This window comes from Pseudomonas sp. SCPG-7, from assembly GCF_002156405.1.
Lineage (GTDB): Bacteria > Pseudomonadota > Gammaproteobacteria > Pseudomonadales > Pseudomonadaceae > Aquipseudomonas > Aquipseudomonas parakoreensis.
Genome location: NZ_MVOO01000001.1, coordinates 281685 through 395456, shown reverse-complemented (window position 1 = coordinate 395456; position 113772 = coordinate 281685). Strand labels below are relative to the sequence as shown.

The window sequence follows — 113772 nt, the reverse complement described above, 5'->3', positions numbered from 1 at the left end:
TCTACCCGGCGCTGGTGACGCTGGTGCAATGGCTGGAGGCCAATGGTCGGGGTCAGGAAGCGCAGACCCTGCTGGACGACAGCCTCAAGGCGCACCCCGACGCTGCATTGCTGCAGCACACCCGTGGCCTGTCATTGATCCGCGCCGGCAAGACTGCCGAAGCCATGACCGCGCTGCACAAAGCCGCGCAACTGGAGCCGCAGAACCCGCAGTACGGTTACGTGCTGGCGGTGGCGTTGCACGACAGTGGCAAGGTGACCGAGGCGTGTGACGAGCTGGAGCGTCTGCTCAAAGTCCAGCCGGCGAACCGCAATGCCCGGCTGTCGCTGATCCAGTACTACCTGGAGAACGGCCAGGAGCCGAAGGCCCAGGTGCTGTTGCAGGGGTGGAAGAAGATGAACATGGGCGATCCTGCGCTGAAATAACCCTTAATTTCTGTGGCGAGGGAGCTTGCTCCCGCTGGGTGGCGAAGCCACCCCAAAAACAGACATTGCGATTCATCTGGCCGACTCATCATTCCTGCTGGGGAGTGCTGCGCACTCCAGCGGGAGCAAGCTCCCTCGCCACAGAGCCAGCGGTTACCAGGAAGACGTCGCCCCGCTCTTCAACGCCATCTCGCGCCGGCTGTTGGCGCGCATCGCCTTGATCAGCGACACCGAGCCCACCAGCAGAATCGCCGCGCCGAACAGGAAGTCGATGTTGTACAGCTGGAAGTCCTGCACCGGCCCCACCAGCAGCACGCGCACCACGGCAATCGCCACCAGCGTAGCGAGGAAGTCGATCCCCGGTTCGTCGCGATAGAACACGTGCAGCAACGGCAGGCACAACACCAGCAGCAACAACAGCACCACAACCTTGAACGAGCCTTTGCGCTCGACGCTGAAGGCGCATTCGTGCGGGCCGTAGGCCTTGTAGTCCTCGTCGCGGATCATCGAGTTTTTCTCGTTGATGTACTCGACGCGGTTGTATTTCTGAATCGGTGTGAAGGTGTTGGACAGGTCCATCAGCGTGGTGATGTTCTTGAAGCGCAGGTCGATGCGCTCGCTGCCCTTGAGGTAATACAGCACCGGTTTGTAGCCGTAGCGATAGGTGTCGAACGGAAAGTCGGTGACCTGGCCCTGCACGCCGATTGGCCGTGGCTCAAGCTCGGCGTAGGCGCTTTTGGTCGGTGAGGCGAGGTTGCGGCTCAGCGGCTGGACCTTGACCTGTTCGAGGAAGATCGGCGTGACGCCATACGACCACTGCAACGGTTCGAGGCGCAGACGCAGTTCGTTGCGGCCCAGATCGTAGCGGTTGAAGGTGCGTTCGGAGACCACCAGCGAGCCACTGAGCATGAACTCGCCGCGCAGGTTGTTGGTGACGCGCAGGGTCAGTTGATCCTTGCCCAGCAGCGCCGCTTCGGTGGACGGCGGCGTGCCGCACCACGCGGTGCTTTCACCGGCGCCGCCCAACTGGCCGTCGTGGTTTTCCTTGAACACATAGAAGTAACTGGCCCACAGCGTCAGCATCAACAGCAACGCCGTGAGGCCCAAAATCTTTTTGCCCGCACTCACTACCCAGACTCCCTTCTTCGTTCCGTCGTCCAGCCGAAAACCCGCTGGCGACGGCGACTCTACCAAAAGGCCAGCATCGACCCAAGGGAAAATCCGGGATTGGTGCGGGATGTAAGGGTTTCCCCTGCAAGTCACTGCAAAACACCTGTGACGAGGGAGCTTGCTCCCGCTGGGTGGCGAAGCCGCCCCAAACCAGACGACGCGATTTATCTGTCGGATCGCATCATGCCTGTTTGGGAGTGCTGCGCACTCCAGCGGGAGCAAGCTCCCTCGCCACAGAGTCTTCAGCGTCTGCGGAATAGCGGGCGCGGCTCGATCACCGAGCGGCCGTACAGCACGCTCATCCCCGCCAGTCCTTTCAGGGCATCTTCGGCCGACTTGTCCTCGCGCACTGCAAAGCTGTCGAACCCGCACTGGCGCATATGACTGAGCTGATCACGCAAAACATCACCAATCGCCCGCAACTCGCCAGCCCAGCCAAACCGGCTACGCAGCAGATACGCCTGACTGTAGGCGCGACCATCGCGAAAGCTCGGAAAATCCAGGGCAATCAGCGGCAGCGAGGCCAGCCACGGCACCACGCTTTCAACTTCATCGTCCGGCCCCAGCCACACCGCGTGGGTCGAGGGCGATTGCAGCCAGTGCGCCAGCGGCAGGATCAGCAACCCTTGCGGCCTGCCCTGCTCCGGCTCGCGAATCAGCGTCCACGGATCATCCTCGACCTGCCGCGCCACACCCTGCTCCAGCCGCAGCAGATTGTTCATGCCGAGACCTCCAGCATTTTCGGATAGATCCGTTCCTTGAACGGCTCCAGGCCAATGCGCGCCACGGTGTCGACAAACAGTTCCTCGCTTTCGCGGTAACGCACAAAAGTACCGATAATCCGCTCGATCACCTGCGGCACTTCAGCGGCACTGAAGGACGGACCAATGACTTTGCCCAATGCGCTGTGTTTGCCCTGCGCGCCGCCGAGGGTGATCTGGTACCACTCGCTGCCGTTTTTATCGACACCGAGAATGCCGATATTGCCAATGTGGTGGTGGCCGCAGGCGTTCATGCAGCCGGAGATGTTCAGGCTGATGTCGCCCAGATCGTGCAGGTAATCGAGGTTGGCGAAACGCGCCTGAATCGCCTGGGCAATCGGGATCGACTTGGCGTTGGCCAGCGCACAGAAATCGCCGCCCGGGCAGGCGATGATGTCGGTCAGCAGGCCGACGTTGGCGCTGCCCAGATTGTGCTCGCAGGCCAGTTGCCAGAGCGCATACAGGTCAGACTTTTGCACATCGGGCAGGACAATGTTCTGCTCGTGGGCAATGCGAATTTCGCCAAATCCGAAGCGCTCCGCCCAGTCGGCCACCGCCAGCATCTGCAACCCGGTGACATCCCCCGGGGGCGCACTCAGACCCGGTTTGGTCGACAGCACCACGCTGGTGTAACCCGCTTTCTTGTGCGGCTGCACGTTGCGCGCGACCCAGCGGGCGAACGCCGGACTTTCAGCCAGATACGTGCCGAAGTCCAGATCGGTATCGGCCAGGGTGTGATAGATCGGCGGCACGAAAGCACTGGCGACCCGCGCGTATTCAGCCTCGGTCAACTGCGCCGGGCCGTCCTTGAGGTGTTGCCATTCTTCCTCGACCTCTTTGGCGAACGCCTCGATGCCCAGCGCCTTGACCAGAATCTTGATCCGCGCCTTGTACTTGTTGTCGCGCCGGCCATGGCGGTTATAGACCCGCAGGATCGCCTCGACGTAGGACAGCAGATGCTGCCACGGCAAACCTTCGCGGATCTGCACACCGAGAATCGGCGTGCGTCCCAACCCGCCACCGACGATCACTCGCAACAGCATTTGCCCGTCGCGCCCCGGATAAAGATAGAGGCCGATGTCATGCATCATGATCGCCGCGCGATCCTGTTTTGCCGAGCAGATGGCGATCTTGAACTTGCGTGGCAGGAAGAGGAATTCCGGGTTGATCGTCGACCATTGCCGGAGGATTTCTGCCAGCGGGCGCGGATCGATCAGCTCGTCCGCCGCGACCCCGGCGAAGGCTTCGGTGGTGATGTTGCGCACACAGTTGCCGGAGGTCTGGATCGCATGCATGTTGACCTGCGCCAGACGTTCAAGGATGTCCGGCACCTGCGCCAGTTCGATCCAGTTGAACTGCAGGTTCTGCCGCGTGGTGAAGTGGCCGTAACCGCGATCGTGGTCGGCGGCAATGCTCGCCAGCGTGCGCATCTGCTCGGCACTCAGGGTGCCGTAGGGGATCGCTACCCGCAGCATGTACGCGTGCTTTTGCATGTACAGGCCGTTTTGCAGGCGCAGCGGCAGGAACTCCTCATCGCTCAATTCACCGGCCATGAAGCGCTCGACCTGATCGCGAAACTGCGCGACGCGCTCGAACACCAGTGCGCGGTCGTAATCGTCGTATTGATACATGTGCCTGCCCCACCTCATCAATTAATTCTGTGGGAGCGAGCCTGCTCGCGAATGCGGTGTGTCAGGCAACTGCATTGTTGGCTGACACACCGCATTCGCGAGCAGGCTCGCTCCCACAGTTTTCGTAAAGGCACTATGGACGAGCAGCGCAGCACACAACAGATTCACCTGAAACGATAAAAACCGTATCAGGGCGCGGCAGAACGCCGCAGTCAGCACTCCAATCTGATCCGTACAAATGAAAGATTCCTGAGCCTGTTTTGTTTCTGGCGGTATTCCTACAGTGCAGCTCGTGCCAGACCAGGGTGGCCTGGCAAGACTTTGCAACCGTGGAAGAACTGACCATGAGCACAGCAACAATCGGACAGGCTTATAACTACAAGGTCGTCCGCCAATTCGTTATCGCGACGGTGTTCTGGGGTGTCGTCGGCATGGCGATGGGGGTATGGATCGCCTCGCAACTGGTGTGGCCGGAGATGAACCTCGACCTGCCCTGGACCACCTTCGGCCGCTTGCGGCCATTGCACACCAGCCTGGTGATTTTCGGTTTCGCCGGCAGCGCGCAATTCGCCGCCAGTTACTACGCGGTGCAGCGTACCTGCCAGGTGCGGCTGTATTCGGACAAGCTCGCCGCCTTCACGTTCTGGGGCTGGCAATCGGTGATCGTGATCATGCTGATCACCCTGCCGCTGGGCTACACCACCACCAAGGAATACGCCGAGATCGAATTCTCCGGCGCGGTGTGGATGGCGGTGGTCTGGGTGGCGTATGCCATCGTGTTTTTCACCACTGTGGTGCAGCGCAAGACCAAACATATCTACGTCGGCAACTGGTTCTTTGGCGCGTTCATTCTGGTGATCGCCATGCTGCACGTGGTCAATCACCTGTCGATTCCGGTGGACTGGTTCAAATCCTATCCGGTGTATTCCGGGGCCACCGATGCCATGGTGCAGTGGTGGTACGGGCATAACGCGGTGGGGTTCTTCCTGACCACGGGCTTTCTCGGAATGATGTATTACTTCGTGCCGAAACAGGTTAATCGCCCGGTGTATTCGTACCGGTTGTCGATCGTGCATTTCTGGGCACTGATCACCCTGTACATCTGGGCCGGCCCGCACCACTTGCACTACACCGCGCTGCCGGACTGGGCGCAGTCCCTCGGTATGGCAATGTCACTGATCCTGCTGGCGCCGAGCTGGGGCGGGATGATCAACGGCATGATGACCTTGTCCGGCGCCTGGCATAAGTTGCGCACCGACCCGATTCTGCGCTTCCTGGTGCTGTCGCTGGCGTTCTACGGCATGTCGACGTTCGAAGGCCCGATGATGGCGATCAAAACCGTCAACGCCCTCTCCCACTACACCGACTGGACCATCGGCCACGTTCACGCCGGGGCTTTGGGCTGGGTGGCGATGATCACCTTCGGCGCGACGTATCACATGGTGCCGAAAGTCTTTGGCCGCGAGCAGATGTACAGCACACCGCTGATTAACCTGCACTTCTGGCTGGCGACCATTGGTACGGTGCTGTACATCGCCTCGATGTGGGTCAACGGCATCACTCAGGGCCTGATGTGGCGGGCGATCAACGAGGACGGCACGCTGACCTATTCGTTTGTCGAGGCGCTGCAGGCCAGTCATCCGGGCTTCATCGTGCGCTTTGCCGGCGGGGTGTTTTTCCTCAGCGGCATGCTGCTGATGGCCTACAACGTCTGGCGCACGGTGCGGGTCGCCGACGTGGCGCTGGCGCGCAGTCAGGCGCAGATCGCCTGAGGCAGGGAGCTGAAGAGGATGGATATTTTCTTGAATGTGCTGGGCGTGGTGTTTCTGTGGCTGGCGGTGGAGTACTGCCTGCGCCATCAGACTTCAGAGAGCCTCGACGATGCGAGCATGGTGCCGTTTGCCGATGATCCGGAGGTGGCACGGCGGGTGGAACTGGCCACCGGCAAAACCGTGAAAGCGGTGGCGCCGGAAGAGGCGAAACCGGGCTGGATCAATCTGGAGATGTGAGGGGTGTCAGTGACATGCCCCTCACCCTAGCCCTCTCCCAAGGGAGAGGGAACTGACCGCGTTGTACTTTCGAGATGCACCGACCTGAGATTCCGAGCCGAACTCAAGTTTTCGAATTGCACCCGGTAGGCTCCCTTCCCCCTCGCCTCCTTGGGGGAGAGGGTTGGGGTGAGGGGGGGGGTTAGCGCTTGATCTTAGGCGCGATCGCGGGGAATCAGGCTCTGCAACTGCTGTGCAAGAAAGCCCGCATCAAACACGAAGGTGTCCGGATCCTTCAGGCCATTGGTTTTGCGCCACTGCCACTCGCCGCTCGGCAACCCCACCAGCGAAATGCTGCCATAGCGCGCCGCCGTCAGGCCCATCACGGCCAGGGAAATCTGCCCGGCGCTGCCCATCACGTCCGGCACGAATTCCACCATTTTGCCGGCAATCACGATGCTCAGTTTCTCGGTCTTGAAGGTCGAGGTTTCTACCGGCGTGCTCGGCCCGAATGCGACGTAAGCTTCGCGGCTCACCTCCAGCAGGTTCGGTGCCTGCACCGGTTCCAGCCATTGCTGGATCTGGCCGAACAGTTCGGTGATGCGGCTGGCCCACGCCTGCGACTGGGTTTGGAACAGTTGCTTCTTGTGCGCTTCACTCTCGGCATAGTGACGAAGCATTTCGCCCAGTTGTTGTACGTCGTTCATCGGTACGTTCCTCGGAGAGAGCCTGCGAGAGTCGATAGTGACAGATCGGCGTACCGGCGTACGTTTAACCTCGAACGTCGACACCGTGACACTTGGCAAATGGATCAACGGTACAGTTGCTTTGTACTGGCATCCGTCGTGCAACCGATGGACACTCGGCCGGAGCCCGACTTTTCCAATACGGGCCATTGAACGAGGAATTTCAATGCGTACCATCGGCTTGATCGGCGGCATGAGCTGGGAATCCAGCGCTGAATATTATCGACTCATCAATCAACAGGTCCGCGACCGCCTCGGTCCGCTGCGCTCGGCGCAAATCCTGATGTACAGCGTCGACTTCGGCCCGGTCGAACAGGCCCAGCACGCTGGGCGCTGGGACGATGCGGCGGCGATTCTGGTGGATGCCGCGCGCAGGCTCGAGGCCGGCGGCGCCGAATGCGTGGTGCTGTGTACCAACACCATGCACAAGGTCGCGGCGCAGATTCAGGCAGCGATCAGCATTCCGTTCCTGCACATTGCCGAGCCGGCGGCGCAGGCCGCGCTGAATATTGATGCGCACACGGTGGGCCTGCTCGGCACGGCGTTCACCATGGAGCAGGACTTTCTCAAGCAGCGGCTGATTGCGCAGGGTTTGACGGTGCTGGTGCCGGACGACGCCGAGCGCAAAGACGTGCACCGGATCATCTACGACGAATTGTGCGTCGGAGTGATCAGTGACGAATCACGCAAAATCTATCAGCGAGTGATCGAATCGCTGACCACGCGCGGTGCCCAGGCGATCATCCTCGGCTGCACGGAAATCGGTCTGCTGGTCAAACCCGAACACAGCGCCCTGCCGCTGCTCGACACCACCGAACTGCATGCGCAGGCGGCGGTGGCGTTTGCATTGAGCGACTGACTCCCACAGGATTTTTGGGCTTATCGACGGCGCAGACGGGCCATGCTCAGCGTGTCGACCCATCGCCCGTCGCGCACCGCGTAGTCACGGAACAGGCCTTCGTTCTCGAAGCCGAACTTGCGGTACAGACCGATGGCCGCCTCGTTGTCGGCGTACACCGAGAGTTCGACCCGGTGCAGGTTCATCCAGTTGTCGGCGACGTCCAGCGCCGCCGCCAGCAGTGTCGAACCGACCCCTTTGCCTTGCCACGCCACGGCGACCGCCATGCCGACACTGCCGGCGTGGGCGCGGCGGATTCGTGAATAGTTTTCCAGGCCAAGATGACCGACCACCGCGCCCTGATGCAGCGCCACCAGTTTGACCATCCGCTCGTTCTCCGCCAGCAGCCGCTGACGCCAGATCTCGGTAGATTGAAACGGCATCTGCAACACCTGCCGGGTCACCGCCGGATCGTTGTACAGAGCGGTGACGGCCTCGATGTGCGATTCATTGAAGCGTTCAAGGGTGATGGCGGGGTTGTGCTCGGGCATGGCGGATCCTTCCTGGATCGATGGGTGGCCAATCACTCTAAACTGCTTGTTCAAACACATACAAACTGTAGGAGCTGCCGCAGGCTGCGATCTTTTGATCTTGCTTTTAAACGACAAGATCAAAAGATCGCAGCCTGCGGCAGCTCCTACAGGGAATGGTGTGTCGGGGGATTGGGTCAGGTCTGAAACCATTCCTGGCGTTCGTTGAAGGTGTGGTGGGTGAGTTCGACCAGCGTGCGGACTTCTTCTATCGCCTGGGATTCAACGTTGACCGCCAGCCATGCCTGCAACTGCATCGGCTCGTCAAACAGCCCTGGCAGCGCGATCAACCCGCGATCGAAGCGGCTCATGTACGCCGGCAGCAGGCCGATGCACGCGCTGCAGCGGATCATTTCCAGCATCAGCTCGTAAGACTGCATCTGCACCACACCGGCCAGGCGCTGTTCAACCAGTTCATTCCACGGCCGAAAGCTGTCGATCTGCCGGTCGTGCTGCCATTGCACCAGCATGAAATCGCTGAGGTCGTCGGCACTGGCCGGGCGCGCGGTGACGCGGGAATAGCGTTTGGCGATGTGCGGCAGGTAGTCAAGCCGCGCCAGCGCCTGCGGCTGGCTGGTGGCAAAGGTCGGGCCGGGGCTGGGGGTTCCGCCGTGGGCCAGCCACAGCACCACGTCGGCACTGACCGCGCGCAGCGCCAGTTCGCTGTCCAGCGCAATGATCTCCAGGCGCACGCTGGCATTGCGCCGCAGCAACGCGATCAGGTCGCGACCGAGGATGTCATGCAGAATTGATTCGGCAACCGCCAAGCGGATCAGCGGCTGCTCGACCACCGGCAGCCTGCGTTCGTGGGCCAGCGCCACCAGTTGCGCCTGCAACTGCTGACCTTCACGGGTCAGGCTCAAGACGCTGCCTTGAAAGCTGAACAGCGCGTGCTGCAGCGTTTGCTCAAGCTGCGCCAATTGTTTGCGCAGCAAGGTCGAGCGCACGTTGAGGCTGCGCGCCGCCTGCATAAAGCAACCGCAGCGAGCACTGACCAGAAAATATTGCGCGACCTCGGCTTCGATGGTCGCGGCTTGCGCCAGCCACGGCTCGCGCTCGCCCTGTGCCCAGCGATAGTCGGGGCTACCCTGTCGTCCTGCGGGTTCGGTGAATGACATCGATGACTCCCTGTCGATCTTTGTTGTTGATGCTTCCGGCGCGGTATGGAACGTCTGAACCGGTGAAGATCCTGTGGGAGCTGGCTTGCCAGCGATGGGGGACTCACATCCAGCCCCTGTGTTGCCTGACTCTCCGCCATCGCTGGCAAGCCAGCTCCCACAGGGTTATTGGTGGGTTTCGAGGACCTTGTTCAGCTCAGCCCCGTCGATACTCAGCGTCGCGGTATTGAGCATCCCGTCCAGATACGCCTGGGCAATCTGCTCCTGGCGTTGCGCCCGCAAGGCCTGGGTCAGTTGATCGCGCAGTTCGTCGAGGGTCGCGGTACGCGCCGGTTGCTGTTCGGTGAGTTTGATCACATGGAAACCCGCCGCGCTCTGCACCGGCTCGGACACCGCACCGACCTTCAGTTTCGCCACCGCACCCCGTACCTCCGGCACCAGTTGCTGCAACGGTTGCAGCCCGGTGTCGCCGCCGCGTTCGGCGGTCAGGCGATCCTGCGAATACTGAGTCGCCAGCGCGGCAAAATCCCCCGGCGTGTTCTGGGCTTTCTTGCTCAGCTCGGCCGCCTGTTTGCGCACGGCGTCCAGGCTCTGGGCATCCGGCACCGCGAGGAAAATCTGGCTGACCCGATACAACGGCGGGGTCATCCAGTTGGCTTTGCCGGCGTCGTACGCCTGTTGCAACTCGGCCGTACTCGGGTAGTCCGCCGGCACGGTGCTGACCGAGCGCAAATAATCGCGAAAGACGATCTGCTCAGTGGCAGCGCGGGTTTGCCGCACCACGTCCGGACGCTGCGCCCAGCCCTGAGCATCGGCCTGCTCCAGCACCGCTTTCTCTGCCAGACGGGTACGAATCCAGCGCTCCAGTGCTTCACGGTTGCCGCGCAGTTGCTCGGCACTTGCCGGTGGCAATGTCGCCAGCAATGCCTGCAACTCCTGTGGCGTCACCTGCTGATTGCCCAACCGCGCCACTGCCGGCCCCGCAGCAACCGCCGCCAAGGGCGACGATTGCTGGGCGGCAACCGGGTCAGTGCCCGGTCGCAGCACCAGTGCCACGGCTACCACCAACAGCGCCACTGCCCCGGCGCCGATCACCATGGCAGGCTTTTTCACAGCGCGACTTCCTCTTGTTCGGCGACCGCGACTTTGGCTGTCGAGGCTTGCGCGGCCTGGGTGAAATCACGCAGATAGACGATGAACTCCTGCAGCAAACGGTCCCACAGCTCCAGGCTGCCACGCAGGTGTTCGTTGCTCACACCCGCCGCGACCACCACGTCCATTTCCATCACCAGAAATTCGCCCTGCAATGACAACCGGGCAAAACGCCGGGTGGCGTTCCACTGCTCGGCCACACCTTGTGGCAACTCACCTTGCACCCGCAGCGCGCAGCTGAAGGTGAAATCGACGTAGCTGCCCTGCTCCACCGCCGGGTTGCCGAAACGCACGGCATAACCGATGCCCTGACTGGCGCTGAGCAACTGCACGATGCCGTTCTGTTCGGTCTGGTTGACGCGATAACCGGCCGCTTGCAGGACTTCGGTCAGGGATTGCGGGGACACATGGCTGATCAATTGAGTCATGACTTCTTCCTTGTTTGTTAATCAATGCGCGAGCGCGGCTCGCGGCGCGTCGAATTGAGTCTTGTAGAGCTCGTCACCGAAACCTTGGGCCAGTTCATCGAACTTGACCCGGGCGCTGCCCGCGAAGGGCTGGCGGATCTTCATCACCTCGGCGACATCGATGTTTTCGTAGGCGCTGAGGATCTGTTTGGCGACGCCGTACATCTGCTGATTCTTGACTGAACATTGCTGCACTTGTGTGTCACGTTCAGCCAATTGCGCTTGAAGCTTAGACCGTTCTGCCTCTTTGGCACGGGCCATGACCAGCAACTCGTCGTAGGCCTTCTTGAATTTGCCGACCTGTTCGCTGCTGGCGGCGACTTGCGCTTGCGCCTGGCTGTGCAGATTCTGCTGCTGGCCGGCCAACTGTTCGGCCACGCCTCTGGCCTTGGCCAGTTCAGCGGTCAATTGCTTGATCTGCGCCTGCGCGGCCTTGGCCTCATTCTGCGCCGCCAGTTGCGCGGCGCTGGCCTGGGCCTGCTGACTTTGCAGGGCCTGCAACTGCTGAGTGGTGCTGCGCAACTGGGTACGCAGACGCTCCTCCATGCCTTCGGCGTGCGCGCCATGTGCAATGAAAAAACTCAGCCCCAACAGTAAAACTCGTGCGTGCATGACCGTACTCCCGGCGCCTTAGAAGCGCGTGTTGATCTCAAGCTGCAAGACGTCGATGTCGAACGGCGCACCGTACACGGCCTCGGTGCTCATCCAGCGGCCGGTGGCGTAGACGTTCTTCGCCAGACCGTAGTTGCCGCCGAGGATATAGCCCTTGGCGTTGGTGCCGCCGAGGTGGAACGACGAGTCGTTGAAGCCATCAGGCAAGGCGTCCGGCTGGATGTACTTGTAGCCGGCGAACAGGTTCCAGTCGCCCTGCTTCTTCAGGTCCAGCGCGTTGCCAAGGGTGAACTGGACCATCCACGCATTGGCGCCGCTTTGGATCTCGCCGTTGCTGTTGAGGTTGTTGACGATCTGCCCCTCGGAGCGCTTGCGCATGTCGCCTTCGTCGTAACCGAGGTTGTGGATGTAGTTGCCCTGGCTGCGCAATTTGAAGTCTTGCGGCAGATCGGCGTCCCATACCAGGTTCAGGTCCAGCAGGTTGAATTCCGACGCAAGACCAACGAATTGCGGCTGCGGCGTGGTGGTCGGGTTGGCCGGGTTCGGCGTGATGTCGCGCAGCAGGAACACGCTGTTGCCCTTCTGCATGAACGCCGCTCGAGTGCCGTCGGTGTCGCAGCCCGGAGCGCCGGCCCACGGTGCGCAAGGGCTGGAGCGTTGGCCTTGAATGTCGTCGAAACGGTAATAGGCCAACGCACCCTTGAGGCGGTTGTTGCTGTTGATCGCCCACTTGGCGCCAAGCTGCGCGCCGTAGAGCCACTTGTTGTCGCTTTCTTCCTTGTCGAAACCGTTGCTGGTGGTGGTGTCGTTGGTGTAATCCACCGGGAACGCACCAACGGTGCCGAACACGCCCCAGTCGCGGTTGAGCTTGTGGTCAAAAATCGCCGCCACGCCGTCGAAATTCAGGTCGTTGGAATACAGCATGTCGGTAGACATGAACGGGTTGGTGAAGCGCCCGCCGGTCAGGGTCAGCTCATCCGCGGGTTTCCAGTTCAGGTAGCCCTGATCGAGCCAGATGTCTTTCTTGGCAAATCCGCCGCCGAGGTTCTGCGTGGTCGACACCGGGTTGTTGTCCGAGCCGGTGCCGATGCGGATGCCGGCGGTCCATTCCGGCGAGATCACCGCTTTCATGCCCAGCCGTGCGCGCAGGCGGAACTGGTTGGTGCGGTCTTCACGGGTGTTGAGCAACGGCGGCAGACTGGTGCTGCTGTTGGGGTTCACGTCGTACGGACCGTTGTTGTTGAGTTTGGCGAAGTCGACGATTTCGTTGCTGTTGCTGCCCGGGTAGTAGCGCGATTCATCGCGCAGGCGGATGTCGCCATCGAAGCTGATGCGCGAAGCCCAGTCCGGGAAAGTGTTGGGCGCCGCCCAGTTTTCCTGCTTGGCGGTGGCCATGACCTCGGCCTTGACCTGATCGCGGATCTGGTCGCGCACCGCGGCGGGCACGTACTGCACGCGCACATCGCCCGGTGCGGCCACCGGACCGGCTGCGACCGCTGTCGAAGCCGCTGCCTGCTTGGCCTGGGCGGCTTCGTTCTGCGCCTGGGCGATCAGCGCGTCGGCCTTGTCCTGTTTCAGAATGCCCTGCTCGACCAGCAAGCGGATCAGATTGATCGTGGCGTTCTCCGAGGGCGCAGGCGCTGCCGCGGCCTGCCCGACCAGGGTCGCGATGACCATGCCGACCGCCAGGGACAATCGATTCACGTTGGAAATCATCTGCACACAACTCCTTTTCATACAGCTTTATGAATTCGGTTAACCCGGACGCCGCCCTTGCAGGGACAGGCGCACAGGCAAGGTGATGGAGGCCGGTGGCCGTTCGCTCAGATGGGGCGCGTTACGCAATGCGGCCAGCACCTGAGTGTCGATCTCAGGCTTGCCGCTGGACTTGACCAGCTCGACCCGGGTGATTTCGCCGACGCTGCTCAGCCAGACATCGGCCTGCAGCGAAAACGCGAGGTTGCGCAGGTCCGGGTTCTCGCGCAGCAAACGCTGGAAGGTGAACGCCAGGAACTGGCTGTAGGTGCCGGTGCCCAAGCGTCCGCCACCCGCTCCGGCCATGCCGCCGCCCTTGCCGGCGCCGATATTGAAAGCGTCATTGCCGCTCTGGGCGTCGCCGTCGATTTGCATCGGGTTGGCCAGATCGTCCGCCGGCGATGGCGGCGCCTCTTCCTCGGGCTTGACCTCTTGCGGCTCGGGCGTGGGTTCGGGCTCGACGACTTTTTCTTCCACCGGGGTTTCCGGCTCCGGTGGTTTTTCCGGCGGCGGAGGTGGCGGTGGCGGCAATGGAATGATCGTCGGCACCTTCGGCGCTTCACGGCGGATGCCGCTCATGTCATTGGCCCACTGCCACAGGAACCACGCGGCGAGCGCGCCGAGCAGCAGCCCGGCGCCCCACTTCAGGTAACGCAACGGCGAGCGCTTCACCGGCAGTGGCTCGATCGGGAGTTGTGCGGTCATCACTCAGCCCTGCGTCGGTTTGCCGGTCACCAGACCGACCTGGGACAGTTCGAGCCGGCGCAACAGATCCAGCACTTCAATGACCTTCTGGTACTGCACCGTGGCGTCGCCGCGCACGATCACCGGGAAGTCCGGGCTCTGCGCTTTCTCGATCCGCAGGCGCTCCTCCAACTCGGCGAGGGTCACCGGGTAGGCGTCGAGGAACACCTGGCCGCCGTCGTTGACCGAAATCGCCTTGGTCTTGGCCTCCGACAGCGACACCGAGGCGCTGGCCTTGGGCAGGTTGATCTGGATCCCGGAAACCTGCGCGGTGGCGGTGAGGATAAACATCACCAGCACCACCATCAGCACGTCGACCAATGGGGTGATGTTGATGCTGTCCACCGCTGCATCTTCGTCATCGTCGTGGGAGGCATTTACGGACGCCATGGCAGTGCTCCTCAGGCCGGTACGGAGTGGTTGGCGTGATGGCCGCGCTGATGCGCCGCTTCGCTGGACTGGCCTTCGCCGTGCATCTCCGCCAGACGCGTGATGAACTCGTCGACGAACACGCGCATGTCGGCGCTGACTTCCTTGTTGCGGGTGATCAGGCGGTTGTAGCCAAACAGCGCCGGGATCGCGACGAACAGGCCCATGGCGGTGGCGAGCAATGCGGCGGCCATGCCGGGCGCGATGGCGTTGATGTTGACGTCGCCGGCCATGGCGGTGCCGAGGAACACCACCATGATCCCCAACACGGTGCCGAGCAGGCCGATGTACGGACCGCCAGCGATGGCGTTGGACAGGGTCGAGAGTTTCGAGCTGAGCGCCTGGTTCTCGCGGGTGCGCACGCCGTCCATCGAGCAGCGAATCGCTTCAATCGTCGCTGCCGACACCGAAGAGGTATCGGCGCCCTGCTCGCGGCGGGTACGGATTTCCTTGACCGCCACCGAGTACAGGCGCCACAGCGGCGAATGCTGCAGACGCTGGGCCAGTTGCGCGTCGTCGGCGAACATCTCCAGACGGGTACCGACCTTGGCGAACTGCTCGCGGAAATCCTCGTTGGCCTTGCTCACGCGGCTGAGGGTGCGGTTCTTGCGCAGCATGATGATCCACGACTGGAACATCATCAGCACCAGCACGGCGATGATCACCCAGGCGTCCACCGGTACCGCGTTGAGCAGGAATCCGAGGCTGCCGAAACCGAAGCCGGACTGCTCTTCGTCGACGCCGTAGGCCACCAGTTTCGACTCCGCGCCTTGCGAGGTGGCGTCGGCCAGCAGCAACGTCGCCGGGCGGGCAACTTTGGAAAGGCGCAGTTCGTCGATGGCCCCCACAAATGGCTGGTACGGGCCAGCGGCCAGATCACCGCCAACCGCCATCACTGAATTGAACGCCGGCATCGCTTGCGCGAGGGTCGCGCCCTCACGACCGTTGATGTACAGGCTGACTTTCGAACCTTCGGCGGTCAGCGCGACATGCTGCCATTGGCCGGGATTCAATGGTTGAGTAGCCACCGCGCGCTGGCCGTCGATCTCCACGAACGGCACGCCTTGATTGACCCCGACCAGCAGACTGTTGGCGCCTTCACGGCGGGCCAAAATCAGTTGTTCGCCATTGGCCTGGTCCAGCCGCAGCCACGCACTGAAGGTGAACGCGCTGCCCGCGTTGTGCTGCAACGATGGGCTGGCCGGCAGCAGCAACGGCTGGCCGCTGAACTGCAAGGCGCGCCCGACTACACCGTCAATCGCCGCGCCAGTGGCGCTTTGCGCGGTGTTGCCGTAGGCGGTGGTGTCCTTGGCCGGGGTGCCGGTGGCGCCGTCGAAGTGATACAGCGCGGTGTAATTCGGATCGAACGTCAACTGGCCGTTGCCGGTGGCCGGGGCCTTCTGGTTGCCGTAATACATCCAGATGTCCTGACGCTGGCCGCCCTCGACATTCGGCACATCGACCCAGATCAGCGCCATGCCCATCAACGCGTCGAAGCTTTCGATCTGGTGATTGAGCACGGTCTTGTCATCAGCGGCGACGAAGCGCAGGTCCGCACCGTCTTCCTTGACGCCATCGAAGGTGAAATTGCCGGTGTGCAGGCGCACCAGCAGCGCGGTGCGGCCCAGCGCCTGGTTGATCCCGGCACCCTGCGGCGTGGTGTCGACGGCGATCTGTTTGCGGTAATGCCAGTCGTCCTGCCACCAGGCCTGCGCCGTGGCCGGGAGCACGAAGCCCAGGCAGATCAACAACGAAAGAATGAGGCGCTGCATGAACGTGCTCCTTTAGAACGTGGCTTGAAGGTTGAAGTGCAGGCGCGACGCCTGCTTCGAGGTGTTCGGCCCTTCGAGTAGCGGGTAGCCCCAATCGAGGCTGCCGGACAGCCATTTGCTCAGGCTGGCGCGGGTGCCGAGGCCGACGCTGGCCAGGGCGTAACTGGCGTCCTGATCCGGCAACTCGTCACGCAGGTACAGTTGCGCGCCTTCGGCGAAGGCGTAGAAGCGCCACTCCTGCATCCAGCTGCCGGCGTATTTCGCCAGTGACGGCGTGCGCAGTTCCTGACTGAGCAGCACCCCGTCATCCCCGGTGCGTTCAGCGGCCAGATAACCGCGCACCGAAGTGGCTCCGCCGGCGGAGAATTGTTCGTTGGAGACCAGTGGCCCCGACGCCAATTGGAACGCGCCTTTGCTCGCGCTTTGCCAATCGTTGTCGAAGGTCCAGGTGAAGGTGCTGTCGCCCTTGACCACGGCGAAACTCGGGTTGGCGCGGTAGCGTTTGTAGTCGAAGTCTTCGTCGGAACTGCCGTAACCGAACATGCTGCGGGTGGCCGCTACCAGACTCAGGCCGAGGCCTAGCTGGCTCTTTTCGGTGTAGCGGAAACCGTTGTAGGCGAAGGTGAACGGCGCGTATTTCAGCGGCACCTTGTCGCTCTCGCCGGACAGGGTCAGGCGTTCATCGAAGTCCTTGAAGTCGATACCAGCCGACAGCGAGTTCGACCAACTGCCGCTGGACGGCAGCGTGTAGATCGCCGACACCCCGTAGGAATGGCCCTTGCCCAGCACATTGCTGCCGCCGATGGTCGCGACGTTGCTGTCGGACTGATAACCGGAAAACTGCACGCTCCAGCGCTCGCTCAGCGGCGCTGTGTAGGAAGCCGACCAGACCTTGGCGTTGTCGGTGTCTTGCGGCGCGGTGAAGTACGTCAGGTTGATGCTGTGGCCGAGTTGCCAGAGGTTGTTGTAGCCGAGGCTGGTCACGGCGCGCAGCTTCTCGGTGTCGGCGCTGTAATCGTTGTTGAGGCCGACGCTGGCGCTCCACGGGTTGTGGTCTTCGACCTGCAAATCGACGTCCATGGTGCCGGGGCGCTGACCTTCGCGCACCAGCGGCATGACCTGACGGCCAGGGGTTTTATTGAGCTGCGCCAGTTCGCCCTGAACCTTGGCGAAGTCCGGCACCTCGCCTTCTTTCAGGGCCGGGACGTTGTCGCGGATGTCCAGCGGCGAATAGTGTTTGGCGCCGACCACACGCACGCGGCCGACCTTGGTTTCGCTGACTTGCAGGTAGACGATGCCGTTGGACACCGCTTGTTCCGGCAGCTCGACGAACACCGATTGGTAGCCGCGCTGCTGATAAGCCTTTTGCAGGGCATCGCGGGCGCCTTCGATGTCAGTCATGGCTTTTTGCGGGCCGAGAAACGGGTACACCGCTTCTTCAATCGCCCGCGCGTCGAGCACAGTGTTGCCGCGCACGAAGTATTCGTTGACGTCCACCAGACGTTGCGGCGCAGCAGCTTCAGCAGCTTCTTCGGCGAATGCCGGTTGCGCGCCGGCCGTCACCAGCAGCCAGCCCCACAGCGCCAGCCGTGACGTGAAAATCTGATCCACACTACCCCCTGAATTCGCGATGACCTGTTGGCGCTGTTGCGCGCCTTGTGTGTTGCGTCAGTTGCTGGCTGTCGAGGCACCGCTGTGTTTGCCGAGCCAGGTGTGCAGCAGCGCGAAGTTCAAGGAGAACTCGGGCATTTGCAGCAAGGCACCGCAGAACACTTCGCCAATGATTTTTTGAATGAGCAGCACCGCACGCGGCTCGTTGAGCAGCGTGGCGATGTCGCGACTGAGGACGTTGAAACTCCAGACTTTCTGATTCAGGCCAAGACCGACGAACCAACGGAACAGCAGGTTGTAATTGAGCTGCTCATACAGCTGCTGTTCGCTGGGCACCGAATACAGCAGTTGCAGGAGCAGGATGTGCATGACGGTTTGCGCGGGGATGAGCATGCCGGGCTCGGCATTGAGTTCGTGCAGCAGGCCTTGGTGAGCGTCGAGCAAGTCGTCGATTTGCGGGCGCAGCAACACCAGCGAATGGCCTGGCGGAATGTAACTGGAGACCTCTTTCAAGGCGCCCTGCCAGTCATCCTGCGAGACGATCCAGACCCACGGCGCGCCGTAGCGATACACCGAAACCGGCTTCTTGCGCGCCGCTTCGACGATCTTCGACAGGCGCTGATCGAGCTCCTGCATGCCCACTTTCGAGTAGCGTTCCATAGTCCCCATTGCCTCACTCCCGGCGTCCCGCCTCGGCTTGTGAAAAGCGCCCCGTTGGGCCCCTCAAGCGCGTTACATAGGCATGACTGGACTGGCTATGTGCTACCGAACTTTTGTCATAAAAGCTTCATTACAGAATTGGAGTGAGATTGTTCGGGCGCTGAAGAACCTGTGGGAGCTGGCTTGCCAGCGATGGCGGTCTGTCAGCAAAGAATGGGTTGCTGACCCGACACTATCGCTGGCAAGCCCGGCGTCCGCCTGTAGCACAATTGGCTTTTAAATATTTGGTTAGGCCAGATATAAGAATTTACTCTGCTGCACCAAACGTCCGCCCTCACTCAGAAGTCGCCCGCGAGGTCTGACATTGCGTTGCACATATTTTACAAGCTCGAGAAAATCCGGTGCTTGCTCCAGCGGTGAAGTTAGAACAAGAAGATTAGATTTTAGCTCGACGAAGGGCTTTTTGATTTCGGGTGGAACATGACCACCAACCACCATCGAGAATTTCAGCCCGAGAACATCAAAAATGTGCACCGTCGCGCGATTAATCTTATTTTGAACAGGAAAAGCAATTAGCCCCCGAAGCGCGTCAGAGCTATTTACCGTCAAAAGAAGATAACAATTATCCAAATCCTTACCCGTAAGCAGAAACTCTCGAAACGAAAGTTCATAACGAGGTCCCAAGGCGCCAACATACCGATCTTTTTTTCTTTCCCATGGCCAAACGTTAGCTCGCCAGAAAACGCTAACCGCAAAATAGAACAATGCATCGCGTTCGCGCTTCGACAGCGCATCTGGACTAAAAACGTCGAACCTCTGCCCAACAGCAATCGGTCCAAACGCAGAAAGGGCTTCCAAAAGTGGAAACGATAATTCACGGCCCCAAAGCTCCCCAACAACTTTTTCACCTTTCTTTGAAAAAAGATCCTCACAGCTAGAGCAAAGCAAGTCAGCCACTACTTGCTCATCAGAATAAAATGCACTGCCTTCATTAGTTAAAACCTTAACTAATCCCCCACCCCCTCCAGTCGGAACTCTCGCCGCCTTATATGCAGCCTTGGGTATCAGATGGCTCCTGATTAATTTGCTTTCTTTCTTGCAGAGTGCACAAACAGCCATTTTCACATCCTCCCCACCTGAAGAGACCATATAACCAAGACTCCACTAAACCCTTTGCCGAGGGCAATGTTTACTTACGTTTAGTTTTACGCCTTAAAGCTACAACACCTTGCGTCATTACCTACAGCTACGCCAGAATCCGCCGGCTTGTGTGCCTCGGCCTCGGGATCTATCGTTTGCCGGTCGCTGACGAATCAGCGATCGGGTTTAGCGACCCGAACCTTTGTAGGCGCACCAGCGCTCCAAATTCTTTTTCAGATGTTTTGTCTGCGATCGAATTTATGGCGGCTGTGCGTGGGAGACTTTCGAGTCTGCCGGGCGCCTACACCCGGTTCGCTAACCTGCGTGCAGCCGCCACCCTTACTTGTTTAGCGACTGGTTTTGGTGGCTCCATTTACTGTAGGAGCTTCATTTATGTTCAAACCGACGCCGAACCCACCCGAAACTGATCCAACCTCGCCTTACGAAACTCTCGATTCCAAAAAGCTCAATGAGGCCGCCGAACGCGCACTGGATCACTACCTCAACCCAGAGGCCAACGGAGCAGACAACCCTTCACGCAAACCGAGCACGATTTACCACATAGCTCCCGACATCGGCACCGAAGAGCTGTTGGCGAATGCGTTTGAAACCCTCGCCTCGGCGAAAGTGATGGCAAGTGATATTGCTGGCGACCTGCGAGCACCGCAGCGTCACGCGCTTCTTGGAATTGCCCAGCTGATAATGCTGGCAGAGCTGGCAGTTGACCGGGCGTTGGATAATCTGGAACTCGCAGCCTATTCCGCTAACTGACCGAAACCGTCGCCCTCACCACAGCTTTTTTCCAGACTGGTTTCAAATGCTGAGTAGGTAGAGCACCGAAATGCAAAAGCAAAAGATCGCAGCCTTCAATGGCTGCGATCTTTTTTCAGGAATAAACCGGCCAGGTATCAACGATCTTGCCGCAACGGACCGCCAGCAGATCACCGAATTGCAGGAGGACGGCCTCGGTCTGGGTGGGTCGCAGGAACACTTGATCCTCAATGGTCAGGCCCACGGCATTCGAACCGTTGACCATCTCCTGATTGGAACTGCGACCATACACGCCATTACTCTGCAAACCAGCGGGCGATTCGAACTCGGCCATCCAGTTGCCGCCGTAAATAAAAAAGGTCTGGCGCTGATTGGCGTCCCACCACGAAAACAATTTGAAATTGTCATCCAGCGCCGGAATGTTCACCGCCCCCGTACTCTTCAACACAGGCGTGGCGATGTAGGTCGCCGGCACGTGGTCAACCAGAGAAGGCAGGTCGTAATGCGTCGGCTTGAGCATCGCCGTGCCCACCGAAACCTCGGTGCTCAACTGCTCGTTTTCATGGATGCGGTAACTCGGGCTGCCGGCGGTGTTCAGGCACAGGTGGTCATTCCATAACGCCGGAAACTGCTGGCGAGTGAAATCCACGCAGCGCTGATAAATCACCATCACCTTGGCGAACAGTTCCTCGGGCGAACCGAGTATCCCGGGCACGCCCATGCCCACAAACGGGTCGTAACCCATGAACCCGGCGAACACCAGGTGCTGCGGGTTGGCGCTGATCAGCGCGAGCATCTGCCCCAACGCACTTACATCACTGACCCCGCCGCGATGCAGGCCGACATCCAGCTCGATGTTGATGCGCATCCGTGTGCCGAGTCCCTGCGCCAGCGCCAGGTATTGCTGCAGACGTTCGGGATTGTCGATCAGCCATTGCAGTTGCTTCGTCGGGTCGAACGGACCTTTGTGGGTTTGATAGAACAGCTGTGCCGAACGCACCGGCAGCGGCTTGCCGAGCAGGATGTCGGACTGGGGAAACGTGACAGCGTCGTGATTGAGGAACGGCTGGTGAAACGACATGAGCTTTTGCGTCCCGGCCCGTTGCGCGATGTAGCTCAACAGTCCCGGTGACGGCAGGGATTTCTCCACCAATCGCAATTGCTTGCCGCCGCGTCGCACCGACTGCATGACCACGTCGATGTTGTGGTCGAGCCGATCCAGATCGATCAAAAGCACCGGACGCATTGGGCCGTGGTCTTTCAACTCTTTATTCAGCGCGCGAAAATACTCGCTGTACGGGCCGCCACGATCACTCGGTCGCAGCCAGGCGCCCACGCCCACTAACAAAGCGCCGACACCCAGCGTGCCGAGGAGAAAATTGCGTCGATTGACCGCCATCAGTTCACCCCCAGAATTGACGACAGATGCGCATTGAGAAAACGTCCGCTCGGGTCCAGTGCCTGGCGTACGTCGAAAAACTCGCGCCAGCGCGGGTACAGCGGTTGCAGGGTGCGCGCATTGAGCGTGTGCAATTTGCCCCAGTGCGGGCGACCGTTGTACTTCCAGAAAATCGGTTCGACCGCGGCGAAGAAGTTGTGATGGTCCATCTGATAATGCTGGTGCACCGAGATCGAACAGCTGTCGCGGCCCTCGAACATGCTCAGTGGAATGTCGTCGGCCTTGACGTAGCGGTACTCGATGGGAAACCAGGTGCGCAGGTCCTTGTCCTGAATCAGCTTGAGGATTTCACGCAGGCAGGCTGGGCCGTATTCGGCGGGCACCGAGTACTCCATCTCGTTGAAGCGCACGGTGCGCACGTTGGCGTAGATGTCGAACGAGTCACCGACCCGATCATCGAAACTCGCCAGATGCCGCAAGCTGTTGAGCAACGAGGTGCGCAGGCCGGGGAAGTCACTGCCGTACTTGTCGATCTTCTCGATCAGGGTCACGAACTCGTTGCCACCCTCCTCCTCGGGCGGGATCGGCGGTGTGGCCGGGTCGCCGGTTTCGTTGAGGGCGATGGACAAGGCGTAGTCGGAATGGGTGACCACGAGCATTTCCCAGTGCTGGTTTTCGCGGGTGTTCTTGTCCAGATCTTCAAGCAGCTCTTCGGTCTTGGCGATCCACTGGGTTTCCCGCAGACGATACGCCGGACGGTTTTGCAAGCGGACTTTAGTGGCAACACCCAACGCACCAAGGGATACCCGGGCAGCGTTGAATACGTCCGGATGACGCTGGCTGTCGCAGTCCAATACCTCGCCACTGGCGGTCACCAGCTGCATCCCGCAGACGTGCGCCGAATAAGACTGAAAGTTTTTGCCGGTACCGTGAGTCGAGGTGGAAATGGCGCCGGCGAGGGTCTGGTAATCGATGTCGGCCATGTTTTTCAGGGCCTGGCCGATGTCCTTGAGCGGCTTGCCCATACGCGACATCGGCGTACCGGCGGCGAATTCGGCTTGCAGGGTTTTCGGGTCGTGATCGAGCAGACCGTTGAAGTAGCTCAGCGACAGCAACGTACCGTCGGTGGGCACCAGCGCACTGAAGGAATGCGCCGAACCTACCGGACGAATCTTGCCCGGTGCCTGTTGGATGACTGCGGTCAATTCATCCAGATTCTTTGGCGCTACCCGCGCCGCCGGCAGGCAACTCTGCCCGCCCGACCAGTTGCGCCAGGGAATCAGCCGTGGCGCGCGCATCAACTGGCCCAGCGCCGGATTGGAAGCCAGCGCACTGAACGCGCCGACGATACTTGCCCGTTGCAACAACTGACGGCGTGTCAGATCCATGCTCATGCGCGCGCCCTTATTGTGGGAGGGGCTGATCGGCCATGAAGCCGATCAGTTGCAGGAATTGTTCTTCCGAACACTCGACGCACTGGCCCATCGGCGGCATGCCGTTGTAGCCGTTGATGGCGTGATCAAGCAGGGTGTCGGTGCCCTGCCGCAGGCGTGGTTCCCAGGCCTTGCGGTCGCCGGTCAACGGCGCGTTGGCGGCCGGGTTGGCGTGGCACAGCTGGCAGCTGTTGGCGTAGATCTGCGCCAGTGCCGGGTCGGAGGGCGTGGCGTTGTGAGTGGTCGCCGGCGGTGCAGCTTTTTCGCCGCAGCCGCACAGGGCGACAGACAGCGCCAGCATAAAAGTGAGTGGGATTGCCCGCATAACGATCCTCGCCTGGGTAGCGCTTATTGTTGTGATCACACCTTAAGGCAGGCACGGCAGCGGGTTGAGGGCATTGCCGGACAACGAGGGGGCCATCCGGGGCCAGCCAGGATTGAGCTCGGGCTCGGACAGCACCACAAAACTTGTGGGAGCTGGCTTGCCAGCGATAGCGGAGTGTCAGCCAATGAAAGTCGCGCAAGTGCCGGCCTAATCGCTGGCAAGCCAGCTCCCACAGGGTAAACGGCGTTGCTGATTCCGCTCTGTTCCGCCTCTCTGCGTGACATTCGCGTGACATTCACGGGTTTAAATTCCCGCGTATTCAGGCGTATAACCTGTACAGACTTTTGGATCTGCATACGGACATCAATACGGGGTAGCGACATGACCACAGCAAACATCCTTGGCAACCTGTTCCCTTCTGTCAGCGACATCCCGGAAAAATACCGCCTCGACGGTCAGGTCGAGCAACGCGAATACCTCGTTGATGGCGAACTGCGGCGCTGGGACGGCCCGCTCGCCACGGTACGCAGCCCTGTGTACCTGCACGGCGAGAATGGCGATGAACAAGTAATCCTCGGCAGCACCCCACTACTCGACGCCGACACCGCCCTCACCGCCCTTGATGCCGCCGTGCGTGCCTACGATCGCGGTCAGGGCCTGTGGCCGACCATGCGCGTGGCCGAACGCATTCAGCACGTCGAAGCGTTCCTCGGGCGTATGCGCCAGCAGCGCGAAGCCGTGGTCAAATTGCTGATGTGGGAAATCGGCAAGAACCTCAAGGATTCGGAAAAAGAGTTCGACCGCACCTGCGACTACATCGTCGACACCATCAACGCACTGAAAGAACTCGACCGCCGCTCCAGCCGGTTCGAACTGGAACAGGACACTCTCGGCCAGATTCGTCGCGTGCCGCTCGGTGTCGCGCTGTGCATGGGCCCTTACAACTATCCGCTGAACGAAACCTTCACCACGCTGATTCCGGCGCTGATCATGGGCAACACCGTGGTGTTCAAACCGGCCAAGCTCGGCGTGCTGCTGATCCGCCCGTTGCTTGAAGCGTTCCGCGACAGCTTCCCCACCGGCGTGATCAACGTGATCTACGGCAGCGGCCGCGAAACCGTCAGCGCGCTGATGGCCAGCGGCAAGATCGATATCTTCGCCTTCATCGGCACCAACAAGGCCGCCAGCGACCTGAAAAAACTGCACCCGAAACCACACCGTTTGCGCGCCGCGCTGGGTCTGGATGCGAAGAATCCGGGCATCGTCCTGCCCGAAGTCGATCTGGACAACGCAGTCAGCGAAGCGGTCACCGGTTCGCTGTCGTTCAACGGCCAGCGCTGCACTGCATTGAAGATCCTGTTTGTGCATGAGGACGTGGTCGACGCCTTCATCGAAAAATTCAACGCCAAACTCGCTACGCTCAAGCCAGGCATGCCGTGGGACAGCGGCGTGGCACTGACCCCGCTGCCGGAGTCGGGCAAGGTCGACTACCTGCACGGTCTGGTGGCTGACGCGCAGAGCAAGGGCGCACAAGTGGTCAACCCGAACGGCGGCGCCAGTCGCGAGTCGTTCTTCTACCCCGCCGTGCTGTACCCGGTGACGCCGCAGATGCGTGTCTACAACGAAGAACAATTCGGTCCGGTGGTGCCGATCGTGCCGTACCGCCACCTCGATACCGTGATCGATTACGTGCTGGAATCGGACTTCGGCCAGCAACTGAGCCTGTTCGGCACCAACCCGGTGGCGATCGGCCGACTGGTCGACACCTTCGCCAACCAGGTCGGGCGGATCAACCTCAACGCCCAGTGCCAGCGCGGCCCGGACACCTACCCGTTCAACGGGCGCAAGAACTCCGCCGAAGGCACGCTGTCGGTACACGATGCACTGCGGGTGTTTTCGATCCGCACACTGGTGGCGACCAAGTTCCAGGACAGCAACAAGGACCTGATCAGCGAAATCATTCGCGGCCGCGATTCGAGCTTCCTGACCACCGACTACATCTTCTGACGAGGACTTTGCACTGAGCACCTTCAGCACCCACCGACTGCCACCGCTGCTGCGGCGAATCCTGCGTCCGTTGCTGGACCCGTATCGCCGCTACCAGCACGCCCGACTGATTCACGCGGTGCGGGTAGCGCTGGGTCTGCTGGCAACTATCCTGCTGACCACCGGCATCAACCTGCCCCACGGCGAGTGGGCGTCGGTGACCATGCTGGTGGTGATTGGTGGCCTGCAGCACCACGGCAACATCGGCAAAAAAGCCGCCGAACGCGCCACCGGCACCCTGATCGGTGCCGGCGTCGGACTGGTGCTGGTGGCGCAACAGGCATGGCTGGGCCTGCCATGGCTGACGTACTTTGCCATGGCGGTGGTCTGCGGATTTTTCTCCTATCACGCCATCGGCAAGGGCGGTTACACCGCCCTGCTGTCGGCGATCACGGTGTTCATTGTCGCCGGACATGGCGACAACCCGATCACCGACGGCTTGTGGCGCGGGGTCGACATCCTGATCGGCATCGCCCTGGCCCTCGCCTTTTCCTTCGCCCTGCCGCTGTACGCGGTGTATTCGTGGCGCTACAACCTGGCCGATGCCCTGCGCGATTGCGCCACCTTGTACGGGCGAATCATCAGCGGTCAACCGGTCAGCGCCGATGAACATCTGAAGCTGATGGGCCGGGTGACCACGGTGATGGTGCAATTGCGCTCACTGATGCCTTCGGTGTCCAAGGAAGTGAAAATCTCCATGACCGAACTGGACGCGATTCAACGCAACCTGCGCATGTGCGTCAGCACGCTGGAGATCCTCGGCAACACCCGCCCGGATGCCAACGACCCCGACGCCATGGCGCACCTGCAATCGGCGCTGCGGGCCGAGCACCGGGTGATCCGCGTGCAACTGATTGGCATGGCACGGGCCTTGAAGTCCGGCGCCACGCAACGCCTGCAGCGACCGCTGGAATTACCGGACGCCAGCCTCGACACGCCGGTGTACAACACGCTGGACGGTTACCGGTTACTGACCCGACAACTGGCCGCGAACATTGGCGAGCTGCGCCAACGCCTGGCGATGACGGCGCCGCGCTGGAACATCTGAATCAGCGGAAAAATCCATGTAACAAAGCCGACATCATCACTACAATGCGCCGCACAACGGATGTGACATGGACGCATAAATGCAATTCAGGAAGAGTATCAACGCCCTGCGGGCACTGGCCGTGCTGTCGGTCGTGCTGTTTCATTTCAAGGTGCCAGGGTTCGAGGGCGGGTTCGTCGGCGTAGACGTATTCTTCGTCATCTCCGGCTTCCTGATGACCGGCATCATCGTCAATGGCGTGCAGCAGCAGAACTTTTCCCTCCTCGGTTTCTACGCCTCCCGCGCTCGCCGCATTATTCCTGCCCTGCTGGTGCTGTGCGTTACGCTGCTGGTCTTCGGTTACTTTTACTTGCCGCTGGACGACTTGCGCGAAACCATCCGCACGATCAAGAGCAGTCTGCTATTCAGTTCGAACTTCAGTTTCGCCGAAAGCGGCAATTATTTTGCCGCGCCACTGCATGAAAACTGGTTGTTGCATACCTGGTCACTGTCGGTCGAATGGCAGTTCTATCTGCTCTATCCCGTGCTGATCATGGGTTTGCACAAGTACTTCGGCGCCGATAAAACCCGCTTTGCCCTGGTTGTCTTGGCGTTGGTTTCGCTGCTGGCGTCCGTCGTCATGACTCGCCTCAACCCGACGTTCGCCTTCTACATGCTGCCCACCCGCGCCTGGGAAATGATCGCTGGCGGGCTGGTTTTTCTGTTTCCCCTACGATTGAGCCAGCGCGGCGGCACGATTTGCGAAGGATTCGGCCTGCTGGCGATTGCCGTCAGCGTGCTGGTTTTTTCGGCAGCGGACCTGTGGCCGGGCTACCTGGCACTGGTGCCGGTGCTGGGGACGATGTTGGTGATTCACGGCAATACCCGGTCGGTGTTCAGCAGCAATCCTGCGCTGCAATTTGTCGGGAGCATTTCCTACTCGATGTACCTGTGGCATTGGCCGCTGGTGGTGCTGCTTTACCTGTGCGGGCTTTTGAGCAGTTGGCCGCACGTGATCGGCGCAATCATCGCCTCGTTCGTCCTCGGCACCCTGTCCTTCTACCTGGTGGAATCGAAGGTGAAGAAAGGTACGAGCGCTACTCGAACAGTGATCAAGTTCGCGTCGCTGACGGTAGCTGTGGTTGCCGTGTCGGCAGTCACGTCGTCGCTGGTAAAGCAGCATCCCGACTGGCGCCCGGCACTGGTCGAATTTGGTCAGCCGGAATACACCAGCAAGCTGTATCCGCAGGAGTGCTACCCGAATGCCTATGCGGCGGCGGATTGCAAACTGGGCACGGGGGATGTGTCGGTGATTTTGTACGGCGACAGTCATGCGCAATCCACCGCAGCGGCGGTGCAGATGGACAACCCTAACGCAGCGCTGTCCTGGTCACGGGGCGGTTGCCCGACCCTGGCGCACTTCGCCATGCACGACAAAACCGTCGAAAGCCAATGTCGAGGCTTCAATCAGGAAAAGCTGCAACAACTGAAAACCGCGTACGTCGGCGTGCCGGTGGTGCTGTTCAGCCGCGCGGCGCTGTACGCGGATTCAGGGCGGGAAAACAGCTATCGGATTTCCTTTCCCGAGCGCCAGACCGCGTTTGCCGAAGCCTATACCGAAGAGTACGTCAGCACGGTCTGCTCGATCGCTGAAAACCATCCGGTGTATATCGTCAAACCGATCCCGGAAATGCCTTTCAGCGTCTACAAGGGTTTGAATCTGAATCAGCGGTTGTTCCGGCAAAACACAGACATTTCCTTACCGTTGCAGGCCTATGAGAAACGCAATCGCATCGCCATCGGCACCATCGAAGCTGCTGCCAGCCGCTGCAACGCGACGGTGATCGACCCGACGCCGTACCTGTGCCCCGATGGCCACTGCATGGGCTCCATGGACGGCGTCCCGCTGTACTTTGACGACAACCATCTGGTGGATGCCGGCAATCAGCAGTTAAAAGGACTGTTCCGCGATGTGATCAAACCGATCTGAGCTGGCGCCGGGTTTTCAAGCCCCAGCCCTGTTGCATCCCGGCGGCGGCCAACAGAATCGCCGCCACGCCGACCCATTGCAGGATTTGCAGGCGATGGCCGAAGGCAAACCAGTCGACGAAGATCGCCGCAATCGGGTAGATGAACGACAGTGCGCCGGTCAGGGCGGTCGGCAGTTTCTGGATCGCGCCGTACAGCAACACGTACATCAGGCCAGTGTGAACAACGCCCAGCGTCACCAGGCTGGCCCAGGCTCCGTTGGTTTGCGGCAGACCGTTGAAGTGCGCGAACGGCGCGAGCAACAGCACTCCGGTGCAGACCTGGATCAGCGCGATCAGATGCGGTGGCGTGCCGGTGAGACGCTTGATGATCAGCGCCGCGATCGCGTAAAGCAACGCCGCGCCCAGCGCCAGCGCGATCCCCAGCAGATATTCGTGACCGCTCTCGCCCTGCCCGCCGTGGGCGCTGACGATCGCCAGCATGCCGAGGAAGGAAATCGCTAGCCAGAACAGCTTCTGCAAGGTGATTTTATCGCCGAGAAACAGTGCCGCCAAGCCAACCAGCATGAACGGTTGTACGTTGTAGACCGCCGTGCCGATGGCGATCGAGGCCCGGGAATACGAGCCGAACAACAACACCCAGTTGCCGACAATCGCCACCCCGCTGAGCACGGCGAGCAGGAACGTGGTGCGGGTCAGAATGCCCGGACGCAGGAAGCCGAACGCGGCGCAGATCAGCAGCAAGGTACCGGCGCCGAACACGCAGCGCCAGAACACCACGTCCAGTACCGGCTGCCCGGAGACCAGCACGAACCAGCCAATGGTCCCGGAAATCAGCATGGCGGCGGTCATTTCCAATGAGCCACGGCGGATTGAGTTGTCCATCATCGATCTCCCTAAACGTTTTGACGAAAGCGTGGCCAAAGTATGCCAAGCAGGCTCTTTGCGCCTCCAGCGCAAAAAGCAGGCTAAACTCGGTTTCTACCTTTTTTATCGCGGGTGGTTTCCCGCAAATGCCTAATGCCGGAGTTGCGCCATGACCGACGATATCGACCAGATCCTCATCAGCGCCCTGATGGAAGACTCGCGCCGCTCGCTCAAGGCACTGGCGCAGATCAGCGGCCTGTCGTCGCCCAGCGTGGCCGAGCGCCTGCGTCGCCTGGAGGAGCGCGGCGTGCTCAAGGGCTATACGGTTGAGATCGACCCGAAATGCTTCGGCTATCAACTGCAGGCCATCGTTCGGGTGCGACCGTTACCGGGGCAATTGCAGGAAGTGGAACGACAGATCCTGTCGATTCCGGAATTCACCGAGTGCGACAAGGTCACCGGGGAAGATTGCTTCATCGCCCGCCTGCACGTGCGCTCGATGGAACAGCTCGACACTCTGCTCGACCGCCTCAACACGCTGGCCGAAACCAACACCGCGATCGTCAAGAAGACACCAGTCAAACGCCGGTTGCCGCCGATGGCGTGAGTGCTTTTTGCGCGTGTTCGGCGTAGATTGGGATTTTTCCGGCGAAGGATTGGCGGTAATGAAATTTCAGGCATTGATGCTGTCGGCAGTATTGCTCACCGGGTGCGGGACGGTGCAAACGGTTGCGTTCAACGACAAGTTTTCCGTGGACCAGCTGAAAACCAAGAAAACCTATTGCGGCGCCGTTCCGCGCATTTACAGCGGTGCAACCTACGACTTTTGCATGCTGCACGCCGAAAAACCGGATGGCGTCGACGCGTTCAATTACAACAATGCTTCTTTTGGTCTGGTGGTAGATGCCGCGGTTTCGGGTGTGCTGGATACATTTCTGCTGCCCTACACCATTTACAAGCAACAGGCTGATGGCAGCATCGTGATCAATTGATCCGCGTTTCGCAGACAACAAAAAACCCGCCGAAGCGGGTTTTTTGTTAATTCAGGCCAGCGATCAGTCGTCGCGGCTCATGATGCCGAAGATCTGCAACAAGCTGATGAACAGGTTGTAGATCGATACATACAGGCTGATGGTCGCCATGATGTAGTTGCGCTCGCCACCGTGGATGATCGCGCTGGTCTGGAACAGAATGCAGACCGACGAGAACAGCACGAAACCGGCGCTGATCGCCAGTTGCAGGCCGCTGATCTGGAAGAACATGCTTGCCAGCGTCGCTCCCAGCAGAACGAAGAAACCGGCGGTGATGAAACCACCGAGGAAGCTCATGTCCTTGCGGGTGATCAGCACATAGGCCGACAGACCACCGAACACCAGTGCGGTCATCGCGAATGCCGAACTGACCACTTCAGCGCCGCCCTGCATGCCCAGGTAACGGTTGAGGATCGGGCCGAGCAGGAAGCCCATGAAACCGGTCAGCGCAAAGGCGGACACCAGGCCCCATGCCGAATCACGGAGTTTGTTGGTGAGGAAGAACAGCCCGTAGAAGCCGATCAGCACCACGAAAATGTTCGGGTAGCCAACACGCATCTGCTGCGCCACGAAAGCCATCACACCGCTGAATGCGAGGGTGAGCGCCAGCAAGCCGTATGTGTTGCGCAGGACGCGGCTAACCTCTAGCTGCTCAGCCTGCACGCTGTTGTGAACTGCGTAATCCTGTTCGCGCATGGCGACACTCCTGTTGGTTTGAAACGTTCAGTGGCAAAGATCATAACAGACGCTCTGTAACAAGCCATGCACAGAGTTTGACAGTGTGTTTCATTCAGGTATTATGGCGCCCGCAACGCAAACGGAGGTGTGGCCGAGTGGTTTAAGGCAACGGTCTTGAAAACCGTCGACTGTAACAGGTCCATGAGTTCGAATCCCATCGCCTCCGCCATATTTGATACGACAAAGCCCTGATTATTCAGGGCTTTGTCGTTTCTGGCGTTTACGAAAATTTCTGCCTTTCGATATGTGTTCCATAGCTTTTGTGGGCGCGTTCCATAACTCCGACCGATTTCTCCCCTCTCCGGCGTCCTGCCAATCGTTAAAACACTCTTCATGTAACACGGTGCTACGCTGATCCCTTGGCTGCCAAGGAAACCAAAATGCCCAACTCCGACCTTCTCCCTTCCCTGCTCTTCAAGATCAACGAAAACTCGCCCGGGAGTGGTTGGACCCGGCCACGCGGAAAGAACGCGCCGAACAGATGGCGCTGCACCAAGGTGAACCGACAGAGGCGTTCGAGTGGTTCAAGGTTGACCGGGCCGTGGGGAACGTCCGGAATCAAGGCCCCGACCTGATTAAGCCTATCGGATGATTCAGGTCTGAGTGAGCGTCTTCAGGCGTTCAACTACGGCGGCTTCGAAAATGATGTACAGCCTTTCAGCATCGCCTGCGCGCAAAGCCCCGCCGGTTTCCAGCCCAAGCACGAAGCCATCCTCCCGTGCTCCCGCCTTTACAGCGATGATCATCGAATCAGCCCGGACAATCTGCGCCAGCAGCCGATCCGCCTCTCGTTTCTGCTTTTCACTCAGCACCACGCCTTCCACGTCAGTCACCTATTACCTTCACTACGACATCCATTAAATGGTAGGAAGAACGACTGAAACCCAGATAATCGTCATAACAATTGAGTAGCCGGCCGACTGTTTGTCCATTGCTGAACTTGTTAGCGTCGGTTATTTGTCGAGCTGGACCCGACAATTCACATATGCATCGCTACCTGGCGAGACCCCATACGAACGACACTTCGCGTCGTCATTAGCATTTTTGGCGGCGCGAAGCGCCTCAATGTTATCCACTCGTCTTTGGTGCTCAGCATAGCCATTGGTTCCCGGTAAGCAGTCAGCCCGCGGCGTGCCCAGAGCACAGTCCAAGGGATGGTTAGAACAGCCGGTGACCAACAACGCCAGAACGCATGCCCACAGGATTTTCATGGTAGCCCCTATAAAAATAGGAGTGTGCCGCCGCGAATGCAAAAATGAGCAGCGTTACTGAGAAATTTCATGCACATAGGCTAGCTCGGAAGAATGGGTGTGGGGAGCCGGAAACGAAAAAGCCCCGGCAAATGCCGAGGCTCGTTGACTTCCTTAACACGAAAAACTCGTCTTCGCGACACTCTTTGCACGAAAAAATCGAAAATCAACTGAAATTTATAGCAGTCTTTGGCCTGCCTTCACTCGGACGACTTAACTTATGACCAATCTGCAGAGCACGTGTAATATTACGTCGCCATCAGCCCACTGCTGATCGAGCGCTTTGGAAAGCGCCGGAAACAACCAATGCTTTCAAGAATGGAGTTATAAATGCGCAAGCTCTTCGCCTTTGCACTTGCATCTGCCCTGTCTTTTACCGCCCAAGCAAACGAGTGGCGGCAGTTCACCTCAACGATGTACGTTCTCGACCCGGCCGGAGAGCAACCGTTGCTTGCGATGGCAAGCTTGTTTGAAGGCGAACACGTGGTCATGAATTTGGTGGACTTGTCGGGGGCATTTTGTGAAAAAGGGGAAAACTCTAATCCTAGACCCGCAGGCCCTTTTCAAATAAACGGAACCAATGTGAAGTTCGTTCAAGCCTGCCTCGGTGGGAAAAGAGTTCTGTCTCCGGAGACTGAAAAAGGAAAAGCCTTCTTGGCTAATGCAATCCTCGGCGGCCCAGCAACCGTAGTGATTGAGGGCGGCGACGTCGTCAAGTTCTCTTCAGAAAACTTCGAGGCTGCGAAAAAGGCAATGCTCGATACCAATTCGGCACTCTGATCCAAAAAAATGATCTAGGAGGCGCCGAGCAGGATTCATGCTCAGCGTCTCCAGCTTTAAATCTCGCCCCACCCCGAAAGCAAGTTTGAGGTCAGGGTACGCGGGCTGCCGGTGTTGATTCCGTACGTCGCACTATCCGGCTATCGATGTCCAGCCATTCCCGAGTGCTGCCCTGGCTACAGGTGAATTCGAGGCATAAAAAAACCCGCAGTGGGCGGGTTTTCTGTTACCTGACACTACTTATTTTCCTGGCGGCTACTCGCGAAACCTTGAGTACTACCAGCGCTATTAGCGCACCGACAACCCCACCAAATAGTCCCATCTGAAATGCTGCTGATGGCTCCATCCAACAAGGGCTCAATGGCTTAAAAGGATAGTAGAGGCATCGCTCAGGAAAGAGTGCCCGCCATACTGGTAACGCACCGCCGATCATCAGCAACCCTATCGTAAAAAGCGCAAAAGCTTTCCATTGCGGTATGACGAGAAACTGCCTCCGAAGCACTGCTAAGGCGATGACTAATACAAACGAAAAGAAACCGGGAAGGTAAAGTGTCACGAAGTAGATTTGGTCGAGCTCGTGGCCGGCAGTATCCATATCACCTCAGCAAAAAAACCGGCGATTGGCCGGGCTTGAATGTCTATGTGCGTTTCGCGTTACTTTTGCACCATGGGAAAACTACCTTACAAATCCCAACATAGAAATACCTTTATGCCGCATCTTCAGAATTTTCATCAAAGATGACCTGCCACACAGGCTTTAACGCCTGAACATCCACTTCTGAAATAGCTTCACGCAGGAAATTCCACACCTCCTTCCAGTCGCGATCCCAAACTTTCGGCTCGCCATGTATGCCTATGAGTCCCTACACAGAAAGCTCACCCAGGCGCGCAAGGAGTACTGCTCGGCAGTCAGGTCTGGAGTTCGTCGCAGTGACCAAGCGCTGCGCCAAGAACAGCCGACGCAGGTGGCGGCGTGAAGCGCTTCATCCGCCGCAAGGTTGAGGCCTGGTTGATATTGGTGGCCGCGAAGATCCTCGAAGGCCGGAACGTCCACCGCTCGCCCGTCGTCTTCCGACATCACTTGTTCGACCTTGAAATGATGGGAGATGTGGCTGTCTTCGACAGGCAACTTTCGGCTGTGGATTCAACTGGCCGGTGAGGCACTGCGCGAGTCCAATCCGCTGCAACTGCCGCGTCTGATCGACGGCCAATAAGGGGTCTCACAGATGGCGGCGTCCTGATTTGACGCCGCCTCAGGTCATTACACGACTACGTTCAACAGCAATACCACAATCAAACCGACCACGGCGACGATCGATTGCACCACCGAAATAGTCTTGGTGGCTTCGCCCATCGTCATGCCGAAGGATTCCTTCACCATCCAGAAACCTGCATGGTTGGCGTAGTTGAAGAACAACGAGCCGCAGCCAATGGACAAGGCCAGCAGCGGCAGGTTGAGGCTGGGATCAGCACCGGCAAGCGGTGCCAGCAAGCCGGCAGCCCCCACGATACCTACCGTGGCAGAACCGGTCGATACCGAAAGCAACATGGCGATCAACCAACCGAGGATCAGCGGAGGGAACGCCGACTGCTGAGTCAGGTGCACAATCGCATCGCCCACCTTGGCGCTGGTCAGCAGTTCCTGAAAGGCACCGCCGCCGGCGATGATCATGATGATCGAGGCGATTGGCTTGAGGCTCTTGCCCAGCGACTCACGCAATTGCCCCGCATCGCCGCCGCGCGCGAGTACCAGACTGGCTCCGGCGAACAGCACGCCCAGCAACATCGCTATCAGCGGATTGCCGAGGAAACCGGCCATTTTCAGCAGCGCATTGTCCTTGGCCAATACCATCTCGGCGACGGCATGGATCAGCATCAGGATCGCCGGCAGCAAGGCTGCCAGCACGCCAAGGTATACGCTGGGGCTTGGTTTATCGTCGGCTTTTTCAGCCAGGGTGAACTGATCCAGCAACACCTGATCGGGCCGAGTGCTCATGCGCGGGGAAATGAATGCGCCATACAATGGGCCGCCTAAAATCATGGCCGGAATAGCCGCCAGGAAACCATAGAGCATGGTCGGACCGACCGAGGTTTTCAGCGCGGCAATGGCCGTCAACGGGCCAGGGTGCGGCGGAACCATGCCGTGCATGGCGGCCAGTGCGGCAATCACCGGAACGCCCACATAGACATACGCTGACCCCTTGAAGCGCGCCTGACTTTCCAGCTTGCGCGCCACGCTGAAAATCAGCGGCAGCATGATCACCAGGCCGACCTCGAAAAACATCGGAATGCCAATTACAAACGCGACCATCATCATCGCCCACGGAATCATCCGATCCGTTGTGCGCTTGAGGATGACCGCAGCAATCTGCTCGGTGACGCCGGCGTCAGCAAGAATTTTGCCGAGCATCGCCCCCAGCGCGATGACCACCCCCACTGCCCCCAATGTTTTGCCGGCGCCGGTGACCAAGTGGGAGACGATGCCATCTGGCTCCATACCGGTTGCAAAGCCTACGCCGACGGAAACTACCAGCAAAGCCAGCAGCGGGTGCATTTTGAGGCGCGAGACGATCAGCGCTACCAGCACCAGGACGCTGATCAATGCGGTCAGTAACAGATCTATATCTAAGGGAGTCATGAAAGGTTCTCGGTTGGGCTGGTGCCCAAATTCTTGTAAGTGGGTGAGATGAATGGCATCTGCAACGGCTGAGTTTCAGCGTTCGACTTTCTAAAAACCGAATAACCTTCGAGGCGCTTGCACCAGCAGCGAGTCGCTGGCTTGCGCCGAAAGTTCCAAGGCTTGCAACTGGTCGACGACGGTGGCGAAACCGATGCTTTGCTCATGCTGCGTATGCGGCCAGTCACTGCCCCATACCAACTGATGCAGGCCGAAGCTTTGTTCCAGCAACGGTAATGCCCTTCGAGCGAAATCAATGTTCTGTTGTGGCGTACCTCCCAAACGATAGATTCCCGATACCTTGATCCAGATCGGACTTTTAGATCCGGCCTCAAGCAACTCGCCAAACCCGGGCTGATCGAGACCCGCATTCGCGTCCGGCCGCCCAAAGTGATCGATCACCAACTTCACGCCGAACGGCGTCAATTGCTGGATCAGACCCGGCAGATCCCTGACTTCCCGGTGCAACTCGACATGCCAGTCGAGATCAGCGATATCGCTGAAAAACCCTTGCCAGGCACTGTCACGAAAATCAGGTAACGCCTTGCCGATCAGGTTCAGGCGCACGCCGACCACGCCCAGTCGAGCCATGTCATTCAAAGTAGAACGACTGACGCTTGGCTCCAGCACCACCACACCGCGCAACTGCCGCGGTGCTTGCTTCAACGCCGCCAACAGGTAGCTATTGTCGGTGCCAAGGAAACTGGGTTGCACCAATACACCGTGACTCAGACCATGCGTTTGCAAATGCTCAAGGTACTGGCCAAGCGTAGCGTCGTACTCAGGGGTGTAGCGCCGTGCACCGATCAGATGCAGATCACGGTCGAACACATGGGCATGGGAGTCGATGCCGGTGATCGACTTGGAGCGGGTATCTGACATGGGTTTTATCTACTGAAGGTTAGGATCATCACGCCCGAGCGCGTTGATTGCCGTTGATACCGGCCGAAACGGAGGTGGCATTGGCTTCAAGGTTCCTGCCCCGGGTTTCAGGCAGGCACAGTGCGGCAAGCACCGCCACGCCGTAGGCGATCCCGGCATCGATACCAATCGCCGAACCCAGCGACATGGAGTCACTCATGTGCCCGACCAGGAATGGAAATACAGCGGACAGCACCCGGCCAAAGTTGTAGCAAAAGCCAACGCCGGCACCGCGTACATCGGCAGGGTAAAGTTCGTTGAAGAGCGCTCCCAGACTGGCTGGAATACCGGCGGCGAAGAACCCCAACGGGAACCCCAGGAACAGCATCTGCGTATTGGTCAGCGGCAAAAAGACGTAGCACTGCACCGTGACCACGCAGCACAAGGCAAACAGCACAATGTTTTTACGACGGCCAATGCGATCGATCAAATAGCCGCTGGCCACACAACCACACCAGAAGGCGAAGATGATCACCGCCAGATACGCGCCCGAGTTCAGCACAGAGAGATTGCGCTCGGTCTTGAGGAAGGTCGGCAACCAGGTCATTACCGCGTGATAGCCACCGTGCGCGCCCAGTCCCAGCAGCCCGCCAAACAGGGTCACGCGAATCAGTTCCGGGCGAAAAATCCCGGCGAGCGACTTGAAGAAACTTTGCGGGATGGCGTTGTCTTTTTGCAGACGCTGGAAGCTGTCCGGCTCCTCAACGTTACGACGTACCCAGATGATCAGGAACGACGGCAGCAACCCGACAAGGAACATCACACGCCAGGCCATGTCCTGTGGCACCCAGGTATAGATCAGCGTGAACACCCCGACCGCCAGGCCCCAACCCACCGCCCAGGCACTTTGCACAGTGCCCATGACCTTGCCGCGATAGTGCGGATTGATCGTCTCGGCCATCAGCACCGCACCGGCCGCCCACTCCCCGCCAATCCCGAAACCCTGCAGCGCCTTGACCACCAACAACTGATTGAAGCCCGTGACGAAGGCCGAGAGAAAGGTGAAGAACGAGAACCACACAATCATCAACTGCAACGTGCGCACACGGCCATAGCGGTCAGACAACGTCCCACCCACCCAGCCACCGAGTGCCGAGGTGACGAGGGTAACGCCGCTGATCAATCCGGCATCGCCCTTTGTCAGTGCGAAAGCGGCGATCAGCGCCGGAATCGCCAGACCGAACATTTGAACTTCCAACGCGTCGAGCGACCATCCGCCGAAGCAGGCCCAAAACGTTTTGCGCTCCCGAGGAGTGACTTGGCGATACCAGCTGAACATGATTCTTATCCTTATAGGTGTTACGCAAGGCAGCCGACAGCCAACCGCACCGCGACAGGGTCAGCTTTGGCAAACAAACAGAAATCGGGCGGCGATCTAGCCGCCGCAGAACGCTCCGCTACGCAGGCAAGCGTCAGCGAATATCCACGCTGTAGCGAAAGTGCTCCGCGTGACCGCGCGAGCGACGCCATTCCAGCGGGCTTCCCGCGTAATCGCGGGCCAGACGCTCGATCACGATCACCGGACTGTTGACCGCTACCTGGAGCAATCGGGCATGCACGTCATTCACCGATTCAGCGGTCAGCGTTTCTTCGGCCGATGCAACAACCTGTCCGCACACTTCTTCGTAGATCGGATACAGCAGCGGCCCTTCGCGACCGAGGTCGATCTCCAGCAGCGCCTGAAACCGCTGGCGGGGCAACCAGATTTCTTCGGCGAGCACCGGCTTAACATCGAGCAGACGCACACGGACAATACGAATGACCGGCGCATCGGCGGGCAACCCCAGTGCTTGCGCTACGGCCGACGGTGCGGCAACGGGCTCGATCGAGAGGATGCGACTCTCCGGGACCTGGCGCTCACCGGAAATAGTCTGGAATCGGAAGAAACGAAACAATGAGGATTGAAACTGCGCCCGGCGAATGAACGTCCCTCGCCCTTGCTGACGCTCCAGAATGCCCTCACTGACCAACGCATCAATCGCCTTGCGCACCGTGCCGGTGGACAGTTGGTATTCCGCAGACAGCGCCGCTTCAGTAGGGATCGCCTCCCCCGGACGCCAGCGATTATTGGCGATCTGCTCAGCCAATTGGTCACGCAGGCGTTGATACAGCGGGAGTCGGGCATCACTGGATAAAGAATTCATCGACTTTATTCACCTTGTTATCTAGTCATCTATATGAATCGTGCGGCGAGTATTTGCCCAGATAACTTGCCTGTCAAGGAGGGGCTTTTCGTCCTGCTGACGAATGGCTGCCCCACTGCCCTTTTCATAGACATGTGGGTTCTCGCCGGCAATGTCAGATTCTGGCCGCATGTGGACGGTCAGGAGTGACAGCTATCGACCGTTTACCGACTGTCACGACTAACTAGGTTGGCTGCAAAAATCCCACTTCAGATGAAAGTCGCTTTCCATTAAGCGCAGTCTCTCTGCAGCTATGGCCCGGCAGCGCAACAGCACCGGGCGAGGAACAGTATCCGAGGGCAATAGCCATCCAGCAGAGAGAAAATGCGAGAAATCAGCAGCAAAAGGCGCTGTATCGGGAGTCGAGAAGTTTGCGGTTGAGATGGCCAGAGTGTTTAAGCCCTCAAACAAGTCATGAAGGCCCACGAACAAGCAAGAGGTGTAGCAGAAGATCCTGAGAAATCGGATCGTCTCCGACTTCGAAACGCAAGCCTGGATGCTGTGCGGTGCCAAGACACCTTACAAGCCATGCGAAAAGGTGTTGCGACGGTTGAGCGCTACCGGGTTGCAGCACTTGGCGAAGCACCCCGGTGAACCAGAAGACGAAATCTTCGAGCCAATCCGAAACCCGATCAGGCTTCTTTAGAAATCGTTCGTCTGCCCAGCAAAACTGCGCGATAAGCATTCTGCAACTCAATGCTCGCTCGTGTAGGCACCGCTCCGACACCTGACGAATCGTGCGGATAGTCCGCCGTCATGGACAGGGCGCGCGTGATCAACTGTTCAAGATTGACTCCCTGATTTTCCGACGCAATCAGCACGGAAATTAATGCGTCTTGCAGTGCATCTTCGCGAATAACGGCCATTTCGTTCTCCATTCGGCGTCTTGCCGAACGGAAACATAACCGAATTGACACGATAGTGCCATCAAAGTGTGCCACCATTGGTCACGAAGGTGCGGTGTTCGCAGCAGCTTGACTTGAAGAGATCGCCGCGACTGGGTTCAGACCCGATCCCACTTATCGACCTCTCGCCGCGCAATCCTTATCCCGTCTTGGTAAGGGTCGACATTCCCGTGCATCTCCAATGACACTTGTAAAAAAATTGAATTAGCCAATTGCCCTCTCGGTCAAGAATTATGAACGCAGTAAATCTGACGAGGTGACAGCAATGACTATCCAAGCAGAGACACTCGTACAACTGGCCCAAGCGCTCCAGGGGCGAGGCATGAATCTGGTTTCAGATGTTCACTTCACTCGCGCGCCATACCGGCAGCACCAGCGCTGGATCTGCATCGTAGAATGACCATGCTCATTGCCAGCGGCTCGGGCCAAGACTCTATCACCCGCCCACTTTTTTCGCGCTGCGCCTTCCCCCGACTGACCCGAGTGCAATTTCTTCAACGCGTAAAGGCAGTCAGCGCAGCGGATCGATGCCGTCGAAATTTTTGGGTCATCAATGATGAAACCTCTCCAACTTGAGATGGTGCGATCGGCATGTTCAAATGAGTAATGGCCTTTTGCTACGGTACTCTCAATTGAAACAGAATCGCGGAATCATCCTATTTTTTTCGGCTATGACTTTGCTCTTTATCCTGGTACAGGTATGGCACGCAAAATCTGGCCAGGAAGAGAAAAAGCAGGAGCGGGAGCGCCAACTCAAAGGGCTCGCGCTCATCATGAGTGCGCTGTCCGGAAAAGTATCTGATGACTCAACTCGCGTCGATTCTGTGACCTACAGCGATGAGGTCATGCGTATCTCTTACACACTCACAAAAGTTACCAAAGACGAAATCGATTCTGATGAATTCACCAAGGATGCAAGAGCGATTGCAGCTTCTGCATTCTGTAATGAAAAAGGTTTGGGACAGTTCGTGAAATCGGGTCTTTCCATTGACCTCCTCTACAAAGATTCAACCAGTTCACCGATCGTCAATTTTCAGATAGGCAAGTCCGACTGCCTCTGAAGCCCCCCTTGAAGCCCGCCTCTCTCGCGGGCTTTTTTCGCCGTGTCGTACCACAGTGAGTCCACGCAGCAGACACAACTTCCGGTGGCTGCATCAATCATTTCTGATCGGAAGATCTGTCAATCCCCTCACGCGCAGGCGTTGTCCAGTCAGTGGCACGCCTTTCATCAATTGAGTCGTGCTTGTGTTTTCCATAAGCAGGCATGCGGAGTTACTGCACGCCGTGCTCAGGTAACGCAAAGGCCATCACATAGTCCCCCTTTTGCGTCGTCGCCGAGTTACCGCCGGCACTGATGACCAAAAATTGTCTGCCGGTGTATGGGGAAACATAAGTCATTGGAGTCGCTTCGGCTCCGACAGGCAGACGGCCCTTCCACAGCTCTTTGCCGGTGCGAACATCAAGGGCACGGAGGTAAAAGTCCTGAGTGCCGGCCATGAACACGAGGCCGCTTGATGTAGTCACCGGACCGCCCCGAGTGGGCATGCCAATCGGCATCGGCAAGTGCGTGGCAATGCCCAGCGGACCCGTTTGCTCGGTGGTCCCCAGGGGCATCGACCAAGCCACCTTTCGAGTCGCCAGGTCGATTGCACTGATGGTGCCGAAAGGCGGCTCCTGGCACGGAATACCCAACGGCGACAGGAAGCGGCCTTGCTCGATACCCCACGGTGTCCCCGCCTGCGGAGCGTTCCCTTCATGGCCGCCGCCACTAAGGGTTTTCGCGTCATAAGCGGCACGGGGGATCATTCGGTTCCAGATGGCTACCCGGGTGTCATTGACGATCATGTAGCCGAGGTTTTCCGCAATGGACACCGATCCCCAGTTCATGCCGCCCAACCAGCTTGGGTACTGGAGCGTCAGGTGCTCGCTCGGCGGCGTGAACTCACCTTCATATCTAGCCTTGCGAAAGTCGATCCGGCATATCAATTGGTCCAGCGGCGTAAGCCCCCACATGCGCTTTTCGCTGAGCGGCTCAGTGCCGATGGCGGGCATTCCGGTCGAATAGGGTTGAGTCGCAGAAATTCGCTCATCCGCCACACCACCTTGAGGAACAGGGTGTTCTTCGACTGTCGCAATTGGATTTCCGTTACGCCGGTCAAGCATGAAGATCTGGCCACGCTTGGTGGTCTGAATCAGTGCCGGGAGCGTTCCTCCATGGCCATCAGGAACATCGTAAAGCGCTGGTTGCGAAGGTACATCGTAATCCCAGAGATCGTGGTGAACCGTCTGGAAGCGCCAGCGCTCGAGGCCAGTCGCGATGTCGAGTGCGACGACGGAAGACGAGTAGCGATCATCGGCCTCGGAGCGATGACCGCCCCAAAAATCCGGAGTGGCATTGCCGGTGGGCAAGTAGATGAGTCCAAGCGCATCGTCAAAGGCCGGTGTCGACCAGACATTCGGCGTACCTGCGGTGTAAGTCTGCCCCTCGGGAGGCTCGCGGGTAATCGCCGGATTGCCCAGATCCCAGGCCCACACCAATGCCCCCGAGCGCACATTGAAGGCGCGGACCACGCCAGACGGTTCACCTGTTTTCTGGTTGTCCCACACCAGCCCACCGACCACTACCAGATCACGCACAACCGTCGGTGCGGCCGTCGGAAAGTACAAATCCTGATCTGTATCGCCCACGCCGATACGCAGGCTTACGCTGCCATGCTGACCAAAATCGCTGCACGCCTGGCCAGTCTGCGCGTCTACTGCAATCAACCGTGCGTCAACCGTGGTCGCGATGATTCGCCGCAAACAGGGCTGCGCTGCAACAGCGTTGTTTGAGGCGGCCAGCTCGTGGGCTTCTTCGTAATAGCCCACGCCTCGGCAACGCGGGTAAACATTGTTTGCCTGGGTTTTGGGGTCGTGATGCCAAATCTCTTTGCCGGTATCCGCGTCCAGGGCGAACAACTGGCTCGACTGCGTACAACCGTAGAGCACGCCATTGACATGAAGGGGGGTCACCACATGCCCTTGCGCACCTTTGGGTATTTCACCTGTGCGATATGTCCAGGCAAGCGTCAGATTCGACACGTTCTGCGGCGTTATCTGATCGCTCACGGCATGTCGTGTTCCTGAAGGTGTATGACCGAAATAACGCCAGTCGGTCGTGGGTTCGACTGTGCCGACCGCTTTCCCCGGTACAGGCGCCGGCATCCTCTCGGCGGTCAGAATGGGTTGCGGTTGCAAGGCTGCGTAGAGCGTTGCGCACAGCCCCACGACCATGCCCGCAGCCGCCACGCAAGCCAGCCGCGCCAGTGTGCCACGCTGGCGACTGCGCAAATACGGGATCGCCACCAGCACCGGTACGCTGATGACAGCCAGCGCGAAGAGGCGCGAAAACAGCGGCCAGAACGTCAACCCCACATCCAGAACCGACCAGCAGACAGAGCCGGCGAACACCAGCAGGTACGCCAGTGCTCCGGATCGACGTCGACGCAGCATCAACACACCACTGATGGCCAATCCTGCACCTGCCAGGGCGAAGTACCACGAGCCGCCCAGCGCAACGAGATAAAAACCACCCGCTAGCAGCGAAAGTCCGATGAGCAAGATAAAGGAGCCAAGGACAATCAGCAGCGTGGCGGTTAACCGGGAAGTGTTCGATGGCGGCATGGCTTACTCCTTTAAGTGATTACCGACAGAGCCTGCGGTTGGCCGATCGTCAGGCCGTATGTTTCGACCTACCGATACTTCGGTGGACGCGCCTCAGCGCATGACAAAACCACCATCCACCGAGATGGACTGCCCCGTGACGTAGCTTGAGGTCGAGCTGCTCAGCCAAAGCACAGCGTCAGCGATTTCTTCCGGCTTGCCGTGACGTCCCATGGGGATAGCCTTGGTCATGCCTGCCAGCGCTTCACCCTGCCCCGCTTCGACCATCCGCTCGGCCATCGGCGTCCAGATCAAGCCAGGGCACACCGCATTGACGCGGATGTTGCGTGCGGCATACTCCAGCGCTGCGCTTTTGGTCAGGCCGAGGACACCGTGCTTGGCCGCGTGATAGTTGCCCCGCTCGGCACCTCCGATCAGACCGCCCAAAGACGAGCAGTTGACGATCGTTCCGCCGCCCTGGCGGCGCATATGTTCGAGTTCGAATTTCATACACGCCCAGACGCCGCGCAAATTGACCGACATGACCCGATCGTAATCCTCGACCGTGGCGTCGGCTGTCTCAGCTAACAGGTTCTGAATACCGGCGTTGTTGAACGCAGCGTCCAGACGACCGAATGTCGCGACCGTTTCCTTGACCATGGCTTGAACCTGACCGACGTCCGCCACGTCGCAGCGAATGCCGATAGCGCGATGTCCTGCAGCTATCAAGGCCTGCGCCGCTGCCTGTGCAGCGCCGCCATCGATATCCGCCAACGCTACGGCAGCGCCGGCCCGTGCGAACGCCTGCGCGGTGGCCAGACCGATACCGGAAGCCGCGCCGGTCACCAGGGCGACCTTGTTCTCGAACGAAAAACTCATCGAATGTTCCTCACTTTGCAGCTGCGCAGAATGTTTATGAGCAATAGCCTCATAACGCACTGAGCAGACATTGTTTGATGTAACCAAGGTAATCGACGCTCGGAGAGCTGAATACCGGCCCTGAGTGGGATGTTCCGATGAGCAATACTCATCAATCGTGAAGAAAGGCGAGATCGCCGTGACAAAACACCGAGTGCGATGAAACAGACGATTAGTGAGCGCTGCTCATCGTTTCATGCAGGTTTTTCCCGGTAGTCGCGCGGAAGTTGGTGCACTAGCGTGGAGGCGCATTTCTTCAATCAACAGGAATCTGCCGATGAAAACACGTGTCGCCTTACCCATGCTGGCAATGACCTTGATGCCTGCGTTCGCAAGCCATGCTGCCGAACTGCCTGCCGACGAGACTATGAGCGTGGTCAGAAATGGCGAACAAGCATCCATCACCGGGGCGCCCGGCAACTTCGTTGGCAACGCGCGCATCGATCCACTGTTTGCAGCGCGGGCACCCTCGACTGTTTCGGCAGGCGCAGTGACGTTTCAGCCCGGCGCACGCTCGGTCTGGCATACCCATCCTCTGGGCCAGACGCTGGTGGTCACCTCAGGCACAGGCTGGATACAACAAGCCAGGGGCGAGAAGATCGTCATCAAACCGGGTGATGTGGTCTGGACACCACCGGGCGTGAAGCACTGGCACGGCGCCACATCCACGAACGGCATGACCCACATTGCCATTCAGGAAGCTCGGGACGGCAAGAACGTCGAGTGGCTGGAACCGGTGACCGACGCGCAGTACCAGGCATTGCTTGGCACACAACACTGAAACGTTGCGCCGAGCTCAGGCGTGGGCGCATCGATGCCCGCCGCGACACCTCGCGGGTATCAGGCCGGAAGCAGGCAACGCGTCACGGGCTTACGCCTGGTAATCGCCGATGGGCTGAAGCTCACGGATCAAGTCAATCAACAGACGCAGCCCTACCGGCAATTGACGGTGACTGGGATAGTACATGTGAAACCCGGAACCTGTGCTGGACCAGTCGTCGAGCACCCTGATCACCTCACCACTTTCGAGCAGCGGCATCATCGCCGGCTCAGGGGCGTACATGAGGCCCGCGCCTTGACGAGCCAGTGAAAGTCCGACGCGAGTTTCATCGATGGTGATGCACCCCGGGACAGCAATGGAGAGCTGCTGTCCTTCTTTCTCGAACTCCCAATCGTACATGGCGCCATTGCCCAGCCGAATCCGCAGGCAACGGTGGTGCATCAAGTCGTTCGGATGTTGGGGAACGCCGAAGCGTTCAAGATAGTCCGCGCTACCCGCGACCACCCAGCGGATATCCGGTGACAAGCGCTGAGCGATCATGTCTTCCGGTACCGTTCCGCCATAGCGGATCCCGGCATCATGGCCGCCGCCGATCACATCGACGATGAGATTGGTGACCGTCAGATCGACCTGGATTTCCGGATACCGATCATTGAGCACCGGCAATACGGGCCCCAGTAACAAGTCGGCAGCATCGCTTAAGGTATTCAGACGAATACGTCCGATCGGTTCATCGCGAAAGCGATTAAGCGCTTCCGTCGCCAAACCGATTTCATCCATGGGTTTGCTGATGACGCTGTGCAGCTCCTCGCCCGCAGCGGTCAAGGTGACACTGCGCGTCGTTCGGTTCAGCAGACGGACCCCCAACCGCGACTCAAGCCCCTTGATCGCATGGCTCAACGCCGAAGCACTGATACCGACTTCCTTCCCGGCGCGACTGAAACTCTGGTGGCGAGCAATGGCCAGGAAATAAACGAAATCGGCAAGATTGGCACGACTGGCCTGCATTGGATGCCTCAATGGGGTGACGGGAGAGAATCATTCGCGGTGCGGCGGCTTCGTGCTTGATACTAACCAAGACAAACCGCAAACACTAATCAACTGGATTCGACAGACAGCGGTGCTTGGCTCACCGGTCTTGACCTGCCTGCAAAATACAGGTGAAGCCTGACAAGCCGCTCAAGACCGTGAAAGCGTTTTCAGACGCTCCACCAAAGCCGCTTCAAAAATGACGTACAGCTTTTCAGCATCGCCGGCACGCAAAACCTCACTGGTTTCCAGCCCAAGCACGAAGCCATCCGCACGCGCCCCCGCCTTCACCGCAATGATCATCGAATCTGCCCGGACAATCTGCGCCAGCAGCCGATCAGCTTCACGCTGCATCTTTTCGCTCAACACTACGCCTTCCACTTCCTCACCTTGCCTTCAATGCGACATTGAACAAATGTGTGTTCAAGGCTACGCCGCCGAAAACGGCGCCTCAAGCCACACGCAAACGATCCTTCATTATGGTAGCCATCAGAACCCTTCAAGTGAACGAATCCGTTTTGCCGGGAATCCAACGCGAAGTTTCAAACGCGTTTAGCCGTTGCCAGCTCGAACAATCATGACCGGAGAACACTGCATGCCTCTCAGTGACACCATTCACAGAGCGTTGCTAAGCGCAGAGGAACGTTCCTCTATCGCTGAAATTGAAGCCACTACCAATATTCTGCAACTGGTCACACGCATGACCGGGACGCGCTTCGCGGCGATCGCCAAATTCACCGACACGGAATGGATTGTCTGTTCCGCGTACGATCCGATCGAGCTTGGAATCCACACCGGTGACACGCTGGAACTGGAAACCACGCTGTGCAGTGAGTTTCGCAGAGACCCTCAAGTGCTGTTCGTGCCACAAATCAGTCGCGATGGCAGGTTTTCCACGCGTCCCGTGGTGAAGCAATATTTGATTGAAAGCTACGCCGGCGCGCCCATTTTCCTTCCCGATGGACAACTGTGGGGTGCGCTGTGTGCCTTGGACTCCAGGGCGGTCATATTCGACGACCCGGATCTGGCGGACACGTTAGGCCTGTTCGCGAGGCTGATCGGCTGCATCTTTTATTCGAATCTGACGGACGTCGGCAGCGGCTACAGCAAGAACGGATGAAGTGTTAACGAATAACTAAAATCAGCCCTGAATATTCAGGGCTGTTTCATTTCTGGCGTGTGAGATCTGCGCTCCATCCATGGATCACAAGTACATCGAGACCAAACGATCGAACGACAGCCTGATCATCAAGGGCGAGTAAGTTTCGCGCTGTCATACCCCTTGCCGGGAAACCGACAAGGTTTTTTACCGCCGCCCTTTGCACAACTGCTGCAAACGCTGGCCGGACGAACTCACTATTTGCGGCTGGCCTTTTCCAGCATCCGGCTGGCGCGTTCATTGGCCTCATCGGCCGTACGTTGTGCCTGACTGGCTGCAGTGGCTGCCTGATCCGCCCTGGAGTAAGCCGTGTCGGCACGGGATTGTGCCGCGCTTGCAGTGCTCTGGGCAGCGTCGATTCGCGTGTCCATTTCCTGCGCCTTTTTATTGCTGCACCCGGCGCTCATCGCCAAAAGGACGCTGAGCAGAACCACAGATAAACGCTTGTTCATGATGACTCTCCTTGGGTCATTGCGCCGGGAAAAATCCGGCCACCCCTGAAGTATCTGGCGTGAACACGGCCGGCCTCTGATTTTTGTCAATGAACGGCTAACCGGCAGGCAACTGCCTGTTGGCAGTGTTAACCAGCGGTCGACACTGAAATCAGCGCAATATGCCCGTCACGGCATTTGTCGTAAGTAGACGTCGCTGTCAGACCGCCAACAGGTTGCACGGCACCTGATAAAGAATATGTTCGGTGGTGCTGCCCAGCAGCTTGTCCAGCCCATGGTATTGCACCCGGCCCATGACGATCACATCCACATGCTGTGCATCGGCGAACTCACTGAGTGCGGCAACCGGGTGGCCGACCACGAAATGCCGGCGCTCGGCGGGTACTCCATAGCGCTTGGCCAGGTCGATATACGCGCTCTCGAACTCTCTGCGCAGTTCCTTGGTCAGCTCTGAAACCGTCAAGCCTTCGCCCAGTTCCTCCAGGTACTCCTGCGAAATGTCGTAGGCGTACAACAGATGCAACTCGGCGTCACACTGGATCGCCATGGCCGTGGCCTGATCGATGATGCGCTTGTTCAATTGGTCGTTCACCGGGTCGCTTGCGGAGGCGTCGACCGCTGCCACGATCTTGCGTGGCAATGCCTGTCCTGCCCCGCCCAGCAGATAGACCGGGACCGGGCAATGACGCAACAGGTGCCAGTCCAGCGGGGTGAAGAAGGCGCGTTTGAGCAACGACTCATGCTGCACTTGCTTGATCAGCAGGTCGGGCATCATCTCGGTGACGAGGTCGAGGATCTCTTGCTTCATGTCATCCGACCAGGCGACTTCGACTGTCACGTCAATGCCTCTGTCGCGCAGGTTGCCGGCCTGATATTTGAGCCAGTCGCGGTGATCCTGCAAATAGTTCGCCCGGGCTGTTTCCCGGTCGCCTTCTTCAAGCAACCAGAGAATGTCCAATGACTTGACCAGCGCCACGATATGCAAGGTCGCCCCGCTGGCCTTGGCCAGAGCAGCCGCATGGCTGATCGCCGGAGAGCGGCGCAGAGCCGGATTGATTACCAGCAACAGACTTTGATATTGGCTCATGAATGTTCTCCAGTCGGATGAACCATGCGGGACGGTCAAGATCGTCACCAGCGGATTTGACGCTGTCACTCCTGCCGTTCGGCTGAAGGCGCATCGGCACCCAGTTCGGCGCTGTCCCGGTACTCCGGCACTGACACCGACCAGCCCAGTTCCAGGCTGATACGCCGCCGCAAAACATCCGAGGCGTTGGGTTCGCCATGCACCACGTAGGTGTGTTTCGGTGCACGTTTGAAACCGCGCAGCCACTGGATGATTTCATCGGCATCGGCATGCGCCGACAGGGTCTGCATCGGTACCACTTCGGCGCGGATCGGCACCTCCTGACCGTGGATACGCACTGACGGCGCACCGGCAACGATCTGTGCGCCCCGCGTGCCGCCGGCCTGGAAACCGGGCATCAGCAGCGAGTTGACCGGATTCGGCGCCAATGCCTTGAGGTGGTGCAGCACCCGTCCGCCGGTGGCCATGCCGCTGGCGGCAATGATCACGGCCGGAATGCGCTGATGATCGAGATCGATCGACTCCTGGGTCGAACGTATGAAACGCGTGCCTTGGCACATTCCCTCGCATTCTTGCAGCGACAACCGGTGCTCACTGCGAAAACGCTGATACAGACGCGTGACATCCGTCGCCATCGGGCTGTTGAGGTAGATCGGCAGATCCGGAATCGCGTGTTTCTGCTTCAAGCGATACAAGTGATACATCAGCAGTTGCGCCCGACCGACCGCAAATGACGGTACCAGGGTAATGCCGTGGCGCAACGCCGTGCGATTGATCACGTCGGTCAGTTGTTGCTCGGGGTCGTCGTCAGGGTGCTGGCGGTCACCATAGGTCGACTCGATCAACAGGTAATCCGTGTGTTCGATGGTTTCGGGGGCAAGCATCAACGGGTCGTTGGGCCGCCCCAGATCGCCGGAACAGACCAGCGTGACACCGTCGGCAACCACCTCGACCGTGGCCGCGCCCAGAATGTGTCCGGCACCGCGCAGCAAGATGCTCAGGCCGGGAACAATCTCGACCCGATGATGCAGCTCCACCGGCTGCAACAGTTTCAATGCCTGCTCGGCGTCCTGCTCGGTGTACAGCGGCAACGCCGGCGCATGCCTGGAAAAACCATGGCGGTTGGCGAACCCGGCCTCTTCTTCCTGCAGGCGCCCACTGTCGAGCAACAGGATTTTCACCAGTTCACAGGTTGCTGCGGTGGCATAGATCGGGCCACGGTAGCCGTTGCGCACCAGCACCGGCAGGTAGCCACTGTGATCCAGATGAGCGTGAGTCAGCACGATCGCGTCGAGATCCCGCACGGGCAGCTGGAAAGGATCCCAGTTGTGCAGGCGCAATTGCTTGTAACCCTGAAACAGCCCGCAGTCGATCAGCACATGCCGGTCGCGGTGATCCAACAGGTATTTGCTGCCGGTGACGGTGCCAGCCGCCCCCAGAAAAGTGATTCGCATGGCCGTCTCCTGAATGTGGATGAGAACGCCGACGCCTTCAGCCATACGCCGATTCATGGCTGCTTCGGGATTGTTGCCAGCTACAACGCACTCAGCACGACAATCGGCAAGCGCTTGTTCATGGTTGTTCCCTCGATTGCTCACGACGGCAAAGGTAATGATTCGAGTATCTGGCGTTATCCGGTCACCACTCTGATCTTTGTCAAACAATCACCGACTTGCAGACGCCATCAGCCAATGCGAGGGCGAGGCCGGCATTGTTGATATACCTCAATGCGCGCGCGTCGCTGCGGTGTAGAAAAACAACAACAGGCACGTTTGACCGATCGACACCTGCCCGGAAGAGGACACCGCCATGAGCGACTTGAACCTGCGCAAAAATATTCTCGAAGAACTCGAGTTTCAGCCTGAAATCGATGCCGAGCGCGCGGCCTGGTCAGTGCCCGACGTCGGCAGGGTCGAAGACCATCTGCTGCTGGCGTGACACGCTCGTCTTCCTGGAGCCAGGCCAATGCTTGCCGTCACGCTGATCAACAGCCTGGTCGTGATCATCGCAGTAGTGATCCACTATGAGTGCCTGCTGCGCCTGAATGACTGGATGCCGCGCCTGAAAATCTGGAGCCGGTTCAGAATCGTTGTCGGTGTGTTGGGCAGTCTGTTGGCCCATGCCATCGAGGTCTGGGCGTTCGCCGTGGTTTACTTCCTGATGTCCCGCGCGGGCGAATGGGGACAGCTGACCGGCAACTTCGACGGTTCTTTGATGGATTGCGTGTACTTCTCCTTCACGACGTACACGACCATCGGTTTCGGCGATATTTCGCCGGTTGGCCACCTCAAGTACCTGACCGGGCTTGAGGCCTTGACCGGCCTTGTCCTCATAACCTGGACCGCGTCGTTTCTGTTTCTGGAAATGCAGAAATACTGGAAGCACAAATAGCCGCTCATGGCGTCTGGCGGGGTGTCCATTGCCAGTTGCGTACTTCGGGAAGGTCTTCGCCGTGCTCGATGAGGTACAGCTTGTGTTGCTCCATGTCTAACGACTCAGTGGTCGCGCCCTCCTCCTTGAAACCTCCGGTCATCGAATGACGCCCAAAGACTCTGCGGGAGGCGCCCGACGCCACTGATTGACAACGTCCTGTTCGCCCCCGTCACCACTCGGCCGGTACAAACCGATTACGTCCCGACGTCTTGGCGTTATACAGCGCCTGGTCGGCCACCTCGATCAACCCTGGCACGTGATCCAGTCGTGCCCCCGACGCCGCCGCAATCCCGATGCTCACGGTCACACGCCCGACCGGGCTGGAGGGGTGCGCAATATGCGCTTGCGCCAGACGATCTAGGATCAGTTGCGCGACGACCGTTGCACCGGCAACGTCGGTGTCCGGCATGATCACCGCCATTTCTTCTCCGCCATAACGCGCCAACAGATCCGACGGACGCCTTACGCAACCCTCGAGGATTCTGCCGACCTTCTGCAGGCAAGCATCGCCGGCGACATGCCCGAATAAATCGTTGAACAGCTTGAAGTAATCGATATCGATCATCAGCAACGCCAGTGTCGTGCCGTCACGTTGGGCGCGCCGGGCTTCCATGGCGAGGCTCTCATCGAAGCAGCGCCGGTTGGCCAGACCCGTCAAGGCATCCTTCATCGCCAGCAACTCAAGCTGGCGATTGGAGGAGAGCAACTGTTGCTGTGTGCCGCGCAATTGATCTTCAGCCCTGGTACGCCGGCGGATATCCAGCATCAGGCACCAGCCGATCAGCCCGGTAAGCCCCAGCAATCCTGTGACCACCACAGCCGACAACCAGGCTTCCATGCGCCACGCCGCGAGGGCCTCGCGCTTGCCGAGAGCAACGGTGGTGATCAGCGGCAGCCGGTCGCTCTTGCGGAAGGCGTAAAGCCGCTCGACGCCGTCCAGGCTGGAGGTAAACGACGCCGTGCCGACGGATCGATCGACCAGATACTTCGCATAGATCGGCGACTTGGAAAAGTTGCGCCCCATGTCCTGCTCGCGGAAGGGATAGCGCACCAGCAACGTACCGTCGGTATAGGACAAGCCGATGGCGCCCTCCTGCCCCACATCGATCTTGCCGAACAGGCGCAGAAAGTTTTCGACCCCCAGCGTCACCGCCACCACCCCGGCAAACTCGCCGTGCGCATCGTTGAAACGGCGGCTGACGGTAATCACCCACTCCTGATTGGAGCGGCTCTGGATCGGCGGACCGATAAAGGTGTCGCGGCTCGGATCGTCGCGATGATGGATGAAGTAGGCGCGATCACGGCTGTTGGCCCCGGCCGGAATCGGTCGGTTGGACGACATCAGCCAGCGGCCCTGATTGTCGTAGATGGTGATACCGCTGAGCTGCGGCATCAGCGGTTCCTGACGGTTGACCAGTGCACTCAGACGCTGGATCTGCGCGGGGCCACTGCCTTCGGTTTCCAGACGTTCGACGAGCCCGAGCAGCAGCAACGAACTCTGGCGCACGATGCCTTCGGAATACGTCGCCAGCGCCTGGGTCAGGTTCAAGCCATGAACGTTGACTTCCTCCAGCGCACGCTCGCGAGAGGCCAACACTTTCCATACCGTCAGCGACGCGAGGGAACAGCCGATGACCAACAACAACAGCACTACCAGGCGGGTATCACGCTTCACATCACTACCTTTGGGAAAATCCGGTTTCCGTTTCTGCGGCGGGTTGACCGACTCGATGACTACAGCCGCTTGTCCTTGTCGCGGGCAAGGATACAAGTCGCACGGGCTTGCTGCAGCAACAGAATAGGTGGCGCAAAAAAACACGCCGCAGACTTCAGAAAAGCCATCGCGCCTGGGGAAACGATGACAAGCATGCCAGACCAAACCATCGCCAGGCTTTCAGGATTGGACGGGTGAAGCGCGACAGAAGCCAACTTTCTGACGCCTGTTTCACGACCCTTGCCCGAAGATTTGCCGAGCAAAAAAAATTGGCACTTTTGCACAACAAGTTGACATCCAAAAGCATGCTACGGGCGACCGATATCATTAGAGTATGCGCCCTTAAAAAGGAAAGGACTCTTGATGACTCAGTCACTCTCACGGCGCGTTGTGGCGATTACCGGCGCCCTGGGGAATCTCGGCGAGACCCTGGCGGACATGGCCGCCGCCCGGGGCGCGGATCTGGTGCTGATCGATCAGGCGACGATTACGCTGCCCAGTTCCCATAACCGACTGGTCCTGTCCGGCATCGATCTGACTTCCTTTGCCGATTGCCAGGACGTCGCCCACCAGATCAATCGCTACTTCGGGCGCCTCGATGCATTGGTAAACGGCGCTGGCGGTTACGCGTGGGAGCCATTGCTCGGTGGTGCGATAGAGGCTTGGGATCGGCTCTACTCGCTGAACCTGCGAACTGCCTTGAATGCCAGCAAAGCCCTGCTGCCGTTGCTGCTGCAATCCTCGGCGGGGCGCATCGTCAACATCGGCGCGAGCATGGCGGCCAGGGCCGGACTGGGGATGGGTGCTTACGCTGCGTCGAAATCCAGCGTACTGCGCCTGACCGAAAGCCTCGCCGAAGAGCTCAAGGACATGAGCATCACGGTCAATGCCGTGCTACCGAGCGTGCTCGACACCCCGCAAAACCGTGAGGCCATGCCCGACGCCGAGCACCAGCGCTGGGTGACACCCGCGCAGCTGGCGGCGGTCATTCTGTTTCTGATTTCGGAACAGGCGTCTGCGGTCACCGGCACCGGCATTCCGGTGATCGGGCGCATGTAGGGTCTACTGACGCCGCGCGCCTTGGCGACGTCGCTTTCTTCACCTTTCGGAAAAGCAAGATCACCGGATGACCGGACTTCCCCTCCCCCCATGCGACCCGCCACTTCCAGCGCTGCTTTCGTGAACCACGTCCTTGATGTCGCCGAGCAACACGGTTGCGATGGCGACTGGCTGTTGCAGCAGACCGGACTCTCACGCGAGCAGTTGTCCGATTCGATTGTGCGCATTCCCATGCGCCAACTGCGGACCTTGCTGGAACTGGCGGCGCGCAGCAGCAACCTGCCGCATTTCGGTCTGCTGGTCGGCGCCGCGGTGCGCCCCGGCACCTACGGTGTACTGGGTTACGTGCTGATGACCAGTGCGACGCTCGGCGAGTCGCTGAACATGATTCTGCGGTTCGGCAAGATCGTTTATGACAGCCCGTCCAGCCAGACCCGGATCGTCATCGGCGACGGCCGCGTGACCCTCGAAGATCAGCGCATCAATGAACTGGAGCCTTACTGCGCCCTGCATCAGGAAACGTTAATGGCCGGCTGGGCGGCGTTCGGTCGCTGGTTGATCGCCAGCAACTCGCCGATGCTGGAGGTCAGAATGAGGCATCCGGCGCTCGGTGAGCCGGCACTCTACGAAGCGTTTTTTGGATGTCCGGTGCAGTTCGAAGCCGGGAGCAATGCGCTGGTGTTCGCCGAGTCGACCCTCTCGTCACGCATTCAGGGCGCCGACCCGCGCATGCATCGCAGCATGCTGCTGGAGGCCGACTGGCAGCTGTGTCTGTCGTACCCGGCATTTTCCGTGACCGACCGCTTGCGTGCCTTGCTCACCGAACAGTTGCCGACCGGCGATTTCAGCCTGAAAAGCCTGGCCCGGCAGCTGGCGATTTCGCCGCGCACCTTGCAACGCAAACTGGCGGCGGAAGGGGAAAACTTCAATCAGGTGCTGGAAACCATGCGCATGGAACTGGCTGACCATTACCTGCGCCGCACCGAGACCAGCATCATGAACATCGCCCTGATGCTGGGTTACTCGCAGGCCAGTTCTTTCAGCCATTCCTTCCGTCAGGCTCGCGGGATTTCGCCGGTGGATTACCGCAAGTTGCTGCGCGCCAGATAAGCCCGATCACGGTTTCAGCTCCAGCAGCGGCTGGCCCTTTTTCACCACATAGGTCGCCAGTTCAACGCCTTGGTCTTGACCGACGTTCTTCGCCACATGAGCAACACCTGCCGGGATGAACAGCGAGTCCCCGGCTTTTAGCGTGACCGCTGGCCGCCCCTCCAGTTGATACTCCAGCGTGCCGCTGAGCACGTGCGCCACCTCGACGCCGGGATGCGCATGCCGCGGCGCGGTGACACCCGGCTCGAAATCGATACGTGCCTGTATCAACTCGCGATCCGCGTCACCCAGGTCCTGACGAATCAGCTCGGTACGGCTCAGGCCCTGTTGCCAGCTCATGGCCTGAGCGTCCGCCGCCTGCGCCAGACCGGTGAATGAAACCAGTGCGGCCACAGTGGCCAGAATCAGTGTGCGTTGCATGCAGTTGCCCTCTCGACAGTGGTGGTGTGAAGGCCTGCACTGTGACCGCCGGGTGTAGCGCCGATGTGTCGAAAAACCCGGGTTTGGTCTCGCCATGTATCGTGCGCAACGCTGAATACACAGCCATACAAAGCACACTGGCTATGTATCACAGTGTGTACAGACACCCCGGCGATACATGAACTTGAATCACCGCGCTTTTTCGACATGGGCCAGATACGTCAAGGCGTTCAAATGCCTGCAAGGTTTGCCGGGTTCAGCCCGCACCTGCCCCCGACAGGATTGCCAAGGAGACTTCAGCATGAAAAACGCAGCATTCAACCGTATGAACATCTTCGCCGTGGCGCTGTTCGGCGCGCTGGCGGCGACGCAAATGCCAACGGCCGCCGCCGCGCAGCCGGCACCCGGCGACCACAACGTCAGCTATGCCGCGCCCTCGCCGTTCGGCCCGCTCAAGCATGTGCAGGCCGGCCTGCTGGATGTGGCCTACGCCGAAACCGGTCCGGCGCAGGGGCCGGTGGTGATTCTGCTGCACGGCTGGCCGTACGACATTCACAGTTACGACGAAGTCGCACCATTGCTCGCCGCCAAGGGTTATCGGGTGTTGATGCCGTATGCGCGGGGTTATGGCGACACGCATTTCCTCTCGGACCAGACACTGCGCAACGGTCAACCGGCGGCACTGGCCAGTGACGTGATCGACTTCATGGATGCCCTGAACATCAAGCAAGCGGTGCTCGGTGGTTACGACTGGGGCGCGCGTTCGGCGGACATCGTTTCGGCGTTGTGGCCGGAGCGGGTCAAGGCATTGGTCTCGGTCAGCGGCTACCTGATCGGCAATCAGGCTGCCGGGCAGAATCCATTGCCGCCCAAGGCCGAATTGCAATGGTGGTATCAGTTCTACTTTGCCACCGAACGAGGCCGTGACGGCTACCGGAAAAACACCCACGACTTCGCCAAACTGATCTGGCAGCTCGCCTCGCCGAAGTGGGCGTTCGATGACGCCACGTTCGACCGCAGCGCCAAAGCGCTGGAGAATCCCGATCACGTCGCGATCACCGTGTTCAACTACCGCTGGCGTCTGGGCCTGGTGCAGGGCGAACCGCAATACGCGGCGCTGGAACAGAAACTCGCCAGCGCCCCGTCGATCAGCGTGCCGACCATCACCCTCGAGGGCGATGCCAACGGCGCGCCGCACCCGGCGCCCGAGGATTACGCCAAGCGTTTCACCGGCAAGTACCAGTTCCGCCTGATCAACGGCGGCATCGGCCACAACCTGCCGCAGGAAGATCCGCAGGCGTTCGCCCAAGCAGTGATCGACGCCGATCACCTCTGAGACCGAAGGCAGAAAACGCCTCGGTCTACTTGACCAGGCGTTTTTCCCTGGACGGTCGATACCCGAAAAACGCGCTGTAGCATTTGCTGAAATGGCTCGGCGAAACGAAACCACAGGCCACCAGCACTTCCATCTGCGACAGCTCGGTGTGCTGCAACAGGCGCCGGGCTTCAGTGATGCGCAATTCCAGGTAATAGCGTTGCGGCGTGGTGCCCAACTGCTCCTTGAACAAACGCTCCAACTGGCGCCGCGAGCGCCCGGCGTAGACCGCCAGTTGCTCCAGCTCCAGCGGCTCTTCGAGGTTGGCGTCCATCAGTTTGACCACCTCGCGCAACGGTGCGCTGACGCAGAGGTTTTCATCCGGTTTGATCCGCCGATAGCGCGACTCCTCGAACGCCAGAATGTCCTCGATACCCTCGACCAGCGCCTTGCCGTGCAGGCCCTTGATCCAGTCCAGCGCCATGTGGAATGCGCCGGACGGGCTCGACGCCGTGAGCCGGTCGCGATCGATCACATAAGGTTCGCTGCTGACCTGGGTGGCCTTGGCAATTTCCGTGAGCGCCGGACGGTGTTCCGGGTGGATCGCGCAACGATAACCATCGAGCAACCCGGCGCGGCCGAGAAACCACGCACCGTTCCACAATCCGGCCAGACTGATACCGTGCTCGGTGGCGGAGCGCAGCAGGCTGATCAACGCCTCGCTCGCCTTCAGCTCGGTACGGTAACCGCCGCACACCACCAGCAGATCCAGCTGTGCAAGACTGGCCAGGTCAATCCGCGCATCCGGGCGAATCACCAGCCCCAGATCGCTGATCACCTCACCCTCGCCCAGCCCGAACGTGCGCGAGCTGAACAGTCCGGCGCGCAACAGGTTGGCGGTGATGATCGTGTCCAGCGCCTGGGTGAAGGCCGGCAGTGAAAAGTGCTCCAGCAACAGGAAACCGGTGCGGGTGATGCGGGTCTCGGCGGCTTGCTCATTCAGATAGCGGAGGTTTTTGCCCTTCATGCCTCCGCTGAATTGACGTCGTTCGATCAAGGTCTGGCCCATCGGTCATGTTGTTATGCGCCGATAGTTGGCTTGATGGGCCAAAGAGTCAATCACGCTTGCGGCTGATGACTGGTCACGCAGTGAATCCCGCCGCCACCGGCAGCGATCGCATCGATGTTCAGCAGCTCGACTTTGCGCTCCGGGTACAGCTTCGACAGCAAGTCGTAAGCCTTCTGATCGGCTGCCTTGTCGCCGAATTCCGGGGCGATGATCGCGCCGTTGATCACGAAGTAGTTGATGTAACCGGCGGCGAAATCCGGGTTGTTCTGGTTGAACTTGCTCTTGCGCGGCTTGAGCGGCGGCGAAATCGTGTGGATCTGCAGCGGGCGACTGTCAGCGTCGGTGGCTTTCTTGAGAATTTCCAGGTGCGCCAGCGTGACCTGGTGATCGTAGGACTGCGGGTCGGTGTCGAGGTTGACGATCACCACGCCGGGCCTGACGAACCGCGCATAGAAATCAACGTGGGCGTCGGTGATGTCCTTGCCCTTGATCCCCGGCAGCCAGATGATTTTGCGCAGGCCCAGGCGTTCCTTCAATTCAGCCTCGACATCGGCCTTGCTCCAGCCGGGATTGCGATTGCTGTTGATCCAGCTGCTCTCGGTCATGATCCCGGTGCCGTGGCCGTCGACTTCGATGCCGCCACCCTCGCCCACCAGCTCGCTACGCAGGTAGGTCGCCTGTGCATCGGCGGCCACTCGCGCGGCGATTTTCGCGTCCTTGCTGTGCCGCTGCTTGTTGCCCCAACCGTTGAAATTGAAGTCCACGGCGCCAAGCCCGCCCTTGTCGTCGATGACGAAATTGGCGCCGATGTCACGCATCCAGATATCGTCGAGCGCGGCGGTCACGTAGGTGACGTTGCGGGTGCCGCAATACTCTTCGGCGAGGCTGCGTTCGCCACTGCGACATAACACCCTGACTGGCTCATAACGGGCAATGGTGCGGGCGATGCGGCCCAGCGCGGCTTGCACATCTGCGGTGAAATCCTCCCAGATTGCATCCTGCGCGCCGAACGCGATGAAGGCGCGCTCGTGCGGGTCGCCCTCGTCGGGCATGAACCAATCCCCCGCGCTGGCCGCCAGCAGTTTGCCGGGGGCCAGGCCAAGGCCCATGACCGCGGCGCTGACACCTGCAGCGACCGATACCTGTTTGATGAACTCACGACGCGTCGACATAACGGGCTTTCCTGAAAGGGGGCCGGCGACCGGGCGCCGGCCGTTGAATCATGGGTGGGTGGCGGTTTTGAATTTGGTCCAGGTGCGCATGCGGGCGCGCATATCGGCCTGGGGAATGTCCTTGCCCGGGATCAATCGAGCATAGGTCGCCTCGTCGAGGTAGATGTCCGGGTTATTGCGCATCGCCGCGTCGACGCTGGCCCGTGCCTTGGCGTTGGAAGTCGGGTAACCGGTGAAATTACTGATCGCCGCCATGTTCTCCGGGCGCATCACGAAGTTGATGAAGGCGTAGGCGTATTCCGGGTGCTGCGCATCGACCGGAATCGCCATGGTGTCCATCCACACCGTGGTGCCTTCGCGCGGGATGCGGTACTCGAAGCGGGTGCTCTTGCCGGCGCTGTCCGAGGTGCGCTGGGCCTGGGTCATGTCGCCGCTGTAACCCAGCGACAGACACAGGTTGCCGTTGACCAGATCGGTCACCGGTTGCGACTGGAACTTGCGCACGTACGGCCGCAGCTTCATCAGCACCTCACTGGCCGCTGCCAGATCCGCCGGTTTCGCGCTGCGCGGGTCTCGGCCCAGATAATTGAGCACGACTGCCAGCACTTCATCCGGCGAGTCGATCAACGAAATGCCACAGTCGGCAAACTTCGCGGCCAGCTCCGGTTTGAACAGCATGTCCAGGCTATTGACGGGTGCATCGGCCATGCGCTGTTTGATCTGCGCTGCGTTGTAAGTCAGGCCGATGGTGCCCCAGGTGTAGGGCACGGTGGCCTGGCTGGAATGTTGGTAATGGCTGCGCAGTTTCTGCAGACCGGGCTCGATGTCGGCCAGCGCTGTCAGCTTCGATTGATCCAGCGGCATCAGGCTGCCGGCACGCATCAGGCGCTCGGCCACGGTGTCGCCGGGGAAAATCAGGTCATAGCCGCTGCCACCTGAAAGCATCTTCGCTTCGAGGGTTTCACTGCCGTCCATGACGTCGTAGATCACCTTGATCCCGGTTTCGGCGGTGAAGCGGCTCAGGGTGTCTTCGGCAAAATAATCGGCCCAGTTGTACAGCCGCAGGGTTTTGTCCTCGGCATGCAGCGACGGGATCACGCAAATCAATGCCAAGCCCAGAACACCGAGCAGTCGTTGGTGGTGCGAAGCCATGTTCAAACCCCTTGAGTGGTCCAGCGTGCGTGAAGGTGGTGGCCGTCCTGACTGAGCAGCGCGCCGTACATGTCCGGGCGCCGGTCGCGGTAAATGCCCCAGCTCAGGCGCTCTTCGCGCATCGCGTCGAGATCGAGGCTGTGCACCAGCACGCCAGTGCTGTCGCGGTCGGCTTCGGCCAGCAACTTGCCCTTGTGATCGCTGATGAACGACGAACCGTAGAAGTTCATCTGCAGCGCCTGATCGGTGCTCGCCACTTCTCGCCCGACCCGGTTGGCCGCCACCACCGGCAGCAGATTGGCGGCGGCATGGCCGCGTATGGTCATCTGCCAATGGTCGCGAGAATCCAGCGCCACGCAACCCGGCTCAGAGCCGATGGCCGTGGGGAACAGCAACACTTCAGCGCCCATCAGCGCCAGACAACGCGCGGTCTCGGGAAACCATTGATCCCAGCAGATGCCCACGCCGAGGCGGCCGAACGCGGTGTCCCAGACTTTGAAGCCGCTGTCGCCGGGGCTGAAATATTCCTTCTCCTGATAGCCGATGGCGTTGGGGATGTGGGTCTTGCGATACACCCCCGACAGACGCCCGTCGGCGTCGGCCACGCTCAGCGAATTGAAGTAGGCATTGCCAGCCTTTTCAAACCAGCTCAGCGGCAGCACCACGCCCAGCTCTTTGGCCAGCGCGGCGAAACGCTGCAGCAGGCGGCTGTCGCGATACTCTTCGGCCAGCGCCTGATGTTTGTGGCTCTGTTCGATGCAGAAATACGGGGTGGCGAACAGCTCCTGCAACAGGATCACCTGCGCGCCCTTCGCGGCGGCCTCACGCACCAGTTGCTCGGCCTGATCGAGGTTGCGCGGCAGGTCCCAGGTACACGACATCTGGGTGGTGGCGATGGTCAGATGGCTCATCGCTCAACCCTCCACTGGCCAGGCGGGTTGCTGCTGGGTGATGCAGTGCACCCCGCCGCCGCCATGGGCCAGATGATTGATGCGCACCGGCACCACTTCGCGTCCGGGGAACGCCTGCGCCAGCACTTTCGCCGCCGCTTCGTCGGCCTCGATGCCGTAGGCCGGCATGATGATCGCGCCATTGGCGATGTAGAAATTGGTGTACGAGGCGCAGAACACTTCGGCTTCGGTATCGACGGCTTCGCTGGCTTCGTAGAGTTCGATCAGCTCGAACTTGCGCCCCTGAGCGTCGGTCGCCAGCTCCAGTGCGCGGCGGTTTTCGCGCACCACTTCGGCGTACACCGAGCTTTGGTCGTGGGTCGCATCCACCAGCAACACGCCGGGACGGGCGAAGGCGCAGACGCCATCGACGTGGCCATCAGTCATGTCGCCGGTGACGTAATCAGGATCGCCCGGCAACCAAATGGTTTTCTTCACGCCGAGCAAGCGACTGAAGATTTCTTCCATCTCAGCCTTGCCGATGTCCGGGTTGCGATTGGGGTTGAGCAGCACCGACTCGGTGGTGATCAGCGTCCCCTCGCCATCAACGTGAATCGCCCCGCCTTCGTTGCTCAACGGCGTGCCAAAGCATTCCAGCCCCAGGTGATTGAGTGCACGGCGTGCCAGGCTTTCGTCCAGCTCGTGCGCCGACTTGCCGCCCCAGGCGTTGAAGCGCCAGCTGACACCGGCCAGCCCTTGTTGCGGGTGGCAGACGAAGCTCGGGCCAGAGTCGCGGCACCAGCTGTCGTTGACCGCCAATGGGATCAGCTCGATGTTCGGCCCGCACAGCGCTTTGGCGCTCGCTAGCGCCGACGGATCGACGACCATTTTCACCGGTTCGAAACGGGCGATAGCGTTGGCGACCCGGGCGAAATCCTCTTGCACCTGCGGCAAAGTCACACGCCATCCCGATTCCCACAGCGCCTGATTGTGCGGCCAGACCATCCAGGTGGCAGCGTGGGTGGCCCACTCCGCCGGCATCATCCAAGCGCTGCTTTTATTGTCATTGTGCTGCATGATAAGTCTCGTAAGTTAAGCCAATGTGTTCACGCAGACCATGCTACGGACGCGCAAACAGGCAAACAAACGATGGATTTTGCGCAGAAATGATTAGAGGAACTTATCGATATGCTCAAACACTGGCCACCGCTCAGCTCCCTGCGCGGCTTTGAAGCGGCGGCGCGCCTCGGCAGTTTTCACAAGGCGGCCGATGAGTTGCACCTCACCCAATCGGCAATCAGCCAGCAGATCCGCAGCCTTGAAGCGTACCTCGAACAGCCGCTGTTTTTTCGCAACGGACGCAGCGTCGCCCTGACCGATGCCGGCCACGATTTGCTCAGCACCACTCAGGCGATGTTGCAGCAACTGGCGGTCGGCATCCGGCGTCTGGGGCAATACCAGAAGCCCAATCAACTGGTGCTCAACACCACGCCAGCCTTCGCCCGACATTGGTTGTTGCCGCGTCTGGCGGATTTTCGCGCTCGATATCCAGAGGTGGATCTGTGGATCTACAGCACCGATGAAGTGCCGGACATGGCCACGCAAACCATCGATCTGGCAGTGCGCGACGACATCAGCTCGCAGGCTGAATGCAGCTTCAAGGTGCTGCATGCCGACCGCCTGTTTCCGGCGTGTCATCCAAGCGTTTTGGCGCAGCCTGCCGCGCAGCGCACCACCCTCCACGGTGAGCGGGAAATGGACTGGAGCCATTGGGCAGTGGAAGCCGGGGTCGATGTCGGGCAGCAGGATCAGGGGCTGAATTTTTCCGATCCGGGCTTGTTGCTCGATGCCGCTGCGGCGGGGTTGGGGATCGCGCTGGTCAGTCAGTTGCTCAGCCACCAGGCGCAGCAAAACGGACTGTTGCTGCCCCTGGTGGAGCAAACCATTCGCGGCCCGAACTGGGCGCTGCTGACCCATCGCGACAGCGAGAATGACCCGATGGCGCGATGCTTCAGTGAATGGCTTTCAAGCCAACTGGCGGGACCTGATCCGCACGGTTAGACGACCGTGAAATAACCCGCACCAAGCCGGCCTTCCAGACGACCGAACAGCACGTAATGCTGATATCCACTGGTGAACGCACCCGTGGAAATCGCGTTTTTGACGTCCTGGTTCATCTGCAGGTATTGCGCTTCGTCGAAGTTCTCCGCACTGACTTCGCCGGCTCGCCCAAGCTTGTCGCTTTCGACCGGCAGCCCCATGATCGTGCGCCGCTGGAAATCGATAATGCGGTTGACGGCGTGACTTTCCAGCGGCCCCCGATTGGATTGGGTCGAGTAGATGTGCAAGCCGTTTTTTGCGCAACGATTGCACATGTCGATGCAATTTTTCTGGGTGGACTTGAGGCCGGTCAGGTGCGCCAGAGGCATGTCCAGATACTTGCCGACCTGGTATTCGGTCTGATTGAAAACCGAACAGCACAAAACGGTATTGCCGTTGCAGTCGAGCACCAGCCAGTCATCCTTGAGCGAGCACGCCTGCTTGGGATACTGACGGACCAGATTGACCAGATCGTCGAAGGGCGGCAGCGCCAGTCTTTTCAGGGTTTCATGATCGGTATCCGTCACCGAAGGATCGCGTTCGATCAGCGCCAGCGTTTTCTCCAGCGGCATCATCACTGAATATCCGGTCGAGAACTCGAAACCCAGACGCTGGGCGAATTCGCGCATCAGCCCTTCTTCTTCCATGTTGTCCAGATAACGGTGGTAGTACACCTCGATCCGCGTACTCAAACCATGTTGCTGTTTGAGTTCATGCAGTTTGATCATATTGGCCTTGACCACTTCAATGTCGCCGCCCACGTGCCCCTGTTGGTAAGTCTCCTGGTAAAACCCGGACAACGAAATACGGAAGAACCATGGATTGGCCAGCATGGCGGTTTCCATGTTCTTGGCCAGGTTCAAGTTGGAACTGATACCGCTCTGCAAACCGGCGGCATTGATGATCTCGACAAACTCACCGATTCGCGGGTGGATCAACGGCTCGGTCCAGTTATACAGAAAGATCGTCTCGACCCCTTCGTTGCGGGCCTTCTCGACGATCTTGCGAAACATGTCGACTTGCATGGCTTTCTTGAAGTTGACGTTTTCCGAGTTACCCATCGGGCAGGAGGGGCAGCTTAAATTGCACGCACCGACAATATCGATATACATATTCATGACGGGTGACGCTCCTTGAGTGAATAGCGGTGCATCCAGAGCAAGCGACTGTCATGGTTGGCGTTATTCGTTAGTTATTTGACAGTCCCGGAGCGCGGCTCAGCAAGTTCCGGGCCATTGCCATGGTGCGCCATCAATTCCACGATCCAATCGATAAATACCCTTAGCTTTTGGCTGATATGCCGGTTCGGCGGGTACGCCACGTAGAGCGGCATCGGCTCGAGTTGCCAGTCCTCGAACAGCGGCACCAACTCACCCCGAGCCTGGTGCGAGTGCGACATGTACCGGGGCAACCAGAGCACGCCCATGCCGGCCAGCCCTGCCGCAAGGTAGGCGTTACCGTCATCGACGGCCAATACGTGGCGACCCTTGATCTGCAGGTGTTCGCTGCCATTGCGCAAGGCGTAAGGCACGGGTTTGCCGGTGCGCGCCCAAAGAAAGCCGACCACCCGATGATGGGAGTCCTCCAGCTCGCGGGGATGCTGCGGCGTACCGGCGCGGGCCAGGTAAGTTGGCGCGGCGAAGACCCCGAGCTGCAGGTCGGCCACCCGCCGGGCCATCAGTGACTGATCGAGCAGTTCACCGCCGCGCACCACGCAATCGACGTTCTCATCGATGATGTCGACGATGCGGTCACTGACCCCCATGTCGATCTGAATGTCCGGATAACGCGCGTGAAACTCAGGCAACGCCGGCATCAGAATCAGCCTCGCCAACGGGCTTGGCACATCGACGCGCAAGCGCCCTCTTGGCAATGCCGAAGCGCCGGACAGACTGGTTTCAGCGTCGTCCATGTCGGCCAACAGTTTGATCACTCGCTCGTAATAGATCGCACCGTCGGCCGTAACGTTGACCTTGCGCGTGGTGCGGTTGAGCAACTTGACCCGCAGCCGTGCCTCCAACTGCTGCACCAGCTGCGTCACCGTGGTCTTGCTCATGTGCAAGGTCTCGGCGGCCTTGGTGAAACTGCCCGCCTCGACCACCCGGGCGAACGCCTGCATCGCATCGAAACGGTCCACTTCGCGCCCTCTGATTGTTTGGAAAATGCAAACAGTGAACGCCAAGGTTGCGCGTTTATCCCCCCTGCGCAAGCCCCTAAAGTCACTCCATCAACAACCACCAAACAATGATGGAGACACCCATGACCCAACGCGACGTCGTTTTCCCGCCTGCCCGCCATGCGCTTTATGAGCGTCATCGCTATTCACCGGCCATTCGTTCCAATGGCTTTCTGTTCGTCTCCGGGCAAGTCGGCAGCCGTGAAGACGGTTCGCCCGAGCCGGATCTGCAGGACCAGGTACGCCTGGCGTTCAACAACCTCAATGCGATCCTCGATGCCGCCGGTTGCAGCTTCGCCGATGCGGTGGACGTCACGGTGTTCATGATCGATCCGCAAGCGACCTTCGAAACCATCTGGGCAGTGGTCCCGGAATTCTGGGGCAGCGCGCCTTATCCGACGATTACCGCGGTCGGCGTGACCTGGCTGGCCGGGTTTCAATTCGAGATCAAGGTGATTGCCAGAATCCCCGTGTAGGAGCTGCGGCACGCTGCGATCTTTTGATCTTCAATCGAAATGTAAAGATCGCAGCCTCGTTTCACTCGACAGCTCCTACAGGTGTTTTCGTGGTGACAGCGGCAGTGGGCTGCAGGAAATGTGGAGCAAAACATCGCCGGACAAGCGCGCTGGCCTTTCACGGCGCGGCTGCGTATAACCTCGCCGTTTCGTCTAACCTGATTGAGCGCCCGCGCGCGACACCGCGCCCGGTGGCGCTTAGAATGCGACGCTCATGAAACGGAGATTTCCATGCTCAAACGAACCCTGGCACTGACTGCTGGTCTGGCCCTGTCTTTTTCTGCTTTGGTGGCGCATGCCGCCGATGTGTTGCGGGTCAGTGCAATTCCCGATGAAGCCCCGACCGAATTGCTGCGCAAATTCGAACCACTGGGGGCCTATCTGGAGCAGCAACTGGGCATGAAAGTGCAGTTCGTTCCGGTGGCCGACTACCCGGCAGTGGTGGAAGCGCTGGCGACCGATCGCCTCGACATGGCCTGGCTGGGCGGGTTCACTTTCGTTCAGGCACGCCTGAAGACCGACGCCACCACCCCGGTGATTCCGCTGGTGCAGCGCGAGCAGGATGCGCAGTTCACCAGCAAGTTCATCACTGCCGACCCGAACGTGAAGAGCCTGGCCGACCTCAAGGGCAAGACCTTTGCCTTCGGCTCGGTGTCGTCGACCTCCGGCAGCCTGATGCCGCGTTACTTCATGCTGAAGAACGACAACATCAAGCCTGAAGCCTATTTCAGCCGTGTCGCCTACTCCGGTGCGCACGACGCCACCGTCGCCTGGGTCCAGGCCGGCAAGGTCGATGCCGGTGTGCTGAACGCCAGCGTCTGGCAGAAACTGGTGGACGCCGGCAAGGTCGATACCAGCAAGGTGCACGTGTTCGCCACGACTCCGGCCTACTTCGATTACAACTGGACCGTGCGCGGCACCCTCGACCCGGCGCTGGCAGCGAAGATCAAAAAAGCCTTCCTCGACCTCGACCCGGCCAACCCGGAGCAGAAGAAGATTCTTGATCTGCAGGCGGCCAGCCGTTTCATCGACACCAAGCCCGAGAACTACAAGGGCATCGAGGAAGCTGCTCGCGCCGCCGATCTGTTGAAATGACCCTGAGCCTCAAACAAGGCCGCCTGCACCACGCCAATGGGGTCGACGCACTACGTGGCGTCGATCTGCAGATTGCGGCGGGTGAACAGGTGGCGATCATCGGTCCGTCCGGGGCCGGTAAATCCAGCCTGTTGAACCTGCTCGCCACCGCGTTACGCCCCAGCAGCGGTGAAATCGAGGTGCTGGGTGAACGCCCCTGGCACCTCCCCGCCCGTCAACGGCAACGCCTGCGTGCGCGCATCGGTCTGGTGCACCAAGCACCACCGCTGCCGCCGCGCCAGCGCGTGGTGACGGCGGTGCTGGCCGGCAAACTCGGGCAGTGGAGTCTGGGCAAAAGCCTGCTCAATCTGCTGCATCCGACGGATATTCCCGGTGCCCGTGCCGCCCTCGCCCGCCTGGATCTGGGCGACAAACTCTTCGCTTACTGCCAGCAATTGTCCGGCGGCCAACTGCAGCGCGTGGGCATTGCCCGGGTGCTGTATCAGGCACCGGAGATTCTGCTGGCGGACGAACCGGTGTCGGCGATGGACCCGGTGCTCGCCGGGCACACCCTGTCGATCCTCTCCCAGCACGCGCGGGCGCATAACGTCACGCTGGTGGCGAGCCTGCACGCGGTGGAACTGGCGCTGGCGCACTTTCCGCGCATCATCGGCTTGCGCGACGGCCAGATCCTGTTTGACAGCCCTGCCGAGCAGGTCAGCCGCGAAATGCTCGACACGCTGTACGCCAATGAGCAATTGCAAAGCCCGACGACGCCCAGTGCGCCGCTGATTGTGCAGATCCCGCGATGCTAACGGCTGATTCCCGCGACCCGGCCGCCGCGCCGCGACTGCTGCTGACCCTGCTGGCAATTGCCCTGCTGTGGCCGGGCATCCAGCTCAGCGAACTGGACCTTGGCGTGCTGCTGCACAGCGACAGCCAGACCGAAATGGGCCGCTTTATCTCCGGGTTCTGGCCACCGGCGCATGACCACGATTTTCTCCAGTTACTGCTCAAGGCCACCCTGCAAACCCTGGCCATCGCCACCGCCGGCATGGCGTTGGCGTTGCTGCTGGCGGTGCCGGCCAGCCTGATAGCCAGCCGCGCGCTGTCGTTGTCGGCGGCGTCCCGCAGCGGCATTCCCAGTCGGCTCGGGCGCTTGCTGCGTTGGCCGGTGCGCGGACTGCTGATCTTCTTGCGCAGCGTGCCGGAAATCGTTTGGGCGCTGTTGTTCGTGCGTGCCGTGGGCCTCGGCCCGGCGGCGGGTGTACTGGCGATCGCGATCACCTACAGCGGCATGCTCGGCAAGGTCTACGCGGAGATTTTCGAGTCCACCGACCAACGCCCGACGCACGCCTTGATGCAGGCCGGCAGCGGACGACTCGCGGCGTTCGCCTACGGGATTCTGCCGAATGTCGCGGCGGAGCTGCTGTCGTACACGGTGTATCGCTGGGAGTGCGCGATTCGTGCCTCGGTGGTGATGGGGTTTGTTGGCGCTGGTGGCCTCGGCCAGCAGATCGACCTGTCGCTGCGCATGTTCGCCAGCGGTGAAGTGGCGAGCATGTTGCTGACGTTCCTGATTCTGGTGCTCGGTGCCGACCAACTCAGCCGCCTTTTGCGCTGGAGGCTGACATGAATCGCCTGATCAATCTGCTGCTGGTGGTCGGCATCGGCGTCGCGGTGATCGCCTCGTTCGGTTACCTCGAACTCGACCTCGGTGAACTGGGCAGCGCCACCAGCCTCAAGCAGATGGGTGCCTACGCACAGCGCTTTCTCAGCCCGGACCTGAGCGCCACGCACTTGCAGGCGATCATCAAGGGCGCGCTGGAAACCCTCGCCATGTCGGCCCTCGGCACCCTGCTCGCGGCCGTGTTCGGCATTCTCCTCGCGCTGCCCGCGGCCGGGCGTTTCGGCTGGCCGCTGCAAAGCGCCTCGCGCCTGTTGCTTAACGGTTTGCGGGCGATTCCGGAACTGGTGTGGGCGGCGCTGATGGTGCTCGCCGCCGGCCTTGGGCCGAATGCCGGCACTCTGGCGCTGGCCCTGCACACCACCGGCGTGCTCGGTCGACTGTTCGCCGAAGCGCTGGAGAATACCCCGCCGGAACCAGCCGAAGCGATACGCTTGCAGGGCGGCAATCCCGTGCTCGCCTTCTGCTACGGCACCCTGCCCAACCTCGCCCCGCAATTGCTCGCCTATTGCCTGTATCGCTGGGAAAACAACATCCGCATGGCCAGCGTGCTGGGCTTCGTCGGGGCCGGTGGTTTGGGGCAGATGCTGTATGTCAGCCTCAGCCTGTTTCAGGAAGCGCAGGCGAGCACGGTGATTCTGGCGATGCTGATTCTGGTGCTGGGCGTGGACTCGCTGAGTGCCTGGAGCCGGCAGCGCTGGGTCAAGGCCTGACGGACCAGCCTTATTGCGTCGTCGCCAACCGATACTGGCGCGGGGTGAATCCGGTCGAGGCCTTGAACTGCCGGGTGAAAGCGCTGTGGTCGGTATAGCCGCACTGCAGCGCCACCTCGGTGATCGGCAACTCGCCATGCAACAGCCGATGCGCGTGCTCAAGACGCACTTTCTGGATCATCTGCCGCGGCGTCAGGTGGAACACCCGTTTGCAGTAACGCTCCAGTTGCGCCACTGAAATTCCGGCGATGCGCGTCAGTTCGCCAAGACTGACGCGGCTCGCGAAGTTCGCCCGAATGTACTCATCCACCGCCGCCAGACGCTGATACGCCGGATGAGTTTCGCTGGCGGTTTGCAGGTCGACGGAAATGCCCGCCAGGCCAATGATCCGGTTATCACGATCGTACAGCGGACGTTTGTGGGTCAGGCACCAGCCGGGTTCGCGGCTGCCGTACAGGTGCAACTCCAGCTGATCCTCTAGCACCAATCCCTCTTCCAGCACGCGCCGATCCTGCTCGGTGTAGCCCGGGCCCAATTGCGCCGGAAACACCTCGGCGCTGGTCTTGCCCAATAACGGTCGCAGGTCTTTCAGACCGCAGCGTTGCACCAGTGTCTGGTTAGCCATGACGTAGCGCGCCTGCGGATCCTTGATGAAGATCGCCGCGTTGGGAATCACATCCAGCATGGGCAACAGCAGCGCCATGCTGGCGAGCAGATCGTCGAGGCATTGCGGTCGGCTCGCTTCGTTCTGCTGACTCAGGATCGCAAACGCATTCTGCGTCATGACTGTCACTCCCCACGGTGCGCATTGGCTTGCGCGCAGATTGCCCCATGGCTGGCGGCCTGTCGAGCCGGGCCTTTGCCGTTGGCCATTGTGCTGATTTCGTCATCGTCACCGGCAAAAAACATCAATCGCGCAGCGCCTGACAAGTTCACTGTAGCGCCACTGCACGCCCCTCCAACAACCAACAAGAAGGCGACGCTATGACAGGCCAAGGCAAGTTCAAGAAACAACTTTCATTAATAGACCTCACGTTCATCGGGCTGGGGGCAATCTTCGGTTCGGGCTGGTTGTTCGCCGCCAGTCACGTGTCCGCCATCGCCGGCCCGGCGGGGATCTTTTCCTGGCTGCTCGGCGGTTTCGCCGTGTTGCTGCTGGGCATCGTCTACTGCGAATTGGGCGCTGCGCTGCCCCGTGCCGGCGGCGTGGTGCGTTACCCGGTTTACTCCCATGGCCCGCTGCTCGGTTATCTGATGGGCTTCATTACGCTGATTGCGTTTTCCAGTCTGGTGGCGATCGAAGTGGTCGCCTCGCGGCAATATGCGGCAGCATGGTTTCCCGAGTTGACCAAGGTCGGCTCCAGCGACCCGACCGTGCTTGGCTGGTTCGTACAGTTCGGGCTGTTGTGCCTGTTTTTCCTGCTCAATTACCGCAGCGTGAAGACCTTCGCCATGGCCAACAATCTGGTCAGCGTGTTCAAGTTCATCGTGCCGCTGCTGGTGATCGGCGTGTTGTTCAGCTTCTTCAAACCGGCGAATTTCGACGTGCACGGCTTTGCGCCGTTCGGCCTGTCCGGCATCGAAATGGCCGTGTCGGCCGGCGGGGTGATCTTCGCGTATCTGGGCCTGACACCGATCATTTCGGTGGCCAGTGAAGTGAAGAATCCGCAACGCACGATTCCGATTGCGCTGATCCTGTCGGTGCTGCTCTCCACCGCGATCTACGTGCTGCTGCAGACCGCTTTCCTCGGCGGCATCCCGACTGAAATGCTCGCCAATGGCTGGGCCGGCGTCGCCAAGGAACTGGCCCTGCCGTATCGCGACATCGCGTTGGCACTGGGCGTCGGCTGGCTGGCGTATCTGGTGGTGGCCGATGCGGTGATCTCGCCCAGCGGTTGCGGCAACATCTACATGAACGCCACGCCACGGGTGATCTACGGCTGGGCGCAGACCGGGACCTTCTTCAAGATTTTCACCCGCATCGACGAGAAGTCCGGCATTCCGCGCCCCGCGCTGTGGCTGACCTTTGGCCTGTCGGTGTTCTGGACCCTGCCGTTCCCGTCATGGGAAGCGCTGATCAACGTGGTCTCCGCCGCGCTGGTATTGAGCTACGCCGTGGCTCCGGTGTCGGTGGCCGCCCTGCGCCGCAGCGCGCCGGGCATGCCGCGTCCGTTCCGGGTCAAGGGCATGAATGTGCTCGGGCCACTGTCGTTCATCATCGCCGCGCTGATCGTCTACTGGTCAGGCTGGGGCACCGTGTCGTGGTTGCTCGGCCTGCAAATCCTGATGTTCGTCATCTACCTGCTGTGTGGCCGCCTGGTGCCGACCGCGCACCTGAATCTGGGCCAGCAAGTGCGCTCATCGGCGTGGCTGATCGGCTTCTACGCGCTGACCATCCTCCTCTCCAAACTCGGCAGCTTCGGTGGTATCGGCGTGCTCAGTCATCCGTTCGACACCGTGATCGTCGCGGTCTGCGCCCTGGGCATCTACTACTGGGGGGCGGCCACCGGCGTACCGGCACACCTGATTCGTCTGGAAACCGAAGACGACGAAAGTGAAGCCGCTGAATCCTCCACCCATGCGGCAACGGGCCAACGCCCGGCGCACGCCTGATATTCACTGAAGGGACGCGTTCATGAAACGACTGCACATCATCGACTCCCACACCGGCGGCGAACCCACACGCCTGGTGATGAAGGGCTTCCCCGACTTGCCCGGCAACAGCATCGCCGAGCAGCGCGATGCCTTGCGCGAAGGCCACGATCAATGGCGCCGCGCCTGCCTGCTGGAACCGCGCGGCAACGACGTGCTGGTCGGCGCGCTGTACTGCGCGCCGGTCTCGCCGGACGCCACCTGCGGGGTGATTTTCTTCAACAACGCCGGTTACCTCGGCATGTGCGGGCACGGCACCATCGGCCTGGTCAACTCGCTGCATTACCAGGGCCTAATCGAACCGGGCGTGCACCAGATCGACACCCCGGTCGGCCCGGTCAGCGCCACCCTGCACGAGGACGGCGCGGTGACCCTTGGCAACGTCCCGGCGTACCGCTATCGCAAACAGGTGCCGGTGGACGTGCCCGGCCACGGCCGCGTGTTCGGCGATATTGCCTGGGGCGGCAATTGGTTTTTCCTGGTTTCCGAGCACGGCCAGGACCTGCAGATGAGCAACGTCGAAGCCCTCACCGATTACACCTGGGCGATGCTCAAGGCCCTCGAAGCCCAAGGCATCCACGGCGAGAACGGCGCGCTGATCGACCACGTCGAATTGTTCGCCGACGACGCCCACGCCGACAGCCGCAACTTTGTCATGTGCCCGGGCAAAGCCTACGACCGCTCGCCCTGCGGCACCGGCACCAGCGCCAAACTGGCCTGCCTCGCCGCCGACGGCAAGCTCGCCGAAGGCAAGGTCTGGACCCAGGCGAGCATCACCGGCAGCCAGTTCGAAGGGCGCTTCGAATGGCAAGGCGAACGTGTGCGCCCGTTCATCACCGGGCGCGCCTACATGACCGCCGACGCCACCCTGCTGATCGACGAGCAGGACCCTTTCGCGTGGGGTTTCTGACCTGCCCCGCTTTTTTAACGATCTGAATGAATCTCCCGAGGAGCTACAACAATGAGCGATAACATCTTCACTGGCTGCATTCCCGCGCTGATGACCCCGTGCACCGCTGAACGCAAACCGGACTTCGACGCCTTGGTCGCCAAAGGTCGCGAACTGATCGATATCGGCATGAGCGCGGTGGTTTACTGCGGCTCGATGGGCGACTGGCCGTTGCTGACCGAAGCCGAACGTCAGGAAGGCGTGGCGCGTCTGGTGGCCGCCGGGGTACCAACCATCGTTGGCACTGGCGCGGTCAACAGCCGTGAAGCGGTGTCCCACGCCGCGCACGCTGCAAAAGTCGGCGCCCATGGCCTGATGGTGATTCCACGCGTGCTGTCCCGTGGTGCTTCGGCGACTGCGCAAAAAGCCCACTTCGCCGCAATCCTCAAGGCCGCACCGAACCTGCCGGCAGTGATCTACAACAGCCCTTACTACGGCTTCGCTACCCGCGCCGAGCTGTTCTTCGAACTGCGCCGCGAGTACCCGAACCTGATCGGCTTCAAGGAGTTCGGCGGTGGCGCCGACTTGCGCTACGCCGCTGAAAACATCACCTCGCAGGACGATGCCGTGACCCTGATGGTCGGTGTCGATACGCAAGTGGTGCACGGTTTCGTCAACTGCAACGCCACCGGCGCGATCACCGGCATCGGCAACGCCCTGCCCCGCGAAGTGCTGCAACTGGTAGCGCTGAGCAAGCAAGCGGCCAAGGGCGATGCCAAGGCCCGGCGTCTGGCGCGCGAACTGGAAGCAGCGCTGGCGGTGCTGTCGTCGTTCGATGAAGGCTGCGATCTGGTGCTGTATTACAAGCATCTGATGGTGCTCAACGGCGATCGCGAATACGCCCTGCATTTCAACGAAACCGACGCCTTGAGCGATGCCCAGCGTCGTTACGCCGAGACCCAGTACGCGCTGTTCCGTCAGTGGTACAAAAACTGGTCCGCCGAACAGAACCTCGCCTGACCACAGTCCCTGCCCCGGTGCGATATCGGGGCTTCACCTCTTTTATCAAGGAAGCGCCATGACTCTGAAAGGCCATATGTTGATCGGCGGCCAAGCCATTGCCGGCAGCCGTGAAGCGATCCGTGCGATCAATCCCGCCACCGATGTGGTGCTGGAACCCGCGTACGCCGGGGGCAGCAGCGAGCATGTCGACCAGGCCTGCACACTGGCGTGGCAAGCGTTTGATCAATATCGCGAGACGTCTCTCAGTGCTCGCGCCGAATTTCTCGAAACCATCGCCAATGAGATCGAAGCCCTCGGTGATGCGCTGATTGACCGCGCCGTGGCCGAAACCGGCCTGCCGCGCGCACGTATTCAAGGCGAACGCGGACGCACCTGCGGGCAATTGCGCACTTTTGCCCGCACCGTCCGTGCCGGCGAATGGCTGGACGTTCGCGTCGATCAATCACAACCACAGCGCCAGCCGCTGCGACGTTCTGATTTGCGCCAGCGGCAGATTGCGCTGGGGCCAGTGGCGGTGTTTGGCGCCAGCAACTTTCCGCTGGCGTTCTCGGTGGCCGGCGGCGACACCGCTTCGGCGCTGGCCGCCGGTTGCCCGGTGATCGTCAAGGCGCACAGCGCGCATCCCGGCACCAGTGAACTGGTCGGCCAGGCGCTGACGCGCGCAGTAAAAACGTGTGGATTGCCCGACGGCGTGTTTTCGCTGCTGTTCGGTTCCGGCAACGAAGTGGGCATCGCCCTGGTCAGCGATTCGCGTGTCAAGGCTGTGGGCTTCACCGGCTCGCGCAGTGGCGGCCTCGCCCTGAGCCGAGCGGCGCAAGCGCGGCCGGAACCGATTCCGGTGTACGCGGAAATGAGCTCTATCAATCCGGTGCTGCTGTTTCCCGCAGCGCTTGCTGCTCGCGGTGAGGCGTTGGCGCAGGGTTTTGTCGCCTCGCTGACTCAGGGTGCCGGGCAGTTCTGTACCAATCCCGGGCTGGTCATCGCTCACCAAGGGCCGGCGCTGGACAGTTTCATCGCCACCGCCGCCGAAGGGGTCCAGCGCAGCCCGGCGCAGACCATGCTTACGCCGGGGATCTTCCGCGCCTATTCGAGCGCAGTCGCCGCGTTGGCCGAACATCCGCAGGCGCAACACGTGGCGAGCGGTCTAGCGGCTGAAGGGCCGAACCAGTGTCAGGCGCAATTGTTCGTGACCCACGCGCAGGACTTCCTCGCCGACGCACGCCTGCAAGGTGAAATCTTCGGCGCCGCGTCGCTGATCGTACAGTGCGCCAACGACGATGAAATCCGTCAGGTCTGCGAACACCTCGAAGGCCAATTGACCGCCACGCTGCACCTGGATGACGCCGATCTGGATCACGCCCGGGCCTTGTTGCCGACACTGGAACGCAAGGCTGGACGTCTGCTGGTTAACGGCTGGCCGACCGGGGTCGAGGTGTGTGACGCGATGGTGCATGGCGGGCCGTTTCCGGCCACGTCGGACGCGCGTAGCACCTCGGTTGGCACCGCGGCGATTCTGCGTTTCCTGCGCCCGGTGTGCTATCAGGACTTCCCTGACGGTTTGCTGCCGCTACCGTTGCAACAGGCAAATCCGCTGCACTTGCGGCGCTTGCTCGACGGCCAGAGGGAAGCCTGAACATGCCCGACAACCTCACAGCGGACAACGCCGATATCGCGGTGATCGGCGCCGGCATCATCGGTGTCGCCTGCGCCCTGCAACTGGCACGTCAGGGTAAACGGGTGGTGGTCATCGACAAGCAGCCGCCCGGTCATGGCGCCTCGTTTGGCAACGCCGGGCATCTGGCGACAGAGCAGGTGTTTCCGATTGCCGATGCGTCGATCCTCAAGCGCCTGCCGGCGATGCTGATGGACCCGATGGGGCCGCTGCGCCTGGACTGGAAGTACCTGCCGTGCGCCGTGCCGTGGTTCACCCGTCTGTTGCTGAACCTGCGCCCGGCGCCGTTTCAGCGCACCGTAGCCGGCTTGCGCGCGCTCAACGAAAGCAGCCTCGACGCCTGGAAGCGCTTGCTGCACAGCATCGCCCGCCCCGACCTGCTCAAGGAGGACGGCTCGCTGCTGGTGTTTGAGCGCGCCGAATCGCGACAAGCCGTCGACGCCTTGCAGGCGCGCATGCGTCAGCAACAGGTGCCGGTGGAATTCTGGTCGGCCAGCGCCGTGCGAGAAAGTGCGCCGCAGCTCAGCGAACAGATTCAGGGCGGATTGTTCTACCCGCGCACCGGGCATTTTCTCGATCCGTATCAGGTGGTGTGTGAACTGGTGAGTGCGGCCAAAACGGCCGGCGTGCAGTTTCTCCAGCAGGAGGTTCGGGGTGGCCAAGTGCAGGAACATGGCGTGTCGTTGCTTACCGATCAGGGGCGTTTCAGCGCGCGGCAGGTGCTGATCGCCTGTGGTGCGCACTCGGCGAAGCTGACTGCCGCGCTGACCGGCAAGCAGGTGCCGCTGGACACCGAGCGCGGCTATCACCTGATGTTGCCGCACGAGCACGGGCGCCTGCCGTTTGCGGTCACGTCACTGGAGCGCAAGTTCATCATGACGCCAATGACCGGCGGTCTGCGCCTGGCCGGTACCGTGGAATTCGCCGGCCTGCAGCGTCCGGCGTTCATGGAGCGCGCCTGGCAGTTGCACCGTTTGAGCAAAGGTTTGTTCCGTCATGATTTGAGCGCGGAGGACGCGACGCCGTGGATGGGGTTTCGCCCGTCGCTGCCGGACTCGCTGCCGATCATCGACCAGGTTTGCGACGGCAAGGTGCTGCTCGCCTTCGGTCATCAGCATCTGGGGCTGACGCAGGCGGCGGTGACGGCGCAGATGGTCGCGCAGCTGGTATCCCCTTCGGCAAACGCTGGCTTGCCGGCACAGGATGCCTATCGACTGGATCGCTTCTGAGATACCGATGAAACGTTTTTGGTTTCATACTGAGCGCCGACCTTGGCCCCGCGCATATGGAACCGACGATGACCTCAGCAATGGATACCCCCGAGCCGCAAGCGATCTGCAACCCCATCACCAGCAGCGCGATCTTCATCGTTGCAACGTTGCTGCCCGGGAACGATGCAGCCAGTCAGGTGCGCGGCTGGTGCGGCGACATCGCCGCCCTCACCCGTTCGGTCGGCAAACGCGTGCCCAACGGCAACCTGTCGTGTGTCTGCGGGTTCAGCGCCAGCGCCTGGGACTCACTGTTCGGCAGCCCGCGCCCGGCCTCGCTGCATCCGTTTCGTGAGTTCGGCGTCGAGGGCCGCCGTGCGGTGGCGACGCCGGGGGACATTCTGCTGCACATCCGTGCCGAGCAGATGGACCTGTGTTTCGAACTGGCTACGCAGTTGTGCAGCGCACTCAACGGCGCAATCACGGTAGTCGATGAGGTGCAGGGTTTCCGCTACTTCGACATGCGCAGCATCATCGGTTTCGTTGATGGCACCGAGAACCCGGTGGGCCGCAAGGCCGATCACTTCACGCTGATCGGCAACGAAGATCCGGCGTTCGAATCCGGCAGCTATGTGCTGGTGCAGAAGTACCTGCACAAGATGCAGGCCTGGAATGCGTTGAGCGTCGAGGCTCAGGAGAAGGTGATCGGCCGCACCAAGCTGGCTGACATCGAACTCGGTGAGGCGGTCAAGCCGAGCAACTCCCACAGCGCCCTGACCACCATCACCAAGGACGGCCAGGAGCAGAAGATCCTGCGCGACAACATGCCGTTCGGTCGCCCGGGGGCTGGCGAGTTCGGCACTTATTTCATCGGTTACGCGCGCTCGCCGGAACCGATCGAGCAGATGCTGGAGAACATGTTTGTCGGCAAACCCGTCGGCAACTACGACCGTTTGCTGGACTTCAGCACGGCAGTCACCGGAGGTTTGTTTTTCGTGCCGTCAGCCAACTTGCTCGAAGACCTCGCGGAGCGCGAGCCCGAGCAGGCGTGACACCGTAGCGCCACGCCCGCCCGTCACTCAGTGTGGCGCGCGCGGGATGGTTTTCAGCAGGTCTTCCGGGCTGATGTGGCCCACCACGCTGCCCGGTTGCGGCATGTTGAGGATGTGGCCTTTCATCTTGCCGATGATGTGCATCTCGCACGGCTTGCAGTCGAACTTCAGGGTCAGCACTTCATCGCCGTGAATCAGCTGCATCGGCGCGACTTTGGTGCGCACGCCGGTCACGCCCTTGGCCTGTTTCGGGCACAGGTTGAACGAGAAACGCAGGCAGTGCTTGGTGATCATCACCGGCACTTCACCGGCCTCTTCGTGCGCCTCGTAGGCCGCATCGATCAGCTTCACGCCGTGACGGTGATAGAAGTCGCGGGCCTTCTGGTTGTAGACGTTGGCCAGGAACGACAGGTGCGACTCCGGGTACACCGGCGGCGGCGTGGTTTCGGCCTTGCGGCTGCCACGCGGGTGCGCCGCAACGCGGGCGGCGGTCAGCGCTTCGATGACTTCACGGCGCAAGGCTTTGAGCTGCGAGTTCGGGATGAAGAACGCCTGCGGCGCGTCGAGCTTGATGTCGGTGGCGTGGTACTGAGTGGTACCGAGCTGACCGAGCAGATCCTGCAATTGCTCCAGCGCCTGCTCCGGCTTGTTGGCCACACCGAACGGGCCGTTCAAGGTCACGCTGGCGCTGATGCCCTCTTCACTGGTGGCGGTCAGTTCCAGCTGCTCTTCACGCAGGCGCGCCACCCAGCTCAGGGCCACGCGGCGTTCGGCGGAGGTCTTCAGCAGTGCCTGTTGCCAGTTGTGGTCGAGGTTGCGGTTCAGCGGATGGTTCGGGCGCAGCTTGTACAGGCCTTCGGGCATTTCGTTCGGCTCGACGCGGTAGCGGTAGCGCTTCTCGCCGTCTTCTTCGAACTCGCCCTTCGGCTCGGCGATGTTGGCGCGGAAACCCACCACTTCACGCTTGACCAGCACGTTGAGGCCATCGCCGTTGGACAGCGGCTCCTGCGTCACCACCTGCATGTCACGCTTGCCGACTTTCTCGACGGTGCCCACGGGCAGGCCGGTGAAGGTCGGCGAGTCGAACGCGCCGATGTCGATCTTGCGATCGGTGACGAAGTAGTCGGTGCTGCCACGGTGGAAGGTCTTTTCCGGGTCCGGCAGGAAGAAATGCGCGGTGCGGCCGCTGGAAGCGCGGGCCAGATCCGGACGGTCTTCGAGCACATCGTCGAGGCGCTGGCGGTAATAGGCCGTGATGTTCTTCACGTAGCCCATGTCCTTGTAACGACCTTCGATCTTGAACGAGCGCACACCGGCCTCGACCAGCGCGCGGATGTTGGCGCTCTGGTTGTTGTCCTTCATCGACAGCAGGTGTTTTTCGTAGGCGATCACGCCACCCTTTTCGTCTTTGAGGGTGTACGGCAGACGGCAGGCCTGGGAGCAGTCTCCACGGTTGGCGCTGCGCCCGGTCTGCGCGTGAGAAATGTTGCACTGCCCGGAGAACGCCACGCACAGGGCGCCGTGGATGAAGAACTCGATGGCGGCATCGGTTTCATCGGCGATGGCGCGGATTTCTTTCAGGTTCAGCTCACGGGCCAGCACCAGTTGCGAGAAACCGGCCTGATCGAGAAACTTCGCCCGCTCCAGGGTGCGAATGTCGGTCTGGGTACTGGCATGCAGCTCGATCGGCGGGATGTCCAGCTCCATTACGCCCAGATCCTGAACGATCAGCGCGTCGACGCCGGCGTCGTACAACTGGTGGATCAGCTTGCGGGCCGGCTCCAGTTCGTTGTCGTGCAGAATGGTGTTGATGGTGGTGAAAATGCGCGCGTGATAACGGCGGGCAAATTCCACCAGTTCGGCGATTTCACTCACTTCGTTGCAGGCGTTGTGGCGCGCGCCGAAGCTCGGGCCACCGATGTACACGGCGTCGGCGCCATGCAGGATGGCTTCACGGGCGATGGCCACGTCACGGGCGGGGCTGAGCAGTTCCAGGTGATGCTTGGGCAAGGACATAGTTTTTTTAGTCAGGCGGTCACGGTCAAGGCGCGCATTGTAGCCGCGAAACGCCCGAGCGGCACGCTTGTGCTGCCAAGTGGCAAATGTCCCGATTCCACCAAACCACACATCCCCTGCGACAACCGGCTTGCCAGCGCTTAAGGCCTGTCAATTGCCGGATCGGTCGAACTTGTCCGGATCTTCGTCTTCAGGAAGACCCTCATCCGGTTCTTCAGGATGGCTTGTGGTGTGTGCCGGACTATCGGGTTCCGGATGCGTGGGCACCGGGTCGAAAGCGCCCTGCTCTTCACTGGGAAATCTGGGTGTGTTCATGAGGCACCTCGCAAAGAGTCACTAAGTGAAGACTCTGTACATTCGAGGTGCCGGTCGGGGGCGGCGTTCAGTCATTTCACCATCGCGCAGCGGTGAAGCGACTGACGGTCAGGATCGAGCCTGCAACTGGGCGACGATCTTGTCTTTGACCTGCAGGCGTTTTTCTTTGAGTTTTTTCAATGTGTCATCGCTGGGCGCATCCGAGGTTGCCGTCTCGGCCTTGACGACGTCGGCGTCCGCCTCGGAATACTTGTTGATCAGTGCATCCAGAAATGGATCCTCGGAGCGTTTTTGCTGGACCTCTTCCTTCGTTAGCTTCAAATCCTGATACAGGTCATGAGTCACCGGCATGGAACACCTCCGTCAGTTGATCGGCAGCCAACGCGACCGATGGCGTCAGCCTGTATCAGAATGGCCTCGGTTGAGGGGTTCTGTCGACCACCTGTCAGACCAGCGGTGGCCGTTCGTCGCCCTGTCGTAAACGCGATCAAACCTTTGCCCGCGCCATTGCCTCCATTGCATAACGTCAACAAAAACCTGTGTGGAGAAATACCAATGGACGGATTCAACCTGCGTCACCTCGTTCTGGCTGTCGCGTTGAGCAGCGGCATGGGCAGTGCCTTTGCCGCCACTTCCAACAGCTTCGTCGACAATGCCGCAGCCGGTGGCATTGCGGAGATCGAGACCAGCCGTCTGGCCCTGGAAAAAAGCCAGTCGGCCGACATCAAGGCCTTCGCCAACATGATGATCACCGACCACGGCAAGGCCAACGATGAACTGGCGAGCATCGCCAAGGCCAATGACATCGAGGTGCCGGACAGCACCACCCTGGTCAAGCAGGCCAAGGAGAAGATCCTCGACATGCGCGATGAGTCCTTCGACGCGGCCTACGCCAACAATCAGGTCAAAGCCCACGAAGAAACCATCGAATTATTCAAGAAAGAAGCGAATACGGTGACCGACGACAAGGTCAAGGGCGCCACGGAATTGAAAGCCTTCGCGCAGAAGATGTTGCCGGCGCTGGAAAAACACCTGACGGCCGCCAAAGAGCTGCAAGCCAAGCACCCAAGCAAGTAATCCGCGCGCCTGCCCCACAAAGCCGCATCCTGCCGATGCGGCTTTTTTCATTCTGCGCCCCGCACCCTGCGCACGCCCGGCGCGCAAAAAACCGCCAAATGCGGCCATCCCGACTAGAGTTACCGGGGCCTTTCTTGCGCCAGATCAAAAATATCCTTGCGCAATGGAACAACTATTTTGAACGGCAAAGGTCACTGACTTCGCACCGGTCATTTTTTACAGAACCGGCCCCCATACGCTACGGAGCAACAGGCACATGGCAGCACTGCAGAACAGCACATTCGATGCTATGAAAAACAAACAACCCCAACTGCTGAGCGAATGGATCAACGGCCTGGAAGCCAGCGGCGCCACCCGCAATCTCAAGGACCATGACCTGCAACAACAGACCAGCGACTTCCTGCAACTGGTCATCAATGGCCTGCAGGATGACAATGGCACCAACATCAATGCGCCGGGTTGGGAAGCCACCCGCCAGTTCCTCGAAAAGCTGTCCCATAGCCGCGCCCTGCTCGGTCAGGATTCGCAACAGACCGCCAGCTTCATTTTCGCGCTCAAAGGCCCGCTGTTTGCCTTGCTGCAAAGTCACTATCGCGAACAACCGGCACTGCTGGCCGAACAACTCTGGGAGATTTCCGAACTGTTCGACGCCTTCGGCATGCACACCATCCGTACCTTCCAGAAGTCCCGCGAAGCGGTGATCAAACGTCAACAGGAAGAACTGCTGGAGCTCTCCACGCCAGTGGTCAAGCTGTGGGATGGCGTGCTGGCGCTGCCGATGATCGGTACCCTGGATTCGCAACGCACCCAGGTGGTGATGGAGTCCCTGCTACAACGCATCGTCGACACCGGTTCGGAAATCGCCATCATCGATATCACTGGCGTCCCCACCGTGGACACCTTGGTCGCGCAACACCTGCTGAAAACCGTGACCGCGATTCGCCTGATGGGCGCCGACTGCATCATCAGCGGCGTGCGTCCGCAGATCGCCCAGACCATCGTGCACCTGGGCCTGGACCTGCAAGGCGTGGTCACCAAGGCCAACCTGGCCGATGCATTGAAACTCGCGCTCACCCGCCTGGGCATCAGCCTCGGCAAAGCGGTCTGAGCCGATGGAGCGTATTCCGATTCTTCAAATGGGCGACTTTCTGCTCGTCACCATCCAGGTCGACATGCATGACCAACTGGCCCTGACCCTGCAGGACGACCTGTCCGAGCGCATCAGCAGGACGTCGGCGCGCGGTGTGTTGATCGACATCTCGGCGCTGGACATGGTCGACTCGTTCATCGGGCGGATGATCGGCACCATCTCCGGCCTGTCAAAAATCATGGATGCCGAAACCATGCTGGTAGGCATGCAACCCGCCGTGGCGATCACTCTGGTCGAGCTCGGCCTGACCCTGCCCGGCGTCAGCACCGCGCTGAACGTCGAGCGCGGAATGAAACTGCTGCAGGAACGAGTACGCCAACAATGACCGTGCGCAGCAGCGGTACTCAACCGATCAGCATCGAGCAGGACGTGGTGCTCGCCCGGCAGACGGCGCGCAAACTGGCCACCGAATGCGGCATGCGGCTGATCGACCTGACCAAACTGGTGACGGCCGTTTCAGAGCTGGCGCGCAACACCATGGTCTATGGCGGTGGCGGCGACATGGACTGGCAGATCCTCGACGAAAACACTCGTGTCGGCCTGCGCCTGACCTTCCGCGATGAAGGCCCGGGCATTCCCGACATCAAACTGGCGATGACCGATGGCTGGACCTCCGGCAGCGGTCTGGGCCTGGGGCTTACAGGCGCGAAACGGCTGGTCGATGAATTCGAACTGGACACCGAGCCCGGCAAGGGCACTCGAATAACGATCACCCGATGGACATGAATATCGCTGGGTCGCTGACCCAGGTGCTGCTGATCGAAGACAGCAGCCAGATCGGCCACGCCCGGCGCACCGCGCAACGGCTCGCCGAGCAACATGGCTTCGATGCGACCGAAGCCGGACGTGTGGCGCTGGTCGCCACCGAACTGGCCAGTAATGTGCTCAAGCATGCCAGCCGTGGCGAGTTTCATCTGCGGCTGCTACCGCGAACCGGCGGCTTCGGCATCGAAATGCTTGCGGTCGATCGCGCTCAAGGCTTTGACCTGGACGCGTGCCTGACCGATGGCTTTTCCACCGGCGGCACCCAGGGCATCGGGCTGGGCGCCGTGGCGCGCCAGACCGAAGTATTTGACGTTTATGCCGACACCCGTGGCGCGGTGCTGCTGGCGCGTTTGTATCCACGCGCAGACCGTCAGCCCGACCTGCGTTACGGCGTCAGCCAGCACTCACTGCACAACGATCCGGCGTGCGGCGACGCCTGGCACCTGGCGTACAACGGTGCCAACGTCAGTGCGCTGATCATCGACGGCCTCGGCCACGGTGAAGACGCCGAACGGGCGGCGAAGGCCGGCGAACAGGTGTTCGCCCAGAGCCCGTTCGCCAGCCCGGTGCTGCTGATGGAGGACATGCACCGCGACATGATCGGCAGCCGCGGTGGTGCTGCCGCGTTCGCGCAGTTCAATGCCGCCCGCGACGGCCTGACCTTTACCGGCGTTGGCAACATCGGCGCCAGCCTGATCACCGCCGACAAGTCGCGCGGGCTGGCCTCGCATCCGGGGATCGTCGGCGGCCAATACCGGAAAGCCCAGCCCTTTGACTATGCTCACGTGAACGGACATCTATTGATCATGTACAGCGACGGCCTGCAGTCCCGTTGGAATCTTCAAGACTACCCCGGTCTGGTGCACCGCCATCCCGCCGTGATAGCCAGCGTCCTGCACCGCGATTTCTGTCGCGGACGCGACGACGTAACAGTGCTGGTCGTTGCCCTGGAGGCCGCCCATGGCTGAGTCGCCCACCCTGAACGCGGCGGAGCAGGCTGCGCTGATCGCCCAGTTGCAAAGCGAGACCGCCGCCCTGCGCGACGAACTCGACGAAACCAACCAGGGCGTGCTTGCGCTTTACGCCGAGCTCGACACCCAGGCCGAACAACTGCGCCAGGCTTCGGATCTGAAAAGCCGTTTCCTGTCGTACATGAGCCACGAGTTCCGCACGCCGCTGGGTTCGATCCTTAGCGTCAACAGTTTGCTCGCCGACGAGCTCGACGGCCCGCTCAGCCCCGAGCAGCACAAACAAGTGGCGTTCGTCAGCAGCGCCGCCCGGGAACTGAGCGACATGGTCGATGACCTGCTCGATCTGGCGAAGATCGAAGCCGGACGAATCAGTATTTCTCCGGCGTGGTTCGACATGTTCGATCTGTTCAGCGCGTTGCGCGGCATGTTCCGGCCGATCGTCGATGCGTCGGCGGTTGATCTGATTTTCGAAGAGCCGGTCGGATTGCCGCGCCTGTACACCGACGACAAGAAACTCGCGCAGATCTTGCGCAATTTCATTTCCAACTCGCTGAAATTCACCACCCGTGGCGAAGTCCGGGTCTCGGCGCGCCTGGAAGGGGCGGACAGAGTACGTTTTGCCGTCAGCGACACCGGCATCGGTATCGCGCCGGAGCTGCATGGTGCATTGTTCGAGGACTTTTCTCAGGTCGACTCGCCATTGCAGAAACGCCTGCGCGGCACCGGTCTTGGCTTGTCGCTGTGCAAGCGCTTCGCCGCCCTGCTCGGCGGCGAGGTCGGAATGGACAGCACGCCGGGTGTCGGCTCGACCTTTTTCGTGATCATTCCACTGGCGCTTGCCCTGGAGAATGTCGATGAAACGTGACATCCGTCTGTTGATCGTCGACGACAACGTTGCCACTCGCTACGCCTTGCGCCGGCGTCTGGAGCGCCATGGCTATGAGGTGCTGGAGGCCGGTACCGGCAACGAGGGCCTGGCGCTGATCGCCAGCGAAGCGCTCGATGCCCTGATCCTCGACGTCAATCTGCCGGACATGAGCGGTTTCGATATCGTGCGCATCCTGCGGGCCGATGCACACACCGCGCTGCTGCCGGTGATCCACGTATCTGCCGCGTCGATCCAGACCGGCGACATCATCACCGGGCTGGACGCCGGGGCGGATGCTTACCTGATTCATCCCGTAGACCCGGACGTATTGCTGGCAACCCTGCGCACCCTGCTGCGAGTGCGTGATACCGAAAATGCGCTGCGTGAGAGCGAGGCCCGGTTCCGTGAGATTTTCGTCAACGTCTCGGCACCGATTGCCGTGCTCGATGCCAACCTGAAAGTGCATGAATGCAACCACGCCTTCACGCAAATGATTCAGGACAACCGCAACCCGCACACCCTCAGCGAATGCTTCGACGATGACCAGGGCGCGATCCTCAACGAGTTGCGCCTGCGACTGGTCGATGGTGAGCGCTGGAAAGGCACGTTGAACATGCGCGTACAGGGCGAGATTCGCGAAACCGAGTGGCAGATTTCGCCGTACCGCACGCCGCAGCTCAGCCTGGTATTCGTCGAAGACGTCACCGAGCATCGCCACCGCGAACGCTCGCACCTGGCACAGCTGGACGACACCACCACACAACTGGCCAAGGAAGTCGCCGAGCGCGTGCGTGCCGAATCGCAGCTGCTGCAAGTGCAGAAAATGGACGCGCTGGGCAAGCTCACCGGAGGCATTGCCCACGACTTCAACAATCTGCTGACCGGGATCATCACCAGCCTGGAACTGATCCAGAAACGCGTGGCCGATGCGCGTCCGGACAAGGTGCAGTTCTACGCCGAAGCCGCACTGAATTCGGCGATGAGTGCCGCGTCACTCACTCATCGCCTGCTGGCCTTCGCTCGCCAACAGCCATTGGATACCCGACCGGTAGACATCAATGAGCAAGTGCGCTCGCTGGAAGAGTTGCTGATGCGCACCATCGGTGAACGCATCACGCTCAAACTGGAGCTGACCAACAAACCGGCGATTGCCCTGGTCGATCCGGTGCAACTGGAAAGCGCGGTGCTGAATCTGGTGATCAATGCCCGGGATGCGCTGCCCAGGGGCGGTAATATCTGGGTCAACACCTATGCGGCGTATTCCCACGGCGACCCGAACCTGGCCGATGGTGCGTATGTGGCGCTGTCGGTGCGCGATGACGGCACCGGTATCGAGCACAGTGTGATCGACAAAGTGTTCGATCCGTTCTTCACCACCAAACCGCTGGGTCAGGGGACCGGTCTGGGGTTGTCGACGATCTACGGTTTCGCCCGCCAGTCCGGCGGCGATGCGCACATTCGCAGCGTGGCACGGCGCGGCACCGAAGTGACCCTCATGCTGCCGGCGACGAACGACCCGACCGGCGCCGACATCCCGACGCCGAAGGTGGATCCGCAGGGCGCCGGTGAGCACGTCCTGATTGTCGAAGACATGCCGGCGGTGCGCATGTTCGTCACCGAAGTGCTGGAGGATGCGGGTTATCGCTGCACCCAGGCGGGGGATATCGAAACCGCGCTGGAGCGCTTGCAGAATGATCCGACCATCGACCTGTTGCTGAGCGATGTTGGCCTGCCGCGCATGAGCGGTCGTGAACTGGCGGACGTGGCGCGGGGCTGGCGCGAAAACCTGCCGATTCTGTTCATGACCGGTTATGCCGAGACCGCGATCAATCGTCAGGTATTCCTGGGCAGCGGCATGGAAATGCTGGTCAAGCCATTCCAGATCAGTGAACTGCTGGACAAGGTCCGGCGCACGCTTGATGGCGCCTGACACACCGCCATCGCCAGCCTGCTGGCTCCCAAAAGGGTTATGTACACCCGATAACCTGTGGGAGCGGGCTTGCCCGCGATGGCGTCGGCACATCCAGCATCTCTCTTGCCTGACACGCCGCTTTCGCTGGCAAGCCAGCGCCGACAGGACTGATGCCATCCGCAGGGGTTGTGAACACCGCAAAACCCTGTGGGAGCGAGCCTGCTCGCGAAGGCGACGGTACATCCAGCATCTCTATTGCCCGACACGCCGCTTTCGCTGGCAAGCCAGCGCCGACAGGACTGATGCCATCCGCAGGTGTTGTGAACACCGCAAAAACCTGTGGGAGCGAGCCTGCTCGCGAAGGCGTCGGTACATCCAGCATCTCTATTGCCTGACACGCCGCTTTCGCTGGCAAGCCAGCTCCCACAGGACTGATGCCATCCGCAGGTGATGTGAACACCGCAAAAACCTGTGGGAGCCGGGCTTGCCCGCGAAGGCGTCGGTACATCCAGCATCTCTATTGCCTGACACACCGCTTTCGCTGGCAAGCCAGCTCCCACAGGACTGAGGCCATCCGCAGGTGTTGTGAACACCGCAAAAACCGGTGGGAGCCGGGCTTGCCCGCGATGGCGTCGGTACAGTCAGCCTCTCATTGCCTGACCTTCCGCTATCGCTGGCAAGCCAGCTCCCACAACGTTTTTGTTGATCATCAGCCTTGTGCACACCGCAGAACCGGTGGGCTATCGGCTCAAGGCCCGGGCCAGAAACGGCGCGGTTCGGCTCTTCTTGCTCGCTGCGACTTTCTGCGGTGTGCCGGCCACGACAATCCGGCCGCCCTGATCCCCGGCCCCCGGGCCGATGTCGATCACCCAGTCACTCTGCGCTACCACGCGCATTTCATGCTCGACCACGATGACCGTGTGCCCTGCCGTCACCAGATTGTCCAGTTGTTCCAGCAGCCGATCGACATCCCGCGGATGCAAACCGGTGGTCGGTTCATCCAGCACATACAAGGTCGCGCCGCGCTGATTGCGCTGCAGTTCGGTTGCCAGTTTGATCCGCTGCGCCTCGCCACCGGACAGCTCGGTGGCCGGCTGCCCGAGCCGCAGATAACCGAGGCCGATGTCTCGCAGCACCTCCAGCGAACGGCGAATTGTCGGTTGTTCGCCGAACACCTCGACCGCCTCATCCACGGTCAGTTGCAGCACCTGCGCAATGCTCAGGCCTTGCCACTGAATCATCAACGTCTGTGGGTTGTAGCGCGCGCCATGACAGGTCGGACACGGTGCATACACGCTCGGCATGAACAGCAACTCAACGCTGACAAACCCCTCACCCTCGCAGGTCGGGCAACGGCCCTTGGCGACGTTGAAGGAGAACTGCCCGGCGTCGTACCCCGCCGCCCGCGCCTCGGGGGTGGCGGCGAACAGTTTGCGGACGTTGTCGAACAGCCCGGTGTAGGTCGCCAGATTCGAACGCGGCGTGCGGCCAATCGGCTTCTGATCGACCTGCACCAGTCGTTTGATCGACTCCAGCCCTGAAGTCACCTGACCGCTGCTGGCCTGCGGCGCGTCGTCTTCGAGACTGAGCTCTTCCGGCGCCTCGTCAATCACCGGCCGCCCGAGTTGCGCACCGACCAGTTCGAGCAACGCCTGACTGACCAGGCTCGACTTGCCCGAACCGGAAACCCCGGTGACCGAGGTGAAACAGCCCAGCGGAAATTCAGCGCTGAGGTTGTGCAGGTTATTGCGGCTGATGCCATCGAGTTTCAGCCAGCCGCTCGGCTTGCGCGCCGTACGGATCGGCTGCTGGCTCTCGGCAAACAGATAGGCGCGGGTCTGCGATTCGTCGATCTCGGCCAAGCCTGCTGGCGGGCCGCTGTACAACACCTGCCCGCCCTTCTCGCCCGCTGCCGGGCCAACATCGATCAGCCAGTCGGCGCGGCGCATGGTTTCCAGATCGTGCTCGACCACAAACAGCGTATTGCCGTCAGCCTTCAAGCGCTGCAAGGCTTCGAACAGCGCCTCGCCATCGGCTGGGTGCAGGCCGGCGGACGGCTCGTCGAGCACGTAGATCACGCCGAACAGTTGTGAGCCCAATTGCGTCGCCAGGCGCAGGCGCTGCAGCTCGCCGGACGACAAGGTCGGCGTGCTGCGCTCCAGCGCCAGGTAACCAAGGCCCAGATCGGTCAGGGTGCTCACCCGTTCCAGCAAGTCCTCGGCAATGCGTTGCGCCGCCAGACGCTTTTCCAGCGACAGGTTCGGCGTGTGGCGTACGTCCGGCGCGCTGGCGTGGCCGCTGGCACCGTGGGCGACGCGTTGCTGACGCGCCTCGCGGGTTTGCGCATGGCTGAGGGTTTCACCGCTTTCCTCGGCCTGTTCCAGGTACGTCGCCGCAGCCACGGGCTTCAATACTTCGGCGACTTGCAGCAATGGCATCTGCGACAACTCGCCAATGTCGTAACCGGCAAAGGTCACCGACAACGCTTCACGCTTGAGGCGCTTGCCGTCACACAACGGGCACGGGCTGCCGAGCATGAATTGCGCAACGCGCTTCTTCATCAGCGCACTTTGCGAGTGGGTGAAGGTGTGCAGGATGTAACGGCGGGCGCCGGTGAAGGTGCCCTGATAACTCGGTTCCATCTTGCGTTTGAGCGCGACCCGGGTTTCCTCCGGGGTCAGCCCGGCGTACACCGGCACGGTGGGCGTTTCTTCGGTGAACAGAATCCAGTCGCGCTGTTTTTTCGGCAGCCTCTTCCACGGAATGTCGACGTCGATGCCCATGGTCACAAGAATGTCGCGCAGGTTCTGCCCTTGCCACGCCAGTGGCCAGGACGCCACCGCGCGTTGGCGGATGGTCAGGTTCGGATCGGGCACCATCAGCGCCTCGGTCACTTCGTAGACCCGGCCAAGGCCGTGGCACTCAGGACAGGCGCCCTGCGGCGTGTTCGGTGAAAAATCCTCGGCATAGAGCATCGGTTGCCCCGACGGATAACTGCCGGCGCGGGAATACAGCATGCGGATCAGGCTGGACAACGTGGTCACGCTGCCCACCGACGACCGCGTACTCGGCGTACCGCGCTGTTGTTGCAAAGCCACGGCGGGCGGCAAGCCTTCGATGGAATCGACATCCGGCACTCCGACTTGATCGATCAGGCGCCGCGCGTACGGCGCCACCGATTCGAAATAGCGCCGTTGGGCTTCGGCGTACAAGGTCGAAAAGGCCAGCGACGACTTGCCCGAACCGGAAACGCCAGTAAACACCACCAGCGCATCGCGGGGGATGTCGACGTCGACGTTCTTCAGGTTGTGCTCACGGGCGCCACGCACCCGGACCATGCCGGTAGGTGCTTTGGAATTACGCTTGGAAGTCATTGGCGGGCCTTGATCGGAAAATGTGAGTCGAACACAACACCTGTGGCAAGGGAGCTTGCTCCCGCTGGGCTGCGAAGCGGCCGCAATCCAGACAAATCAACCCGGCAGGTAAACCGCGGTTCCCGGGTTTACGACTGCTGCGCAGCCGAGCGGGAGCAAGCTCCCTCGCCACAGAGAATCAGGCACTGAGCACCGATCGAATCATCTGCAACAGTGACTCCGGGCCATACGGTTTGCTCAGCAAGTGCGTGTCCGGACTCAACTGGTGGTTGCGCGAAATGATGTCGCGGGTGTGGCCAGAGGTGAACAGCACCGCCACCGGCGGTACCTGCACCTTGGCCCATGCCGCCAGATCGGAGCTTTTGATCAGCCCCGGCATCACCACGTCGGTGAAAATCAGATCCACTTCGATACCTTCCAGCAGCCTCTGCATCGCCACGTCGCCATTGCCGGCGGTCAACACGCGATAACCCTCTTCGCGCAACAATTCCACGGCAGAGGCGCGCACCGCGTCGTTGTCTTCGACCACCAGGATGGTCTCGTGGCCGCCGCCCTGTTGCTTGTCGATACTCGGCGTCTCATCAAGGACCGGACGCAGGCTGCGCGGAAAGTACAGTTGCACCCGCGTGCCTTCGCCCACGGTGCTGTCGATCTCGACATGGCCACCACTTTGTTTGACGAAACCGAACACCATGCTCAAACCGAGCCCGGTGCCCTGGCCGTCAGCCTTGGTGGTGAAGAACGGCTCGAATACCTGCTCAAGCATTTGAGGCGCAATGCCGACGCCGCTATCGCTGACCATCACCCTTACAAAATCGCCGGCGACGATGCCTTTGCCTGCGCAAAAAGTGCTGTCCAGCCGCGTATTGATGGCGCTGAGGACAATCGTGCCCTCGCCTTTCATCGCGTCCCGGGCGTTGATCGCCAGATTGAGAATGGCGTTTTCCAGCTGATTGCGGTCGACGTTGATGTGCCACGGTTCCTGCGGCAATTGCACGTCGATCTGAATGGTTTCGCCCAGCGCACGCTGGAGCAATTCGCCGACGCCGTCGAAGATCTGCCGCGGATCGCACACCGCCGGCGACAACGGTTGGCGCCGGGCAAAAGCGAGCAATTGCGACGACAGTTTCGCACCGCGTTCCACCGCTGCCAGCGAGGCGGTGACCCGGCGTTGCACGTTGGCATTGTCCGGCTCATGCCGTGCCAGCAAATGCAGGTTGCCGGCAATCACTTGTAGCAGGTTGTTGAAATCGTGGGCCACGCCGCCGGTGAGTCCGCCGATGGCTTCAAGTTTTTGCGACTGGCGCAATTGCTCTTCCGCCGCCAGCCGGGCATCCACTTCACTGGCCACCCGCTGCTCCAGGTTGCGCGTGAATTTGAGCAGGGATTCTTCGGCGATCTTGCGTTCATGGATGTCGATCAACACCCCGGGAAAACGGAGCGGCGTGCCTTGCTCGTCAAACTCGCATGCGCCACTGGCAAGCACCCACAGATAGCTGCCGTCGGCCCGTAACACGCGGTACTCGGCGTTGTACGGCTCGCCGGTGTGCAGCGAATGATTGACCCGGTCCTGCACCCACGCCAGGTCATCCGGGTGAATCCGCGACTCAGTCAAGGATTGCGGCAGGTTGCTCAGATCCTGCTCCGGCGGATACGAAAACGTGCGAGCGAAACGCTCGTCCGCCGACAACACATTGTTCTTCACATCCCAGACAAACGAGCCGAGCAACGCCCCGGCATTCAGTGCCAGACGCACCCGTTCGTTATCGGCGCGATAGGCGTCTTCAGCGGCCTGACGCAGCTGTTCGGAGCGCACTAGCTCGGTGGTCTCGACCACCATCGCCATCACCCCGGAAGGCACGCCATCATCGTTGGCCACCGGGCTGTAATACAGATCCATCCAGACATCTTCAGGCACGCCATCGCGTAACAGCACCAGTTCCTTGTTGCGGTAGGACAAAGTGCCGCCCGCCAGACAGGTGTCGACCACGTGCCGGTTGAACTCGGCGACTTCCGGCCACCCCAGTTCCACGGGTGCACCCAGCAGATACGGGTGGCGACCACCGGCAAACTGCGAGTACGCGTCGTTGTAGATCATGTACCCGGCGTGGCCCCAGAGCATGACCATCGGCAAGGGCGAAGCCAGCATCAATTGCACGGTGCTGCACAGGCTGGCAGGCCAGGTGTCGAGCGGGCCGAGTTCGGTGTGGCGCCAGTCGAACGCGCAAATGCGTTCGGCCATCTCGCCTTTCCAGCCGTCACAACCGTGGCTATCGGATAAAAACTGCATCGATTGACTCGGTGTCCTGTGGTGTTTGCCCGATATATCGCAACGCTGAACGAACGCAGCGCCCCTGTGTTTCGAGCGCCGTCGGTCGCATTGGTTTCATTGAAGGTATAGCCGATTTCTCGCGGCGCCCCGGGTTCAGACCCCGATCAGGTGTTTGAGCGGATGGTAGCCAGTTTTCATCTTCGCAGCGACGTCGAGAATCGCCTTTTCGACGCCATTGAGGTGCAGGCAGGTCAGCTCGATGGCGGCGTTCTGGTCGCCTGCCTCGATGTATTCGATCAGGCGCAGATGTTCGTTGTCGCGGCAGGCTTCGTGGCTGTCGTCATCCAGTGCGGCAACGTACAGCGAGGCGCGGGAAATCAGCTTCTGGAACCAGTCCAGCAGCACCGGATTATTGAGGCTGCGCGCCAGTTTGATATGGAACTCGCCGAGCAGATGGATCAGTCGTTCATGATCGCCGGCGGCGTGGGCTTCATCTTCCAGCAACAGATGTTTGCGCAGGTCTTGCATCGCCGCGGTGTCCTTGCGGCGGCACAGCTCGGTGACGATGCCGATCTCGATCAGCCGCCGGGTTTCGAACAGCGAGCGGATCTCTTCATCGCTGGGCAAAGACACCGACGCACCCTTATTGGGCTCGGTGGTGACCAGGCCATCAGCCTCCAGTTGCTTGAGCGCAGCGCGCACCGACGTACGGCTGACATTGAACAGTTCGGCCAGCGACGCTTCACCCAACTTCATCCCCGGACGCAGCGAACGCTTGCTGATCGCCTGGTAAACCCCTTGGTAGACGCGGTCGACCGTGGTTTCCAGTTTCTTCTCGGTCATTCGAACACTCCTTTAGCCTCAGGCAAACACGGTGTTCCAGAGTTTTGCGCTGTTTGCTTCGATAAGTGTGGCGCAGGATATCGCCTTTGGTGGCGAGATGCAGGGGATGAATCGCAAGTCAGGGGGGGTCAAGTGAGCGGGAGGCCGTCATGATGCAAAAAGATCGCAGCCTGCGGCAGCTCCTGCATTTGGGATGCGTTTCCCTGTAGGAGCTGCCGCAGGCTGCGATCTTTTGATCTTCAGTCGGTACCGTACTTGGGCGAACGCGGACCGTACAACAGACCGGCGTGCTGACCGGCCGACAACAGACGATTGCTCGCCACACCGGCAATCGGATACCCGGCGTCGGTCGAACTGTTGATCACCTGTTTCACTGCGGCGGTAATCAGCATGCCGACCAGACCGCCACCGCTGTTGTTGCCGCCCTCTTCGCTCGACGCCCGCGCCGAACCGGTCCACAGCGTGGTGCCGGACTTCAGGTCCACCAGTTTGGCGGTGGCGGTCACCGCGGTTTCGCTGCTGATGACCATGTAACGCGTACCGTACTCGGTCACGGTGATGTACAACGCAGCGTCGGCGCCGAAGATTTCCTTCAGTTTGTTCGCCGGAGCCTGATGGATATCATCCGGCGTAGTCAGACCGTTCTGGCGGAAGGTTTCGTCCACCAGCGCGATCGGCAGTACGTAGTAACCGGCTTCAGCCAGTGGAAACGTCACTTGCGACAACAGGCTGTACGAGGCTTTCACGTCCGGCGAGGTGTTCAGCGGCGGCAGCACCAGAATGGTCTTCGGCCGTGCCTGCTTGTACGCCGAATAGTCGACGGTTTTCGGCGCAACACAGCCACCGAGTACGGTCAGGGCCAAACCGGCGGCCAGCAGTTTCAGGCTGCGCGAGATCATTTGGCGTCTCCGGTCTTGGCGTTTTTAAGCAGAAAATCCATGTATGGGCCGGACTCGGGGAACAGCGCTTTTTCGGTGCGGAACTGCTGCACCATCTGATCGTCCTTGCCCATGCTCAGGTACAGCAGCCCAAGATGCGCGTGGTAGCCCGGCGGCACAGCCTTGCCGGTGGAACGGATCTTTTGCAGATCGCGCTCCAGCACTTCGGCCTGGGCTTCTTTCGGCTCTTCGCCTTTGAAGTATTCGTAGACCTGCGGTTGATAGTCTTCCCACTGGTACAGGGTTTTCGGGCTGCTGCAACCGGCCAGCAAGGCGCTGGCGGCCAGCGTCAGGGCCAGCAGCGACCGCGACAAAGTCAGATTCATGGGGTGTTGCTCCTTGCAATAAATAACGATCAGTTAGCCGGTTTCCAGGCACCGGCGTTCATGCCATCGACCAGACGATTGATCGCCTCGCGCATGGCCAGATCGAGGACTTTGCCGTTGAGGGTGGAGTCGTACGCGGCGGTGCCGCCAAAACCGATGATTTCGCGGTTAGACAAAGCGTACTCGCCGGCGCCCTGCGTCGAATACACCACTTCGGAGGTGCTGATGTTGACGATGTTCAGGTTGACCTTGGCGTAGGCGACCTGGGTCTTGCCACGGCCGAGAATACCGAACAGTTGGTGGTCGCCGGTTTCCTTGCGGCCGAACTCGGTGACGTCACCGGTGACCACGTAATCGGCGCCCTTGAGGCGCTGGGCCTGGCCCTTGATCGCGGCTTCCTGCTGGATCTCGCCCATGTTGTCGCGGTCCAGTACCGAGAAACGGTTGGTCTGCTGCAAGTGCGTGATCAGGATGGTCTTGGCCTGGCCGCCGAGACGATCGACGCCGTCGGAGAAGATCCCGCGCATGTAGCTGGAGCGGTTATCGAACTTGCCCACCGCCATCGGTACGCGAACGCCGGTCCAGACTTGCGTGGCGCTCTCGACCTTGGCCACCGGCAGTGCGCGGGAGCTTTCGGTGGCGCAGCCGGCAAGGGAGCCGGCGATAGTGCCGAGCACGGCAATCGCAACGCCTGAGACCAACATCCGGGAGATCATTCTCACTGTGCATTCCTTCTGAAAAAACGGTGTGTCCCGGCACGGCAAAGCGGTGGGGAGCAGGAAAAGGGGCGGCATTATGACAAAGTGCCATCATTCGCGACAGATTTTTTTGACGCCAATGAATTGGCTGATCTGAACGACACAAATACCCCGTGTAGGAGCTGCCGCAGGCTGCGATCTTTTGACTTGGCTTTTTAAAATCAAGATCAAAAGATCGCAGCCTGCGGCAGCTCCTACAGGGGGATCGGTGTTAGTGGAAGTCGCGGCTTTGTACGCGGATGCCATCGAGCAGCGGACTCAGATCGCTCAGCCGCCCGGCGATCAGGTGCCGCACTTCGCCCTCACGCTCCCAGCGGCCGTCAACCTTGAGCAGTTGCGAGCCGACCAGCACCTGACGCTGACGCTCGGCCAGATCGCGCCAGACCACCACGTTGACGTTGCCGAACTCGTCTTCGAGGGTGACGAAGGTTACGCCGCTGGCAGTGCCCGGTCGCTGACGCCCGGTGACCAGCCCGGCGATGCTCACTGGCCGACCGTGTTCCACGTCCAGCAACTCCTGTGAACTACGGCAACGCCGGGCCTTGAGTTCGCCACGCAGCAACGCCAACGGATGCGGCCCCAGGGTGGTGCCAAGCGTCGCGTAATCGGCCTGCAAGTCCTCGCCGACACTCGGTTTGGGCAGCAGCACATCGGGCTCTTCCTGGCTCGGCAAGCCGGCAAACAGTCCCAGCTGTTTCTGCACCCCGGCCACTTCCCAGCGCGCGCGATGCCGATGCCCGGCCATCCCGCGCAACGCCCCGGCATCCGCGAGCAACGCCTGGGCCCGACTGTCGAGCGCGGCCCGTTCGCCCAGGTCGGCGACATCGGCAAACGCTCCCCGCGCCCGCGCCGCCTCAATGCGCCGCGCATCGTCCTCGCGAAAGCCCTTGATCATCCGCAGGCCCATGCGGATCGCCGGTTGCGCGCTGCTGATCGGTTCCAGGCTGCAATCCCAGTCACTGGCGCGCACGTCCACCGGACGGATCTGCAATTGATGGCGGCGTGCGTCCTGAAGGATCTGATCCGGGCTGTAGAAACCCATCGGCCAACTGTTGATCAGCGCACAGGCGAACGCCGCCGGTTCGTGGCACTTGAGCCAGCAACTGGCGTAGGTCAGCAAGGCGAAACTGGCAGCGTGGGATTCGGGAAACCCGTAACTGCCAAACCCCTTGATCTGCTCGAAGATCTGCGCGGCGAATTCCTCGGTGTAGCCGTTTTTCTTCATCCCGGCAGCCAGTCGCGCCTTGTGCGGCTCCAGCCCGCCGTGGCGTTTCCACGCGGCCATTGAGCGGCGCAACTGATCGGCCTCACCGGGGCTGTAGTCGGCGGCGACAATGGCGATCTGCATCACCTGTTCCTGAAACAGCGGCACGCCGAGGGTGCGTTTGAGCACCACTTCCAGCTCCGGCGAGGGATAGGTTTCCGGCTCTTCCTTGTTGCGGCGACGCAGGTACGGATGAACCATACCGCCCTGAATCGGCCCGGGGCGGACGATGGCGACCTCAATCACCAGGTCGTAGAACTTCGCCGGCTTCAGGCGCGGCAGCATCGACATCTGCGCCCGCGATTCGATCTGGAACACGCCGATGGTGTCGGCGCGGCTGATCATCTCGTAGGTCGGTTTGTCTTCAGCAGGAATCGTCGCCAGGCTCAGGTCCAGATGCCGATGCCGACGCAGCAAGTCGAAGCAGCGACGGATCGCACTGAGCATGCCGAGGGCGAGGATATCGACCTTGAGCAGCCCGACCGCGTCGAGGTCGTCCTTGTCCCACTGAATGATCGTGCGCTCGGCCATGGCCGCGTTTTCCACCGGCACCAGCGTGTCCAGCGGCTGTTCGGAAATCACGAAACCGCCGGGGTGCTGCGACAGATGCCGGGGGAAGCCGATCAGTTGCCCGGTCAGGCTCAGCACCCGGCGCAGTACCGGGCTGTCGGGATCGAAGCCGCCTTCGAGCAACCGCGCCAGCGGCGGTGTTTCATCGCTCCAGTGACCGCAGCAATCGGCCAGCGCATTGATCTGATCCGGCGGCAAGCCCAAGGCCTTGGCCACGTCACGCACCGCACCGGCGGCGTGGTAAGTACTGACCACCGCCGTCAGCGCTGCCCGCTGGCGACCATATCGGCGAAACACGTATTGCAGGACTTCTTCGCGGCGTTCGTGCTCGAAATCCACATCAATGTCCGGCGGCTCGTTGCGCTCCTTGGACATGAAGCGTTCGAACAGCAGCGTGGTGCGATCCGGGTCGATCTCGGTGATACCCAAGGCAAAACACACCGCCGAGTTGGCCGCCGAGCCGCGGCCCTGACAGAGAATCCTTTGCTCGCGGGCAAAGCGCACCACGTCGTGCACGGTGAGGAAGTAGCTTTCGTAGCCGAGTTCGGCGATCAGTTTCAGTTCATCGTCGATTTGCTTGAGCACTTTGGCCTGCGGCCCTTTTGGCCAGCGCCAGGCAATGCCTTCTTCAGTCAGTTGGCGCAACCAGGAGCTGCCGGTATGCCCCTGCGGCACCAGTTCTTTCGGGTACTCATAGCGCAACTCGCCAAGATCGAAGGTGCAGCGCCGCGCCAGTTGCACCGAGGCGTCGAGCAACGCTTGCGGGTACAACTCGCGCAACACCTCGAGGCTGCGCAGATGCCGCTCGCCGTTGGGGTGCAGGCGCAATCCGGCCTCGGCCACCGGGACGTGATGGCGGATCGCAGTCATGGTGTCCTGCAAAGCGCGCCGGCCACGGGCGTGCATGTGCACATCACCGCTGGCGACAGCGGCAATCTGCAACTGCTCGGCCAGACTCCGCAGCGCCGCCAGCCGGCGCTGATCGTCCTGACCGCGATGCAACTGCACCGCCAGATACAGGCGCTCGCCGAAAGTCTGTTTCAGCCAGCGCCCCTCATGCACGTCATCGACGCTGTCCGGCACCCACACGATGAACAATCCCGGCAGCGCCTCGCTGAAATCCTCGCGCAACACCTGGTACTGGCCCTTCTGCGTGCGCCGCCGAGCCTGGGTAATCAAGCCGCACAAGGTTTGATAGCCCGCCAGATTCTCCACCAGCAGTATCAGTTTCGGGCCGTTATCGATACGGACTTCACTGCCGATGACCAGCGGCAGCTCCACTGATTTCGCCGCTTGCCAGGCGCGGACGATCCCGGCCAGCGTGCATTCGTCAGTGATCGCCAGCGCCTGATAACCGTGTTTTTTTGCCCGCTGGAACAGTTCAAGGGCGCTGGAGGCACCGCGCTGGAAACTGAAGTTCGACAGGCAATGCAGTTCGGCATAACCATCGCTCATGCAAACCAGCCCTGCAGCCACAACGGACCGCCCTCACCCACCGCCCGATAGGCCCAGCCCTGCTGACCGGCGCGGTTCTGGATCAGGTAGTAATCGCGGCGCACATCGTCCCCGTCCCACCAGCCGGATTCGATGCGCTCTGGACCCATGAGGATTCGCGCCGAACCTTCGGGCACGCTTTGCGGTTCGCCGAGCAACCAGCCCGGACGCTGCACGCTCGGCAAACCGCTGCAACGCTGTTTGTCGACAGCGTTCTGCCACGCACATTCGGGGCGGTGGTCGGCCTGAAAGCGCAGGCCCTGCACCGCGTCATCGCCGAGCCGTGCGCGCAGGCGTTCGCGCAACTGCTCCCAGGGCAAGGTCTGTTGCGGACGGTCATCGAACAGTTCCTGAAACTGTGGCACAAAACTCGGCAGGTCTTCGGCACGCAGACGAAAACCGCGCACCGGGGCCTCGACCTGGACTTGCTCCAGTCGCCCGCGGGCCAGTTCGAAGAGCATCGCCGGATCGCGCTCGGCGCTGAGCAGGCCGACCTTGATCAGCGTGTCCGGCAGCCCGGCGTGCTCCAGATGCAGGTCGAAACGCTGCACGCCGCTGTCACGTCCGCAGAGGAACGCCGACAGGTCAGCGGTCAAGCGGCGTAACGGGAACAGCAGCGCCTGATGCGACTGCACGTCGAAATTGAGTTCAATGCGCACATCGAAACGATCCGGCGGCAGATAGAACGCCAAGGCCAGCGGACGCGCGCCAAACAAGGTGTCGAGGTGTTTGAGCATCGACGCTTCGAAACGCCGGGCCAGGGCCTGACGTGGCAGGCTTTGCAGCTGGTTCAGGTGGCGCAGGCCCATGCGCGTCAGCGCCGTGGCGACTTGCGGCTCCAGCCCGACACGGTCGACGGGCAACTGCCCGAGGTGATGTTGCAGGGCTTCGCCGTCCGGTACGACGAGACCGTCGTAGGCGTTGGCCAGCACCCGCGCCGCCACCGGATTCGGTGCCGCGACGATGCGATGGCGGAAACCCAGCTCGGTCAGCTCCTTGCGCAACCGTGCTTCGAACTGCGTCCAGGAACCGAACAGGCCCAGGCTCGACTCGATCTCGAACACCACGGTACGCGGGTAATGCACGCTGACCTGGGCGCTGAACCGATAGGCCCACGCGGCGAGAAATTGCTGCCAGTGTTCGACCTCGGCCAGGTCGTAATCGGCCGTGGCAAAGCCTTTGCACAAGGCTTGTGCGGCGGTCATCGACTGGCCGGCACGCAGCCCGAGCTGGCGCGCCGCTGCATTCACCGCTTGCAGCACCCGGCGCTGGGCCGGGCCGCTGAGCAGTACCAACGGTTCATCGGGATCGGCACGCTGACGCAACACCGCGTCGAGGGCCAATTGCGGGAACAGAATACACACCCAGCGCATGACGACCTCAGTGCCCCACGGCAAACGCAATCGGTGCCGTGCGCGCCAGTCCGCCCCGGCATTTGAGCACGCGCAACTGGGCCGGTCTGGCATCGATGGCAATGCGCAACGCGGCCGGCGACGGGTTGACCGCCTCGCTCAGCGGGCGCCAGGCAAACGCCAGGGTCTGGCCGGTTTCCGCCGCCACCTGCAAGCGCCGCAACGCACGATCATCGGCCTTGTGCGGCCAGCACAGCACCGCGCCGCAACTGCCCGAACGCAGGCATTGTTCCGCCGCCCACAAGGCATCGCGTTCGCTGGCCTGAATCACCGACAACTGGCGCAGATCGACCCCGGCGTTCGCCCACGCCTGCGGGTACGGCACGAACGGTGGCGCCACCAGCACGATGCGCTCGCCCGCTGCCGACAACCGCGCGAGCGTCGGCCACACCAGTTGCAGTTCGCCAACCCCGGGGCCGGCCAGGAGGATTTCACTCAGCGCCGCTTCCGGCCAGCCGCCGCTGGGCAATGCCGCATCGAGGGCTGCATGCCCGGTGGGTTGCGGGCTGGCCGCCGGCGGCGCAGGCCGGCCCTTCCAGACCTGGCCGCCATTGAACAGCGTATCGAGTGCAACGACGGCGCCCATCAGCCTTGCCTCACCAGACCGCAGAACACCCCTTCGATGGCCAGGTCCTGATCGTCGCGCACGACAATCGGCTGGTACGCCGGGTTGCGCGGCAGCAGCCGAACCTCATCGCCTACGCGCTCGAAGCGTTTGATTGTCACTTCACCGTCGAGGCGCGCCACCACGATCTGGCCGTTGAGCGCCTCGGGATTGCGCTTCACCCCCACCAGATCGCCGTCGAGAATGCCGTCCTCGATCATCGAATCGCCCTGCACCCGGAGCATGTAGTCGGGCGCACGGGAGAACAGCGCGGGATCAAGCATCAAGCGGTTATGGATGTCGGCATCGGCACCGATCGGCGCACCGGCAGCCACCCGGCCGAGCACCGGAATGTCCAGTAGCTCCGGCCGCGCGGGTTGCCCGAGCAGGCGAATGCCCCGGGCCTGGTGCGGATTGACCTCGATAAACCCGGCTTCGGTGAGCGCCAGCACGTGCTTGCGCGCCACGCTGCGCGAGGCAAAACCAAAAGCCTCGCTGATTTCAGCGAGGCTTGGGGGCTGACCGTGTTCGGCGATGCGTTCGCGGATAAAGGTCAGGATGGCGGTACGGCGGGGAGTAAGATTGGTCATGGAGTACATTTGTACTCCTGTGGGATTTTACTGACAAGCACCGCCAGTCGGCCTGAGCCGGCGATCCACAAAAATCAAAAGATCGCAGCCTCGTTTCACTCGGCAGCTCCTACAGGGGAACGGGGCTTCAGTTGAGGCCACGTTCGGCGAGGAAGGCGGCGATGTAATCGATGAACGCGACGACCTTGGCCGTGGCTCGTCGATGGCTCGGGTACACCGCAAGAATGTGCGGGCCGAAGCTGTCCGGGTCGATTTCGTAGTCAGCCATGACCCGTACCAGACGCCCGTCGGCGATGTACGGTGCGGCGCTCCACAGCGGCGTGTGCAGCAAGCCGCGTCCGGCCAGGGCGCCGGCCAGCAGCAGGTCGTAATTGTCACTGCGCAACCGCGGCGCCGTCGGCTGTGGCAGGCTCAGGCGCTGGCCGTCGCGCTCGGCCCACCAGAATTCGCGGCTGAGCAACGGATGCTGATACAGCAGCCAATCATGCTGCTCAAGGGTTTGCGGATTCACTGGCAAGCCCTTGCGCGTCAAGTACTCTGGGCTGCCGCACAAGGCCAGACGATTGCTGCCAACCACCCGCGCAATCAGCCCCGGCAAGTCGTCATGGCCCTCGCGCAAGGCCAGGTCGTAGCCGCTTTCCAGCAGATTGACGAACGCGTCGCACAGATCCACTTGCAGGCTGATCTGCGGGTATTGCTGCAAGAAGCCGTCGCACACCTGATCAAGAAACGCCCGCCCATAAGCCAGTGGCGCGGTGATTTTCAGGTTGCCGCGCAGACCGTGCTGCAATTGCTCGATCTCTTCGCCGGCCTCCTCCAGCCGCTGCAACACCAGCCGTGCGGTTTCCAGGTAGACCCGGCCGATTTCGGTCAGCAGGATCCGCCGCGTGCTGCGCTCGAACAGGCGCGCACCGAGTTCCGCCTCCAGGTGATTGACCGCTTTGGTCAGGGCCGACGGAGTCTTGCCCAGTTGCTCGGCCGCGCGGCTGAAACTGCCGAGTTGCGCGGTGACCACGAACATTTTCAGTGCACCCAACTTGTCCATGCTTTTTCCATTCAGGCAAAAACGTTTTTCGTGAGGAAGGCGTTCTGTCGGCCAGTGTCAGCCACTAATCTGGCCATCAGACGCAATAACAAGGAAATCTTCAATGAAAAGATTCATCCCGAGCCTGTTGGTTGGCGCTGTAAGTTTTGCCTCGATGGAAGCCATGGCCGCCACTGATCTGGTGCTGGTCAACGGCAAGATTTTCACCGCCGACCGTGCACAGCCAAAGGTTCAGGCGCTGGCCGTGGAGAACGGCAAAGTGCTGAAAGTCGGCACCAATGCGCAGATCAAGGCGCTGATCGAACCCGGAACGCAGGTGATCGACCTCGGCGGCAAGACCCTGATGCCAGGCTTGATCGACAGCCATTCCCACGCGATTTTCGGCGGTCTGGAAATGGTCTCGGCCAATATGGAGGACGAAGTCGTCGCCCTCGATGAATTGCAAAAGCGTCTGCGCGCCTGGCGTGATGACGGCAAGGCGAAACACGGCGACGTGCTGAGCATCGCCGGCATGAGTTCAGCGTACTGGGCGCAGGCCGAAGCGCTTGGCAAGACGTTCAACCAGGGCGAATGGGCCGACGTGCCGGTGGTGTTCACCGGCAGTGACCACCACACCGCGTGGGCCAACAACGTGATGCTCAAGCGCGCCGGCATCGACGCGGCATTGCTCAAAACCCTGCCCGCTGCGGAAAAAGACACGATCGGCACACTGGCGAACGGTGAACCCAACGGTTTTCTGGTCGATGCCGGCTGGGACCGGGTCGCAGCCAAAATGCCGGTGCCGAGCCCGGCCGATATGCTCAGCGCAGCCAAATCCGCCGTGCGCTTCAACAACAGCCTCGGCATCACCGCGTGGATGGACCCCGCCGCCAATGCCGCCCCGGGCGAGGCCGTGTTCGCGCTCAAACCCACCGAGAAAACCGTCGGCGTGCTGCCGGCCTACAAAGCGCTGTCGGCAAGCGGCGACATGAGCGTGCACGTCGCAGCGTTGCTGGTCGCCAACCCGAAAAGCCTGCCGGCCGACCTCGACACGCTGGATAAAGTGCGCCAACAGTTTCAGGGCATCCCCAACCTGACCCTGCCCGGGGTCAAGATCTTCGCTGACGGCGTGATCGAGTACCCGGCGCAGAGTGCGGCGATGATCGATCCGTACCGCAATTCGCACAAACAGGGCGAACTGTTGATCGATCCGCAGCATTTCGGCGAACTGGTCAGCGCCATCGACCAGCGCGGCTGGCTGGTGCACATCCACGCCATTGGCGACCGCGCGGTGCGTGAATCGCTGAACGGCATCGAACGCGCGCGCAAGGATCGACAGAGCGGCATCACCCATTCGATCACCCACCTGCAAATGGTCAATCCGAAAGAGTTCGCGCGCTTCAAGCCATTGAACGTGATCGCCTCGATGCAACTGCTGTGGGCCAGCGCCGACGATTACACCACCGACATGATCAAGCCCTACGTCAGCGCCCTCGCCTTCCGTTATCAGTATCCGGCGCACTCACTGCTGAAACAGGGCGCGACGATTGCCGGTGCCAGCGACTGGCCGGTGTCGTCACCCAACCCGTTCAATGCCATGGCCCAGGCCATCACCCGCGTCGGGCCGATGGGCGTGCTGAATGCCGACGAGCGTCTGGACCGCGAAACCATGTTTTACGCCTATACCGCCAACGCGGCGCGGACCATAGGCCTGGACAAACAGATCGGCTCACTGACGCCGGGCAAACAGGCTGATTTCATCGTGGTCGACCGCGACGTGTTCAGCGTCGACGAAAAAGCCCTGCATGACACCCAGGTCCTGCAAACCTGGTTTGGCGGGCGTCAGGTCTACACCGCCACCCCATAACAACTCGTTCCCCGTGTAGGAGCTGCCGAAGGCTGCGATCTTTTGATCTTGTTTTTTACGATCAGGATCAAAAGATCGCAGCCTTCGGCAGCTCCTACAGGTTTTGCGTCCAGCCCCTAAAACAATCACAACACCGGGACTTCACATGAAAGCCTTGCCCTTGCTCGCCCTGAGTTCCTTGAGTCTGTTGCCCCTGAGCAGCCATGCGATTGCCTTGAACGACGATTTCGCCTTGCTGGTCGACCTGACGCTGGCTAGCGACTACCGCACTCGCGGCATTTCGCAAACCCAGAATGACCCGGCCGTGCAGGCCGGCCTGACCCTGGCCCACAGCAGCGGTTTATATGCAGGCGCCTGGAGCTCCAACGTCGATTTTGGCGGCGGCCTGAAAACCCGACAGGAAGTCGATTACTACGCGGGCTGGCTGTGGCAGGCCACCGAGGATGTCAGCCTCGATCTGGGCTACATCAAGTACGCCTATCCCAAAGAAAGCCAGTTCAACCAGAGCGAGGTGTACGGCATTCTCGGCGTCTACGGGGTGAAGCTGGCGGCGTATTACTCCAGCGATGCGCCGGGGATCGACAGCAAGCAGAGCTCGCTCTACACCTATGTCGGTTATGAAACCGAGCTGCCGTTCGATTCCGGGTTGAAACTGCGTTACGGCAACATGGATTTCAAGGACCCACACCTGTACTCGGCGTCCGGGCATACCGAAGACAGCTATCGCGAATGGGAGGTCAAGCTGACGCACAACCTGGCCGGCGTGGTGCTGGGCCTGAGCTACATCGATACCGATCTATCGCAAAGCCAGTGCCTGAGCAACTGGGGATTCAAGGATGTGTGCACGGCGACGGTGGTGGCAAGCGTGAGCAAATCTTTCTGACACCCCGCCTTGTGTAGGAGCTGCCGCAGGCTGCGATCTTTTGATTCTGAAAAGCAAGATCAAAAGATCGCAGCCTGCGGCAGCTCCTACGGGGAAACGGAGTAGTTGTTACAGGATGTTTACAAAATTTTTACCAATGTTCTTCTACAGTTACGCGCGTTACCGCGCGTGTTTTCTATTCTGCTAGAGGAATGTCTGTAATGGCTTTGGGCAAAGGACTGCGTTTACCGTCCATCACTTCAACCCGTCTGGTGCTGCTGTTTTCCCTGGCACTGGTGACGCTGTACAACCTGGCAACCTGGAAGGCGCTGGGGAATCTGATCACCTTGCAAGGCGCGCACAAACTGGCGTTTTTCGCCTCGTTCGGGCTGTTCCTGTGGGCGGCGATCACCCTGCTGCTGACCCTCGTTTCGTTTCGCTGGACGCTGAAACCGGCGCTGACCGTGGTCGCTCTGCTCTCGGCCTGCGCGGCGTATTTCATGAACGAATACGGGATCACCATTGACACGGTGATGATCCAGAATGTGTTCGAGACCAACCCGGCCGAGGCTGCGGCGCTGTTCAACGGCAAACTGCTGGCTTACGTGTTGCTGCTCGGCGTGCTGCCAGCGGTGCTGATCTGGCGCTGGCCGGTGAGTTATCGACCGTTCTTTCGCGGCGTGCTCAACAAGGTGCTGGTGATTGCCGCTTGCGTGCTGGTGATCGGCGCATCGGTGGGCGCGTTCTATTCGACCTACGCGCCGATCTTCCGCGAAGAAGACAAGCTCACCCACTTCATCAACCCAACCAACTACATCTACGCCATCAGCAAGTACACCAAGCAGCGCCTGGGTATCAAAAAGCACTTTGTGGTGCAGACCATCGGGGAAGACGCGGTGATGAGCACCAAAGCCGCCAGCCGCGAGAAAAAGTCGCTGATGGTGTTTGTGGTCGGCGAAACCGCCCGCGCCGATCATTTTTCGCTGAATGGCTATGAACGCCAGACCAATCCCGAACTGAGCAAACTGGACATCCTCAACTTCACCCAGGTGCATTCCTGCGGCACGTCCACGGCGGTGTCGGTGCCGTGCATGTTCTCGATGTTCCCCCGTGAGGACTACAGCGACAAGAAAGGCAAAACCTACGAAGGCCTGCTGGATATCCTGCAACGCGCCGGCGTGCAGGTGCTGTGGCTGGACAACAACAGCGACTGCAAGGGCACCTGCCTGCGCGTGCCGCACCGCGACATCGCGAAGAACCAGCCGGGGCCGTTCTGCGACGGCAACAACTGCCTCGATGAGGCGCTGCTGGCCGACCTGCAAAGCTACATCGACAGCCTCAAGGGCCACGCGATCATCGTGTTGCACGCCGACGGCAGCCACGGCCCGGAATACTATGAGCGCTATCCGAAAAGCATGGAGCGCTTCACCCCGATCTGCCACACCAACCAGTTGGGCAGTTGCAGCCGCGATGAACTGGTCAACGTGTACGACAACACCATCCTCTACACCGACCACTTCCTCGCCAAGGTGATCGAGTTGCTCAAGCGCAATCAGGACACCCTGGATACCTCGATGCTGTACGTCTCCGACCACGGCGAATCGCTGGGCGAAAACGGCCTGTACCTGCATGCGGCGCCGTATGCATTGGCGCCGGAAGCGCAGACGCATGTGCCGATGGTGATGTGGTTTGGCAACAACACGCTGGCGCAACTGGGGATTGATCGCGATTGCCTGCAAGGCAAGACCGGACAGCCGGATCTGAGCCATGACAACCTGTTTCATTCGGTGCTGGGGTTGTTCGAGGTGAAAACCGCGCTGTATCAGCCGGGGCTGGATGTGTTTCGCGGGTGCCGGCCAGCCATGACGGCTGCGCAGTAATCCGGATATTGCACAAAACCCTGTGGGAGCTGGCTTGCCAGCGATGGCGGTCTGTCAGTCACATAGATGCCTGATATGCCGGCCTCATCGCTGGCAAGCCAGCTCCCACAGGGAAAGCAGTGTTCTCAAGAACTGAGCTGTGCCAGATAGTCCCACGGGTAAATCCCGCGTTGATGGCCGTCGCTGAACACCAGTTGCACGCCGTAGCCCTGCGGGTTGATCTCAATCAGGCGAACACGCTCATCCACCAGCGGCGTCACACCTTTCAGGCGAAACGCGCGGCACTGCGAGCACGGGCACTGGCGGCGCAGTTCGGCGTGATTGAACAGCGATTCACGGCCGTCCGGCCAGCTCAGACGCAGTGTCCGTTCGCTTTGCGAGTTGCTCACCGACAGCGGATTCATTGCAGCTGACTCAAGGCAATCCGCACCGCTTTACGCACTTCCGGGTCACCGTCATCCTGCGCCGCCTGCAACGCCGCCACCGCACCGCGATCATTCAACTCACCGAGGGCCAGCGCGGCTTCCTTGCGCAGGTTGCTGATGCGATGGCCGAGGGTCTCAATCAAGGCGTCCAGCGCTGCAGCGAAGCGCAAACGCCCGAGGCTGCGGGTGGCGCGCAGGCGCACTTGCCAGTAGTCATCGCCAAGGGCTGCGATCAATGCCGGGCCGGCGTCGCTGTGGCCGACTTTGCCCAGGGTTGTCGCCGCTTCTTCGCGCACTTGCCAGGCAGCGTCCTGCAGTGCCTGACGCAGGGCCGGCAGAACTTCGGCGCAGGAGGCCAATCCCAAAGCCCCGGTGGCGGCGCGGCGCACTTCGGTGTCCGGGTCGGCACTGGCTAGACGCGCCAGAGCCGGCAATGCGTCGAGCTGTTTGAGCCAACCGAGCACGCCGACAGCTTCGCGGCGTACGTTGGCATCGGCATCATCAAGTGCCGCGACAGCAGCAGGCGCCGCAGCGGCGAAACGCAGTTCGCGCAAGGCGCGGAACGCGGCGATCCGCACACTGACTTGCGCATGATCGGTCCACGGCAGAATCACCCGGCCGGCGGCTTCAGATTTAAGCAGACTCAGACTTTGTGCGGCGGCGGCCTGCACGGCTGGAGACGGATCGGTCAGCGCCTGGCACAGCGCAGCCACCACCGGTTCGTCTTCCCACGCTTCCAGCAGCCGCGCGGCTTCGGCGCGGACGTCTTCAGCCGGATCATCGGTCAGCCTTTCGACCAGCCACAGCAGGCCGTCCGGTTCTTCCAGATCTGCCAGTTCAATCAGGGCAATGCGCCGCACACCGGCATCGTCAGCGGTCAGACGCGGTTGCAGGGCGAGGATGTTGTCGTTATCGGTCACAGCAAAAAATGAGGTCATAGGGCAAATCGCGGCAAGGGGTTTTCGGGCGGCAGGCCGAGCGGATTGAGGCGCGGCAGCGGTCGGTCGTTGTCGTGGCGCAGCAGGTCGAGACAATGGCGCTTGAGGCAGGAGAATTCGGTGCTGGTGACCAGCTCAGAGGTACGCGGACGCGGGAAGTCCAGGCGCAGGTCTTCGATGATTCGCCCCGGACGTGCGCTCATCACCAACAGTCGATCGGCGAGGAACAGCGCCTCATCGATGTCGTGAGTGACAAACACCACGGTGGTGCGAATCTGTGTCCAGATATCCAGCAGCAGCTCTTGCATGTTCAGGCGGGTCAAGGCATCCAGCGCGCCGAACGGCTCGTCCATCAGCAGCAGCCGTGGACGGTTGACCAGCACCCGGGCGATTTCCACCCGTTGCTGCATACCGCCGGAGAGCTGATCGGGCCAGCGCTCGGCGAAGCCGTCGAGGCCCACCAGTTTGAGCATTTCATCGGCAGCGCGATGGCGCTCGGTTTTGCCGATGCCGCGCATTTTCAGGCCAAAAGCGACGTTGTCACGCACGGTGCGCCACGGAAACAGCGTGTGATGCTGGAACACCATGCCGCGCTGCGGCGACGGCCCGGACACCTCGCTGCCATCGACTTTAAGGCCGCCAGAGTGGGCGTGCAGGTGCCCGGCCAGTGCACCGAGCAAGGTGGATTTGCCGCAACCGGACGGGCCGAGAATGCACACGAACTGGCCCGGTTCGATCTGGCAGTCCAGACCGTGCACGGCTTCAAAAGCGTGTTGGCCTTCGCCGAGCACGATCGACAACTGGCGAATATCGATTCGCCCTTCCGGGGTTTGCATCGCGCTCATCAGGCTTTTCCTCGTGGTCGGTGCCAAGGCGTGAACAGCCCGCCCAGACGCTTGATCAGCAGACTGCTGCCCATGCCCAGCACACCGATCAGCAGCATGCCGACGACGATGTCGGCGTAGTTCTGGATGGTGTAGGACTCCCAGGTGTAGTAGCCGATACCGAACTGGCCGGAGATCATCTCCGCCGTCACCAGGCAGAACCACGAGGTGCCCATGCCGATCGCAAGGCCGGTGATGATGCTCGGTGCAGCGCCGGGCAAAACCACTTCAAGCAGGATCGCCCGGCGCCCTGCCCCGAGGCTTTTTGCCGAAGCGATCAACCGCCGGTCGACGCCTTCGACGCCGTGCACGGTGTTGAGCAGGATCGGGAACAACGCGCCAGTGAAGGTGATGAACACCATCGACAGCTCCGATGACGGAAACATCAGGATCGCCAACGGAATCCACGCCACCGCCGGGATCGGGCGCAGCACTTCCAGCGGTGGCAGCAGCAAGTCTTCAGCCCATTTCGAGCGGCCGATGGCCAGACCCAGAGCGATGCCGATGAAAAGTGCCGCGAGGTAACCGGCGAACACGCGGCTGAGGCTGGCGCTCAGGTGCTGCAGCAGCTTGCCGGAATCGCCCAGGCCCAGCGCCGCTTCGATCACCGCCAATGGGGTGGGCACGTTGGCGAAAGTGACCAGACCGAGATTCCAGTGGTGGCTGGCGGCGAGTTGCCAGAACAGCAGGCAGAGCAGCAAAGACGCGGCCCTTGGAGCCCAGCGTAAATAGGATCGGTGCACAATTCTTCCTCTCAACCAAGATCCCCTGCAGGAGCTGCCGAAGGCTGCGATCTTTTGACTTTGATTCTAAAAAGCAAGATCAAAAGATCGCAGCCTTCGGCAGCTCCTACAGAGAGGCGCGGTGTTCTTAGGGTTAGCGGCTGGCTACGGCTTGGGTTGTGGCATCGGTAAAGTCGAAAACCTTGCCGCCCTGCGCCGCCGCATATTGCTGCGCTTGGCCCTTGAGCAGGAACGCACTCAGGCGGCCCTTGGCATCACTGGCAAACCACGCCTGATCGGCGAGCAACTTGATCCCGCTGTCACTGGCCTGGGCATACACCGCGCGGATGTTTTTGCCTTCCTGTTTCAATGCGGCCAGCGCAGTGAAAGCGGATTCGGCGGAGGTGTACTGGCGTACTTTGTCTTCGCCGCGCACCCAGATTTCGGCGACGTGGCTAAAGTCCTTGATGGCTTTGCCAGTCGCCGCATCCACGGCTTTCAACGGAATCTGCGCGTAGTTGGCGAGTTGCGCGGTGTAGTCCAGGTTCGACGCCTTGAAGGCGGCGCGGATGTACTGATCGTCAATGAAGGTGTTGAGGTCGAGGCCGCGATCGGCCTTTTTCAACAGTTTCAGGGTGTCGATCGCCGTGCCCACCGCCTGGCGGTATTCCGGCTTCCAGCTCAGATCGCGGGTCTGCACGCCCAGCGGGCCGTGGAACAGGTAGTTGACCTCGGCATCGACGCCGGTGACCTTGGCGATCAGCTCGCTGTACTTCTCAGGCTCAGCAGCCAGCAACTGATTGGCCTCGATGCTCGCCCGCAGGTAGGCGACGACGATTTCCGGGTATTTTTTCGCGTAAGCCTGATCGACCAGCGCGCCGTGGAACGTCGGCGCATTGGCCTGGGCGCCGTCGTAGATTTTGCGGGCGAAACCACGGCTGGGGAACAGTTCGGCGAACGGCACGAAGTCGGCGTGGGCGTCGATCTTGCCGGCCTGCAACGCGGAGCCGGCGACTTCCGGTGGCTGGGCGATGATGTTCACGTCCTTGAGCGGATCCCAGCCCTGCTCCGCCACCGCGCGCAGCAACATACCGTGGGCGGTCGACGCGAATGGCACGGAGATGGTCTTGCCCTTGAGTTCGCTCAGCGCCTGCACCCCAGAGGCACTCGGCACCACGATGCCGTTGCCGCTGCCCTTGATGCTGCCCGACAGGACGCTGATGAACAGGCTGTGCTTGCCGGCGGTTTCGAACGCCACCCCGTTGAACGCCCCGGGGAAATCGGCCATGGCGCCGAAATCGAGTTTGCCGGCGACCATCTCGTTGGTCAGCGGCGCACCGCTGGTGAAGTTTTTCCACTGCACATCGTATTTCGCGTCTTTGTAGGCGCCGTCGTGCGGCAGGTATTTGTCGAGCAGACCGAGTTCACGAATCAACAGCCCGCCAGCGGCGCAGTTGATGGTGGTGTCCTGAGTACCGATGGCAATGCGGATGGTCTCGGCCGAGGCCGACAGGGTGAATGAGGCCAGTACCAGACCGGCGAGTGCTGCACGCAACATGGTGTGTTTCCCCTCGAATCATTTATAGGATGTTCGTCTCCGCCGCGATCAGGGCGCGGTGGGAAACGAGGGGTTTCGGTTATTCCAGCGTCCGGGGTATGCCGGATGGCTTTTGTGTTGTCCAGGCGGGCCTCATCGCTGGCAAGCCAGCTCCCACAGATTTCTCTGTGATTGCAAAGTCCGTGTCTCACTACAAATCCCTGTGGGAGCTGGCTTGCCAGCGATGGCGTCCGCCCAGTCACCGCAGGAGATAGGGGATTTCGACTTTCACCGCGCCAGTCGGGCAATCCTTCTCACACGGCATGCAGTACCAGCATTCATCGAACGCCATGTAGGCCTTTTGCGTGGCCGGGTTGATCGCCAGCAGGTCCATCGGACAGACGTCGACGCACACGGTGCAGCCCTTGTCGGCGATGCATTTGTCCTCGTCCACGGTGACCGGGGCGTTGGAGCGGAAGAAGATTTCCTGGGCTTGATAGGCCATGGTTCGGACTCTCTCTGGTGATGCATCAAGCGGCAAAAGCGCCCACTCGCAAGCGGTCGTAAGCCTGCATGTCTTCGGCGTCGAGCGCGATGATGTAAGGCTCGACGGGTTTCTTGAAACTGGTCATGCGCCCGTCCTCGCCCTTTTTCAGGTGGCAGTGGCAGAACCATTCACTGTCATTGCGTTGCGGATGATCGACGCGATAGTGGTACAGGCCCCAGCGACTCTCGGCGCGGAACAGTGAGGCGCGCGCGGCCATTTCGGCGCAGTCGCGGATCACGCTGGTTTCCATGGCGCGCATCAATTCGTGGGCGTTGTTGGCCTTCATCTGCTCAAGGTCGCGTTCGATGTCGCTGAAGCGCTGCAAGCCGATCTGCATTTTTTTGGTCACTTTCGGCGGTTGCAGGTAGTCGTTGACGAAGCGTCGCAGCTTGTACTCGACCTGCGCCGGTGGCAGACCGTGCTCACGATCCAGCGGCGCGTAGACCCGGGCTTTCTCTGTTTCGATCTGCGCGGCATCCAGCGCCGAGAACTCGCGCCCGGCGACAAAATCCGCCGCGTTGTGCCCGGCAAACCAGCCGTAGGTGAACGCGCCGAGCATGTAGTTGTGCGGCACGGCGGCCATGTCACCGGCCGAGTACAAACCTTTGACCGAGGTCTCGGCGCGCTCGTTGACCCACACCCCGGACGCCGAATGGCCGCTGCAAAAACCAATCTCGGAGATGTGCATCTCGACCATCTGCGTGCGGTAATCGGTGCCGCGATTGGCGTGGAACTGACCACGACTCGGGCGCTCGTTACTGTGCAGGATCTCTTCGATGTTCTGGATGGTTTCCTCGGCCAGGTGATCGAGTTTGAGGAACACCGGGCCGTTGCCGCTTTCCAGTTCCTGGTGGAACTCCCACATCATCTGCCCGCTCCAGTAGTCGCACTCGATGAAGCGTTCGCCCTTGTTGTTGGCGGTGTAACCACCGAGCGGGCCGGTGACGTAGGCGCAGGCCGGGCCGTTGTAATCCTTGATCAACGGGTTGATCTGGAAGCATTCCAGGTTCGCCAGCTCGGCCCCGGCGTGATACGCCATCGCGTAGCCGTCGCCGGCATTGGTCGGGTTTTCGTAGGTACCCATCAGGTAACCCGAGGACGGCAATCCCAAGCGACCGGCCGCGCCACAGGCGAGAATCACCGCTTTGGCCTTGATCACATGGAAGTCGGCAGTTCGGCAGTCAAAACCCATCACCCCGTTGACCGCGCCCTCCTCGTCGGTCAGCAAACGGGTGCAAACGAGGCGATTGGTGATGCTCACCCGCGCCCGTTTCAACTGGCGGTAAAGGACTTTTTTGATGTCGTGCCCTTCCGGCATCGGCAGCACGTAGGCGCCCATGTGGTGGACTTTTTTCACCGCGTAATCGCCGGTCTCGTCCTTCTCGAACTTCACGCCCCAGCGATCCAGTTGCTCGATGGTCTCGAAGCTATGAGTGGCATAGGCGTACACCGCC

At 60.8% G+C, this 113772-nt stretch carries 106 protein-coding genes, 1 tRNA gene and 2 pseudogenes (2 of these 109 running past the window's edge); 45 read left to right on the top strand and 64 right to left on the bottom strand.

Annotation, left to right across the window (positions count from 1 at the left end):
* Positions 1-425, top strand: the final stretch of a protein-coding gene (locus B1722_RS01915; RefSeq protein WP_086791050.1) for a tetratricopeptide repeat protein. Its footprint begins 1936 nt before the window's first position; the window shows 425 of its 2361 coding nt (coding positions 1937-2361); its start codon lies beyond the left edge, outside the window; its stop codon occupies positions 423-425.
* Between the two features lie 153 nt (positions 426-578).
* Here the strand turns inward: B1722_RS01915 and B1722_RS01910 are convergent, their stop codons facing one another.
* The 3 genes from B1722_RS01910 to B1722_RS01900 form a co-directional block, all read right to left on the bottom strand.
* Entirely contained in the window at positions 579-1553 is a 975-nt protein-coding gene (locus B1722_RS01910; RefSeq protein WP_041066933.1) for a hypothetical protein, read from the bottom strand.
* Between the two features lie 284 nt (positions 1554-1837).
* The gene (locus B1722_RS01905; protein ID WP_086791048.1) at positions 1838-2317 is read right to left on the bottom strand and encodes a DUF934 domain-containing protein; all 480 of its coding nucleotides are present in this window, start codon (positions 2315-2317) and stop codon (positions 1838-1840) included.
* The gene (locus B1722_RS01900; RefSeq protein WP_086791046.1) at positions 2314-3987 is read right to left on the bottom strand and encodes a nitrite/sulfite reductase; all 1674 of its coding nucleotides are present in this window, start codon (positions 3985-3987) and stop codon (positions 2314-2316) included. Before B1722_RS01900 ends, B1722_RS01905 begins: the two co-directional genes overlap by 4 nt.
* Before the next feature lie 344 nt (positions 3988-4331).
* Between B1722_RS01900 and ccoN the strand changes: the two genes are divergently transcribed.
* Together ccoN and B1722_RS01885 are read left to right on the top strand one after the other, a co-directional pair.
* A complete protein-coding gene (gene ccoN, locus B1722_RS01890) occupies positions 4332-5759 on the top strand; it encodes a cytochrome-c oxidase, cbb3-type subunit I (RefSeq protein WP_086791044.1) in 1428 nt (475 codons plus the stop codon).
* An 18-nt stretch (positions 5760-5777) separates the two neighbouring features.
* A complete protein-coding gene (locus B1722_RS01885; RefSeq protein WP_027613752.1) occupies positions 5778-5996 on the top strand; it encodes a hypothetical protein in 219 nt (72 codons plus the stop codon).
* Between the two features lie 194 nt (positions 5997-6190).
* Here the strand turns inward: B1722_RS01885 and B1722_RS01880 are convergent, their stop codons facing one another.
* Positions 6191-6682, bottom strand: a complete 492-nt coding sequence (locus B1722_RS01880) for a hypothetical protein (protein WP_086791042.1) — start codon at positions 6680-6682, stop codon at positions 6191-6193.
* A 205-nt stretch (positions 6683-6887) separates the two neighbouring features.
* On the opposite strand from B1722_RS01880, the gene B1722_RS01875 reads away from it, so the two are divergent.
* The gene (locus tag B1722_RS01875) at positions 6888-7580 is read left to right on the top strand and encodes an aspartate/glutamate racemase family protein (protein ID WP_086791040.1); all 693 of its coding nucleotides are present in this window, start codon (positions 6888-6890) and stop codon (positions 7578-7580) included.
* Positions 7581-7600: 20 nt separating this feature from the next.
* On the opposite strand, the gene B1722_RS01870 is transcribed toward B1722_RS01875, so the two are convergent.
* The 12 genes from B1722_RS01870 to B1722_RS28655 all read right to left on the bottom strand — a co-directional run bounded on the left by B1722_RS01870 (position 7601) and on the right by B1722_RS28655 (position 19588).
* Positions 7601-8110 (bottom strand): GNAT family N-acetyltransferase, encoded by a 510-nt coding sequence (locus tag B1722_RS01870; RefSeq protein WP_086791038.1) that lies wholly within the window; start codon positions 8108-8110, stop codon positions 7601-7603.
* 176 nt (positions 8111-8286) lie between these two features.
* Positions 8287-9267, bottom strand: coding sequence for a LysR family transcriptional regulator (locus B1722_RS01865; protein ID WP_086791036.1), 981 nt, complete (start codon positions 9265-9267; stop codon positions 8287-8289).
* Between the two features lie 165 nt (positions 9268-9432).
* Positions 9433-10380 (bottom strand): peptidylprolyl isomerase, encoded by a 948-nt coding sequence (locus B1722_RS01860; RefSeq protein WP_041072652.1) that lies wholly within the window; start codon positions 10378-10380, stop codon positions 9433-9435.
* Positions 10377-10847, bottom strand: a complete 471-nt coding sequence (locus tag B1722_RS01855) for a YbjN domain-containing protein (RefSeq protein WP_086791034.1) — start codon at positions 10845-10847, stop codon at positions 10377-10379. The genes B1722_RS01860 and B1722_RS01855 overlap by 4 nt, the downstream gene beginning before the upstream one ends.
* 21 nt (positions 10848-10868) lie before the next feature.
* On the bottom strand, positions 10869-11498 hold the full coding sequence (locus tag B1722_RS01850) for a hypothetical protein (RefSeq protein ID WP_041072649.1): 630 nt from the start codon (positions 11496-11498) through the stop codon (positions 10869-10871).
* An 18-nt stretch (positions 11499-11516) separates the two neighbouring features.
* Positions 11517-13214, bottom strand: a complete 1698-nt coding sequence (locus B1722_RS01845; RefSeq protein ID WP_086791032.1) for a putative porin — start codon at positions 13212-13214, stop codon at positions 11517-11519.
* Between the two features lie 39 nt (positions 13215-13253).
* On the bottom strand, positions 13254-13958 hold the full coding sequence (locus B1722_RS01840) for an energy transducer TonB (protein WP_086791030.1): 705 nt from the start codon (positions 13956-13958) through the stop codon (positions 13254-13256).
* A 3-nt stretch (positions 13959-13961) separates the two neighbouring features.
* Positions 13962-14387 (bottom strand): biopolymer transporter ExbD, encoded by a 426-nt coding sequence (locus tag B1722_RS01835; RefSeq protein WP_003224462.1) that lies wholly within the window; start codon positions 14385-14387, stop codon positions 13962-13964.
* Between the two features lie 11 nt (positions 14388-14398).
* Positions 14399-16198, bottom strand: a complete 1800-nt coding sequence (locus tag B1722_RS01830) for a DUF2341 domain-containing protein (protein ID WP_086791028.1) — start codon at positions 16196-16198, stop codon at positions 14399-14401.
* Between the two features lie 12 nt (positions 16199-16210).
* Positions 16211-17809 carry a ShlB/FhaC/HecB family hemolysin secretion/activation protein gene (locus B1722_RS01825; RefSeq protein ID WP_086791027.1) on the bottom strand — a complete coding sequence of 533 codons (1599 nt, stop codon included), beginning with the start codon at positions 17807-17809 and terminating at the stop codon, positions 16211-16213.
* Positions 17810-17866: 57 nt separating this feature from the next.
* Positions 17867-18478: a transposase gene (locus tag B1722_RS01820; protein WP_086791026.1), complete on the bottom strand. Its 612-nt coding sequence runs from the start codon at positions 18476-18478 to the stop codon at positions 17867-17869.
* Positions 18479-18757: 279 nt separating this feature from the next.
* Positions 18758-19588: a hypothetical protein gene (locus B1722_RS28655; protein ID WP_140395975.1), complete on the bottom strand. Its 831-nt coding sequence runs from the start codon at positions 19586-19588 to the stop codon at positions 18758-18760.
* A 414-nt stretch (positions 19589-20002) separates the two neighbouring features.
* On the opposite strand from B1722_RS28655, the gene B1722_RS01805 reads away from it, so the two are divergent.
* The gene (locus B1722_RS01805) at positions 20003-20380 is read left to right on the top strand and encodes a DUF6124 family protein (RefSeq protein WP_086791023.1); all 378 of its coding nucleotides are present in this window, start codon (positions 20003-20005) and stop codon (positions 20378-20380) included.
* Positions 20381-20495: 115 nt separating this feature from the next.
* Here B1722_RS01805 and B1722_RS01800 read toward each other — a convergent pair whose 3' ends face one another.
* The 3 genes from B1722_RS01800 to B1722_RS01790 all read right to left on the bottom strand — a co-directional run bounded on the left by B1722_RS01800 (position 20496) and on the right by B1722_RS01790 (position 23537).
* Entirely contained in the window at positions 20496-21704 is a 1209-nt protein-coding gene (locus B1722_RS01800) for a DSD1 family PLP-dependent enzyme (protein WP_174377042.1), read from the bottom strand.
* 74 nt (positions 21705-21778) lie between these two features.
* Positions 21779-23107 carry a D-arabinono-1,4-lactone oxidase gene (locus B1722_RS01795; RefSeq protein ID WP_174377043.1) on the bottom strand — a complete coding sequence of 443 codons (1329 nt, stop codon included), beginning with the start codon at positions 23105-23107 and terminating at the stop codon, positions 21779-21781.
* Between the two features lie 76 nt (positions 23108-23183).
* Positions 23184-23537, bottom strand: coding sequence for a cytochrome c5 family protein (locus B1722_RS01790; protein WP_041072631.1), 354 nt, complete (start codon positions 23535-23537; stop codon positions 23184-23186).
* A 381-nt stretch (positions 23538-23918) separates the two neighbouring features.
* Here B1722_RS01790 and B1722_RS01785 point away from each other — a divergent pair, with 381 nt between their 5' ends.
* From B1722_RS01785 to B1722_RS01775, 3 genes are all read left to right on the top strand, one after another.
* Entirely contained in the window at positions 23919-25544 is a 1626-nt protein-coding gene (locus B1722_RS01785) for an NADP-dependent glyceraldehyde-3-phosphate dehydrogenase (RefSeq protein WP_086791020.1), read from the top strand.
* 46 nt (positions 25545-25590) lie between these two features.
* Positions 25591-26631, top strand: coding sequence for an FUSC family protein (locus B1722_RS01780; RefSeq protein WP_174377044.1), 1041 nt, complete (start codon positions 25591-25593; stop codon positions 26629-26631).
* Between the two features lie 79 nt (positions 26632-26710).
* Complete coding sequence (locus B1722_RS01775; RefSeq protein WP_086791018.1) at positions 26711-28600, top strand: acyltransferase family protein; 1890 nt, start codon at positions 26711-26713, stop codon at positions 28598-28600.
* Here the strand turns inward: B1722_RS01775 and B1722_RS01770 are convergent.
* Positions 28587-29483: a DMT family transporter gene (locus B1722_RS01770; protein ID WP_086791017.1), complete on the bottom strand. Its 897-nt coding sequence runs from the start codon at positions 29481-29483 to the stop codon at positions 28587-28589. The genes B1722_RS01775 and B1722_RS01770 overlap by 14 nt on opposite strands.
* Before the next feature lie 151 nt (positions 29484-29634).
* Here B1722_RS01770 and B1722_RS01765 point away from each other — a divergent pair, with 151 nt between their 5' ends.
* On the top strand, positions 29635-30072 hold the full coding sequence (locus B1722_RS01765) for an Lrp/AsnC family transcriptional regulator (RefSeq protein WP_007915449.1): 438 nt from the start codon (positions 29635-29637) through the stop codon (positions 30070-30072).
* A 58-nt stretch (positions 30073-30130) separates the two neighbouring features.
* On the top strand, positions 30131-30457 hold the full coding sequence (locus B1722_RS01760) for a YceK/YidQ family lipoprotein (RefSeq protein WP_041072616.1): 327 nt from the start codon (positions 30131-30133) through the stop codon (positions 30455-30457).
* A 63-nt stretch (positions 30458-30520) separates the two neighbouring features.
* Here B1722_RS01760 and B1722_RS01755 read toward each other — a convergent pair whose 3' ends face one another.
* Positions 30521-31192: a Bax inhibitor-1/YccA family protein gene (locus B1722_RS01755; protein ID WP_027613775.1), complete on the bottom strand. Its 672-nt coding sequence runs from the start codon at positions 31190-31192 to the stop codon at positions 30521-30523.
* A gap of 123 nt (positions 31193-31315) precedes the next feature.
* Here B1722_RS01755 and B1722_RS01750 point away from each other — a divergent pair.
* A tRNA-Ser gene (locus B1722_RS01750) sits at positions 31316-31403 on the top strand.
* A gap of 258 nt (positions 31404-31661) precedes the next feature.
* Positions 31662-31826, top strand: a pseudogene (locus B1722_RS29710) (DUF159 family protein); the annotation flags it as partial.
* A 1-nt stretch (position 31827) separates the two neighbouring features.
* Here B1722_RS29710 and B1722_RS01740 read toward each other — a convergent pair.
* Entirely contained in the window at positions 31828-32058 is a 231-nt protein-coding gene (locus tag B1722_RS01740; RefSeq protein WP_086791520.1) for a hypothetical protein, read from the bottom strand.
* Between the two features lie 756 nt (positions 32059-32814).
* Between B1722_RS01740 and B1722_RS01730 the strand changes: the two genes are divergently transcribed.
* Positions 32815-33264 carry a hypothetical protein gene (locus B1722_RS01730; RefSeq protein ID WP_041072612.1) on the top strand — a complete coding sequence of 150 codons (450 nt, stop codon included), beginning with the start codon at positions 32815-32817 and terminating at the stop codon, positions 33262-33264.
* Positions 33265-34237: 973 nt separating this feature from the next.
* Positions 34238-34423 (top strand): hypothetical protein, encoded by a 186-nt coding sequence (locus B1722_RS01720; protein ID WP_084234244.1) that lies wholly within the window; start codon positions 34238-34240, stop codon positions 34421-34423.
* Positions 34424-34525: 102 nt separating this feature from the next.
* On the opposite strand, the gene B1722_RS01715 is transcribed toward B1722_RS01720, so the two are convergent.
* The 5 genes from B1722_RS01715 to B1722_RS01695 all read right to left on the bottom strand — a co-directional run bounded on the left by B1722_RS01715 (position 34526) and on the right by B1722_RS01695 (position 39911).
* The gene (locus B1722_RS01715; RefSeq protein ID WP_086791015.1) at positions 34526-35902 is read right to left on the bottom strand and encodes a GntP family permease; all 1377 of its coding nucleotides are present in this window, start codon (positions 35900-35902) and stop codon (positions 34526-34528) included.
* 90 nt (positions 35903-35992) lie between these two features.
* Positions 35993-36823, bottom strand: coding sequence for an amidohydrolase (locus tag B1722_RS01710; RefSeq protein ID WP_041072606.1), 831 nt, complete (start codon positions 36821-36823; stop codon positions 35993-35995).
* A 28-nt stretch (positions 36824-36851) separates the two neighbouring features.
* Positions 36852-38141 carry an MFS transporter gene (locus tag B1722_RS01705; RefSeq protein WP_086791014.1) on the bottom strand — a complete coding sequence of 430 codons (1290 nt, stop codon included), beginning with the start codon at positions 38139-38141 and terminating at the stop codon, positions 36852-36854.
* A 133-nt stretch (positions 38142-38274) separates the two neighbouring features.
* Positions 38275-39006 (bottom strand): GntR family transcriptional regulator, encoded by a 732-nt coding sequence (locus tag B1722_RS01700; RefSeq protein ID WP_041072602.1) that lies wholly within the window; start codon positions 39004-39006, stop codon positions 38275-38277.
* Positions 39007-39677: 671 nt separating this feature from the next.
* Positions 39678-39911, bottom strand: a complete 234-nt coding sequence (locus B1722_RS01695; RefSeq protein WP_041072600.1) for a hypothetical protein — start codon at positions 39909-39911, stop codon at positions 39678-39680.
* Positions 39912-40582: 671 nt separating this feature from the next.
* Here B1722_RS01695 and B1722_RS01690 point away from each other — a divergent pair.
* On the top strand, positions 40583-41011 hold the full coding sequence (locus B1722_RS01690) for a hypothetical protein (RefSeq protein ID WP_254616377.1): 429 nt from the start codon (positions 40583-40585) through the stop codon (positions 41009-41011).
* A gap of 211 nt (positions 41012-41222) precedes the next feature.
* Here the strand turns inward: B1722_RS01690 and B1722_RS01685 are convergent, their stop codons facing one another.
* Together B1722_RS01685 and B1722_RS01680 are read right to left on the bottom strand one after the other, a co-directional pair.
* Complete coding sequence (locus tag B1722_RS01685; RefSeq protein ID WP_041072598.1) at positions 41223-43613, bottom strand: membrane-bound PQQ-dependent dehydrogenase, glucose/quinate/shikimate family; 2391 nt, start codon at positions 43611-43613, stop codon at positions 41223-41225.
* A gap of 93 nt (positions 43614-43706) precedes the next feature.
* Positions 43707-44471 carry a glucose 1-dehydrogenase gene (locus B1722_RS01680; protein WP_086791013.1) on the bottom strand — a complete coding sequence of 255 codons (765 nt, stop codon included), beginning with the start codon at positions 44469-44471 and terminating at the stop codon, positions 43707-43709.
* 358 nt (positions 44472-44829) lie between these two features.
* On the opposite strand from B1722_RS01680, the gene B1722_RS01675 reads away from it, so the two are divergent.
* A complete protein-coding gene (locus B1722_RS01675) occupies positions 44830-45291 on the top strand; it encodes a cupin domain-containing protein (RefSeq protein WP_371851364.1) in 462 nt (153 codons plus the stop codon).
* Positions 45292-45381: 90 nt separating this feature from the next.
* Here B1722_RS01675 and B1722_RS01670 read toward each other — a convergent pair whose 3' ends face one another.
* Together B1722_RS01670 and B1722_RS01665 are read right to left on the bottom strand one after the other, a co-directional pair.
* The gene (locus B1722_RS01670) at positions 45382-46299 is read right to left on the bottom strand and encodes a LysR family transcriptional regulator (protein WP_086791012.1); all 918 of its coding nucleotides are present in this window, start codon (positions 46297-46299) and stop codon (positions 45382-45384) included.
* Positions 46300-46470: 171 nt separating this feature from the next.
* A complete protein-coding gene (locus B1722_RS01665) occupies positions 46471-46701 on the bottom strand; it encodes a hypothetical protein (protein WP_027613841.1) in 231 nt (76 codons plus the stop codon).
* A gap of 214 nt (positions 46702-46915) precedes the next feature.
* On the opposite strand from B1722_RS01665, the gene B1722_RS01660 reads away from it, so the two are divergent.
* Positions 46916-47440 carry a GAF domain-containing protein gene (locus tag B1722_RS01660; protein ID WP_047294079.1) on the top strand — a complete coding sequence of 175 codons (525 nt, stop codon included), beginning with the start codon at positions 46916-46918 and terminating at the stop codon, positions 47438-47440.
* A 236-nt stretch (positions 47441-47676) separates the two neighbouring features.
* Here B1722_RS01660 and B1722_RS01655 read toward each other — a convergent pair whose 3' ends face one another.
* The 3 genes from B1722_RS01655 to B1722_RS01645 form a co-directional block, all read right to left on the bottom strand.
* The gene (locus B1722_RS01655; protein WP_086791011.1) at positions 47677-47931 is read right to left on the bottom strand and encodes an Lpp/OprI family alanine-zipper lipoprotein; all 255 of its coding nucleotides are present in this window, start codon (positions 47929-47931) and stop codon (positions 47677-47679) included.
* Positions 47932-48130: 199 nt separating this feature from the next.
* Complete coding sequence (locus B1722_RS01650; protein ID WP_086791010.1) at positions 48131-49018, bottom strand: universal stress protein; 888 nt, start codon at positions 49016-49018, stop codon at positions 48131-48133.
* A 65-nt stretch (positions 49019-49083) separates the two neighbouring features.
* Complete coding sequence (locus tag B1722_RS01645) at positions 49084-50472, bottom strand: MBL fold metallo-hydrolase RNA specificity domain-containing protein (protein ID WP_086791515.1); 1389 nt, start codon at positions 50470-50472, stop codon at positions 49084-49086.
* Positions 50473-50827: 355 nt separating this feature from the next.
* Between B1722_RS01645 and B1722_RS29705 the strand changes: the two genes are divergently transcribed.
* The gene (locus B1722_RS29705; protein ID WP_256198929.1) at positions 50828-50956 is read left to right on the top strand and encodes a hypothetical protein; all 129 of its coding nucleotides are present in this window, start codon (positions 50828-50830) and stop codon (positions 50954-50956) included.
* Between the two features lie 27 nt (positions 50957-50983).
* Positions 50984-51409 carry a potassium channel family protein gene (locus tag B1722_RS01640; RefSeq protein ID WP_041072585.1) on the top strand — a complete coding sequence of 142 codons (426 nt, stop codon included), beginning with the start codon at positions 50984-50986 and terminating at the stop codon, positions 51407-51409.
* 211 nt (positions 51410-51620) lie between these two features.
* Here B1722_RS01640 and B1722_RS01635 read toward each other — a convergent pair whose 3' ends face one another.
* Positions 51621-53126 (bottom strand): sensor domain-containing diguanylate cyclase, encoded by a 1506-nt coding sequence (locus B1722_RS01635; RefSeq protein WP_086791009.1) that lies wholly within the window; start codon positions 53124-53126, stop codon positions 51621-51623.
* Positions 53127-53528: 402 nt separating this feature from the next.
* Between B1722_RS01635 and B1722_RS01630 the strand changes: the two genes are divergently transcribed.
* Positions 53529-54224, top strand: a complete 696-nt coding sequence (locus B1722_RS01630; RefSeq protein WP_047294060.1) for an SDR family NAD(P)-dependent oxidoreductase — start codon at positions 53529-53531, stop codon at positions 54222-54224.
* Between the two features lie 120 nt (positions 54225-54344).
* Positions 54345-55334 carry an AraC family transcriptional regulator gene (locus B1722_RS01625; RefSeq protein ID WP_256198928.1) on the top strand — a complete coding sequence of 330 codons (990 nt, stop codon included), beginning with the start codon at positions 54345-54347 and terminating at the stop codon, positions 55332-55334.
* 6 nt (positions 55335-55340) lie between these two features.
* Here B1722_RS01625 and B1722_RS01620 read toward each other — a convergent pair whose 3' ends face one another.
* Positions 55341-55754 carry a cupin domain-containing protein gene (locus tag B1722_RS01620; RefSeq protein ID WP_086791008.1) on the bottom strand — a complete coding sequence of 138 codons (414 nt, stop codon included), beginning with the start codon at positions 55752-55754 and terminating at the stop codon, positions 55341-55343.
* A 301-nt stretch (positions 55755-56055) separates the two neighbouring features.
* On the opposite strand from B1722_RS01620, the gene B1722_RS01615 reads away from it, so the two are divergent.
* Complete coding sequence (locus B1722_RS01615) at positions 56056-57090, top strand: alpha/beta fold hydrolase (protein ID WP_086791007.1); 1035 nt, start codon at positions 56056-56058, stop codon at positions 57088-57090.
* A gap of 25 nt (positions 57091-57115) precedes the next feature.
* Here the strand turns inward: B1722_RS01615 and B1722_RS01610 are convergent, their stop codons facing one another.
* From B1722_RS01610 to B1722_RS01590, 5 genes are read right to left on the bottom strand one after another with little or no spacing between them, the layout of a single operon-like run.
* A complete protein-coding gene (locus B1722_RS01610) occupies positions 57116-58138 on the bottom strand; it encodes a GlxA family transcriptional regulator (RefSeq protein ID WP_086791006.1) in 1023 nt (340 codons plus the stop codon).
* Between the two features lie 50 nt (positions 58139-58188).
* Positions 58189-59310, bottom strand: a complete 1122-nt coding sequence (locus B1722_RS01605) for an agmatine/peptidylarginine deiminase (protein ID WP_086791005.1) — start codon at positions 59308-59310, stop codon at positions 58189-58191.
* 48 nt (positions 59311-59358) lie between these two features.
* The gene (locus tag B1722_RS01600; protein WP_086791004.1) at positions 59359-60462 is read right to left on the bottom strand and encodes an extracellular solute-binding protein; all 1104 of its coding nucleotides are present in this window, start codon (positions 60460-60462) and stop codon (positions 59359-59361) included.
* A 2-nt stretch (positions 60463-60464) separates the two neighbouring features.
* Positions 60465-61373: an N-carbamoylputrescine amidase gene (gene aguB / locus B1722_RS01595; protein WP_086791003.1), complete on the bottom strand. Its 909-nt coding sequence runs from the start codon at positions 61371-61373 to the stop codon at positions 60465-60467.
* 3 nt (positions 61374-61376) lie between these two features.
* Positions 61377-62429: an agmatine/peptidylarginine deiminase gene (locus B1722_RS01590; RefSeq protein ID WP_086791002.1), complete on the bottom strand. Its 1053-nt coding sequence runs from the start codon at positions 62427-62429 to the stop codon at positions 61377-61379.
* A 111-nt stretch (positions 62430-62540) separates the two neighbouring features.
* Between B1722_RS01590 and B1722_RS01585 the strand changes: the two genes are divergently transcribed.
* Positions 62541-63413 carry a LysR substrate-binding domain-containing protein gene (locus tag B1722_RS01585; protein WP_086791001.1) on the top strand — a complete coding sequence of 291 codons (873 nt, stop codon included), beginning with the start codon at positions 62541-62543 and terminating at the stop codon, positions 63411-63413.
* On the opposite strand, the gene B1722_RS01580 is transcribed toward B1722_RS01585, so the two are convergent.
* Both B1722_RS01580 and B1722_RS01575 read right to left on the bottom strand, forming a co-directional pair.
* The gene (locus tag B1722_RS01580; protein WP_086791000.1) at positions 63410-64570 is read right to left on the bottom strand and encodes a radical SAM protein; all 1161 of its coding nucleotides are present in this window, start codon (positions 64568-64570) and stop codon (positions 63410-63412) included. The two genes, B1722_RS01585 and B1722_RS01580, sit on opposite strands and share 4 nt — an antisense overlap.
* Positions 64571-64644: 74 nt before the next feature.
* On the bottom strand, positions 64645-65589 hold the full coding sequence (locus B1722_RS01575) for a LysR family transcriptional regulator (protein ID WP_086790999.1): 945 nt from the start codon (positions 65587-65589) through the stop codon (positions 64645-64647).
* Between the two features lie 122 nt (positions 65590-65711).
* Between B1722_RS01575 and B1722_RS01570 the strand changes: the two genes are divergently transcribed.
* The 5 genes from B1722_RS01570 to phnE all read left to right on the top strand — a co-directional run bounded on the left by B1722_RS01570 (position 65712) and on the right by phnE (position 69617).
* Positions 65712-66104: a RidA family protein gene (locus B1722_RS01570; protein ID WP_041072556.1), complete on the top strand. Its 393-nt coding sequence runs from the start codon at positions 65712-65714 to the stop codon at positions 66102-66104.
* 270 nt (positions 66105-66374) lie between these two features.
* Entirely contained in the window at positions 66375-67238 is an 864-nt protein-coding gene (locus B1722_RS01565; RefSeq protein WP_041072554.1) for a putative selenate ABC transporter substrate-binding protein, read from the top strand.
* A complete protein-coding gene (locus B1722_RS01560) occupies positions 67235-68032 on the top strand; it encodes a phosphonate ABC transporter ATP-binding protein (protein ID WP_047294049.1) in 798 nt (265 codons plus the stop codon). The genes B1722_RS01565 and B1722_RS01560 overlap by 4 nt, the downstream gene beginning before the upstream one ends.
* A complete protein-coding gene (locus tag B1722_RS01555; RefSeq protein WP_041072550.1) occupies positions 68026-68853 on the top strand; it encodes an ABC transporter permease in 828 nt (275 codons plus the stop codon). Before B1722_RS01560 ends, B1722_RS01555 begins: the two co-directional genes overlap by 7 nt.
* Entirely contained in the window at positions 68850-69617 is a 768-nt protein-coding gene (phnE, locus tag B1722_RS01550) for a phosphonate ABC transporter, permease protein PhnE (protein WP_041072548.1), read from the top strand. Before B1722_RS01555 ends, phnE begins: the two co-directional genes overlap by 4 nt.
* A gap of 10 nt (positions 69618-69627) precedes the next feature.
* On the opposite strand, the gene B1722_RS01545 is transcribed toward phnE, so the two are convergent.
* Positions 69628-70401, bottom strand: coding sequence for an AraC family transcriptional regulator (locus B1722_RS01545; RefSeq protein ID WP_041072546.1), 774 nt, complete (start codon positions 70399-70401; stop codon positions 69628-69630).
* A 200-nt stretch (positions 70402-70601) separates the two neighbouring features.
* On the opposite strand from B1722_RS01545, the gene B1722_RS01540 reads away from it, so the two are divergent.
* The 6 genes from B1722_RS01540 to B1722_RS01515 all read left to right on the top strand — a co-directional run bounded on the left by B1722_RS01540 (position 70602) and on the right by B1722_RS01515 (position 78113).
* The gene (locus tag B1722_RS01540; protein ID WP_041072544.1) at positions 70602-72230 is read left to right on the top strand and encodes an APC family permease; all 1629 of its coding nucleotides are present in this window, start codon (positions 70602-70604) and stop codon (positions 72228-72230) included.
* Positions 72231-72252: 22 nt separating this feature from the next.
* Positions 72253-73179: a 4-hydroxyproline epimerase gene (locus B1722_RS01535; RefSeq protein WP_086790998.1), complete on the top strand. Its 927-nt coding sequence runs from the start codon at positions 72253-72255 to the stop codon at positions 73177-73179.
* Between the two features lie 51 nt (positions 73180-73230).
* Positions 73231-74178 (top strand): dihydrodipicolinate synthase family protein, encoded by a 948-nt coding sequence (locus tag B1722_RS01530; RefSeq protein ID WP_086790997.1) that lies wholly within the window; start codon positions 73231-73233, stop codon positions 74176-74178.
* 58 nt (positions 74179-74236) lie between these two features.
* Positions 74237-75814, top strand: a complete 1578-nt coding sequence (locus tag B1722_RS01525) for an aldehyde dehydrogenase (NADP(+)) (RefSeq protein WP_086790996.1) — start codon at positions 74237-74239, stop codon at positions 75812-75814.
* Between the two features lie 2 nt (positions 75815-75816).
* Positions 75817-77082 carry an FAD-binding oxidoreductase gene (locus B1722_RS01520; protein ID WP_086790995.1) on the top strand — a complete coding sequence of 422 codons (1266 nt, stop codon included), beginning with the start codon at positions 75817-75819 and terminating at the stop codon, positions 77080-77082.
* Positions 77083-77150: 68 nt separating this feature from the next.
* On the top strand, positions 77151-78113 hold the full coding sequence (locus tag B1722_RS01515; protein WP_086790994.1) for a Dyp-type peroxidase: 963 nt from the start codon (positions 77151-77153) through the stop codon (positions 78111-78113).
* Positions 78114-78140: 27 nt separating this feature from the next.
* On the opposite strand, the gene B1722_RS01510 is transcribed toward B1722_RS01515, so the two are convergent.
* Both B1722_RS01510 and B1722_RS01505 read right to left on the bottom strand, forming a co-directional pair.
* Entirely contained in the window at positions 78141-80129 is a 1989-nt protein-coding gene (locus B1722_RS01510; RefSeq protein ID WP_086790993.1) for a U32 family peptidase, read from the bottom strand.
* A 423-nt stretch (positions 80130-80552) separates the two neighbouring features.
* On the bottom strand, positions 80553-80795 hold the full coding sequence (locus tag B1722_RS01505; protein ID WP_041072529.1) for a DUF465 domain-containing protein: 243 nt from the start codon (positions 80793-80795) through the stop codon (positions 80553-80555).
* Between the two features lie 204 nt (positions 80796-80999).
* Between B1722_RS01505 and B1722_RS01500 the strand changes: the two genes are divergently transcribed.
* The 7 genes from B1722_RS01500 to B1722_RS01470 all read left to right on the top strand — a co-directional run bounded on the left by B1722_RS01500 (position 81000) and on the right by B1722_RS01470 (position 87205).
* Positions 81000-81521, top strand: a complete 522-nt coding sequence (locus B1722_RS01500) for a DUF4142 domain-containing protein (RefSeq protein ID WP_041072527.1) — start codon at positions 81000-81002, stop codon at positions 81519-81521.
* A gap of 256 nt (positions 81522-81777) precedes the next feature.
* Entirely contained in the window at positions 81778-82629 is an 852-nt protein-coding gene (locus tag B1722_RS01495) for an STAS domain-containing protein (RefSeq protein WP_041072525.1), read from the top strand.
* Positions 82630-82633: 4 nt separating this feature from the next.
* Positions 82634-82996: an STAS domain-containing protein gene (locus B1722_RS01490; RefSeq protein WP_041072523.1), complete on the top strand. Its 363-nt coding sequence runs from the start codon at positions 82634-82636 to the stop codon at positions 82994-82996.
* Positions 82993-83397, top strand: a complete 405-nt coding sequence (locus B1722_RS01485; protein WP_086790992.1) for an anti-sigma regulatory factor — start codon at positions 82993-82995, stop codon at positions 83395-83397. The genes B1722_RS01490 and B1722_RS01485 overlap by 4 nt, the downstream gene beginning before the upstream one ends.
* Entirely contained in the window at positions 83394-84404 is a 1011-nt protein-coding gene (locus B1722_RS01480; protein ID WP_086791514.1) for an ATP-binding protein, read from the top strand. Before B1722_RS01485 ends, B1722_RS01480 begins: the two co-directional genes overlap by 4 nt.
* A complete protein-coding gene (locus B1722_RS01475) occupies positions 84397-85272 on the top strand; it encodes a sensor histidine kinase KdpD (protein ID WP_041072519.1) in 876 nt (291 codons plus the stop codon). The genes B1722_RS01480 and B1722_RS01475 overlap by 8 nt, the downstream gene beginning before the upstream one ends.
* On the top strand, positions 85262-87205 hold the full coding sequence (locus tag B1722_RS01470) for a response regulator (protein WP_086790991.1): 1944 nt from the start codon (positions 85262-85264) through the stop codon (positions 87203-87205). The genes B1722_RS01475 and B1722_RS01470 overlap by 11 nt, the downstream gene beginning before the upstream one ends.
* 722 nt (positions 87206-87927) lie before the next feature.
* Here B1722_RS01470 and B1722_RS01465 read toward each other — a convergent pair.
* The 3 genes from B1722_RS01465 to B1722_RS01455 form a co-directional block, all read right to left on the bottom strand.
* Positions 87928-90561 (bottom strand): excinuclease ABC subunit UvrA, encoded by a 2634-nt coding sequence (locus B1722_RS01465; protein WP_086790990.1) that lies wholly within the window; start codon positions 90559-90561, stop codon positions 87928-87930.
* A 178-nt stretch (positions 90562-90739) separates the two neighbouring features.
* Positions 90740-92851 (bottom strand): PAS domain-containing sensor histidine kinase, encoded by a 2112-nt coding sequence (locus tag B1722_RS01460; protein WP_041073759.1) that lies wholly within the window; start codon positions 92849-92851, stop codon positions 90740-90742.
* 135 nt (positions 92852-92986) lie between these two features.
* Complete coding sequence (locus B1722_RS01455; protein ID WP_041073761.1) at positions 92987-93676, bottom strand: GntR family transcriptional regulator; 690 nt, start codon at positions 93674-93676, stop codon at positions 92987-92989.
* Positions 93677-93695: 19 nt separating this feature from the next.
* Here B1722_RS01455 and B1722_RS30010 point away from each other — a divergent pair.
* A pseudogene (locus B1722_RS30010) lies at positions 93696-93794 on the top strand (hypothetical protein); the annotation flags it as partial.
* 121 nt (positions 93795-93915) lie between these two features.
* Here B1722_RS30010 and B1722_RS01450 read toward each other — a convergent pair.
* The 8 genes from B1722_RS01450 to B1722_RS01415 form a co-directional block, all read right to left on the bottom strand.
* Positions 93916-94575 carry a DUF799 domain-containing protein gene (locus B1722_RS01450; RefSeq protein ID WP_041073763.1) on the bottom strand — a complete coding sequence of 220 codons (660 nt, stop codon included), beginning with the start codon at positions 94573-94575 and terminating at the stop codon, positions 93916-93918.
* A complete protein-coding gene (locus B1722_RS01445; protein ID WP_003225593.1) occupies positions 94572-94940 on the bottom strand; it encodes a DUF4810 domain-containing protein in 369 nt (122 codons plus the stop codon). The genes B1722_RS01450 and B1722_RS01445 overlap by 4 nt, the downstream gene beginning before the upstream one ends.
* 29 nt (positions 94941-94969) lie before the next feature.
* Complete coding sequence (locus B1722_RS01440) at positions 94970-95656, bottom strand: CsgG/HfaB family protein (protein ID WP_161794917.1); 687 nt, start codon at positions 95654-95656, stop codon at positions 94970-94972.
* Positions 95657-95909: 253 nt separating this feature from the next.
* On the bottom strand, positions 95910-98987 hold the full coding sequence (locus B1722_RS01435) for an error-prone DNA polymerase (RefSeq protein ID WP_086790989.1): 3078 nt from the start codon (positions 98985-98987) through the stop codon (positions 95910-95912).
* A complete protein-coding gene (locus B1722_RS01430) occupies positions 98984-100399 on the bottom strand; it encodes a DNA polymerase Y family protein (RefSeq protein WP_086790988.1) in 1416 nt (471 codons plus the stop codon). The genes B1722_RS01435 and B1722_RS01430 overlap by 4 nt, the downstream gene beginning before the upstream one ends.
* A gap of 7 nt (positions 100400-100406) precedes the next feature.
* Positions 100407-101024, bottom strand: coding sequence for a translesion DNA synthesis-associated protein ImuA (gene imuA, locus B1722_RS01425; RefSeq protein ID WP_085710132.1), 618 nt, complete (start codon positions 101022-101024; stop codon positions 100407-100409).
* Complete coding sequence (lexA, locus tag B1722_RS01420; protein WP_086790987.1) at positions 101024-101641, bottom strand: transcriptional repressor LexA; 618 nt, start codon at positions 101639-101641, stop codon at positions 101024-101026. Before lexA ends, imuA begins: the two co-directional genes overlap by 1 nt.
* Before the next feature lie 118 nt (positions 101642-101759).
* Positions 101760-102677 (bottom strand): LysR family transcriptional regulator, encoded by a 918-nt coding sequence (locus tag B1722_RS01415; protein ID WP_086790986.1) that lies wholly within the window; start codon positions 102675-102677, stop codon positions 101760-101762.
* A 103-nt stretch (positions 102678-102780) separates the two neighbouring features.
* On the opposite strand from B1722_RS01415, the gene B1722_RS01410 reads away from it, so the two are divergent.
* From B1722_RS01410 to B1722_RS01400, 3 genes are all read left to right on the top strand, one after another.
* Complete coding sequence (locus B1722_RS01410; RefSeq protein WP_086790985.1) at positions 102781-104523, top strand: amidohydrolase; 1743 nt, start codon at positions 102781-102783, stop codon at positions 104521-104523.
* Between the two features lie 145 nt (positions 104524-104668).
* The gene (locus B1722_RS01405) at positions 104669-105406 is read left to right on the top strand and encodes a TorF family putative porin (RefSeq protein WP_041062333.1); all 738 of its coding nucleotides are present in this window, start codon (positions 104669-104671) and stop codon (positions 105404-105406) included.
* Between the two features lie 200 nt (positions 105407-105606).
* Positions 105607-107265: a phosphoethanolamine transferase gene (locus B1722_RS01400; protein WP_041062336.1), complete on the top strand. Its 1659-nt coding sequence runs from the start codon at positions 105607-105609 to the stop codon at positions 107263-107265.
* 125 nt (positions 107266-107390) lie between these two features.
* Here B1722_RS01400 and B1722_RS01395 read toward each other — a convergent pair whose 3' ends face one another.
* From B1722_RS01395 to B1722_RS01365, 7 genes are all read right to left on the bottom strand, one after another.
* On the bottom strand, positions 107391-107669 hold the full coding sequence (locus B1722_RS01395) for a DUF971 domain-containing protein (RefSeq protein ID WP_086790984.1): 279 nt from the start codon (positions 107667-107669) through the stop codon (positions 107391-107393).
* Positions 107666-108628: a HEAT repeat domain-containing protein gene (locus B1722_RS01390; RefSeq protein WP_086790983.1), complete on the bottom strand. Its 963-nt coding sequence runs from the start codon at positions 108626-108628 to the stop codon at positions 107666-107668. Before B1722_RS01390 ends, B1722_RS01395 begins: the two co-directional genes overlap by 4 nt.
* On the bottom strand, positions 108625-109473 hold the full coding sequence (locus tag B1722_RS01385; RefSeq protein ID WP_086790982.1) for an ABC transporter ATP-binding protein: 849 nt from the start codon (positions 109471-109473) through the stop codon (positions 108625-108627). The genes B1722_RS01390 and B1722_RS01385 overlap by 4 nt, the downstream gene beginning before the upstream one ends.
* On the bottom strand, positions 109473-110255 hold the full coding sequence (locus tag B1722_RS01380; RefSeq protein ID WP_086790981.1) for an ABC transporter permease: 783 nt from the start codon (positions 110253-110255) through the stop codon (positions 109473-109475). The genes B1722_RS01385 and B1722_RS01380 overlap by 1 nt, the downstream gene beginning before the upstream one ends.
* 133 nt (positions 110256-110388) lie before the next feature.
* The gene (locus B1722_RS01375; RefSeq protein ID WP_086790980.1) at positions 110389-111792 is read right to left on the bottom strand and encodes an ABC transporter substrate-binding protein; all 1404 of its coding nucleotides are present in this window, start codon (positions 111790-111792) and stop codon (positions 110389-110391) included.
* A 238-nt stretch (positions 111793-112030) separates the two neighbouring features.
* Complete coding sequence (locus tag B1722_RS01370) at positions 112031-112276, bottom strand: ferredoxin family protein (RefSeq protein WP_041062341.1); 246 nt, start codon at positions 112274-112276, stop codon at positions 112031-112033.
* A 25-nt stretch (positions 112277-112301) separates the two neighbouring features.
* Positions 112302-113772: the 3' portion of a fumarate reductase/succinate dehydrogenase flavoprotein subunit gene (locus tag B1722_RS01365; protein WP_086790979.1), read on the bottom strand. 260 nt of this gene lie beyond the right edge of the window; the window shows 1471 of its 1731 coding nt (coding positions 261-1731); the start codon falls outside the window, past its right edge — the gene reads right to left on this strand; it ends in the stop codon at positions 112302-112304.

Excerpts from the sequence above, each read along its gene's own strand:
- B1722_RS01415 (WP_086790986.1), bottom strand. The coding sequence starts at position 102,677 with ATGGACAAGTTGGGTGCACTGAAAATGTTCGTGGTCACCGCGCAACTC.
- B1722_RS01760 (WP_041072616.1), top strand. The coding sequence starts at position 30,131 with ATGAAATTTCAGGCATTGATGCTGTCGGCAGTATTGCTCACCGGGTGC.
- B1722_RS01520 (WP_086790995.1), top strand. The coding sequence starts at position 75,817 with ATGCCCGACAACCTCACAGCGGACAACGCCGATATCGCGGTGATCGGC.
- B1722_RS01370 (WP_041062341.1), bottom strand. The coding sequence starts at position 112,276 with ATGGCCTATCAAGCCCAGGAAATCTTCTTCCGCTCCAACGCCCCGGTC.
- B1722_RS01585 (WP_086791001.1), top strand. The coding sequence starts at position 62,541 with ATGCTCAAACACTGGCCACCGCTCAGCTCCCTGCGCGGCTTTGAAGCG.
- B1722_RS01405 (WP_041062333.1), top strand. The coding sequence starts at position 104,669 with ATGAAAGCCTTGCCCTTGCTCGCCCTGAGTTCCTTGAGTCTGTTGCCC.
- B1722_RS01675 (WP_371851364.1), top strand. The coding sequence starts at position 44,830 with ATGCCTGCGTTCGCAAGCCATGCTGCCGAACTGCCTGCCGACGAGACT.
- B1722_RS01655 (WP_086791011.1), bottom strand. The coding sequence starts at position 47,931 with ATGAACAAGCGTTTATCTGTGGTTCTGCTCAGCGTCCTTTTGGCGATG.
- ccoN (WP_086791044.1), top strand. The coding sequence starts at position 4,332 with ATGAGCACAGCAACAATCGGACAGGCTTATAACTACAAGGTCGTCCGC.
- B1722_RS01600 (WP_086791004.1), bottom strand. The coding sequence starts at position 60,462 with ATGGCTTCGCACCACCAACGACTGCTCGGTGTTCTGGGCTTGGCATTG.
- B1722_RS01845 (WP_086791032.1), bottom strand. The coding sequence starts at position 13,214 with ATGATTTCCAACGTGAATCGATTGTCCCTGGCGGTCGGCATGGTCATC.
- B1722_RS01785 (WP_086791020.1), top strand. The coding sequence starts at position 23,919 with ATGACCACAGCAAACATCCTTGGCAACCTGTTCCCTTCTGTCAGCGAC.
- B1722_RS01610 (WP_086791006.1), bottom strand. The coding sequence starts at position 58,138 with ATGGGCCAGACCTTGATCGAACGACGTCAATTCAGCGGAGGCATGAAG.
- B1722_RS01905 (WP_086791048.1), bottom strand. The coding sequence starts at position 2,317 with ATGAACAATCTGCTGCGGCTGGAGCAGGGTGTGGCGCGGCAGGTCGAG.
- B1722_RS01565 (WP_041072554.1), top strand. The coding sequence starts at position 66,375 with ATGCTCAAACGAACCCTGGCACTGACTGCTGGTCTGGCCCTGTCTTTT.
- B1722_RS01430 (WP_086790988.1), bottom strand. The coding sequence starts at position 100,399 with ATGCGCTGGGTGTGTATTCTGTTCCCGCAATTGGCCCTCGACGCGGTG.
- B1722_RS01865 (WP_086791036.1), bottom strand. The coding sequence starts at position 9,267 with ATGTCATTCACCGAACCCGCAGGACGACAGGGTAGCCCCGACTATCGC.
- B1722_RS01515 (WP_086790994.1), top strand. The coding sequence starts at position 77,151 with ATGACCTCAGCAATGGATACCCCCGAGCCGCAAGCGATCTGCAACCCC.
- B1722_RS01880 (WP_086791042.1), bottom strand. The coding sequence starts at position 6,682 with ATGAACGACGTACAACAACTGGGCGAAATGCTTCGTCACTATGCCGAG.
- B1722_RS01560 (WP_047294049.1), top strand. The coding sequence starts at position 67,235 with ATGACCCTGAGCCTCAAACAAGGCCGCCTGCACCACGCCAATGGGGTC.
- B1722_RS01805 (WP_086791023.1), top strand. The coding sequence starts at position 20,003 with ATGTTCAAACCGACGCCGAACCCACCCGAAACTGATCCAACCTCGCCT.
- B1722_RS01680 (WP_086791013.1), bottom strand. The coding sequence starts at position 44,471 with ATGAGTTTTTCGTTCGAGAACAAGGTCGCCCTGGTGACCGGCGCGGCT.
- B1722_RS01650 (WP_086791010.1), bottom strand. The coding sequence starts at position 49,018 with ATGAGCCAATATCAAAGTCTGTTGCTGGTAATCAATCCGGCTCTGCGC.
- B1722_RS01500 (WP_041072527.1), top strand. The coding sequence starts at position 81,000 with ATGGACGGATTCAACCTGCGTCACCTCGTTCTGGCTGTCGCGTTGAGC.
- B1722_RS01695 (WP_041072600.1), bottom strand. The coding sequence starts at position 39,911 with ATGGCCGTTATTCGCGAAGATGCACTGCAAGACGCATTAATTTCCGTG.
- B1722_RS01545 (WP_041072546.1), bottom strand. The coding sequence starts at position 70,401 with ATGACGCAGAATGCGTTTGCGATCCTGAGTCAGCAGAACGAAGCGAGC.
- B1722_RS01840 (WP_086791030.1), bottom strand. The coding sequence starts at position 13,958 with ATGACCGCACAACTCCCGATCGAGCCACTGCCGGTGAAGCGCTCGCCG.
- B1722_RS01755 (WP_027613775.1), bottom strand. The coding sequence starts at position 31,192 with ATGCGCGAACAGGATTACGCAGTTCACAACAGCGTGCAGGCTGAGCAG.
- B1722_RS01820 (WP_086791026.1), bottom strand. The coding sequence starts at position 18,478 with ATGGGGACTATGGAACGCTACTCGAAAGTGGGCATGCAGGAGCTCGAT.
- B1722_RS01510 (WP_086790993.1), bottom strand. The coding sequence starts at position 80,129 with ATGTCCTTGCCCAAGCATCACCTGGAACTGCTCAGCCCCGCCCGTGAC.
- B1722_RS01870 (WP_086791038.1), bottom strand. The coding sequence starts at position 8,110 with ATGCCCGAGCACAACCCCGCCATCACCCTTGAACGCTTCAATGAATCG.
- imuA (WP_085710132.1), bottom strand. The coding sequence starts at position 101,024 with ATGGGCGCCGTCGTTGCACTCGATACGCTGTTCAATGGCGGCCAGGTC.
- B1722_RS01390 (WP_086790983.1), bottom strand. The coding sequence starts at position 108,628 with ATGACCTCATTTTTTGCTGTGACCGATAACGACAACATCCTCGCCCTG.
- B1722_RS01385 (WP_086790982.1), bottom strand. The coding sequence starts at position 109,473 with ATGAGCGCGATGCAAACCCCGGAAGGGCGAATCGATATTCGCCAGTTG.
- B1722_RS01685 (WP_041072598.1), bottom strand. The coding sequence starts at position 43,613 with ATGCCGCCATCGAACACTTCCCGGTTAACCGCCACGCTGCTGATTGTC.
- B1722_RS01475 (WP_041072519.1), top strand. The coding sequence starts at position 84,397 with ATGGCTGAGTCGCCCACCCTGAACGCGGCGGAGCAGGCTGCGCTGATC.
- B1722_RS01400 (WP_041062336.1), top strand. The coding sequence starts at position 105,607 with ATGGCTTTGGGCAAAGGACTGCGTTTACCGTCCATCACTTCAACCCGT.
- B1722_RS01375 (WP_086790980.1), bottom strand. The coding sequence starts at position 111,792 with ATGTTGCGTGCAGCACTCGCCGGTCTGGTACTGGCCTCATTCACCCTG.
- B1722_RS01855 (WP_086791034.1), bottom strand. The coding sequence starts at position 10,847 with ATGACTCAATTGATCAGCCATGTGTCCCCGCAATCCCTGACCGAAGTC.
- B1722_RS01490 (WP_041072523.1), top strand. The coding sequence starts at position 82,634 with ATGGAGCGTATTCCGATTCTTCAAATGGGCGACTTTCTGCTCGTCACC.
- B1722_RS01525 (WP_086790996.1), top strand. The coding sequence starts at position 74,237 with ATGACTCTGAAAGGCCATATGTTGATCGGCGGCCAAGCCATTGCCGGC.
- B1722_RS01530 (WP_086790997.1), top strand. The coding sequence starts at position 73,231 with ATGAGCGATAACATCTTCACTGGCTGCATTCCCGCGCTGATGACCCCG.
- phnE (WP_041072548.1), top strand. The coding sequence starts at position 68,850 with ATGAATCGCCTGATCAATCTGCTGCTGGTGGTCGGCATCGGCGTCGCG.
- B1722_RS01715 (WP_086791015.1), bottom strand. The coding sequence starts at position 35,902 with ATGACTCCCTTAGATATAGATCTGTTACTGACCGCATTGATCAGCGTC.
- B1722_RS01540 (WP_041072544.1), top strand. The coding sequence starts at position 70,602 with ATGACAGGCCAAGGCAAGTTCAAGAAACAACTTTCATTAATAGACCTC.
- B1722_RS01440 (WP_161794917.1), bottom strand. The coding sequence starts at position 95,656 with ATGATCTCCCGGATGTTGGTCTCAGGCGTTGCGATTGCCGTGCTCGGC.
- B1722_RS01455 (WP_041073761.1), bottom strand. The coding sequence starts at position 93,676 with ATGACCGAGAAGAAACTGGAAACCACGGTCGACCGCGTCTACCAAGGG.
- B1722_RS01465 (WP_086790990.1), bottom strand. The coding sequence starts at position 90,561 with ATGACTTCCAAGCGTAATTCCAAAGCACCTACCGGCATGGTCCGGGTG.
- B1722_RS01590 (WP_086791002.1), bottom strand. The coding sequence starts at position 62,429 with ATGCAGCACAATGACAATAAAAGCAGCGCTTGGATGATGCCGGCGGAG.
- B1722_RS01580 (WP_086791000.1), bottom strand. The coding sequence starts at position 64,570 with ATGAATATGTATATCGATATTGTCGGTGCGTGCAATTTAAGCTGCCCC.
- B1722_RS01605 (WP_086791005.1), bottom strand. The coding sequence starts at position 59,310 with ATGTCGACGCGTCGTGAGTTCATCAAACAGGTATCGGTCGCTGCAGGT.
- B1722_RS01835 (WP_003224462.1), bottom strand. The coding sequence starts at position 14,387 with ATGGCGTCCGTAAATGCCTCCCACGACGATGACGAAGATGCAGCGGTG.
- B1722_RS01470 (WP_086790991.1), top strand. The coding sequence starts at position 85,262 with ATGAAACGTGACATCCGTCTGTTGATCGTCGACGACAACGTTGCCACT.
- B1722_RS01450 (WP_041073763.1), bottom strand. The coding sequence starts at position 94,575 with ATGATCTCGCGCAGCCTGAAACTGCTGGCCGCCGGTTTGGCCCTGACC.
- B1722_RS01765 (WP_007915449.1), top strand. The coding sequence starts at position 29,635 with ATGACCGACGATATCGACCAGATCCTCATCAGCGCCCTGATGGAAGAC.
- B1722_RS01670 (WP_086791012.1), bottom strand. The coding sequence starts at position 46,299 with ATGCAGGCCAGTCGTGCCAATCTTGCCGATTTCGTTTATTTCCTGGCC.
- B1722_RS01660 (WP_047294079.1), top strand. The coding sequence starts at position 46,916 with ATGCCTCTCAGTGACACCATTCACAGAGCGTTGCTAAGCGCAGAGGAA.
- B1722_RS28655 (WP_140395975.1), bottom strand. The coding sequence starts at position 19,588 with ATGGCTGTTTGTGCACTCTGCAAGAAAGAAAGCAAATTAATCAGGAGC.
- B1722_RS01645 (WP_086791515.1), bottom strand. The coding sequence starts at position 50,472 with ATGCGAATCACTTTTCTGGGGGCGGCTGGCACCGTCACCGGCAGCAAA.
- B1722_RS01710 (WP_041072606.1), bottom strand. The coding sequence starts at position 36,823 with ATGTCAGATACCCGCTCCAAGTCGATCACCGGCATCGACTCCCATGCC.
- B1722_RS01555 (WP_041072550.1), top strand. The coding sequence starts at position 68,026 with ATGCTAACGGCTGATTCCCGCGACCCGGCCGCCGCGCCGCGACTGCTG.
- B1722_RS01790 (WP_041072631.1), bottom strand. The coding sequence starts at position 23,537 with ATGCGGGCAATCCCACTCACTTTTATGCTGGCGCTGTCTGTCGCCCTG.
- B1722_RS01615 (WP_086791007.1), top strand. The coding sequence starts at position 56,056 with ATGAAAAACGCAGCATTCAACCGTATGAACATCTTCGCCGTGGCGCTG.
- B1722_RS01480 (WP_086791514.1), top strand. The coding sequence starts at position 83,394 with ATGAATATCGCTGGGTCGCTGACCCAGGTGCTGCTGATCGAAGACAGC.
- B1722_RS01875 (WP_086791040.1), top strand. The coding sequence starts at position 6,888 with ATGCGTACCATCGGCTTGATCGGCGGCATGAGCTGGGAATCCAGCGCT.
- B1722_RS01630 (WP_047294060.1), top strand. The coding sequence starts at position 53,529 with ATGACTCAGTCACTCTCACGGCGCGTTGTGGCGATTACCGGCGCCCTG.
- B1722_RS01485 (WP_086790992.1), top strand. The coding sequence starts at position 82,993 with ATGACCGTGCGCAGCAGCGGTACTCAACCGATCAGCATCGAGCAGGAC.
- B1722_RS01445 (WP_003225593.1), bottom strand. The coding sequence starts at position 94,940 with ATGAATCTGACTTTGTCGCGGTCGCTGCTGGCCCTGACGCTGGCCGCC.
- B1722_RS01770 (WP_086791017.1), bottom strand. The coding sequence starts at position 29,483 with ATGGACAACTCAATCCGCCGTGGCTCATTGGAAATGACCGCCGCCATG.
- B1722_RS29705 (WP_256198929.1), top strand. The coding sequence starts at position 50,828 with ATGAGCGACTTGAACCTGCGCAAAAATATTCTCGAAGAACTCGAGTTT.
- B1722_RS01705 (WP_086791014.1), bottom strand. The coding sequence starts at position 38,141 with ATGTTCAGCTGGTATCGCCAAGTCACTCCTCGGGAGCGCAAAACGTTT.
- B1722_RS01460 (WP_041073759.1), bottom strand. The coding sequence starts at position 92,851 with ATGCAGTTTTTATCCGATAGCCACGGTTGTGACGGCTGGAAAGGCGAG.
- B1722_RS01775 (WP_086791018.1), top strand. The coding sequence starts at position 26,711 with ATGCAATTCAGGAAGAGTATCAACGCCCTGCGGGCACTGGCCGTGCTG.
- B1722_RS01495 (WP_041072525.1), top strand. The coding sequence starts at position 81,778 with ATGGCAGCACTGCAGAACAGCACATTCGATGCTATGAAAAACAAACAA.
- B1722_RS01570 (WP_041072556.1), top strand. The coding sequence starts at position 65,712 with ATGACCCAACGCGACGTCGTTTTCCCGCCTGCCCGCCATGCGCTTTAT.
- B1722_RS01505 (WP_041072529.1), bottom strand. The coding sequence starts at position 80,795 with ATGCCGGTGACTCATGACCTGTATCAGGATTTGAAGCTAACGAAGGAA.
- B1722_RS01730 (WP_041072612.1), top strand. The coding sequence starts at position 32,815 with ATGCGCAAGCTCTTCGCCTTTGCACTTGCATCTGCCCTGTCTTTTACC.
- B1722_RS01700 (WP_041072602.1), bottom strand. The coding sequence starts at position 39,006 with ATGAATTCTTTATCCAGTGATGCCCGACTCCCGCTGTATCAACGCCTG.
- lexA (WP_086790987.1), bottom strand. The coding sequence starts at position 101,641 with ATGTACTCCATGACCAATCTTACTCCCCGCCGTACCGCCATCCTGACC.
- B1722_RS01535 (WP_086790998.1), top strand. The coding sequence starts at position 72,253 with ATGAAACGACTGCACATCATCGACTCCCACACCGGCGGCGAACCCACA.
- B1722_RS01850 (WP_041072649.1), bottom strand. The coding sequence starts at position 11,498 with ATGCACGCACGAGTTTTACTGTTGGGGCTGAGTTTTTTCATTGCACAT.
- B1722_RS01410 (WP_086790985.1), top strand. The coding sequence starts at position 102,781 with ATGAAAAGATTCATCCCGAGCCTGTTGGTTGGCGCTGTAAGTTTTGCC.
- B1722_RS01900 (WP_086791046.1), bottom strand. The coding sequence starts at position 3,987 with ATGTATCAATACGACGATTACGACCGCGCACTGGTGTTCGAGCGCGTC.
- aguB (WP_086791003.1), bottom strand. The coding sequence starts at position 61,373 with ATGAGCCATCTGACCATCGCCACCACCCAGATGTCGTGTACCTGGGAC.
- B1722_RS01885 (WP_027613752.1), top strand. The coding sequence starts at position 5,778 with ATGGATATTTTCTTGAATGTGCTGGGCGTGGTGTTTCTGTGGCTGGCG.
- B1722_RS01435 (WP_086790989.1), bottom strand. The coding sequence starts at position 98,987 with ATGAGCGATGGTTATGCCGAACTGCATTGCCTGTCGAACTTCAGTTTC.
- B1722_RS01830 (WP_086791028.1), bottom strand. The coding sequence starts at position 16,198 with ATGCAGCGCCTCATTCTTTCGTTGTTGATCTGCCTGGGCTTCGTGCTC.
- B1722_RS01640 (WP_041072585.1), top strand. The coding sequence starts at position 50,984 with ATGCTTGCCGTCACGCTGATCAACAGCCTGGTCGTGATCATCGCAGTA.
- B1722_RS01395 (WP_086790984.1), bottom strand. The coding sequence starts at position 107,669 with ATGAATCCGCTGTCGGTGAGCAACTCGCAAAGCGAACGGACACTGCGT.
- B1722_RS01620 (WP_086791008.1), bottom strand. The coding sequence starts at position 55,754 with ATGCAACGCACACTGATTCTGGCCACTGTGGCCGCACTGGTTTCATTC.